Source organism: Herbidospora cretacea (assembly GCF_001570605.1).
In the GTDB taxonomy this organism is placed as follows: domain Bacteria; phylum Actinomycetota; class Actinomycetes; order Streptosporangiales; family Streptosporangiaceae; genus Herbidospora; species Herbidospora cretacea.
Map to the genome: position 1 here is coordinate 230686 of NZ_BBXG01000001.1, position 115343 is coordinate 346028.

At 74.5% G+C, this 115343-nt stretch carries 30 protein-coding genes (2 of these 30 only partly in view); 21 read left to right on the plus strand and 9 right to left on the minus strand.

Going from position 1 to position 115343, the window contains the following annotated elements:
• The 9 genes in view from AW270_RS40910 to AW270_RS00725 are tightly spaced (at most 42 nt apart) and all read left to right on the plus strand, a layout consistent with a single transcriptional unit that may run on beyond the window.
• Positions 1-11765 carry the 3' portion of a type I polyketide synthase gene (locus tag AW270_RS40910; RefSeq protein ID WP_082801198.1) on the plus strand. 2647 nt of this gene lie to the left of the window's left edge, so only the last 11765 of its 14412 coding nucleotides appear in the window; the start codon falls outside the window, past its left edge; it ends in the stop codon at positions 11763-11765.
• A 13-nt stretch (positions 11766-11778) separates the two neighbouring features.
• Positions 11779-29331 carry a type I polyketide synthase gene (locus AW270_RS41685; protein WP_061289088.1) on the plus strand — a complete coding sequence of 5851 codons (17553 nt, stop codon included), beginning with the start codon at positions 11779-11781 and terminating at the stop codon, positions 29329-29331.
• 20 nt (positions 29332-29351) lie between these two features.
• Complete coding sequence (locus AW270_RS40930) at positions 29352-44345, plus strand: type I polyketide synthase (protein ID WP_157521595.1); 14994 nt, start codon at positions 29352-29354, stop codon at positions 44343-44345.
• Positions 44346-44373: 28 nt separating this feature from the next.
• A complete protein-coding gene (locus tag AW270_RS40935; RefSeq protein WP_061289095.1) occupies positions 44374-60387 on the plus strand; it encodes a type I polyketide synthase in 16014 nt (5337 codons plus the stop codon).
• Positions 60388-60429: 42 nt separating this feature from the next.
• Entirely contained in the window at positions 60430-70812 is a 10383-nt protein-coding gene (locus AW270_RS00705) for a type I polyketide synthase (protein ID WP_061289100.1), read from the plus strand.
• Positions 70813-70842: 30 nt separating this feature from the next.
• Positions 70843-83994: a type I polyketide synthase gene (locus AW270_RS40405; protein ID WP_061289103.1), complete on the plus strand. Its 13152-nt coding sequence runs from the start codon at positions 70843-70845 to the stop codon at positions 83992-83994.
• A complete protein-coding gene (locus AW270_RS41690) occupies positions 83991-87734 on the plus strand; it encodes a type I polyketide synthase (protein ID WP_061289106.1) in 3744 nt (1247 codons plus the stop codon). The genes AW270_RS40405 and AW270_RS41690 overlap by 4 nt, the downstream gene beginning before the upstream one ends.
• Entirely contained in the window at positions 87731-88501 is a 771-nt protein-coding gene (locus AW270_RS00720) for a thioesterase II family protein (protein ID WP_061289108.1), read from the plus strand. The genes AW270_RS41690 and AW270_RS00720 overlap by 4 nt, the downstream gene beginning before the upstream one ends.
• Entirely contained in the window at positions 88479-89720 is a 1242-nt protein-coding gene (locus AW270_RS00725; RefSeq protein WP_063819044.1) for a cytochrome P450, read from the plus strand. The genes AW270_RS00720 and AW270_RS00725 overlap by 23 nt, the downstream gene beginning before the upstream one ends.
• A 103-nt stretch (positions 89721-89823) precedes the next feature.
• Here AW270_RS00725 and AW270_RS00730 read toward each other — a convergent pair whose 3' ends face one another.
• Together AW270_RS00730 and AW270_RS00735 are read right to left on the minus strand one after the other, a co-directional pair.
• Complete coding sequence (locus AW270_RS00730; protein WP_157521596.1) at positions 89824-91755, minus strand: hypothetical protein; 1932 nt, start codon at positions 91753-91755, stop codon at positions 89824-89826.
• Complete coding sequence (locus AW270_RS00735; protein ID WP_061289117.1) at positions 91740-92543, minus strand: ABC transporter ATP-binding protein; 804 nt, start codon at positions 92541-92543, stop codon at positions 91740-91742. Before AW270_RS00735 ends, AW270_RS00730 begins: the two co-directional genes overlap by 16 nt.
• Before the next feature lie 309 nt (positions 92544-92852).
• On the opposite strand from AW270_RS00735, the gene AW270_RS00740 reads away from it, so the two are divergent.
• The 4 genes from AW270_RS00740 (at position 92853) to AW270_RS00750 (ending at position 99273) form a co-directional block, all read left to right on the plus strand.
• Positions 92853-95696 (plus strand): helix-turn-helix transcriptional regulator, encoded by a 2844-nt coding sequence (locus tag AW270_RS00740; protein ID WP_061289120.1) that lies wholly within the window; start codon positions 92853-92855, stop codon positions 95694-95696.
• A gap of 74 nt (positions 95697-95770) precedes the next feature.
• Entirely contained in the window at positions 95771-97315 is a 1545-nt protein-coding gene (locus tag AW270_RS00745) for an acyl-CoA carboxylase subunit beta (protein ID WP_061290103.1), read from the plus strand.
• Positions 97316-97336: 21 nt separating this feature from the next.
• On the plus strand, positions 97337-97531 hold the full coding sequence (locus AW270_RS42025) for an acyl-CoA carboxylase epsilon subunit (RefSeq protein ID WP_369408970.1): 195 nt from the start codon (positions 97337-97339) through the stop codon (positions 97529-97531).
• Positions 97528-99273: an acetyl/propionyl/methylcrotonyl-CoA carboxylase subunit alpha gene (locus AW270_RS00750; protein WP_061289123.1), complete on the plus strand. Its 1746-nt coding sequence runs from the start codon at positions 97528-97530 to the stop codon at positions 99271-99273. Before AW270_RS42025 ends, AW270_RS00750 begins: the two co-directional genes overlap by 4 nt.
• On the opposite strand, the gene AW270_RS00755 is transcribed toward AW270_RS00750, so the two are convergent.
• From AW270_RS00755 to AW270_RS00770, 4 genes are all read right to left on the minus strand, one after another.
• A complete protein-coding gene (locus AW270_RS00755; protein WP_061289126.1) occupies positions 99274-99957 on the minus strand; it encodes a 4'-phosphopantetheinyl transferase family protein in 684 nt (227 codons plus the stop codon). It lies immediately after the preceding gene.
• Positions 99958-100069: 112 nt separating this feature from the next.
• Positions 100070-100288, minus strand: coding sequence for a DUF5988 family protein (locus AW270_RS00760; RefSeq protein WP_061289128.1), 219 nt, complete (start codon positions 100286-100288; stop codon positions 100070-100072).
• 92 nt (positions 100289-100380) lie between these two features.
• The gene (locus tag AW270_RS00765) at positions 100381-103455 is read right to left on the minus strand and encodes an AfsR/SARP family transcriptional regulator (protein ID WP_245674513.1); all 3075 of its coding nucleotides are present in this window, start codon (positions 103453-103455) and stop codon (positions 100381-100383) included.
• A gap of 417 nt (positions 103456-103872) precedes the next feature.
• A complete protein-coding gene (locus AW270_RS00770) occupies positions 103873-104082 on the minus strand; it encodes a hypothetical protein (protein ID WP_061289134.1) in 210 nt (69 codons plus the stop codon).
• A 292-nt stretch (positions 104083-104374) separates the two neighbouring features.
• Between AW270_RS00770 and AW270_RS00775 the strand changes: the two genes are divergently transcribed.
• From AW270_RS00775 to AW270_RS00790, 4 genes are read left to right on the plus strand one after another with little or no spacing between them, the layout of a single operon-like run.
• On the plus strand, positions 104375-104713 hold the full coding sequence (locus AW270_RS00775; protein WP_061289137.1) for a hydroxyisourate hydrolase: 339 nt from the start codon (positions 104375-104377) through the stop codon (positions 104711-104713).
• A gap of 9 nt (positions 104714-104722) precedes the next feature.
• Entirely contained in the window at positions 104723-106438 is a 1716-nt protein-coding gene (locus AW270_RS00780) for a 2-isopropylmalate synthase (RefSeq protein WP_061289140.1), read from the plus strand.
• 11 nt (positions 106439-106449) lie between these two features.
• Positions 106450-107472, plus strand: coding sequence for a tetratricopeptide repeat protein (locus tag AW270_RS00785; RefSeq protein ID WP_061289143.1), 1023 nt, complete (start codon positions 106450-106452; stop codon positions 107470-107472).
• Between the two features lie 15 nt (positions 107473-107487).
• Positions 107488-108216 carry a GNAT family N-acetyltransferase gene (locus tag AW270_RS00790; protein ID WP_061289146.1) on the plus strand — a complete coding sequence of 243 codons (729 nt, stop codon included), beginning with the start codon at positions 107488-107490 and terminating at the stop codon, positions 108214-108216.
• Here AW270_RS00790 and AW270_RS00795 read toward each other — a convergent pair.
• Both AW270_RS00795 and AW270_RS00800 read right to left on the minus strand, forming a co-directional pair.
• Complete coding sequence (locus AW270_RS00795; RefSeq protein ID WP_245674514.1) at positions 108204-108998, minus strand: DUF1295 domain-containing protein; 795 nt, start codon at positions 108996-108998, stop codon at positions 108204-108206. The genes AW270_RS00790 and AW270_RS00795 overlap by 13 nt on opposite strands.
• Positions 108995-110155, minus strand: coding sequence for an acetyl-CoA C-acyltransferase (locus AW270_RS00800; protein ID WP_061289149.1), 1161 nt, complete (start codon positions 110153-110155; stop codon positions 108995-108997). The genes AW270_RS00795 and AW270_RS00800 overlap by 4 nt, the downstream gene beginning before the upstream one ends.
• 37 nt (positions 110156-110192) lie before the next feature.
• Between AW270_RS00800 and AW270_RS00805 the strand changes: the two genes are divergently transcribed.
• Genes AW270_RS00805 through AW270_RS00820 form a run of 4 tightly spaced genes read left to right on the plus strand, consistent with a single transcriptional unit; the run spans position 110193 to position 115269 of the window.
• Positions 110193-111398: an acetyl-CoA acetyltransferase gene (locus AW270_RS00805; protein ID WP_061289152.1), complete on the plus strand. Its 1206-nt coding sequence runs from the start codon at positions 110193-110195 to the stop codon at positions 111396-111398.
• Between the two features lie 2 nt (positions 111399-111400).
• Positions 111401-112909, plus strand: a complete 1509-nt coding sequence (locus tag AW270_RS00810; RefSeq protein ID WP_061289155.1) for a carotenoid oxygenase family protein — start codon at positions 111401-111403, stop codon at positions 112907-112909.
• Entirely contained in the window at positions 112902-113819 is a 918-nt protein-coding gene (locus AW270_RS00815) for a winged helix-turn-helix transcriptional regulator (RefSeq protein WP_061289158.1), read from the plus strand. Before AW270_RS00810 ends, AW270_RS00815 begins: the two co-directional genes overlap by 8 nt.
• Before the next feature lie 55 nt (positions 113820-113874).
• Positions 113875-115269: an ATP-binding protein gene (locus AW270_RS00820; protein ID WP_061289161.1), complete on the plus strand. Its 1395-nt coding sequence runs from the start codon at positions 113875-113877 to the stop codon at positions 115267-115269.
• Here the strand turns inward: AW270_RS00820 and AW270_RS00825 are convergent.
• Positions 115166-115343: the end of a DMT family transporter gene (locus AW270_RS00825; protein WP_061289166.1), read on the minus strand. It continues 764 nt past the right edge of the window; 178 of the gene's 942 nt are visible here — the last part of the coding sequence; its start codon lies off the right edge, out of view — the gene reads right to left on this strand; it ends in the stop codon at positions 115166-115168. The genes AW270_RS00820 and AW270_RS00825 overlap by 104 nt on opposite strands.

A 115343-nucleotide genomic window follows, 5' to 3' on the forward strand; every position in this document is an offset into this window, starting at 1 on the left:
CGGCCACCGGCTCCGGCGACGTCACCGCCGCCGGGCTCACCGCCCCCGGGCATCCGCTGCTGGGGGCCGCCGCGCCGCTGGCCGACGCGGGCGGGTTCCTGTTCACCGGGCGGATCGGCCTGCGCACCCACCCCTGGCTCGGCGACCACGTGGTCGACGGCACGGTCCTGCTGCCCGGCACCGCCTTCGTCGAGATGGCGCTGCGCGCGGGCGACGAGACGGGCTGCGCGCTCGTCGAGGACCTCACCCTGGAGGCCCCGCTGACCCTGACCGGCCAGGAGCCGGTCACCGTGCAGGTCGCCGTGACCGCCGGGCGGTCGATCACCATCCACTCCCGGCGCGGCGACGACGACCCGTGGACGCGCCACGCCACCGGCACCCTGGCACCCGCCGCCCCGGCGGGGGAGGGGCTCGTGACGTGGCCGGTGGGCGAGGCCGTACCGCTCGACGGCTTCTACGACTCGCTCGCCGAGGCCGGGTTCGCCTACGGTCCCGCCTTCCAGGGCCTCCGGCGCGCCTGGCGCGACGGCGACGACCTCTACGCGGAGATCTCCCTGCCGCCCGCGCCGGGGTTCGGCATCCACCCGGCCCTGCTCGACGCGGCCCTGCACACCGGCTTCCTGCGCGCCGACGGCACGCCCGGCCTCCCGTTCGCCTGGTCCGACGTCGCCCTGCACGCCACCGGCGCGACCGAACTCCGGGTCCGCCTCACCCCGACCGGCCCCGGCACGGTCACGATCACCGTGGCCGACCCGACCGGCGCTCCCGTCGCCACCATCGGCGCGCTGACCTCCCGCGCCCCCGAGAAGGCCACCACCCACCACGACGCCTTCTACACGCTCGACTGGCGGCCGGTGACCCCGGCGGGCGACGCGCCCGGCCACACGGTGGTCCGGTTCGCCCCCGAGTCCGCCGACGACATCCCGCTCGCGGCCCGCCGCGCCACCGCCCAGGCCCTCGCGCACCTCCAGGCCGACACAGACGGGATCGTCGTCTTCGCCACCTCCGGCGCGGTCGGCGTCGGCGACGAGGACGTCACCGACCTGGTGAACGCGCCCGTCTGGGGCCTGGTCCGGTCGGCCCAGTCCGAGACCCCGGGCCGGTTCGTCCTGGTCGACACCGACGACGACGCCATGATCGCCGAGGCCGTCGCGACCGGCGAACCGCAGGTCGTGGTCCGGCACGGGGAGTTCCTCGCGCCCCGCCTGGTCAGGGCCCCGCTCCCCGGGCCGGGACCCGCTTTCGACGGGACCGTCCTGGTCACCGGCGGCACCGGCACGCTCGGCGGCCTGGTCGCCCGCCACCTCGTCACCGCCCACGGCGTCACCAGCCTGGTCCTGGTCAGCCGCACCGGGCGCGCCCCCGAGCTGGTCGCCGAGCTGACCGCGCTGGGCGCGGACGTCGTGGCCGAACCGTGCGACGTCACCGACCGGGCCCAGCTCGCCGCCCTCTTCGACCGGCACGCCGTCGCGGCCGTCGTCCACACGGCGGGCGCGCTCGACGACGGCGTGATCGCCTCGCTCACCCCCGACCGGCTCGACGCCGTGTTCGCGCCCAAGGTCGACGCCGTGCTGCACCTGCACGAGCTGACCGAGGGCCCGCTGATCCTCTTCTCGGCCGCCGCCGGCATCCTCGGCGGGCCCGGCCAGGGCAACTACGCCGCCGCGAACGCCTTCACCGACGCGCTGGCCCGGCACCGCCGTCACCACGGTCGCCCGGCGACCGCGCTGGCCTGGGGGTTCTGGGCCGAGCGCAGCGGCCTGACCGGTCACCTCGACGAGACCCAGGTCGGCCGGATGGGCCGTTCGGGCGTCGCCCCGCTCGCCTCCGCCGAGGGCCTGGCGCTGTTCGACGCGGGCGTGGCCTCCGGCGCGCCGCTGGTCGTGCCGGTCCGGCTCGACCTGGCGGCCGTGCGGCGGTCGGGACAGGTCCCGCCGCTGCTGCGCGCGCTCGTCCGGGCGCCGTCGCGGCGGGTGGCCGAGACCGCCGGGGCCGACTCGTTCGCCGACCGGCTGGCCGCCGCCCCCGCCCGGGAGCGGTTCCTGCTCGACCTCGTCGCGTCGCAGGTCGCGACCGTCCTCGGCTACGCCACCCCCGAGGCGCTCGACACCACCCGCGCCTTCAAGGAGCTCGGTTTCGACTCCCTCACGGCGGTCGACCTGCGCAACCGGCTGAGCTCAGCCACCGGGCTGAAGCTGCCCGCCACGCTGGTCTTCGACTATCCGAACCCCGAGGCGCTGGCGGCGTACCTGCTGGGCCGCTTCGCCGGGGCGGCCGCGACCGCGCCGAAGCGGGCGAGGGCCGCCGCCGACGAGCCGGTCGCGATCGTCGGCGTCGGCTGCCGCTACCCCGGCGGGGTCCGCTCGCCCGAGGACCTCTGGCGGCTGGTCTCCGAGGGCGTCGACGCCGTCTCGGCCTTCCCCGCCGACCGGGGCTGGGACCTCGACGCCCTGTACGACCCCGACCCCGACCACCCCGGCACCAGCTACGCCCGCGAGGGCGGCTTCCTCGACGGGGTGGCCGACTTCGACGCCGCCTTCTTCGGCATCTCCCCGCGCGAGGCCCTCGCGATGGACCCGCAGCAGCGCCTGCTGCTGGAGACCTCGTGGGAGGCGTTCGAGCGTGCGGGCATCCGCCCCGAGTCGGTCCGGGGCAGCCTGACCGGCGTGTTCGCCGGGGTCATGTACCACGACTACGCCGGGCACCTCATCGCCGGCGGCGACGACCTGACCGAGCTGGAGGGATACCTCGGCAACGGCAGCGCGGGCAGCGTCGCCTCGGGGCGGGTCGCCTACTCGTTCGGGCTGGAGGGCCCGGCCGTCACCGTCGACACGGCGTGTTCGTCGTCGCTGGTCGCGCTGCACCTGGCCGCCCAGGCGCTGCGCAACGGCGAGTGTGATCTGGCGCTGGCGGGCGGCGTGACCGTGCTGGCCACCCCCGGCCTGTTCACCGAGTTCAGCAAGCAGCGCGGCCTGGCCGCCGACGGCCGGTCGAAGGCGTTCGCCGCCCAGGCCGACGGCGCCGGGTTCGCCGAGGGCGTCGGCATGCTGCTGCTGGAGCGCGTCTCCGACGCCCGGCGCAACGGCCACCCGATCATGGCCGTGATCAAGGGCTCGGCCGTCAACCAGGACGGCGCGTCCAACGGCCTGACCGCCCCCAACGGCCCCTCCCAGCAGCGCGTCATCCGCCAGGCCCTTGCCTCCGCCGGGCTGACCCCCGCCGAGGTCGACGCCGTCGAGGCCCACGGCACCGGCACCACCCTGGGCGACCCCATCGAGGCGCAGGCCCTCCTCGCCACCTACGGCCAGGACCGCGACGAACCCGCCTGGCTGGGCTCGATCAAGTCGAACATCGGGCACACCCAGGCCGCGGCGGGCGTCGCCGGCGTCATCAAGATGGCGATGGCCCTCCAGCACGAGACGCTGCCGAAGACCCTGCACGTCGACGCCCCCTCGCCCCACGTCGACTGGACCGAGGGCGCGGTGGAGCTCCTCACCGGCAACCGCCCCTGGCCGCGCACCGGCCGCCCCCGCCGCGCCGCCGTCTCCTCGTTCGGCGTCAGCGGCACCAACGCCCACACGATCATCGAAGAGGCCCCCGAGCCGAAGCCCCGCCCGGCCGTGCCGCACGAGGGCCCGGTCGCCTGGCCCGTCTCCGCCAAGACGGCCCAGGCGCTCCAGTCGCAGCTCGACCGCCTCCGCGAGGCCGTCGACCTCACGACCCCCGCCCACGACGTGGCCGCGTCCCTGATCGGCGGCCGGTCGGCCTTCGACCACCGCGCGGTCGTCGTGGGCACGACCACCGGGGAACTGCTCGCGGCCACCCCGGTCACCGGCTCCGTGGTCCCCGGCGGCGACCGGGTCGTCATGGTCTTCCCCGGCCAGGGCTCCCAGTGGGTCGGCATGGCCGCAGAGCTCATGGACACCGCACCCGTGTTCGCGGCGCGGATGGCCGAGTGCGCGGAGGCTCTCGCGCCCCACGTCGACTGGTCGCTCCTGGACGTGGTCCGGGGCGGCTCGCTCGACCGCGTGGACGTGGTCCAGCCCGTGCTGTTCTCGGTGATGGTCTCCCTCGCGGAACTCTGGCGCTCCCACGGCGTCGAACCGGCCGCCGTCGTCGGCCACTCGCAGGGCGAGATCGCCGCCGCCTGCGTCGCGGGCGCGCTCAGCCTGGCCGACGCCGCAGCGGTCGTGGCGCTGCGCAGCAAGGCCATCCTGGCCCTCGCGGGTCGCGGCGGCATGATGTCGGTCGCGCTGCCCGCCGCCGAGCTCGACCTCGGCGACCGCCTGTCGATCGCGGCGATCAACGGCCCGTCGTCGGTCGTGGTCTCCGGCGACGTGGACGCCATCGAGGAACTCCGCGCCGGCCTCCAGGCCCGCACCCGGGTCATCCCGGTCGACTACGCCAGCCACTCCCACCACGTGGAGGAGATCCACGACGAACTGCGGGCGTTATTGGCGGAAATTTCGCCACGTGTCAGCGAGGTCCCGTTCTTCTCCACGGTGACCGCCTCCTGGCTCGACACGACCACGATGGACGGCGAGTACTGGTACCGGAACCTGCGCAACACCGTCCGCCTGGAGGAGGCGACCCGGGCTCTCGTCGAGCAGGGTTACGGTTCGTTCGTCGAGGTCAGCCCGCATCCCGGTCTCCTGGTCGGCATCCAGGAGACGCTCGACGCGATGGAGTCGGGCGCGGCCGTCGTCGGCACCCTCCGGCGTGGCGAGGGCGGCCTGACGCGCTTCCTCACCTCGGTCGCCGAGGCCCACGTCCGGGGCGTCCGGGTCGACTGGAAGGTCACCGGCAACGCCGTCGACCTGCCCACCTACGCCTTCCAGGGGCGGCGCTTCTGGCCCGCCCCCGCCGAACCCGCCGCCGCGACCGCCGAGGACGCCGCGTTCTGGCGGGCCGTCGACTCCGGCGACCTCGACCTCGACGTCTCCCGCGAGGCCCTCGACGAGGTCCTCCCGGCCCTGGCCGCCTGGCGGCGCACCCGCGACGAGCTGGCCGTCCTCGACGGCTGGCGCTACACCATCACCTGGAAGCCCGTGCAGATCGGCGGCGCTCCCACCGGCCGCTGGCAGGTCCCCGCGACGCTGGAGCTGCCGCTGGACACCACCTCCGAGGGCGAACTCCAGGGCGTGATCCTGCACAACCCATCGCTGGAGGAGCTGCTCGCGGCCGTCCAGGACCCGCCGGCGAAGATCTGGGTCGTCACCTCGGGGGCCGTCGCCACCGGGAAGGCCGACAGGGTCGACCGTCCCGAGCGCGCCCAGCTCTGGGGCCTGGGCCGGGTCGCCGGGCTGGAGATCCCGGGCAGCTGGGGCGGCCTGATCGACGTGCCGGAGGAGCTGGACGAGAGAGCGGCGGCCCGCCTGGTCGCCGTGCTCGCCGGGGACGAGGACCAGGTCGCGATCCGCGCGGGCGGCGTCTTCGCCCGCAGGCTCGTCCACGCGCCCAAGCCCGCCGCCACCACCCCGTGGACGCCGCGCGGCACCGTCCTGGTCACCGGAGGCACCGGCGCGCTCGGCGGGCACGCCGCCCGCTGGCTGGCCCGCAACGGCGCCGAGCGCCTGATCCTCGTCTCGCGGCGGGGGCCCGACGCGCCCGGCGCGGCCCAGCTCGTGGAAGAACTTCCGGCGACCGTGGTCGCGTGTGACATCGCCGACCGGCAGGCGGTCGAGGAGCTCGTCGCGGCCCACCGCATCGACGCCGTCGTGCACACGGCCGGCGTCGGGCAGCAGACCCCGCTCGCCGACATCACCCCCGCCGAACTGCGCGAGGTCGTCGCGGCCAAGGTCGCGGGCGCGCTCCACCTGCACGAACTCCTCCCTGACCTGGACGCGTTCATCCTCTACTCGTCCAACTCGGGCGTCTGGGGCGGCGGCGGCCAGGCCGCCTATGCCGCCGCGAACGCCTACCTCGACGCGCTGGCCCAGCACCGCCGCGCGGGCGGCGGCAAGGCGACCTCGGTCGCCTGGGGCGCGTGGGCCGACGGCGGCATGGCCGCCGGGGACGCGGGCGACCACCTGCGCCGGCGCGGCCTGCGCCCGATGGACCCGGCGCTCGCCATCGCCGCGCTCCAGCAGGTCATGGACGCCGACGACACCTTCATGGCGGTCGCCGACGTCGACTGGGACCGGTTCGTCCCCGGCTACGTCGCCGAACGCGCCCGGCCCCTCATCGCCGACCTGCCCGAGGCGCGGCGCGTCCTCGACGAGGAGAGCGGCCCGGCCCAGGAGACCTCAGGCCTGGCCCGCCGCCTGGCCGCCCTCACCGGCACCGAACGCCGCCGCGAGCTGCTCACCCTCGTCCGGGAGCAGGCCGCAGGAGTGCTCGGCCACGCCGACGCGACGGCCGTCGACGCCCGGCGGGCCTTCCGCGAGATCGGCTTCGACTCGCTGACCGCCGTCGAACTGCGCGACCGGCTCAGGGCCGCGACCGGGCTGCGCCTCCCGGCCAGCCTCGTGTTCGACCACCCGAACCCCGCCGCCCTGGCCGACCACCTGGAACGCGAACTGGTCGGCACGCCCGCCGGCGCCGTCACCGCCCAGGCCGCCTCCGCCGCCGACGACCCGATCGCGATCGTCGCGATGGCTTGCCGCTACCCCGGCGGCGTCCGCACCCCCGAGGACCTCTGGCGGCTGCTGGCCGACGGGACGGACGCCGTCGGCGGCTTCCCCGACGGCCGGGGCTGGAACGTGGACGCGCTCTACGACCCCGACCCCGGCAGCAGCGGGACGACGTACACGCGGAAGGGCGGTTTCCTGCACGACGCGGGCGACTTCGACCCTGCCTTCTTCGGCATCTCGCCGCGTGAGGCGCTGGCCATGGACCCGCAGCAGCGCATCCTGCTGGAGGCGTCGTGGGAGGTGGTCGAGCGGGCCGGGATCGACCCGGCGTCGCTCCGGGGCACCCCCGCCGGGGTGTTCGTGGGCGCGTCGTCCCAGGGCTACGGCACCAGCCTCGACAGCGCGCCCGAGGGCGCGGAGGGGTACTTCCTCACGGGCAGCGCGACGGCGGTGGTGTCGGGACGGGTGGCGTACACGCTCGGACTGGAAGGCCCCGCCATCACGGTCGACACGGCCTGCTCCTCCTCCCTGGTCGCCCTCCACCTGGCGGTGCAGTCGCTGCGCAACGGCGAGTGCACCCTGGCGCTCGCGGGCGGCGTGACCGTCATGGCGACGCCGGGCGCGTTCATCGAGTTCTCCCGCCAGCGCGGCCTGGCCGCCGACGGGCGGTGCAAGCCGTTCTCGGCCGACGCCGACGGCACCGGCTGGGGCGAGGGCGTCGGCCTGCTCCTGCTGGAGCGCCTGTCCGACGCGCGGGCCAACGGCCACCGGGTGCTCGCCGTCGTGACGGGCTCGGCGGTCAACCAGGACGGCGCGTCCAACGGCCTGTCCGCCCCCAACGGCCCGTCGCAGCAGCGGGTCATCCGGCAGGCGCTCGCCAACGCGGGCCTGTCCACCCGCGACGTCGACGTGGTCGAGGCCCACGGCACCGGCACCCGGCTCGGCGACCCGATCGAGGCCCAAGCGCTGCTCGCCACCTACGGCCAGGACCGGGAGACCCCGCTCTACCTGGGGTCGGTGAAGTCGAACATCGGGCACACCCAGTCGGCCTCCGGCGTCGCCGGGGTGATCAAGATGGTGCTGGCCCTCGAACACGACGTCATCCCGCGCACCCTGCACGCCGAGGAGCCCACCCCCCACGTCGACTGGACCGCCGGAGCCGTCGAGCTGCTCACCGAGCCCACGCCGTGGCCGTCGCACGACCGGCCGAGGCGCGCCGCCGTCTCGTCGTTCGGGGTCAGCGGCACCAACGCCCACGTCGTGATCGAGCAGGCCGCCGCCGTCCGCGAGGACCGCGAGGACACCGCCGCGTTCGTGCCCTGGCTGCTGTCCGCCCGCTCCGCCGAGGCGCTCAAGGACCAGGCAGCGCGCCTCCGCGACCACCTCGACGCCGCGACCCCGCTGACCGGCCTGGCCCGCGCCCTCGCCACCACCCGCACCACCTTCGAGCACCGCGCGGCGATCACCGGCTCCACCCGCGACGACCTGCTCGCCGGGCTCGACGCGATCGCCGACGGCGGCGCCGCGCTCCGGGGCGTCGTGCACAGCGACCCCGCGACCGTCTTCCTGTTCACCGGCCAGGGCTCCCAGCGCGCCGGGATGGGCGCCGGGCTCTACGCGCGGCATCCCGTCTTCGCCGACGCCTTCGACGCGGTCTGCGCCCGGTTCGACCTCGACCGGCCGCTGCACGACGTCATCGCCACGGGGGAGGGCCTCGACGACACCGGCTACGCCCAGCCCGCGATCTTCGCGGTCGAGGTGGCGCTGTTCCGGCTGCTGGAGTCGTGGGGCGTGACCCCGGACGCCGTGGCCGGCCACTCAATCGGCGAGATCGCCGCCGCCCACTGCGCCGGGATCCTGTCGCTCGACGACGCCTGCACGTTGGTCGCCGCCCGCGCGTCGCTGATGGCGGCGCTTCCGGTCGGTGGGGCGATGGTCGCCATACAGGCCACGCCAGGCGAAATTTCGGGAAATGTCGACATCGCGGCGGTCAACGGACCGGCCTCGGTCGTCATCTCCGGCCCCGAGGACCCCGTGCTGGCCGAGGCGGCGCGCTTCCCCACGAGCAAGCGCCTGAAGGTGTCGCACGCCTTCCACTCCCGCCTGATGGACCCCATGCTCGACGACTTCCGCCGGGCCATCGCGAGTCTCACCTACAACGAGCCGGTCATCCCGTTCGAGGGCGGCCGGGACGCCGGTTACTGGGTCGACCACGTCAGGGACACCGTCCGGTTCCACGACACGCTCACCCGGCACGCCGGAGCGGTCTTCCTGGAGGTCGGGCCCGACGCGGCGCTCACCGCGATGGCCGACGCGCCGGTCGTGCCGGCCCTGAAGCGCGGCGCCCCCGAGGACGAGACGCTCGTCACCGCCGTCGCCGCGCTGCACGTGCGGGGCGTCGCCGTCGACTGGGCGCGGATCATCCCCGAAGGAGCACCCGTCGACCTGCCGACCTACGCGTTCCGGCGGGAGACGTACTGGATCAAGGCGCTGCCCGGGACCGCCGCCGGGGCGGCCGGGCTGGGGGTCGGCGCGGCCGGGCACCCGCTGCTCGGCGCAGCCGTGCCGCTGGCCGCCGGGGACGGGTTCGTCTACACCGGCCGCCTGGCCCTGGCCACCCACCCGTGGCTGGCCGACCACGCCGTCATGGGCGTCGTGCTGCTGCCCGGCACGGCGTTCGTCGAACTCGCCCTCAAGGCGGGCGAACCGGCCGGCTGCGACCGGCTGGAGGAGCTGACCCTGGAAGCGCCGCTGATCCTGCCCGAGCGGGGCGGCGTGCAGCTCCAGGTCGTGGTCGGCGAGCCCGACGCCGCCGGCCACCGGCCGGTGACGATCCACTCGCGCCCCGAGGGCGACGAACCGTGGGTCCGGCACGCGAGCGGGCGGCTGTCCGTCGCGACCGGCACCCCGGTGGAGCTCTCCGTCTGGCCGCCCGACGGCGCGGTCCCCGCCCCCGTCGAGGACCTCTACGACCGGCTCGCCGACGCGGGCTTCCCCTACGGCCCCGCCTTCCAGGGCGTCGTGGCCGCCTGGACCCGGGGCGACGAGGTGTTCGCCGAGGTCGCGCCCCCGTCGGCGGAGCCCGGCTTCGGTCTTCACCCGGCCGTCCTGGACGCCGCGCTGCACACCGGGCGGCTCGTCCCCGGCGCGGAGGGCGACGAGCCCGGCCTGCCGTTCTCGTGGACCGGCGTCGAACTGCACGCCTCCGGGGCGACCGAGGTCCGGGTCAGGCTGACCGGCTCGGGCGCCACGCGTCCCGGCCCGGCCGACGCGTCGGGCCGACCGGTCGCGACCGGCTCCGGCACCATGCGCCTCGACCTGGCCGACGCGTCGGGCCGTCCCGTCGCGACCGTGGAGGGCATCGCGACCCGCCCGGTCAGCGGCGAGCGGCTGCGCGCGGCCGGGGCCCGGCACGAGTCGCTGTTCCAGGTCGAGTGGACGCGCCTGCCCGTCGGCACCGCCGCCGTGGGCGACTGGGCCGCGCTCGGCGACGTCGGGCTCGACCTGCCCGCCTGGGACCCGGCGGGCGACGTGCCCGAGGTGGTGTTCGCGCCGATCACGCCTGTGGGCGGGGCCGTCGCCGGGGCGCACGCCGCGGTGGCCGAGGCGCTGGCTTTGGCTCAGACGTGGGTGGCCCGGCCCGGGTCGTCCCGCCTCGTGGTGGTGACACGGGGCGCCGTGCACGCCGAGGACCCCGACCCCGCCGGTGCGGCGGTGTGGGGGCTCCTCTGCTCGGCCCAGACGGAGCATCCGGGACGGTTCGTCCTGGTGGACCTCGACGCGACCCCGACGGCCGACGTCCTGGCCGCCGTGCTCGCCTCCGGTGAGCCGCAGGCGGCGATCCGCGACGGCGCGGTGTTCGTGCCGCGCCTGGCGCGGGTGGCCGTCGAGGACCCCCAGCCGGTCGACCTGTCCGGTCCCGTCCTGGTCACCGGCGCGACCGGGACCCTGGGCGGCCACGTCGCGCGCCACCTGGTGACCGCCCACGGCACGTCCGACCTGGTGCTGCTGTCCCGCCGGGGCCTGGCCGCGCCCGGCGCGGCCGACCTGGTGGCCGAGCTCGAAGGGCTCGGCGCGCGGGTGACCGTGAAGGCCGCCGACGCCGCCGACCGGGCGTCGCTGGAGGCCGCGCTCGACGGGGTCGCGATCGGCGCGGTCGTGCACGTCGCGGGTGTCGTGGACGACGGGATCGTCGAGTCGCTCACCCCCGAGCGGCTGGCCGCCGTCCTGCGGCCCAAGGCCGACGCCGCCTGGAACCTCCACGAGCTCGCCGGGGACGGCGCGTTCGTCCTGTTCTCCTCCGCCTCGGGCGTCTTCGGCGCCCCCGGCCAGGGCAACTACGCCGCCGCGAACGCCTTCCTCGACGCGCTCGCCCAGCACCGCCGCGCGACCGGCCGCCACGCCGCCTCGCTCGCCTGGGGCATGTGGGCCGACCGCAGCACGATGACCGGCGACCTGCTCCAGGCCGACCTGATCCGCATCACCCGCTCGGGCGTCGGCGCGCTCTCCACGGAGGAGGGCCTGGCCCTGTTCGACGTCGCCGTCGCCTCCGGGCACGCCGCGACCGCGCCGATGCGGCTCGACGTCACCTCGCTCCACGCGCAGGCCCGCGCCGGCGCGCTGCCGCCGCTGCTGCGCGGACTGGTCCGGGTCGCCGCCCGGCCCGCCGCCGCCGCAGCCGCCCCCGAACTCCCGGCGAAGCTGGCGGGGCTCGACCCCGCCGGACGCGCCCGGGTCCTGCTCGACCTGGTCTGCGACCACGTCGCCGGCGTCCTCGGACACTCCTCCGGCGCGGCGATCGAACCCGAGCGCGGCTTCACCGAGCTGGGCTTCGACTCGCTGACGGCGGTCGAGCTCCGCAACCGCATCAACGCGGTCACCGGGCTGACCCTGCCCGCGACGACCGTTTTCGATTATCCGACCCCGGACGCCCTCGCCCGCCACCTGGACGCCGGGCTGCCCCGGGACGGTGAGACCGCCCCGCCCGCCCACGCCGAGATCGACCGGCTGGACACCCTGCTCGACGGCCTGCGGCCGGACGACCGGGAGCGGGCCTACCTCACCGGCCGCCTGCGCGGCCTGCTGGCCAAGCTGAGCGACCCGCGCAGTGCCGCCGAAGGGGCCGTCGAACTCGAGACGGCCACGGCGGACGAACTCTTCGACCTGCTCGACAACGAGCTCGGAGTCTCCTGAATGGTGACGTCAGATGGTGAATGAGGAAAAGTATCTCGACTACCTCAAGCGTGCGACCGCTGACCTGCGCGAGACCCGACAGAGGCTGCGCGAGGCCGAGGAGCGGGACCACGAGCCGATCGCGATCGTCGGGATGAGCTGCCGCTATCCCGGGGGCGTCCGGTCGCCGGAGGACCTGTGGTCGCTGGTGGCGTCGGGGGGCGACGGGATCTCCGTCTTCCCGACCGACCGGGGCTGGGACATGGACTTCCTCTCCCGGGGCTCGTACGTCTCCGAGGGCGGTTTCCTGCACGAGGCCGCGGACTTCGACGCGGGGTTCTTCGGCATCTCGCCCCGCGAGGCCGTCGCGATGGACCCGCAGCAGCGGCTGCTGCTGGAGGTGTCGTGGGAGGCGATCGAGCGGGCCGGCCTCGACCCGGCCGCGCTGAAGGGCTCGAGGACGGGCGTCTTCGCCGGGGTGATGTACCACGACTACGCCTCCCGCCTGCGCTCCCTCCCCGAGGACGTCGAGGGCTTCCTCGGCACCGGCAACTCCGGTTCGGTCGTCTCCGGCCGGGTCGCCTACACCTTCGGGCTCGAAGGCCCGGCCGTGACGGTGGACACCGCGTGCTCCTCCTCGCTGGTCGCCCTGCACATGGCCGTCACGTCGCTGCGCGGCGGCGAGTGCACGATGGCCCTGGCGGGCGGGGTCACCGTGATGGCCACCCCGTCGTCGTTCCTCGACTTCAGCCGCCAGCGCGGCCTGGCCCCCGACGGACGCTGCAAGTCCTTCGCCGCCGGCGCCGACGGCACGGGCTGGTCGGAGGGCGTCGGCGTCCTGCTGGTCGAGAAGCTCTCGGACGCCCTGGCCCATGGCCACCCGGTCCTCGCGGTCATCCGCGGCACGGCCGTCAACCAGGACGGCGCGTCCTCCGGCCTGACCGCCCCCAACGGCCCGTCGCAGCAGCGCGTCATCCGGGCCGCCCTGGAGAACGCCCGCCTCAGCCCCTCCGACGTGGACGCGGTCGAGGCGCACGGCACCGGCACGACCCTCGGCGACCCCATCGAGGCCCAGGCGGTCATCGCCACCTACGGCCAGGACCGCGACGAGCCGCTGTGGCTCGGCTCCCTCAAGTCGAACCTGGGCCACACCCAGGCGGCGGCGGGCGTCGGCGGGATCATCAAGATGGTCATGGCCATCCGCGCGGGCGTGCTGCCCCGGACCCTGCACGTCGACGAGCCCACCCCGATGGTCGACTGGACCACGGGCCGGGTCGCCCTCCTCACCGAGGAGCGGGCGTGGCCGGAGACCGGCAACCCCCGCCGCGCGGCCGTCTCGTCGTTCGGCATCAGCGGCACCAACGCCCACACCGTCATCGAGCAGGCCCCGGAAGCGGCGGCCGTCGACAGCCCGGACACCCCCGACCGGGTGGTGCCGTGGATCCTGTCGGCCCGCTCCGAGGGCGGCGTCCAGGAGCAGGCCGACCGGCTGAGGCGGTTCGTCACCGGCGAGTCCGCCGCCGACGTCGCCCTCTCGCTCACCCGGCGCTCGTCGATGGAGTGGCGCGGCGTCGTCGTCGGCACCCGCGAGCAGCTCCTGAACGGTCTGCGCTCGGTCGAGGCGGGGCAGCCCCGGCGGGGGAGGACCGCCTTCCTGTTCACCGGCCAGGGGTCGCAGCGCGAGAACATGGGCGCGCGGCTCCACCGCGAGTTCCCCGTCTTCGCCGCCGCCTTCGACGAGGTCCGCTCCCACTTCCCGGAGACGTCCACGCAGGCCGAGATCTTCGCCGTGGAGGTCGCCCTCCACCGGCTCGTCGAGTCGTTCGGGATCACCCCCGACGTCGTGGCCGGGCACTCCATCGGCGAGATCGCCGCCGCGCACGTCGCCGGGGTCCTCTCGCTGGAGGACGCCTGCGCGCTGCTCCGCGCCCGCGGCGCGCTCATGCGGGCGCTCCCGGCCGGAGGCGCGATGGTCGCCGTCGAGGCTGCCCCGCACGAGATCTCGCCCGGCGTGGACATCGCCGCGATCAACGGCCCCCGCTCCGTGGTCATCTCGGGGCCCGAGGACGTCGTGCTCGCCGAGGCCGCCCGGTTCGAGCGGACCAAACGGCTGTCCGTCACCCACGCGTTCCACTCGGCCCTCATGGAGCCGATGCTCGACGACTTCCGCCGGGCCCTCGCCGGGATCTCCTTCCACCCGCCGGCCGTCGAGTTCGTGTCGTCGGTCGAGGTCGGGGCCGACGTGACCGACCCCGAATACTGGGTCAGGCACGTGCGCGCCACCGTCCGGTTCACCGACGCCGTCGACGCGCTCGACGCCGTCCGGGTGCTGGAGATCGGGCCCGACGCCGTGCTCTCCGCCATGGTCGACGACGCCGTCCCCACGATGCGCAAGGACCGGGACGAGGTCACCGCCCTCTACGGGGCGCTCGCCGGGATGTGGCGGCGCGGCGCGGCCGTCAAATGGGACTTCCCCGGCGCGAAGCGCGTCGACCTGCCCACCTACGCCTTCGACCACCGGCGCTACTGGCTCGACGCCGGGGAGCCCGAGGCCACGCCCGTCGACGGCGCGTTCTGGGACGCCGTCGAGAACGAGGACCTCGACGCCCTCGCCGGCACACTCGCCGTCGAGCGGGAGTCGCTGGAGGTCGTCCTGCCCGCCCTCGCCGGCTGGCGGCGGCAGCACCGGGAGCACTCGCGCGCCGAGCGGTGGCGCTACCGGGTCGAGTGGACCTCGGCCCCGCCCGCCGGCTCCGTCGACGGCCGCTGGCTGATCGTCGCCGCCGAGGGCGTCGAGCCGCCCGTGCTGGACACCGAGACGGTCGTCGTCGAGGCCTGCGCCGACCGCGCGGTCATGGCCGAGCGGCTGGCCGCGCACGACGACGTCCGGGGCGTGCTCGCCGTCCGGCCGACGATCGGCCAGGCGCTCGCGCTCACCCAGGCGATCGGCGAGACCACCGGTGACGCCCGGCTCTGGATCCTCACCGAAGGCGCCGTCGGCATCGGCGGCGCCGACGCCGTCACCGACCCCGACCAGGCCATGCTCTGGGGCTTCGGCCGGTCGGCCGCCATGGAGCTGCCCGACCGGTGGGGCGGGCTGGTCGACGCCGTGCTCGACGAACGGACCACGCCCCTGCTGAGCCAGGTGCTCGCGGGCGGCGAGGACCAGGTCGCGATCAGGACCTCCGGGGTCTTCGCCCGCCGCCTCGGCCGCGCGCCGCTCACCGGACCGGCCTGGACGCCGTCGGGGACTGTGCTGGTCACCGGCGGCACCGGCGCGATCGGCCGCCGCGTCGTCGGCTGGCTGGCCGAGAGCGGCGCCCAAGTCGTCGTCGCGAGCCGCCGCGGCCCCGGCGCGCCGGGCGCGGACGACCTCCCGGCCACCGTCGTGGCCTGCGACGTCTCCGACCGCGAGGCCCTCAGGGCGCTGCTGGAGCGCATACCGGTCACCGCCGTCGTCCACGCCGCGGGCGTGCTCGACGACGGCGTCATCGACGGTCTCACCCCCGAGCGCCTGGACGCCGTCATCGCCGCCAAGGCCGACGCCGCCCGCAACCTCGACGAACTGACCGGCGACCTCGACGCGTTCATCACCTTCTCCTCGCTGGCGGGCGTCGTCGGCTCCGCCGGGCAGGCCAACTACGCCGCCGCCAACGCCTACCTCGACGCGCTCGTCGAGAGGCGGCGCGCGGAGGGCAAGCCCGGCTCGTCCATCGCCTGGGGCCCGTGGGCCGACGGCGGCATGGCCGACGACGCCGCGGTCGCCGACCGGGTCCGCCGGGGCGGCCTCACCGTCCTGCCGCCCGACCTGGCCCTCGACGCGCTGCGGCAGGCCGGCCAGGGCGTCGTCGCGATCGCCGACGTCGACTGGGACCGGTTCGCCCAGGGATATCCCGGCGCGCTGCTGAGCAACCTGACCGAGAGCCGTCCGGCCCGGACCGAGGCTCCCACCGGCCTGGCCGGGCGGCTCGCCGGGCTCACCGGCGCGGCCCGCGACCGCGTCCTGCTGGAAGTGGTCAGGGACGTCGTCGCCGTCGTGCTCGGCCACCCCTCGCCCGAGTCGGTCGACCCGGCCCGCGCCTTCAAGGACCTCGGCTTCACCTCGCTGACCGCCGTCGACCTGCGCAACCGCCTCAGCGCCGCGACCGGCCTCAAACTGCCCCCCACGCTCGTGTACGACTACCCGACCCCCCTGGCCCTGGCGGCCTTCCTCGGCGCGGAGCACGCCCCGGCCGAGGTCGCGCCCCTGGTCGTCGCCGCCGACGACGAGCCGATCGCGATCGTCGGCATGGGCCTGCGCTTCCCCGGCGGCGTCGACACCCCCGAGGACCTGTGGAGACTGCTCGTCGACGGCGGCGACGCCGTCTCCGGGCTGCCGATGGACCGGGGCTGGGACCTCGACGCCCTCTACCACCCCGACCCGGAGAACCCGGGCACCTCCTACACCCGCGAAGGCGCGTTCCTGCGCGGCGCGGCCGAGTTCGACGCCGAGTTCTTCGGCATCTCACCGCGCGAGGCGCTCGCCATGGACCCGCAGCAGCGGCTGCTGCTGGAGACCGCGTGGGAGGCGTTCGAGCGGGCCGGGATCGACCCGCTCTCGCTGCGCGGCGGCCGGGCCGGCGTGTTCGTCGGCACCAACGGCCAGGACTACGCGCAGCTCGCCCAGCGCGCCCCCGAGGGGTCGGAGGGTTATCTCGGCACTGGGAACGCGGCCTCCGTGGTGTCGGGGCGGCTGGCGTACACCTTCGGGACGGAGGGCCCGGCCGTCACGGTCGACACCGCCTGCTCGGCGTCGCTGGTCGCGCTGCACCTGGCCGTGCAGGCGCTGCGGCAGGGGGAGTGCACCCTCGCGCTCGCGGGCGGTGTGACGGTCATGTCCACGCCCGGCGCGTTCGTCGAGTTCTCCCGCCAGCGCGGCCTGGCCCCCGACGGGCGCTGCAAGGCGTTCGCCGCCGGGGCCGACGGCACCGGCTGGGGCGAGGGCGCGGGCATGCTCGTCGTCGAGCGCCTGTCCGACGCCCAGGCCAACGGGCATCCCGTCCTGGCGATCGTCCGGGGTTCGGCCATCAACCAGGACGGCGCGTCAAACGGGCTCACCGCCCCCAACGGCCCCTCCCAGCAGCGCGTCATCCGCCAGGCGCTCGCCAACGCCCGCCTCACCACCGCCGACGTCGACGCGGTCGAGGCCCACGGCACCGGCACCACGCTGGGCGACCCGATCGAGGCACAGGCCCTGCTCGCCACGTATGGGCAGAACCGCGCCGAACCCCTGCGGCTCGGCTCGGTGAAGTCGAACATCGGCCACACCCAGGCCGCCGCCGGCGTCGCCGGGGTGATCAAGATGGTGCTGGCCCTCCAGCACGGCGTGCTGCCCAAGACCCTGCACGCCGACGAGCCCAGCCCGCACGTCGACTGGGCCTCCGGCGCGGTCGGCCTGCTCACCGAGACGATCCCGTGGCCCGAGACCGGCCGCCCGCGCCGCGCGGCGGTGTCGTCGTTCGGCTTCAGCGGCACCAACGCCCACACCATCCTGGAGCAGGCCCCCGAGACCGCCCCCGCCGAGGCGGCCACCCCGCTGGAGACCACCCCGTGGGTGCTGTCGGCCCGGTCGCCCGAGGCGCTGCGCGCCCAGGCCGCCCGGCTCCGCGACCACGCCCCGGCCGATATCCCGGCAGACGTCGTGAACGTCGGCTACTCGCTCGTCACCACCCGCGCCTCGCTCGACCACCGCGCGGTCGTCTTCGACCCGGCGGGCCTCGACGCGCTCGCCGCCGGGCGCACCCGCCCCGGCCTGGTCACCGGCGTCGCCGCCCGGGACGCCGAGCGGGTCGTCATGGTCTTCCCCGGCCAGGGGTCCCAGTGGGCGGGCATGGCCGCCGAGCTGATGGAGACCTCAGCGGTCTTCCTCGACCGGATGGGCGAGTGCGCCGACGCCCTGGCCCCCCACGTCGACTGGTCGCTGCTCGACGTCGTCCGCGACGGCGAACTCGACCGCGTCGACGTCGTGCAGCCCGCGCTCTGGGCCGTCATGGTCTCGCTGGCCGCCCTCTGGCGGTCGTACGGCGTCGAGCCCGCCGCCGTGGTCGGCCACTCGCAGGGCGAGATCGCCGCCGCCTGCGTCGCGGGCGCCCTCAGCATCGAGGACGCCGCCGCCGTCGTGGCGCTGCGCAGCAAGGCGCTGGGCGCGATCGCGGGCCGGGGCGGCATGATGTCGGTCGCGCTGCCCGCCGCCGAGCTCGACCTCGACGACCGCCTCTCGATCGCCGCGATCAACGGCCCGTCGTCCGTCGTCGTCTCCGGCGACGTCGACGCCCTGACCGAGCTGCGCGAACGCCTCGACGGCGTGCGCACCCGGGTCATCCCGGTCGACTACGCCTCCCACTCCCACCACGTCGAGGTCATCCACGACGAGCTGCTGACGCTGCTGGCCGGGGTCACGCCCCGCGTGAGCGAGGTCCCGTTCTTCTCCACCGTCACCGGCGACTGGCTCGACACCACCACGATGGACGCCGGGTACTGGTACCGGAACCTGCGCGGCACCGTCCTGCTGGAGGACGCAGTCAAGGGCCTCGTCCGCCAGGGATACGGCGCGTTCGTCGAGGTCAGCCCGCATCCCGGTCTGACCGCCGGGATCCAGGAGACGGCCGGGAACGCCGCCGTCGTGGGCACGCTGCGCCGGGGCGAGGGCGGCCTGGGCCGCTTTCTGCTGTCGGTGGCCGAGGCCCACGTCCAGGGCGTCCCGGTCGACTGGCCGGCCGTCTTCTCCGGCACGGGCGCGGTCCGCGTCCCCCTGCCGACCTACGCGTTCCAGCGCAGCCGGTTCTGGCCGTCGATCCCGAAGGCGGCCCCCGCGCAGGGCCCGGCCGACGCGGCCTTCTGGGAGGTCGTCGCCCGCGCCGACCTCGACGAGCTGGCCACCACTCTGGGGGTCGAGAACGGCCCGGCGCTGGCCGAGGTGCTGCCCGCCCTGTCGGCCTGGCACCGCTCCCGTCGGGAGTCGGGCGAGCTCGACGGCTGGCGCTACACGATCGACTGGAAGCCCGTCACGCTGCCCGCCGCCCCGGCCACCGGCACCTGGCTGGTCGTCGTCCCCGAGGGCGGCGACGACCGGGGGATCGCCGCGGCGATCGGCGGCACGGTCGTCGAGGTCGGCGACCCCGACCGCGCGGCCTGGGCCTCCCTCCTCACCCCGGCCGACGGCGTGGTCTCGCTGCTCGGCACGCTGACCGGCACGCTCACCCTGGTCCAGGCGCTCGGCGACGCCGGAGTCGGCGCGCCGCTGTGGTGCGTCACCGACGGCGCGGTCTCGCTCGACGGCCTGACCAGCCCCGACCAGGCGCTCCTGTGGGGCTTCGGCCGGGTCGCCGCCGCCGAGCACCCCGACCGCTGGGGCGGCATCATCGACCTCGCCGACGGCTACCGCCGCGACGACCTGATCGCCGCCCTGCACGGCCCCGAGGACGAACTCGCCATCCGCCCGTCCGGAGTGTTCGCCCGCCGCCTCGCCCACGGCGTCCGCCCGGCCCGCGCGCCCCGCGACTGGATGCCCGAGGGCACGATCCTGGTCACCGGCGGCACCGGCGCGCTCGGCGCGCAGGTCGCCCGCTGGCTCCACGAGAACGGCGCCCGCGACCTGCTCCTGGTCAGCCGCTCGGGCCCCAACGCCCCCGGCGCGACGGAGCTGGCGGCCGAACTGGACGCCACGATCGTGGCCTGCGACGTCTCCGACCGCGAGCAGCTCGCGATCCTGCTGGAGACCCACCCGGTGCGGGGCGTGGTGCACACCGCCGCCATCCTCGACGACGCCGTCATCGACGCCCTCACCCCGGGCCAGCTCGACCGGGTCCTGCGGGTGAAGGTCGACGCGGCCCGCAACCTGCACGAACTCACCGGTGACCTGGCCTTCTTCGTGCTGTTCTCCTCCTTCGCCGGCTCCTACGGCGTGGCCGGACAGGGGAACTACGCCCCCGGCAACGCCTACCTCGACGCCCTCGCGCACCACCGCCGCTCGCTCGGGCTGCCCGCCCTGTCGATGGGCTGGGGCCACTGGGCCGGTGACGGCATGGCCGGGGCCGACGTCGTCGAGGAGCAGATGAAGCGGCGCGGCGGCCGGTCGCTCGACCCGGCCAAGGCGCTCACCCTGCTCGGCCAGGCGCTCGCGCTCGACGAGACGTTCGTCGCCGTCGCCGACGTCGACTGGGCCGCCTCGACCGACTCGCGTACCGGGGCCTCGATCCCGCCCGCGCTGGCCGACCTGCCCGAACTGCGCGACCGGGTGAGGGCCGGGGCCGCGCCGGAGACCGTCTCCGACCGGCTGGCCGGGCTCTCGCCCGCCGACCGCGACGCCCTGGTGCTCGATCTCGTCCGGGGCCAGGTCGCCGAGGTGCTCGGCCACGCCACGCCCGAGGCGATCGACGCGGGCCGGGCCTTCAAGGAGCTCGGCTTCGACTCGCTCACCGCCGTCGACCTGCGCAACCGCCTCACCGCCGCGACCGGGCTGCGGCTGCCCGCCACGCTGGTGTTCGACTACCCGAACCCGGGCGTGCTGGCCGCGTACATCAGGGACGAACTGCTCGGCACCCAGGGCGAGGTGACCGCCGCGACCGCCACGGTGACCTCCGACGAGCCGATCGCCATCGTCGGGCTCGGGCTGCGCCTCCCCGGCGGGGTCGGCACCCCCGCCGACCTGTGGGAGATGCTCTCCACCGGCGCCGACGGGGTCGGCCCGTTCCCCACTGATCGGGGGTGGGACCTCGACGGGCTGGCCAGCGACGCCGCCGAGGGCGGTTTCCTCGACAACGCGGCCGACTTCGACCCCGCCTTCTTCGGCATCTCGCCCCGCGAGGCGCTGGCGATGGACCCGCAGCAGCGCGTCCTGCTGGAGATCGCGTGGGAGGCGCTGGAGCGGGCCGGGATCGACCCGCTCTCGCTCAAGGGCAGCGCGACCGGCGTCTTCGCCGGGACCAACGGCCAGGACTACATGCCGCTGCTGATGACCACGGGCGACGACGTCGGCGGTTACATCGCCACCGGCACCACCGCGAGCGTGCTGTCCGGCCGGATCGCCTACACACTCGGGATCGAGGGCCCGGCCGTCACCGTCGACACGGCCTGCTCGTCGTCGCTGGTGGCGCTGCACATGGCCGTCCAGGCGCTGCGGAGCGGCGAGTGCACGCTCGCCCTGGCGGGCGGCGCGACGATCATGTCCACCCCGGGCCTGTTCGTCGAGTTCACCCGGCAGAAGGGCGTGGCCGCCAACGGCCGCTGCAAGGCCTTCGCCGACGCCGCCGACGGCGCCGGGTTCTCCGAGGGCGCGGGCATGATCGTGGTCGAGCGCCTGGCCGACGCCCAGGCCAACGGCCACCCGATCCTCGCCGTCATCCGGGGCTCGGCGGTCAACCAGGACGGCGCGTCCAACGGACTGACCGCGCCCAACGGCCCGTCGCAGCAGCGGGTGATCCGTCAGGCGCTCGCCAACGCCCGCCTGACCACCCGCGACGTCGACGCCGTCGAGGCCCACGGCACCGGCACCACCCTGGGCGACCCGATCGAGGCCCAGGCCCTGCTCGCCACGTACGGGCAGGACCGCGACGAACCCCTGTGGCTCGGCTCGGTGAAGTCGAACATCGGCCACACCCAGGCCGCCGCCGGCGTCGCCGGGGTCATCAAGATGGTGCTCGCCCTCCAGCGGGCCGCCCTCCCGCGGACCATCCACGTGGACGCGCCGTCGTCGCACGTCGACTGGTCGGCGGGCGCGGTCGAGCTGGTCCGCGAGACCATGCCGTGGCCCGAGACCGGCCGCCCCCGCCGGGCCGGCGTGTCGTCTTTCGGCCTCAGCGGCACCAACGCCCACGTCATCCTGGAGCAGGCCCCCGAGCCGGAGCCGGTCGCCGCAACCGCGCAGCCGGAGATCGTCCCGTGGGTGCTGTCGGCCAAGAGCGGGGAGGCGCTGCGCGAGCAGGCCGCCCGGCTCCGCGACTGGCCGGTCTCCGACCCCGCCCGGGTGGCCGCCTCGCTGCTCACCACCCGCACGCTGCACGACCACCGCGCCGTCGTCCTCGACCGCCCCGCCCTCGACGCGCTGGCCTCCGGCCGGTCGGCGGCCGGGCTGGTGCGCGGCACCGCGACCCCGGCGGCCGGCAAGGTCGTGATGGTCTTCCCCGGCCAGGGGTCGCAGTGGATCGGCATGGCCGCCGAGCTGCTCGACACCTCCCCGGTGTTCGCGGCCCGGATGGCCGAGTGCGCCGAGGCGCTCGCGCCCCACGTCGACTGGCCGCTGATCGAGACCGTGCGCGGCGGCTCGCTGGAGCGGACCGACGTCGTCCAGCCCGCGCTCTGGGCCGTGATGGTCTCGCTGGCGGCGCTCTGGCGCTCCCACGGCGTCGAGCCTTCGGCCGTCGTCGGCCACTCGCAGGGTGAGATCGCCGCCGCCTGCGTCGCGGGCGCTCTCAGCATCGAGGACGCCGCCGCCGTCGTGGCGCTGCGCAGCAGGGCCCTGTCCACGCTCTCGGGACGCGGCGGCATGATGTCGGTCTTCCGGGCCGCCGGCGAGCTCGACCTGGACGACCGCCTGGCGGTCGCCGCGGCCAACGGGCCGACCTCGACGACCGTCTCCGGCGACGTCGAGGCCCTCGCCGAGCTGAAGGCCCGCTGCGACGCCGACGGCGTCCGCGCCCGGATGGTGCCGGTCGACTACGCCTCCCACTCCCACCACATGGAGGAGATGCGCGAGACGCTGCTCGACCTCACGGCCGGGGTGCGGCCGCGCGCCGCCGAGATCCCGCTCTTCTCGACCGTCACCGCCGACTGGCTCGACACCACGACCATGGACGCCGAGTACTGGTACACCAACCTGCGGCGGACCGTGCGCTTCGACGAGGCCGTCCGCGCCCTCGCCGAGCAGGGCTTCGGCACGTTCATCGAGGTCAGCCCGCATCCGGTGCTCACCGTGCCGACGCAGGAGACGCTCGACGCGCAGAACTCCGCCGCGTCGGTCCTCGGGTCGCTGCGCCGCGACGAGGGCGGCCTCGGGCGCTTCCTCACCTCGCTCGGCCAGGCGTTCGCGAACGGCGTGCCGGTCGACTGGAAGCTCGGCGGCCCGCCGGTCGAGCTGCCCACCTACGCCTTCCAGCGGCAGCGCTACTGGCCGGCCCCGGCCGCCCCGGCCGTCGCGGCGGCCGACCCGCTCGACGCCGCCTTCTGGGAGGCCGTCGAACGCGAGGACCTCGACGGCCTGGCCGCGCTCGACCTCGGCTCGCTCGGCGACTCGCTGCCCGCGCTGGCGTCGTGGCGGCGGCGGCGCAGGGAGACCTCGGCGGTCGACGCGCTGCGCTACGTCACCACCTGGAAGCCGCTCACCCCGCCCGCCCGCACGCTCCACGGCACCTGGCTCGTCGTCACCGACGACCCCGGCCACCCCGTCGCGGCGGCGCTGGCCGGCCACGGGGCCGACGTCGTGGTCGCCGCCCCCGGCGACGACCTGACCGCCCTCCCAGAACCGGCCGGCGTGCTGTCGCTGATCGGCGACGACGCCCTGGCCCGGACCGCCGACCTGGTCCGCGCGCTGAACGGCGTGACCGCGCCGCTGTGGCTGGTCACCCAGGGCGCGGTGAGCGTCGGCCGCTCCGACGCCCTGACCGACCCCGGCCAGGCGCCGCTCTGGGGCCTCGGCCGGGTGATCGGCCTGGAACACCCCGACCGCTGGGGCGGCCTGATCGACCTGCCCGCCGACCTCGACGCGCGCGCCGCCGCCCGGCTCGCCACCGTCCTGGCCGGGATCGGCGCGGAGGACCAGCTCGCCATCCGGTCCTCCGGCGTCTTCGCCGCCCGGCTCACCCGGGCGACCGGCGAGGCCGGGACCCCGTGGCGGCCCGAGGGCGCCGTCCTGATCACCGGCGGCACCGGCGGCCTCGGCCGCCTCGTCGCCCGCTGGCTGCACGACCTGGGCGCCCGCGACCTGCTCCTGGTCAGCCGTTCGGGGCCCGCCGCCCCGGGCGCGGCCGAGCTCGCGGCGGAACTGGGCGCGACGGTCGTGGCCTGCGACGTCGCCGACCGCGACGCCCTGGCCGCCCTCCTGGCCGAGCACCCCGTGAGGTCGGTCTTCCACGCCGCCGCCGTGCTCGACGACGGCCTGGTCGAGACCATGACCGGTGAGCGCTTCGACCGGGTGATGGCCGTCAAGGCCGACGCCGCCCGGAACCTCCACGAGCTGACCGGGGACCTCGACGCGTTCGTGCTGTTCTCCTCGATCGCGGGCACGCTCGGCGCGGCCGGGCAGGGCAACTACGCCGCCGCCAACGCCTACCTCGACGCCCTCGCCCGGCACCGGCGCGACGCGGGCCTGGCCGCCACCTCGGTGGCGTGGGGCCCCTGGGCCGAGGCGGGCCTCGCGACCGAGGAGCGGATCGAGGCGCGGATGCGCCGCAGCGGCCTCGCGCCGATGCGGCCCGCCCTGGCGCTGGCCGCCCTCCAGCGCGCGCTCGACTGCGGCGACACCGCGGTCAGCGTCGCCGACGTCGACTGGGAGCGGTTCGCCCCGGCCTTCACCGCCGCCCGCCCCCGGCCGATCCTCGACGGGGTGCCGGAGTCGCGCCGCGCCGAGACGCCCGCCCCCGCCGCCACGCCCGCCGCCACGGCCGGGATCTCCGAGCGGGAACTGCTCGACCTGGTCCGCACCCAGGTCGCCGCCGTCCTCGGGCACGCCACACCCGCGACGATCGAGCCCGGCAAGCCCTTCAAGGAGCTCGGCTTCGACTCGCTGACCAGCGTCGAGCTGCGCAACCTCGTCGCCACGGCGACCGGCCTGCGGCTCCCGGCCACGATGGTGTTCGACCACCCGACCCCCGCCGCCCTGGCCGCGTTCCTGCGCGGCGAGCTGACCGGCGTACAGGAGGAGGAGACCGCGCCCCTCACGGCCGCCGCCTCCGACGAGCCGATCGCCATCGTCTCGATGGGCTGCCGCTTCCCCGGCGGGGTCACCACCCCCGAGGAGTTCTGGGACCTGCTCGCCGGGGGAGTCGACGCCGTCGGCCCGTTCCCCGCCGACCGGGGCTGGGACGTCGAGGCCCTGTACGACCCCGACCCCGACAGCCCCGGCACCAGCTACGCCCGCGAAGGCGCGTTCCTGTACGACGCCGCCGGCTTCGACCCCGGCTTCTTCGGCATCGCCCCGCGTGAGGCCGTCGCGATGGACCCGCAGCAGCGGCTCCTCCTCGAGGTCGCGTGGGAGGCCGTCGAGCGCGCCGGGATCGACCCGTCGTCGCTCAAGGGCAGCCCCACGGGCGTCTTCGCCGGCACCAACGGCCAGGACTACGCGGCCCTGCTCATCGCCGGGCAGGTCGACACCGACGGCTACCTGACCACCGGCAACGCCGCCAGCGTGGTGTCCGGCCGCCTCTCCTACGCCCTCGGGCTGGAGGGCCCGGCGGTCACCGTCGACACGGCCTGCTCCGCGTCGCTGGTCGCCCTGCACCTCGCGGTCCAGGCGCTCCGCCAGGGCGAGTGCACGCTCGCCCTGACCGGCGGCGTCACCGTCATGGCGACGCCGGGCGCGTTCATCGGCTTCAGCAAGCAGCGCGGCCTCGCCGAGGACGGCCGCTGCAAGCCCTTCTCCGACGACGCCGACGGCACCGGCTGGGGCGAGGGCGCGGGCGTCCTCCTCCTGGAGCGGCTGTCGGACGCCGAGCGCAACGGCCACCCGGTCCTCGCGGTGGTCCGGGGCTCGGCCGTCAACCAGGACGGCGCGTCGAACGGCCTGACCGCGCCGAACGGACCCTCGCAGCAGCGGGTCATCCGCCAGGCGCTCGCCAACGCGCGGCTGACCGCCCCGGAGGTCGACGCCGTGGAGGCGCACGGCACCGGCACCCGGCTCGGCGACCCGATCGAGGCTCAGGCGCTGCTGGCCACCTACGGCCAGGACCGCGCCGAGCCGCTCAAGCTGGGCTCGTCGAAGTCGAACATCGGCCACACCCAGGCGGCGGCCGGCGTCGCCGGGGTCATCAAGATGGTGCTCGCCCTCCAGCACGACCTGCTGCCTCAGACCCTGCACGCCGAGCGGCCCTCCGCCGAGATCGACTGGACGGCCGGCCGCGTCGAACTCCTCCAGCAGGCCCAGGCCTGGCCGGCCGGTGACCGGCCGCGCCGCGCGGGCGTCTCCTCCTTCGGCGTGAGCGGCACCAACGCCCACGTGATCATCGAAGAGGCGCCCCCGGCCGTCCCGGCCCCGCCCGCGCCGGACTCGGGCCTGTCGACCGTGCCGTGGCTGGTCTCCGGCCGCAGCGAGGAGGCGCTCCGCGCGCAGGCCGCCCGCCTGCGTGACCACCTCTCCGGACGCGCCGACGCCGATCCGGCCGCCGTGGGCCACACCCTGGCCACCGCCCGCGCCTCCTTCGAGCACCGGGCCGTCGTCGTCGGCCAGGAGACCGACGGACTGCTCCACGGCCTCGACGCCCTCGCCACCGGCGGGGCCGCCGCCGGGCTGGTCCAGGGCGTCACCTCCGACGGGCTGCTGGCGGTGCTGTTCACCGGCCAGGGCGCCCAGCGGGCCGGGATGGGCCGCGAGCTCTACGAGAGCTTCCCCGTCTTCGCCGAGGCGTTCGACCAGGCCTGCGCCCACCTCGACGCCGCCCTCGACCGGCCGCTGCGCGAGGTCATCTTCGCCGCCGACGGCATGAACGACGCCCTGCACCAGACGAAGTACACGCAGGCCAGCCTGTTCGCCATCGAGGTCGCGCTGTTCCGGCTGGCCGAGTCGTGGGGCCTGCGGCCCGACTTCGTGGCCGGCCACTCGATCGGCGAGCTGACCGCCGCCCACGTCGCCGGGGTGCTGTCCCTGGAGGACGCGTGCACCCTGGTCGCCGCGCGCGGCACGCTGATGCAGGAGCTCCCGCCCGGCGGCGCGATGATCTCCATCCAGGCGTCCGAGGACGAGGTCCGCGCCACCCTCACCGGAAACGTCGACATCGCCGCGATCAACGGGCCCAGGGCCGTCGTGGTCTCCGGCGACGACGCCGACGCCCGCGCCGTCGCCGGCCTCTGGGCGGCCCGGGGCCGCAAGACCAAGCGGCTCAACGTCTCGCACGCCTTCCACTCGGCCCACATGGACCCGATGCTGGCGGAGTTCCGCCGGATCGCCTCGGGGCTGACCTTCCACCCGCCGCTGATCCCGGTCGTCTCCAACGTCACCGGCGCGGTCGCGACCGAGCTGACCGACCCTGACTACTGGGTCAGGCACGTGCGCCAGGCCGTCAGGTTCCGCGACGGGATCGCCGCGCTGGCCGCCGAGGGGGTCACCCGGTTCGTCGAGATCGGCCCCGACGGCGTGCTGACCGCGCTCGCGCAGGGCTGCCTCGACGGCGGCGACCTGCTGCTCGTCCCGGCGCTGCGCGGAGACCGGCCCGAGGGCCACGCGCTGATGACCGCCGTCGCCCAGCTCCACGTCCACGGCGTCAGGCTCGACTGGGACGCCGTCTTCGGCGGCCCCAGGGGCCGGGTCGCCCTGCCGACCTACCCGTTCCAGCGCGGCCGGTTCTGGCCCGAGATCGAGGCCCGCTTCCCGGAGGCCGAGGACAGCGGCTTCTGGGACGCGGCCGAGCGCGGCGAGCTGGCCGAGCTCCTCGGCGTCGACGCCACCCGGCCGCTCTCGGAGGTGCTCCCGGCCATCACCGCCTGGCGGCGGGCCCGCCACGACGACACCGCGAGCTGGCGCTACACGACGACCTGGGTGCCGGTCGAGGGCGGCTCCGCCGTCGTCCCGGGCACCTGGGTGCTCGTCGGCGAGGACCCGGCGATGGCCGAGACCCTCGCCGTGGGCGGGGCCGACGTGATCTCCGTCCCGGCCGACACCCCCGGCGAGCGCGTCGCCGAGATCCTCCGCGAGGCCGACGGCCTGGCCGGGGTGGTCTCCCTGCTCGCCCTGGACGTCAACCCGCGCCCCGGCCACCCCGCGCTCACCCTGGGCCTCGACCGGACCGTCACGCTGGTGCGGGCCGTCGTCGAGGCCGGGGTCGAGGTGCCCCTGTGGTGCGTCACCCGGGGGGCGGCCGGACCGGACGTCCGCAGCGCCGAGCAGGCCCAGATCTGGGGCATCGGCCGGGTGGCCGCCCTGGAGCACCCCGCCCAGTGGGGCGGCCTCATCGACCTGCCGCCCGTCTTCGACGACCTGGCCCGCATCGGCCTGCTGACCGTCCTGTCCGGCTCGACCGGCGAGGACGAGGTGGCCGTGCGCGAGGGCCGGGTGCTGGCCCGCCGGCTCGTCCGGGCCCCGCTGACCGGCACGGGAGGCGAGTGGACCCCGCGCGGCAGCGTGCTCGTCACCGGCGGCACCGGCGCCCTGGGCGCCCACGTCGCCCGCCTGCTCGCCGCCGAAGGGGCCGGGCACCTGGTGCTCACCAGCCGGAGAGGGCCGGACGCCGAGGGCGCGCCGGAACTCCAGGCGGAACTGGAGGCGCTGGGCGCGCGGGTCACCGTCGCGGCCTGCGACGCCGCCGACCGCGCCGCCCTGGAGGCCCTGCTCGCGACGCTGCCCGACCTGACGGCGGTCGTGCACGCCGCCGGCGTCCTGGACGACGGCATCGTCGTCTCGATGACGCCCGACCGGATCGAGTACGTGCTCAAGCCCAAGACCGAGGCCGCCCGGCACCTGCACGAACTGACCCTCGACCGCGACCTCGACGCGTTCGTGCTCTTCTCCTCCGCCGCCGGCACCCTCGGCGGGGCGGGGCAGGGCAGCTACGCCGCCGCCAACGCCCACCTCGACGCGCTCGCCGAGATGCGCCGCGCCCAGGGCCTGCCCGCCACCTCGATCGGCTGGGGACCCTGGGCCGACGGCGGCATGGCGGCCGACGGCGGCCTGGTGGAGACGCGGCTGCGCCGCAGCGGCATGCCGCCGATGCGCGCCGACCGGGCCCTGGCCGCGATGCGCAAGGCGGTCGAGCACGGCGACACCGTGCTGATGGTCGGCGACATCGACTGGGAGCGGTTCTACCCGGCCTACACCTCCACCCGGCCCAGCCGCCTGGTGCGGGACCTGCCCGAGGTGCGGCGCGTGCTGGCCGCGGCCGAGGCCAGGACCGACAGCGGCTCCGAGGCGAACGAACTGGCCGGGAAGCTGGCCGCCGCGACCGACACCGAGCGCGACCGCCTCGTCATGGAGCTGGTCCGCACCCACGTCGCGATCGTCCTCGGCTACGAGCGCACCGACGCGGTCGCGCCCACCCGGGGCTTCCTCGACATGGGCTTCGACTCGCTCACCGCCGTCGAACTGCGCAACCGCCTGGCGTCCGTGACCGGCCTGCGGCTGCCCTCGACGCTGGTGTTCGACTACCCGACCCCGGTCGCCATGGCCCGGTTCCTGCGCGGCGAGCTCGCCCCCGGCGGCGCGCCCGCCGACGCGGCCGCCGGCGAGCTGGACAAGATCGAGGCCCTCCTGGCCACGCTCGGCGCCGAGGACGGCGCGCCGATCCTGGCCCGCCTGGAGAACCTCGTGGCCCGGTTCCGGCCGGGCGCCGACGCCGAGGACGAGGCGCTCGACCTCGCCTCGGACGACGAGATCTTCGACCTGATCAACAAAGAGTTCGGCAAGTCCTGAACCTCGCCCCTCCAGGAGTGATGACTGTGGCAAACGAGGACAAGCTCCGGGAATACCTCAAGTGGGTGACCGCGGACCTGCGGAAGGCCCACCGGCGCCTGCGCGAACTGGAGTCGGGCGAGCAGGAGCCGATCGCGATCGTCGGGATGGCCTGCCGGTTCGCCGGGGGAGTGCGCTCCCCCGAGGACCTGTGGCGGCTGCTGGCGGCCGGCGGCGACGCGGTCGGCGAGTTCCCGCTCGACCGGGGGTGGGACGTCGAGGCGCTCTACGACCCCGACCCCGACAACCCCGGCACCTCCTACGCCAAGGAGGGCGGTTTCCTCGACGCGGCCGGCGAGTTCGACGCCGACTTCTTCGGCATCTCGCCCCGCGAGGCGCTGGCGATGGACCCGCAGCAGCGGCTGCTGCTGGAGACCTCGTGGGAGGCGTTCGAGCGGGCCATGATCGACCCCGCCTCGGCGCGCGGCACCTCGGTCGGCGTGTTCGTCGGCAGCAACGGCCAGGACTACGCCTCCCTGCTGATGAGCGGCACCGAGGGCGTCGAGGGGTATCTCGGCACCGGCAACGCGGCGAGCGTCGTGTCCGGCCGCATCTCCTACGCGCTCGGCCTCGAAGGACCCGCCGTCACCGTCGACACCGCCTGCTCGGCGTCGCTGGTGGCGCTGCACATGGCGGTCCAGTCGCTGCGCCAGGGCGAGTGCACGCTGGCCCTCGCGGGCGGCGTCACCATCATGTCCACGCCCGTCGCCTTCATCGACTTCTCCCGCCAGCGCGGCCTCGCGCCCGACGGCCGCTGCAAGGCGTTCGCGGGCGGCGCCGACGGCACCGGCTGGGGCGAGGGCGTCGGCATGCTGCTCGTCGAGCGGCTGTCGGACGCCCGCAGGAACGGCCACCCCGTTCTCGCCGTCATCCGCGGCACGGCCGTCAACCAGGACGGCGCGTCCTCCGGCCTGACCGCGCCCAACGGCCCCGCGCAGCAGCGCGTCATCAGGGCCGCCCTGGAGAACGCCTCGCTCACCACCCGGGACGTCGACGCCGTCGAGGCGCACGGCACCGGCACCACCCTGGGCGACCCGATCGAGGCGCAGGCGCTCATCTCGACCTACGGCCAGGACCGCGACCGCCCGCTGTGGCTCGGCTCGATCAAGTCGAACATCGGCCACACCCAGGCCGCCGCCGGCGTCGCCGGGGTGATCAAGATGGTGCTGGCGCTGCGCAACGGCGTCCTGCCCAAGACCCTGCACGTCGACGAGCCGTCCCCGCACGTCGAGTGGGACGCCGGAGCGGTGTCGCTGCTCACCGAGGCGGTGCCGTGGCCCGAGGGCGACCGGCCGCGCCGGGCCGGGGTGTCGTCGTTCGGCGTGAGCGGCACCAACGCCCACGCCATCCTCGAAGAGGCCCCCGCCGACGAGGACGCCGAGGAGATCGTGCCCGGCCCGCCGCCGCGGGCGGTCCCGTGGCTGCTGTCGGCCAAGACCGCCCAGGGCCTCGGCGATCAGCTCGTCCGGCTCCGCTCCCACGCCGTCAGGACCGGCGCGCCCGCCGCCGACGTGGGCCTGTCCCTCGCCACCACCCGCGCGGCGCTCGACCACCGGGCCGTCGTGGTGGCCTCCGACGGCGACGGCCTGCTCACCGGGCTGGAGGCGCCCGCCGTCAGGGGCGTCGTCCAGGGCGGTGACGGCCGGGTCGTGATGGTCTTCCCCGGCCAGGGCTCCCAGTGGGTCGGCATGGCGGCCGAACTGCTGGACACCTCACCGGTGTTCGCGGTCCGGATGGCCGAGTGCGCCGAGGCGCTCGCGCCCCACGTCGACTGGTCGCTCCTGGACGTGGTGCGCGACGGGGCGCTGGATCACGACGAGGTCGTGCAGCCCGCGCTGTGGGCCGTCATGGTGTCGCTGGCCGAACTCTGGAAGTCCTACGGCGTGACGCCCGCCGCCGTCATCGGCCACTCGCAGGGCGAGATCGCCGCCGCCTGCGTCGCCGGAGCCCTGTCGCTGGAGGACGCCGCCACCGTCGTCGCGCTGCGGGTCCGGGCGCTCCAGCCGATCAGGGGGCGCGGCGCGATGATGACCGTCGCGCTGCCCGCCGCCGAGCTGGACCTGGACGAGCGGCTCTGCGTCGCCGTCGTCAACGGCCCGTCGTCGGTCGTCGTCGCCGGTGACACCGACGCGATCGAGGAGCTGCGCGACCGGCTGGACGTGCGGACCAAGGTCCTTCCGGTGCAGTACGCCTCCCACTCCCACCATGTCGAGGAGATCCGCGAGGACGTGCTGGCCCGGCTGGCCGGGATCGCGCCGCGCGCCTCCGAGGTGCCGTTCTTCTCCACCGTCACCGCCGAATGGCTCGACACCTCCTCCATGGACGGCGAGTACTGGTACCGGAACCTGCGGCGGACCGTCCGGCTGGACGAGTCGATCCGGGCGCTGGCCGACCAGGGCTACTCCACGTTCGTCGAGGTCAGCCCGCATCCGGGGCTGGTCGCCGGCATCCAGGACACACTGGAGGACGCGACCGTCGTCGGCACGCTCCGCCGCGACGAGGGCGGGCTCGCCCGCTTCCACACCTCGCTCGGCGAGGCGTGGGTGAAGGGCGTCGAGGTCGACTGGACGCCCGCCTTCGGCGCTGCCCAGAAGACCGACCTGCCCACGTACGCCTTCCAGCGGCGGAAGTTCTGGCCCACCTACGTCCCGCCCGTGCTCGTCTCGCCCGAGGAGCAGACCTTCTGGTCGGCCGTCGAGTCGGGCGACCCGGCCGCCGTCGCCGCCGCCCTCGACCTGCCCGACGGCGTCGACGGGCTGGACGGCACGCTGCCGGCCCTGTCGGCCTGGCGTAGGCGGCAGCGGCACGCCGACCCGATCGACGACCTGCGCTACCGGGTGACGTGGAAGCCGCTGTCTTCGGTCCGCGAGGGGTTCCTCACGGGAACCTGGCTCGTGGTGGTCGCCGGGGACGGCGCGCCCGAGGTCGTGTCCGGTCTCGCCTACCGGGCCACCCGGATCGTCACCGTCCCGATCGACGGGCTCACTCGGGACGAGCTGGCGGGCCGCCTGCCCGGAGACGTCGCCGGGGTGATCTCCCTGGTCGCCCTCGACGGGTCGCGCGAGGGCATGGCGCGGACCGTGCTGCTCGTGCAGGCGCTCGGCGACGCCGGGATCGGCGCGCCGCTCTGGTGCCTCACCCGGGGCGCGGTCGCCACCGGCCGGGGCGACGCCGTCACCTCACCCCTCCAGGCCCTCGTCTGGGGGCTCGGGCGCGTGGTCGCCCAGGAGCACCTCCAGCGCTGGGGCGGCGTCGCCGACCTGCCCGCCGACCTCGGCGAGCGGGACCTCGACCGGGTCGTCTCGGTGCTCTCGGGCATCGGCGAGGAGGAGGTCGCCGTCCGCGAGGGCGCCGTCTTCGGCCGCCGCCTGGTCCGGGCGCCGTTCCACGGGGGGGAGGTCGCGGAAACCGTACCGGCCGGGACGATCCTCATCACCGGCGGGACCGGCGCGCTCGGCGCGCAGGTGGCCCGCTGGTACGCCGCGCGCGGCGCGGACCACCTCCTGCTCGTCAGCCGTTCGGGGCCCGCCGCGCCGGGGGCCGCCGAACTGGCCGACGAGCTCGGCGCGACCGTCGTGGCCTGCGACGTCTCCGACCGCGACCAGCTCGCCGCGCTGCTCGCCGAACACCCCGTCAACGGCGTCGTGCACACCGCCGCCGTCCTCGACGACGCCGTGGTCGAGGAGCTGACCCCCGAGCAGATCGAGCGGGTCCTGCGGGTCAAGGTCGACGCGGCCGTCAACCTGCACGAACTGGCCGGCGACGTGGAGAGCTTCATCCTGTTCTCCTCCTTCGCCGGGTCGTTCGGCGTCGCCGGGCAGGGCAACTACGCCCCCGGCAACGCCTTCCTCGACGCCCTCGCGCACCACCGCCGGGGCCTCGGGCTGCCCGCCCTGTCCGTCGGCTGGGGCCACTGGTCCGGCGGCGGCATGGCCGAGGGCGGCCTCGTCGAGGAGCAGATGAAGCGGCGCGGCGGCAGGTCGCTCGACCCCGGGACGGCGCTGACCGTGCTGGGCCAGGCCCTCGCCGCCGACGAGACCTTCCTGGCCGTCGTCGAGATCGACTGGGACGGCCTCGCGCACATCTTCACCTCCGCCCGCCCGCTGCCCGCCCTGTCGGACCTGCCGGAGATGCGGCGCATCCTGTCGCGCGCGGCCCCCGAGTCGGCGGCCCCGGCGGCGGGCGACCTGGCGGAGCTGGCGCACCTGCCGGGGGCCGAGAGGCTCCGGCGGCTGCTCACCGTCGTCCGCACCCACGTCGCCGGCGTCCTCGGGCACGCCTCCCCGGACGCCGTCGAGGCCGACCGGGCGTTCAAGCTGCTCGGCTTCGACTCGCTCACCGCCGTCGAGCTGCGCAACCGGCTCGGCGCGGTCACCGGGCTCCGGCTGTCGACCACGCTCGTCTTCGACTACCCGACCCCCGCCGCGCTGGCCCGCCATCTGAAGGACGAACTGTTCGGCGCCGACGACGACCCGGCGGCCCCCGCCTCCGTCGTCGCCGTCGACACCGCCGACCCGATCGTCATCGTCGGCATGGCCTGCCGCTTCCCCGGCGGCGTCGCCACCCCCGAGGACCTGTGGGCGCTGCTCGCCGAGGGCCGCGACGGCATCGGCGGCTTCCCCGCCGACCGGGGCTGGGACCTCGACCGGTACGCCGACCCCGACGGCTTCAGCTTCCAGGGCGGATTCGTGGACGGGGCGGCCGACTTCGACGCGGCGTTCTTCGGGATCTCGCCGCGTGAGGCGCTGGCGATGGACCCGCAGCAGCGTCTCCTGCTGGAGACCTCCTGGGAGGCGCTGGAGCGGGCCGGGATCGACCCGCTGTCGCTGAAGGGGTCGGCCACCGGCGTCTTCGCCGGCACCAACGGCCAGGACTACGCGACCATGCTCGTCGCCTCCGGCGAGGACGTCGGCGGGTACCTCGGCACCGGCAACACCGCGTCGGTGCTGTCGGGACGGGTGTCGTACACGCTCGGACTCGAAGGACCGGCCGTCACGGTCGACACCGCCTGCTCGTCGTCGCTGGTGGCGCTGCACATGGCCGCCCAGGCGCTGCGGCAGGGCGAGTGCTCGCTGGCGCTGGCGGGCGGCATCACCGTCATGGCCACGCCGACGCTGTTCGCCGAGTTCGGCGTCCAGGGCGGCTTGGCCGCCGACGGCCGCTGCAAGGCGTTCGCCGAGCAGGCCGACGGCGCCGGGTTCTCCGACGGCGTGGGCATGCTCGTCGTCGAACGGCTCTCCGACGCCCGCAGGAACGGCCACCCCGTGCTCGCCGTGGTCAAGGGCTCGGCCATCAACCAGGACGGCGCGTCCAACGGCCTCACCGCCCCCAACGGCCCGTCGCAGCAGCGCGTCATCCGCCAGGCCCTCGCCTCGGCCGGGCTCACCCCCGCCCAGGTGGACGCCGTCGAGGCGCACGGCACCGGCACCAAGCTCGGCGACCCCATCGAGGCCCAGGCTTTGCTGTCGGCCTACGGCAGGGACCGGTCGCAGCCGCTCTGGCTCGGCTCGGTCAAGTCGAACATCGGCCACACCCAGGCCGCCGCCGGCGTCGCCGGGGTGATCAAGATGGTGCTGGCGATCCGGCACGGCCTCATCCCGCCGACCCTCCACGTCGACGCGCCCAGCTCCCACGTCGACTGGACCGGCGGAGCCGTCACCCTGGCGACCGAGCCGACGCCCTGGCCCGCGACCGGCGAGCCCCGCCGGGCCGGGATCTCCTCCTTCGGCATCTCCGGCACCAACGCCCACACCATCATCGAGCAGGCCCCCGAGGAGCCCGCCGACCCCAGACCGACCCTTAACCGGGCCGCTCCCACGGCATGGCTGGTCTCCGGCGCGACCGAGCCCGCGCTGCGCGCCCAGGCGGCCCTTCTGAGCCGTCATCTGGCAGGTCAGCAGGGGTACGACCCCCGTGATGTGGGGTTGTCTCTGGCCACCACGCGATCAAGTCTTGAGCATCGTGCAGTTGTCGTAGCCGGTGACCGGGATGGGTTGATGGCGGGTCTAGACGCGCTGGCCGGGGGACGTTCGGCCCCCGGCGTGGCCGAGGGTGTCGTACGGCCGGGAGGCCGGACGGCGTTCCTGTTCACGGGACAGGGCGCCCAGCGGGCGGGGATGGGCCGCGAGCTCTACGCGGCGTTCCCGGCGTTCGCCGAGGCCTTCGACACGGTCTGCGCCCAGCTCGACGCCGGTGATCCGGAGGCGAAGGCTCCAGGGGCCGAGGTCGCCGCGGGCAGCTCGGCGGAAGACCCGGGCATGGCCGGTTCGGGTCGCGACCGGCTCGGCCTGGCCGCGGCGATCGCGTCCGGTGAGCGGCTGGACGAGACCGAGATCACCCAGCCCGCGCTGTTCGCCTTCGAGGTCGCCCTCTACCGGCTGGCGGAGTCGTGGGGTGTACGCGCCGATTTCCTGGCCGGGCACTCCATCGGTGAGATCGCCGCCGCTCACGTGGCCGGGGTGCTGTCGCTGGAGGACGCGTGCACTCTGGTCAAGGCGCGGGGTGCTCTGATGCAGGCGCTTCCGGCCGGTGGGGCGATGGTCGCCGTTCAAGCCGCGCCGGGCGAAATTTCGGGAAATGTCGACATCGCTGCCGTCAACGGGCCGCAGGCGGTCGTCATCTCCGGGCCCGAAGCCGATGTCGAGGCCGAGGCCGCCCTGTTCACCTCGATGGGCCGCAAGACCAAGCGCCTCGCGGTCTCGCACGCCTTCCACTCCTCGCTGATGGAGCCGATGCTGGCGGACTTCCAGCGGGTCGCCGAAGGGCTCACGTACCACCAGCCCCGGATCCCGATCGTCTCGGGTGAGCTCGCCGAGGTGGATTCGCCGGATTACTGGGTGCGGCACGTCCGTGACGCGGTCCGGTTCGCCGAAGGCATCGCCTGGCTGGAGGCCGAGGGCGTCACCCGGTTCGTCGAGATCGGTCCCGAGGCGGTGCTGACCGCGATGGGGCAGGAGTGCGTCGAGGGCGTCCACGACTGGATCCCGCTGGCGCGGGCCGCCGACGAGGTGCGGGCGTTCGTCGAGGGCGCCGGTCGCGTGCACGTCTCCGGCGGGACCGTCGCCTGGGCCGAGGTGTTCACCGGGGCCCGCACGGTCGAGCTGCCCACCTACGCCTTCCAGCGGCGGCGCTACTGGCCCAAGCCGGCCGCCCTGCTGCTCTCCGAGGGCGGTCACCCGCTGATGGGACCGGCGGTGCCGATGGCCGGCGGCGGGCTGCTGTTCAGCTCGCGCCTGTCGCCCGCGCTCCACCCGTGGCTGGCCGGTCACGTCGTCGGCGGCACGCCCATCGTGCCCGGCGCGGCGTTCGTCGAGATGGCCGTGCACGCCGCCGACCAGGTCGGATGCGGCCACGTCGAGGAACTGCTCATCGAGACCCCGCTGGCGCTGACCTCGGCCGTGCGGATCCAGGTCGTGGTGGGCGAGCCCGACGGCTCCGGCCGCCGGACCCTGACCGTGCACTCCCGGCCCGACGACGCGCCCGCCGACCTGCCGTGGACCCGGCACATCAGCGCCACCCTCACCGAGACCGGCGCACCCGGCGCCGAACTGACGGCCTGGCCGCCGGACGCCGAGCCGGTCGACGTCGACGACTTCTACGACAACCTCACGGGCTTCGACTACGGGCCCGCCTTCCAGGGGCTGCGCCGCGCCTGGCGGCGGGGCGACGACGTCTACACCGAGGTCGTCCTGCCCGACGACGCCGACCCGGCCGGGTTCGGCATCCACCCGGCCCTGCTCGACGCCGCGGTGCAGGGCACCTTCCTCAGCTCGATCGCCGGGGCGGGCGGCCTGCCCTTCTCGTGGACGGGCGTCACCCTGCACGCCACCTCCGCCACCTCGCTCCGCGTCAAGGTGACCTCCACCGGCGCCGACTCGGTCACCCTCACGGTGGCCGACGCCGCCGGCCGGCCGGTCATGACCGTGGACGGGGTGCTCTCCCGCCCGATCCCCGCCGCGACCGCGCCCACGCGGGGCGAGTCGCTGTTCCGGGTCGACTGGACCCCCGTCGCCCTCCCCGCCGCCGACAGCCTGCCCGACGACGTGGTCGTGGCCCGCGTCGAGCCCGGCACCGTCGACGAGGTCGCCGGGCGCACGCTGGCCCTGCTGCGCGGCTGGCTGGCCGAGGACCGTCCCGGCCGCCTGGCCGTGGTCACCGAGAACGCCCTCCCGGGCGACGTCGCCATGGGGGCGGCCTGGGGCCTGGTCAGGTCGGCGGAGTCGGAGAACCCGGGCAGGTTCGTCCTGGTCGACACCGACGGCACCCCCTTCGACGGCGTCTTCGCCACCGACGAGTCCCAGGTCATGCTCCGCGACGGGCAGGCGTACGCGCCCCGGCTGGTGCGCTCCGTGGCCGGGCTGGTCCCGCCGGGCGACGTCTGGCGGCTGGACATCCCCGTCAAGGGGACCATCGACGGGCTGGCGCTCGTTCCCTGCGAGGCTCCCGCCCTGGCGGCCGGTGAGGTCAGAGTCGGCGTCCGGGCGGCGGGCCTGAACTTCCGCGACGTGCTCAACGCGCTCGGCATGTACCCCGGCAAGGCCGGGCTGCTCGGCGGCGAGGTCGCCGGTGTGGTGCTGGAGACGGGCCCCGGCGCCCCGTTCGCCGTCGGCGACCGCGTGTTCGGCATGGCGCAGGGCGGCTTCGGGCCGCAGGTCGTCACCGACGCGCGGCTGCTGGCCCCGGTTCCGGACGGCTGGTCGTTCGAGGTCGCGGCCTCGGTCCCGGTCGTCTTCCTCACCGCCCTGTACGCCCTCTCCGACCTCGGCTCCCTCAAGCGCGGCGAGAAGGTGCTGATCCACGCCGCCGCCGGCGGGGTCGGCATGGCCGCCGTGCAGATCGCCCGCCACCTCGGCGCGGAGGTCTACGGCACCGCGTCGGAGTCCAAGCAGCACGTGCTGGAGGGGCTGGCCGGGGTCGCCAGCTCCCGCACGCTCGACTTCGCCGACGAGTTCCCGAAGGTGGACGTGGTCCTCAACGCGCTCGCGGGCGAGTTCGTGGACGCCTCCCTCGGCCTGCTGAACGAGGGCGGCCGGTTCCTGGAGATGGGCAAGACCGACATCCGCTCAGGCGACGGCTACCGCGCCTTCGACCTGTCGGAGGCCGGTCCCGACCGCATCGGCGAACTGTTCGCCGACCTGCTCGCCCTGTTCGAGGCGGGCGCGCTGACCCCGCTGCCCGTCAAGGCCTGGGACGTGCGGCGCGCCCCCGACGCGTTCCGGTTCGTGTCGCAGGCCAGGCACATCGGCAAGGTCGTCCTGACGGTCCCCGCGCCGGTCGACAAGGACGCCACCGTCCTGATCACCGGTGGCTCCGGGGCGCTGGCGACCGTGCTGGCCGGGCACCTGCTCGCGCAGGGCTTCACCGACCTGCTGCTGGTCAGCCGGTCGGGCCGGGCCGGGCTCGACGGCGTCCGCACCGCCGCCTGCGACGTCTCCGACCGGGACGCCCTGGCGGGTCTGCTCGCCGGGGAACGGCTCGGCGGGGTGATCCACACCGCCGGGGTCGTCGACGACGGCGTCATCGACTCGCTCACCCCCGGGAAGCTGGCCGCCGTCCTGGGGCCGAAGGCGGTCGCGGCGGTCAACCTGCACGAACTCGCCGGGGACGTGCCGCTGTTCGTCCTGTTCTCCTCCTCGGCCGCCACCTTCGGCTCCGCCGGGCAGGGCAACTACGCCGCCGCCAACGCCGCGCTCGACGCCCTGGCCGCGCACCGCCGCTCGCTCGGACTCCAGGCCCACTCGCTGGCCTGGGGCCTGTGGGCCGGGGGCGGCATGGGCGGCGAACTCGACGCCGCCGACCGCGAGCGCATCTCCCGGGGCGGCATGGCCCCCCTCACCCACGCCGAGGGCCTGGCCCTGTTCGACCTGGCCACCTCGCTCGACGAGGCGCTCCAGCTCCCGATGCACCTCGCCGTCGCGGCGGGCGCCGGGCCGGTGCCGCCGATCCTGCGGGCCCTGGTCAGGCAGCCGGTCCGCCGGGGCGTGGCCGCCGCGGCGGGAACCTCGTCGCTGGCCGGGCAGCTCGCCGCCCTCACCGGGGCCGAGCGGGAACGGGCTCTGGTCGATCTGGTACGCGGTCAGGCCGCGGTCGTGCTGGGGCACGCGTCGGCGGAGGCCGTACCGGCGCAGAAGGCTTTCAAGGAGCTCGGCTTCGACTCGCTGACCAGCGTGGAACTGCGCAACCGCCTGAACGTCGCCACAGGGGAGCGGCTGCCCGCGACCCTGGTCTTCGACTACCCGACCCCGGCCGCGCTGGCCGGGCACCTCGCCGAACGGCTCCTCGGCGGCGAGGTCGCGGTCGCGGCCCCCGTCGCCGCCACCATCGACGACGAGCCGATCGCCATCGTGGGCATGAGCTGCCGCTACCCCGGCGGGGTGCGGAGCCCCGAGGACCTGTGGGACCTCGTCGCCGCCGGCGTCGACGGCATGACGGTCTTCCCCGGCGACCGGGGCTGGGACGTCGCCGCGCTGAACGCGATGGTCGGCGAGGGCACCCGGTTCCGCGAGGGCGGCTTCGTCCACGACGCGACCGAGTTCGACGCCGACTTCTTCGGCATCTCGCCGCGCGAGGCGCTGGCCATGGACCCGCAGCAGCGGCTCCTGCTGGAGACCTCCTGGGAGGTCTTCGAACGCGCCGGGATCGACCCGTCGTCGGTGCGCGGCGCGCAGATCGGCGTCTTCGCCGGCGCCGCCTCCTCCGCCTACGGCACCGGCCTGTACGACGCGGCCGGCGCCGACGGCTACCTGCTCACCGGCACCGCGACCAGCGTCGTGTCCGGCCGGGTCGCCTACGCGTTCGGGCTGGAGGGCCCGGCGGTCACCGTCGACACGGCCTGCTCCTCCTCGCTGGTGGCGCTTCACCTGGCCGTCCAGGCGCTGCGGCAGGGCGAGTGCACAATGGCGCTGGCGGGCGGCGTGACCGTGATGGCCACGCCCGGCATGTTCATCGAGTTCTCCCGGCAGCAGGGCCTCGCGGGCGACGGCCGCTGCAAGTCCTTCGCGGCGGCGGCCGACGGCACCGGCTGGGCCGAGGGCGCCGGAATGCTCCTGGTCGAACGCCTCTCCGACGCCCGCCGCAACGGCCACGAGGTCCTGGCCATCGTCCGGGGCTCCGCCGTCAACCAGGACGGCGCGTCCAACGGCCTCACCGCCCCCAACGGACCGTCGCAGCAGCGGGTCATCCGCCAGGCCCTCGCCAACGCCCGCCTGACCACGGCCGACGTCGACGTGGTCGAGGCCCACGGCACCGGCACCAAGCTCGGCGACCCGATCGAGGCCCAAGCCCTGCTCGCCACCTACGGCCAGGACCGCGAGCGCCCCCTGCTGCTCGGCTCGATCAAGTCCAACATCGGCCACACCCAGGCCGCCGCGGGCGTCGCCGGGGTCATCAAGATGGTGATGGCGATGCGGCACGGCGTCGTCCCGCAGAGCCTCCACATCGACGAGCCCTCGCCCCACGTCGACTGGACCGAGGGCGCGGTCGACCTCCTCACCGAACCGGTCTCCTGGCCGGAGACGGGCCGCCCCCGCCGCTCGGCGGTGTCGTCGTTCGGCATCAGCGGCACCAACGTCCACACGGTCCTGGAACAGTCCCCGAAGGCGGCACCGGTCCGGCCGCTCGGAACCGACCCCGCGATGCCGGGCTCGGAGCGGGTGCTGCTGTGGCCCGTGTCGGGGAAGAACGCCGCCGCCCTCGAAGCGCAGACCGCCGCTCTGCGGGACCACCTGGCCCGCCATCCTGAGCTCCCGGCCGACGGGGTGGCGGTCACGCTGACCCGCTCCCGCGCCGATCTCGAACACCGCACCGTGGTCATCGGCCACGACCGCGACGAACTGGTCGCGGGCCTGGCGGACAGCCCGATCAGCGGCGTCGCCCGGCCCGACGGCAAGGTGGCCTTCCTGTTCACCGGCCAGGGCTCCCAGCGCGCCGGGATGGGCCGAGAGCTCTACGACACCTTCCCCGCCTTCGCCGAAGCCTTCGACCAGGTCCGCGACCACCTCGCAGCGGCCACAGCGGGTGCGGCGGGATCAGTGGTGGCCGGGTCCCCGGCTGCCGATGGGGCGTCTGGTGTGGGTGGCGAATCCTCCGGGGTGGTTTCCGGTTCCGTCGATGTGGCGGAGGCCGTTCTGAGCGGGGCGCGGCTCGGCGAGACGGGGGTCGCGCAGCCGGCGATCTTCGCGTTCGAGGTGGCGCTGTTCCGTCTTCTGGAGTCGTTCGGGATCCGGCCCGATGCGGTGGCGGGTCACTCCATTGGGGAGATCGCCGCTGCTCACTGCGCGGGCATTCTGTCGCTCGACGACGCCTGTGCGCTCATCTCCGCTCGTGCCTCGCTGATGCAGGCGCTTCCGGGCGGTGGGGCGATGGTCGCCATACAGGCCACGCCGGGCGAGATTTCCGGCGATGTCGACATCGCGGCCGTCAACGGGCCGCAGTCCGTCGTCATCTCCGGGGCCGAGGACGACGTCCTGGCCGAGGCCGCGCGGTTCAGGCGCAAGCGCCGCAGGACCAAGCGCCTGGAGGTCAGCCACGCCTTCCACTCCCGCCTGATGGAGCCCATGCTGGCGGAGTTCCGGCGGGTCGCCGAAGGGGTGACGTACCGCGAACCGGTCATCGCCTTCGACGGCGGGAGAGACGCGGACTACTGGACCGCCCACGTGCGGGACACGGTCAGGTTCCACGACACCGTCACGCGGCTGGAGTCGCAGGGCGTGACGGCGTTCGTGGAGATCGGGCCCGACGCGGTGCTGACCGCGATGGCCGCCGACTGCCTGACCGCGACCGAGGACCGGGCGCTGCTGATCCCGGCGGTGCGGGCCGACCGGAGCGAGCCGCTCGGCGTGCTGACCGCCGCCGCGTGGCTGCACGTCCACGGCACCCCGGTCTCCTGGCCGGTGCCCGAGACCGCCGGCGTCGCCCTGCCGACCTACGCCTTCCAGCGCCGCCACTACTGGCCCGAGGCCCCCGCGCTGCCCGCCGCCGACCCGGTCGACGCGGCGTTCTGGGAGGCCGTCGAGCGGGAGGACCTGGAGAGCCTGGCCGCCACGCTCGACGTCGAGGGCGACGCCCTCGCCGGTCTGGTGCCGGTGCTGTCGTCGTGGCGGCGTCGCCGCTCCGAGAAGACGGCCGCCGACGGCTGGCGCTACCGGATCGACTGGAAGCCGGTCGCCGACCGGCGGGCCGAGCTGAGCGGCACCTGGCTGGTGGTCGTCCCGGAGACGGGGCACGACCTGGCCGCCGAGGCCGCCGAGGCGCTCGCCGCCCACGGCGCGCAGGTGCTCACCATCCCGGTCGACACCCTGACCGCCACCCGCGAGCACCTCGCCGCGCTGGTCGCGGACGTCCCCGGCCCGTCGGGCGTGCTCTCGCTGCTCGCCCTGGACACTCGGATCCTGCCCGGTCACGAGGCCACCCCGGCCGGGCTCGCCGCCACCTCGGCGCTGCTCCAGGCCCTCGGTGACGCCGGGGTCGGCGCGCCGTTGTGGGCGGCGACGTCGGGGGCGTACACCGGCAGCCCTGAGCAGGCGATGGTCTGGGGCCTCGGCCGCGTCGCCGCGCTGGAGCACCCGGACCGCTGGGGCGGCCTGGTCGACCTGCCCGGCACGCTCGACGACACCGCCAGGGCCCGCCTGGCCGCCGCCCTCACGGGCGAGGAGGACCAGCTCACCCTGACCGCGAACGGCCTGCGCGCCGCCCGCCTGGCGCACACCGCGCCGGGCGCGCCCTGGACGCCGTCGGGCACGGTGCTCGTCACCGGCGGCACCGGCGCGCTGGGCGGCCACGTCGCCCGCTGGCTCGCCGCCAACGGGGCCGGCCACCTGGTGCTCGTCGGACGCCGGGGCGCGGACGCCCCCGGCGCGGCCGAGCTCAAGGCCGAACTCGCCGGCGTCGAGGTCACCCTCGCCGCCTGCGACGTCGCCGACCGGGCCCAGCTCGCCGCGCTCCTCGAAACGGTCCGGGTGGACGCGGTGGTGCACGCGGCCGGCGTGCTCGACGACGGCGTGCTCGACGCGATGACCCCGGCCCGCTACGAGACGGTCCTGCGGGCCAAGGCGCTGGCCGCGCGGAACCTGCGCGACCTGCTGCCCGACCTGAGGGCGTTCGTCATGTTCTCCTCGATCGCCGGCACCCTGGGCGCCGCCGGTCAGGGCAACTACGCCGCCGCCAACGCCTACCTCGACGCGCTCGCCCAGAGCGAGGGGCTGACGTCCATCGCCTGGGGCCCGTGGGCCGAGGGCGGCATGGCCGCCGCCGACGGGACCGAGAACCGGGCGCGGCGGGGCGGCCTGCCGCCGATGGCGCCCGGGTCGGCCGTCGCCGCCCTGGCCGCCGGCGGCGCGTCGATGGTCGCCGATGTCGTCTGGGACCGGTTCGCACCCGGGTACGCCGCGATCCGCCCCGGCCACCTGATCGCCGACCTGCCCGAGGTCAGGCCGGTCCTGGAGGCCCTCGCGGGGCAGACGACCGGGGCGAACTCCCCGGCCGCCGCGCTGGCCGCCCGCCTGGCGGGGACGACCCCGGAGGAGCGCGACAAGATCCTCGTGGAGACCGTCCGGGCCCACGTCGCGGCCGTGCTCGGCCACGACGGGCACGAGAGCGTCGAGCCCGGCCGTCCGTTCAAGGACCTCGGGTTCACCTCGCTGACCGCCGTCGAGTTCCGCAACGTCCTCGGCGCGGCGACCGGCCTGCGGCTGCCCGCGACGCTCATCTACGACTACCCGACCCCCCGGGCGCTGGCCCGCTACCTGGGCATGGAACTGCCCCGGGAACGCGACCCGCTGCTCACCGAGATCGACCGGCTGGAGCGGGCGCTGGGCGACGCGGAGGCCGACGCCGGCACCCGCGACGAGGTCACCGCCCGCCTCCAGGCCCTGCTGGTCCGCTGGTCGGGCCCGCAGGACACCGGGGACGACGTCGCCGAGCGCCTCAGGGACGCCTCGCGGGACGAGCTCTTCGACTTCATCGACAACGAGCTGTAAATCTCCTAGAGGCCAGGTGAACCGCGAAATGAAGGACGAAGAGAAGCTCCTCGACTACCTCAAGCGGGTGACAGCCGATCTTCACCAGACGCGTCGCCGGTTGAAGGAGGCCGAGGCCGCGGGGCACGAGCCCATCGCGATCGTCGGCATGGGCTGCCGGTTCCCGGGCGGGGCCGACTCGCCCGAGGGCCTGTGGGAGTTGCTGGCCGCCGGGGGTGACGCCGTCGGCGGGTTCCCGCTCGACCGGGGCTGGGACGTGGACGGCCTCTACCACCCCGACCCCGGCCACCCGGGCACCTGCTACGCCCGCGAGGGCGGGTTCCTGCGGGACGCGGCGGCGTTCGACGCGGCGTTCTTCGGGATCTCGCCGCGTGAGGCGGTCGCCATGGACCCGCAGCAGCGGCTGCTGCTGGAGACGTCGTGGGAGGCGCTGGAGCGGGCCGGGATCGACCCTCATGACCTGCGCGAGTCGCGGACCGGCGTCTTCGTCGGCACCAACGGCCAGGACTACGCGGCGCTCGCGGTCGCCGCCGAGGGCGTCGAGGGTTTCCTCGGCACGGGGAACGCGGCCTCCGTCGTCTCCGGCCGCCTGGCCTACACGTTCGGGCTGGAGGGCCCGGCCGTGACCGTCGACACGGCGTGCTCCGCGTCGCTGGTGGCGCTGCACCTGGCCGTCCAGTCGCTGCGCCTGGGCGAGTGCTCGCTGGCGCTCGCGGGCGGCGTGACGGTCATGTCGACGCCGGGCGCGTTCATCGAGTTCTCCCGGCAGCGGGGCCTGTCGCCCGACGGCCGGTGCAAGGCCTTCGCGGCCGGGGCCGACGGCACCGGCTGGGGCGAGGGCGCCGGCATGCTGGTCGTCGAGCGCCTCTCCGACGCCCTGCGCAACGGCCACCCGGTGCTGGCGGTCGTGCGCGGTTCCGCGGTCAACCAGGACGGCGCGTCCAACGGCCTGACCGCCCCCAACGGGCCCGCCCAGCAGCGGGTGATCCGCCAGGCGCTCGACAACGCCCGGCTCACGCCCGCCGACGTCGACGCCGTCGAGGCCCACGGCACCGGCACCTCCCTCGGCGACCCCATCGAGGCCCAGGCCCTGCTCGCCACCTACGGCCAGGACCGCGAGGAGCCGCTCTGGCTCGGCTCGGTCAAGTCGAACCTCGGCCACACCCAGGCCGCCGCCGGCGTCGCCGGAGTCATCAAGATGGTCATGGCGCTGCGCCACGGCCTGCTCCCGAAGACCCTGCACGTCGACGAGCCCTCCCCGCACGTCGACTGGTCGGCCGGCGCGGTCGAGCTCCTCACCGAAGCCGTCCCGTGGCCCGCCGGGGAGCGCCCCCGCCGGGCCGGGGTGTCGTCGTTCGGCTTCAGCGGCACCAACGCCCACGCCGTCATCGAGGAGCCTCCGGCCCAGGAACCGGCCGCGCCGGCCGAGGGCCGCGCCTGGGTCCTCACCGCCGCCACCCCCGAGGCCCTCCAGCATTCGGCGGTACGCCTCCGCGCCGCCCTCCCCGCCACCGACCCGTCGTTCGCCCTGTCCCGCAAGGCCCAGCTCCCCGTCAGGGCGGCCGTGGTCGCGGGCGACGAGGCGGCCCTGACCGCCCTCGCCGAGGGCCGCCCCCACCCCGGTCTCGTCTCGGGCGTCGCCCGTGGCGACGGCAGACTGGCCTTCCTGTTCACCGGCCAGGGTTCCCAGCGACCGGGCATGGGCCGCGAACTGTACGACACCTTCCCGGCCTTCGCCGAGGCTTTCGACCAGGTCCGCGACCGCCTGATGACGACCGCGTCGGGCCCGACGAAGGCCGAGTCCTCCAGCGCTGGCCGGTCCGAAGACACAGAAGCTTCTGGCGCCGGTGCGGCTGGAAAGGTGAGATTCCCCGACCCGGTCCACGACCCCATTGACCTGGCAGAGGCCGTTCGGACGGGGGTGGGGCTCGATGAGACGGGGGTCGCGCAGCCGGCGATCTTCGCGTTCGAGGTGGCGCTGTTCCGTCTTCTGGAGTCGTTCGGGGTGCGGCCCGATGTGGTGGCGGGTCACTCCATCGGGGAGATCGCCGCCGCGCACTGCGCGGGCATTCTGTCCCTGGACGACGCCTGCACCTTGGTGAAGGCGCGGGCTTCCTTGATGCAGGCGCTTCCGGCCGGTGGGGCGATGGTCGCCATACAGGCCGCGCCGGGCGAAATTTCGGGGAATGTCGACATCGCGGCCGTCAACGGGCCGCGATCCGTGGTCATCTCCGGTGCCGAGGACGCCGTGCTCGCCGAGGCCGCCCGGTTCGAGAAGACCAAGCGGCTGAACGTCTCCCATGCCTTCCACTCCCGCCTGATGGACCCCATGCTCGACGCGTTCCGCCAGGTCTGCGCGGCGCTCACGTACAACGAACCGGCCATCCCGTTCGACGGCGGCCGGGACGCCGGTTACTGGGTGAAGCACGTCAGGGACACCGTGCGGTTCGCCGACACGCTGGCCGGGCTCGGCGACGTCACGACGTTCCTGGAGGTCGGACCCGACGCGGTGCTCACCGCCATGGCCGCCGACCAGACCGAGGCCGTGGTCCTCCCCGCCCAGCGCGCCGACCGGGGGGAGCGGGCCTCCTTCGTCCAGGCCCTCGCCGGGCTCCACGTCAACGGCGTCGAGTTCGACTGGCGGACCGCACTGGCCGGGGACCCGGGACCGCACGTCGACCTTCCGACCTACGCCTTCCAGCGCCGCCGCTTCTGGGCCGACCCGCCGGTCCGCCCCACGAGCGCGGGCGAGTGGCGCTACCGCGTCCACTGGTCGCCGCTCACCCTGAACGCCCAGGTCACCGGCCGCTGGCTCCTCGTCGGCGACGACCTCGAAGGCGAGCGGATCGGCGAGGTCTTCACCGACGCCGTCCACCTGACCGACGTGCCCGCCGCCGGCGAGCTGGCCGCGCTCGGCCCCTTCGACGGCGTCTTCTCCACGCTGGCCCTCGACACCACGATCGCCGACGGACACACCGCCGTCACCCGGGGCCTGGCCCGCACGCTGGCGCTCGTCCAGGCCGGTGTCTCCGCGCCGCTGTGGGTGGCGACCCGTGGTGCGGTCTCCACCGGCGACGGCGACCCGCTGACCGACCCGGCCCAGGCCGAGGTCTGGGGCCTCGGCCGGGCCGCCGCCCGCGAGCACCCCGACCGCTGGGGCGGCCTAGTGGACCTGCCGCCGCTTCTGGACGACGCCGCGATCGACCACCTGCGCCGGGTGCTGGCCGGCACGACCACCGACGACGAACTGGCCATCCGGGAGGGCGGCGTCCTCACCCGCCGCCTCGCGCGGGCGGGAGTCGAGGCCACCGGTCCCGGCTGGCGGCCGGGCGGCACCGTGCTCGTCACCGGCGGCACCGGCGCGCTCGGCGGGCACATCGCCCGCTGGCTGGCCGCCGAGGGCGCGGCCCACATCGTCCTCGCCGGGCGGCGCGGGCTCGACGCCCCCGGCGCGGCCGAGCTGAAGGCCTCGCTGACCGGCGCCCGCGTGGACGTCGTCGCCTGCGACGTCGCCGACCGGGACGCGCTCGCCGCGCTGCTGGCCGAGACGCCGGTGACCGCCGTCGTCCACGCGGCCGGAGTGCTCGACGACGGCGTGCTCGACGGGCTCACCCCCGAGCGGCTCGACACCGTGCTGACCGCCAAGGTCACCGCCGCCCGCAACCTGCACGACCTCGCCGGCGACCTCGACGCCTTCGTGCTCTTCTCCTCCCTGGCGGGCACGCTGGGCGGTTCGGGCCAGGCCTCCTACGCCGCCGCCAACGCCCACCTCGACGCGCTGGCGCAGTACCGCCGCGACCGGGGGCTGCCCGCCACGTCGATCGCGTGGGGGCCGTGGGCCGACAAAGGCATGGCCGCCGACCCGTCGATCGGCGAGCGGCTGCGCCGGGGCGGCGTCTCCGCGCTCAACCCGGCCAAGGCGGTCAGGGCGCTGGCCCAGGCGCTGGAGGCGGGGGACACCCACGTTGCCGTCGCCGACATCGACTGGCCCGTCTTCGGGCGGGCGTTCGCCTCGGTCCGGCCCGCGCCCGTCATCGCCGACCTCGCCGAGCTCCCCGCCGGGACCGGCGCCCAGGCCGAGGCGGAGAAGCCGGGCCTGCGGGACGCCCTCCGGGCCATGCCCGAGCACCGCCACGCGGGCTTCCTGCTGGACCTGGTCGCGGGGCACGCCGCGGCCGTGCTGGGACACGAGACCGCCGCCGACGTCGCGGGGGAGCGGGCCTTCAAGGAGCTCGGCTTCACCTCGCTGTCGGCCGTCGAGCTGCGCAACCTGCTGGGCGCGGCCACCGGGCTCCGGCTCCCGGCCACGATGATCTACGACCACCCGACCCCGGCCGCGCTCGCCGAGTTCCTCCGCCGCGAGCTGCTCGGCGACGACGGCGAGACCGAGGACGTCGTGGTCGCGGCCGACGACGAGCCGATCGCCATCGTCGGCATGGGCTGCCGGTTCCCCGGCGGCGTCGCCTCACCCGAGGACCTGTGGCGGCTGCTGGCCGCCGGGGGCGACGCGGTCACCGAGATCCCCGCCGACCGGGGCTGGCAGCTCGACCACGACGCCGGCTCCGACCGCGCGGGCACCTCCCACTCCCGCGAGGGCGCGTTCATCGACGCCGCCGGTGACTTCGACGCCGAGTTCTTCGGCATCTCCCCGCGCGAGGCCCTGGCGATGGACCCGCAGCAGCGCCTGCTGCTGGAGACCTCCTGGGAGGCGCTGGAGCGGGCCGGCATCGACCCCTCGTCGCTGAAGGGATCGCGTACCGGCGTCTTCACCGGCACCAACGGCCAGGACTACGCGACGCTGCTGATGGGCGGCGGCGCCGACGGCGCGGAGGGCTACGTCGCGACCGGCACCACCGCCTCGGTGCTGTCGGGCCGGGTCTCCTACACCCTCGGGCTGGAGGGCCCGGCCGTCACCGTCGACACCGCCTGCTCCTCCTCGCTGGTGGCGCTGCACATGGCCGCCCAGGCGCTGCGCCAGGGCGAGTGCGCGCTGGCCCTGGCGGGCGGCGTCACGATCATGTCGACGCCGGGGCTGTTCATCGAGTTCTCCCGCCAGCGCGGGCTCGCCCCCGACGGCCGCTGCAAGGCGTTCGCCGCCGCCGCCGACGGCACCGGCTGGGGCGAGGGCGTCGGCGTCCTGGTCGTCGAGCGGCTGTCGGACGCCCTGGCCAACGGCCACGAGGTCCTCGCCGTGGTCCGGGGCTCGGCCGTCAACCAGGACGGCGCGTCCAACGGCCTCACCGCGCCCAACGGGCCGTCGCAGCAGCGGGTCATCCGGCAGGCCCTCGCCTCGGCCGGGCTCACCCCCGCCCAGGTCGACGCCGTCGAGGCGCACGGCACCGGCACCAAGCTCGGCGACCCCATCGAGGCCCAGGCGCTGCTGGCCACCTACGGCCGGGACCGCGAACGGCCCCTCCTGCTGGGGTCGGTCAAGTCGAACATCGGCCACACCCAGGCCGCCGCCGGCGTGGCCGGGGTGATCAAGATGGTCCAGGCCATCCGGTACGGCGTCCTGCCGCCCACCCTCCACGTCGACGCCCCCTCGCCCCACGTCGACTGGACCGCCGGCTCGGTCGACCTGCTCACCGAGGCCACCCCGTGGCCGGAGACCGGCGCGCCCCGCCGGGCGGGCATCTCGTCGTTCGGGATCTCCGGCACCAACGTCCACACGATCATCGAGCAGGCCCCCGCCGCCGAGCCCGCCGCGGACCGCGACCCGGTCCCGGTCGTCGCCTGGCCGCTCTCGGCCCGCACCGAGGAGGCCCTGCGCGAGCAGGCCCGCCGCCTGCGCAACCGGCTGGAGGTCTCCACCCTCGACCCGGCCGACGTGGCGCTCTCCCTCGTACGGTCCCGCGCCGCCCTCCAGCACCGCGCGGTCGCCTTGGGCCCTGACCTGACCGGCGCGCTCGACCTCATCGCCGAGGGCCGGGGCGGCGTGACCGGCGTGGTCGTCCCGGGCCGGACCGCCTTCCTGTTCACCGGCCAGGGCTCGCAGCACGCCGAGATGGGGCGCGGCCTCTACGCCGCCTACCCGGCGTTCGCCGAGGCCTACGACGACGTGGCCGACCGGCTCGTCATCGGCGACGACCTCGACGAGACCGGCAACACCCAGCCCGCGCTCTTCGCCTTCCAGGTCGCGCTGTTCCGCCTGCTGGAGTCGTGGGGCGTCACCCCCGACCAGGTCGCCGGGCACTCGGTCGGCGAACTGGCCGCCGCCCACGTCACGGGCGTCCTGTCGCTCGACGACGCCTGCGCGCTCGTCGGCGCGCGGGCCACCCTCATGCGCGAGCTGCCGCCGGGCGGCGCGATGATCGCCGTCGAGGCGGCCGAGGAGGAGATCTCGGCGGGCGTCGACGTCGCCGCCGTCAACGGCCCCCGTTCCGTCGTCGTCTCCGGCGACGAGGACGCCGTGCTGGCCGAGGCGGCCCGCTTCGCCGCGATGGGCCGCCGCACCCGGCGTCTCACCGTCTCCCACGCCTTCCACTCGGCCCGCATGGACGCCATGCTGGCCGACTTCCACCGCGTCGCTGTGACGCTGACCTACCACGAGCCGGTCATCCCCTTCGTGGCGCACGGCGACGTCACCACGCCCGCCTACTGGGTCGGCCACGTCCGCAACGCGGTCCGGTTCGCCGACGGCATCCGCCGCCTGGAGGCCGAGGGCGTCACCCGGTTCGTCGAGATCGGGCCGGACGCCGTGCTGACCGCGATGGGCCAGGAGACCTACGAGGGCGACGCCGTCTGGATCCCCGTCTGCCGCCGGGGCCGCCCCGAGCCGGAGACGGCCGTCGAGGCGCTCGCCCGCCTGCACGTCGCGGGCGGCCCGGTCGACTGGACCACCCTGTTCACCGGCGCGACCCCCGTCGACCTGCCCACCTACGCCTTCCAGCGCAAGCGCTACTGGCCCAAGCCCGCCGTCTGGGCCGGGGACGCCGCCGGGCTCGGCCAGACCCCCGCCGGGCACCCGCTGCTCGGCGCCGCCGTCACCCTCGCCGAGGGCGGCGTGGTGCTGACCGGCCGCCTGTCGGCGCAGACCCAGCCATGGCTGGCCGACCACCGCGTCATGGGCCGGGTCATCCTGCCCGGCACCGCGTTCGCCGAGATGGCGATCAGAGCCGGCGACCAGGTCGGCTGCGGCGCGATCGAGGACCTCACGCTGGCCGCCCCGCTGCCGCTGCCCGACCAGGGCGGCGTCCGGGTGCAGGTCACCGTGGGCACCGCCGACGACACGGGCCGCCGCCGGGTGGGCGTCCACTCCCGCGACGAGAACGCCCCCGACGACGCCCCCTGGACCCGGCACGCCGCCGGCACCCTGGCCCCGGGCGTGCCCGGCCTGCCCGACGAGGACCTGACCGCGTGGCCGCCCGCCGGCGCGGAACCGGTCGACGTGACCGGCCTCTACCCGGGCCTGGTCGCCCTCGGCTTCGACTACGGCCCCGCCTTCCGGGGGATCACCGCCGCCTGGCGGCTCGACGAGGCCGTCTACCTGGAGGTGGCGCTCCCGGAGGACGACCACGCCGACGCCGCCCGCTTCGGCCTCCACCCGGCGCTGCTCGACGGGGCGCTGCACGGCGCGTTCCTCCAGTCGCTCGGCGACGGCGAGGGCCGGGTGCCGTTCTCGTGGAGCGACGTCGTGCTGCACGCCTCCGGCGCGACCCGGCTGCGCGCCAGGCTCACCCGGACCGGCCCCGAGTCCGTCTCCCTGCTGGTCACCGACCCCGCGGGAGCCCCGGTCGCGTCGGTCGGCGCGCTGGTCGTCCGGCCCGCCGAGCGCGCCGCGACCGTCCCGGCGGTCGCCGAGTCGCTGTTCCGGGTCGAGTGGACGCCGGTCGCCCTGCCCGACACCCACGCCGACGACGTCACCATCGCCGACCTCGCCCCCGGCACGGTGGCCGAGGTCACCGAGGTCACCCTGGGGCTCATCCAGGACTGGCTCGTCAACGACGAACCCGGCCGCCTGGCCTTCGTCACCCGCGAGGCGCTGCCCGGCGACGTGGCGCTGAACGCCGCGTGGGGCCTGGTGAAGTCGGCCCAGTCGGAGAACCCGGGCCGGTTCGTGCTCATCGACACCGACGGCACCCCGCTCGACCGCGCCCTCACGCTCGACGAGCCGCAGCTCATGCTCCGCGACGGCAGGGCGTTCGCGCCCCGCCTGGTCCGCGCCCCCGCGGGGTTCGTCCCGCCGGACGCCACTTGGCGGCTGCACGTCGAGACCAAGGGCACCCTCGACGCCCTCACCCTGGCCCCCGTCGCGATCGAGCCCCTTCGCCCCCACGAGGTGCGGGTCGGCGTCCGGGCGGCGGGCCTCAACTTCCGCGACGTGCTCAACGCGCTCGGCATGTACCCCGAACCCGCCGGGCTCCTGGGCGGCGAGGTCGCCGGGGTCGTCCTGGAGGCGGGCGCGGACGCGCCGTTCGCGCCGGGCGACCGGGTGTTCGGCATGGCGGCGGGCGGCTTCGGCCCCCAGGTCGTCACCGACCACCACTTCCTGGCGAGGATGCCCGACGGCTGGTCATTCGAGGTCGCGGCCTCGGTCCCGATCGTCTTCCTCACCGCCCTGTACGCCTTCACCGACCTCGGCCACCTCAAGCGCGGCGAGAAGGTGCTGATCCACGCCGCCGCCGGCGGGGTCGGCATGGCGGCGGTGCAGGTCGCCCGCCACCTGGGCGCGGAGATCTACGGCACCGCCTCGGAGTCCAAGCAGCACGTCCTGGAGGGCCTGGCCGGGATCGCCAGCTCCCGCACGCTCGACTTCGCCGACGAGTTCCCGAAGGTCGACGTGGTCCTCAACGCCCTCGCGGGCGAGTTCGTGGACGCCTCGATGGGCCTGCTGAACGAGGGCGGCCGGTTCCTGGAGATGGGCAAGACCGACATCCGCTCCGGCGACGGCTACCAGGCCTTCGACCTGTCCGAAGCAGGTCCCGACCGCATCCGCGAACTGCTCGCCGAGCTCCTCGGCCTCTTCGAGGCGGGCGTGCTGGCCCCGCTGCCCGTCAGGGCGTGGGACGTCCGCCAGGCGCGGGACGCCTTCCGGTTCGTCTCCCAGGCCAGGCACATCGGCAAGGTCGTGCTCACCGTCCCCGCGCCGGTCGCCAAGGACGCCACCGTCCTCATCACCGGCGGTTCCGGCGCGCTGGCGACCGTGCTGGCCGGGCACCTGCTCGCCCAGGGCTTCACCGACCTGCTGCTGGTCAGCCGCTCGGGCCGGGCCGACTGGGACGGCATCCGCGCCGCCGGGGGAGAGGCCGGCATCGGGTCGGTCCGGGCCGCCGTCTGCGACGTCTCCGACCGGACCGCGCTGGCGAACCTGCTGGTGAACGAGGACGTCGCCGGGGTCGTCCACACCGCGGGCGTGCTCGACGACGGCGTGATCGAGTCGCTGACCCCCGAACGGCTCGCCAAGGTGCTGGAGCCGAAGGTCCAGGCCGCGCTCAACCTGCACGAACTCGTCGGCGACGTCGGCATGTTCGTGCTGTTCTCCTCGGCCGCCGCCACGTTCGGCGCGGCCGGGCAGGGCAGCTACTCCGCCGCCAACACCGCCCTCGACGCGCTGGCCGTCCACCGCCGCTCGCTCGGGCTCCCGGCCCACTCCCTGGCCTGGGGCCTGTGGTCCGGCGGCGGCATGGGCGGCCTGCTCGACGACTCGGAGAAGGGCCGCATCTCCCGGGGCGGCATGTCGGCCCTGCCGGTCGCCGACGGCCTCGCGCTCTTCGACCTAGCCCTGCGCCGCGACGAGGCGCTGCAACTGCCGATGCACCTCGACCTGCGGAGCATGCGCGGCGGCCCGGTCCACCCGCTGCTGCGCTCGCTCGTGCAGGGCCCCGCGCGGGGGGTCGCCTCGGCCGCCGGCGCCACCTCCTCCCTGGCGGCGCGGCTCGCCGGGCTCGCCCCCGCCGACCGCGACAAGGCCCTGGTCGAGCTGGTACGCGGCCAGGCGGCGATCGTGCTGGGACACGCGTCGGCGGAGGCCGTGCCGGGCGGGAAGGCGTTCAAGGAGCTCGGGTTCGACTCCCTCACCAGCGTCGAGCTGCGCAACCGGCTCAACGTGGCGGTCGGGGAGCGGCTGCCCGCGACGCTCGTCTTCGACTACCCGACCCCCGTCGCCCTCGCCGCCCACCTGGGCGACCGCCTGCTGGGCGCGGAGGAGAAGGCCGCCGGTCCCCTCGCGGTGGCCGCGGCCGACGAGCCGATCGCCATCGTCGCGATGAGCTGCCGGTTCCCCGGCGACGTCAGGTCGCCCGAGGACCTGTGGGACCTGGTCGCGGGCGAACGCGACGGCATCACCGGCTTCCCGGTCAACCGGGGCTGGGACCTGACCACCGAGGGCGCCTACGTCCGGCTCGGCGGGTTCGTGCACGACGCGGACGCCTTCGACGCGCCCTTCTTCGGCATCTCGCCCCGCGAGGCCCTGGCGATGGACCCGCAGCAGCGGCTCCTGCTGGAGACCTCGTGGGAGGCGTTCGAACGCGCCGGGATCGAGCCCGGCACCCTGAAGGGCAGCCGGACGGGCGTGTTCGTCGGCGCGGCCTCCGCCGGGTACGGGACCGGCGCCGACCCCTCCGAAGGGCTCGACGGCCACCTGCTGACCGGCGGCGCGACCAGCGTCGTCTCCGGCCGGGTCGCCTACACCTTCGGACTGGAGGGCCCCGCCGTCACCGTCGACACAGCGTGCTCGTCGTCGCTGGTCGCGCTGCACATGGCGGTGCGGTCGCTGCGGTCGGGCGAGTGCACGATGGCGCTGGCCGGCGGCATCACCGTCATGGCCACCGCGAGCATGTTCGCCGAGTTCTCCAAGCAGCAGGGCCTGGCCGCCGACGGCCGCTGCAAGCCCTTCGCCGCCTCCGCCGACGGCACCGGCTGGGCCGAGGGCGTCGGCATGGTGCTCGTCGAGCGCCTCTCCGACGCGCGCCGCCACGGCCACCGGGTGCTCGCGCTCGTCCGCGGCTCGGCCGTCAACCAGGACGGCGCGTCCAACGGCCTCACCGCCCCGAACGGGCCGTCGCAGCAGCGGGTCATCCGGCAGGCGCTCGCCGACGCCGGGCTGACCGTCCGCGACGTCGACGCCGTCGAGGCCCACGGCACCGGCACCAGACTGGGCGACCCGATCGAGGCGCAGGCGCTCATCGCCACCTACGGGCAGGACCGCGACGAGCCGGTCAGGATCGGCTCGATCAAGTCGAACATCGGCCACACTCAGGCCGCCGCAGGCGTCGCCGGGCTGATCAAGATGGTCATGGCGATGCGCCACGGCGTGCTGCCCCGCAGCCTCGGCATCGACGCCCCCTCGCCGCACGTCGAGTGGGACCGGGGCGCGGTCGAACTGCTCACCGCGTCCGCGCCGTGGCCGGAGACGGGGCGTCCGCGCCGGTCGGCGGTGTCGTCGTTCGGCATCAGCGGCACCAACGTCCACACGGTCATCGAGGCCGCCCCCGCCGACGAGCCGGGCCAGGGCGTCGGCCTGCCGGTCGTGCCGTGGGTGCTGTCGGCCCACGACGATGCCGCGCTCGCCGAGCAGGCCCGGCGGCTGCGCCAGGCCGCCGAGGACCAGGACCCCGCCGACGTGGGCCGCACGCTCGCGGTCGGCCGGGCCGCGCTGGAGCACCGCGCCGCCGTCTCGGGCGCGACCCGCGAGGCCCTGCTCGCCGGGCTCGACGCCCTGATCGAGGGCCTGGACGAGGGCCGCGAGGCCCCCGGCGTCGCCCGCCCCGACGGGCGAACCGCGTTCCTGTTCACCGGCCAGGGCGCGCAGCGCGCCGGGATGGGCCGCGATCTCCACGACGCCTACCCCGTGTTCGCCGAGGCGTTCGACGCGGTCTGCGCGCACCTCGACGGGGTGGCCCACGCCGTCCTGACGGGGGAGGGCCTCGACGAGACGGTCTTCACCCAGCCCGCCCTGTTCGCCGTCGAGGTCGCCCTCTACCGGCTCGTCGAGTCGTGGGGGGTGCGGCCCGACTTCGTCGCCGGGCACTCCATCGGCGAGCTCGCCGCCGCCCACGTCGCCGGGGTCCTCTCGCTGGAGGACGCCTGCACGCTGGTCAAGGCCAGGGGCGCGCTGATGCAGGCGCTTCCGGCCGGTGGCGCGATGGTCGCCGTCCAGGCGACGCCGGGCGAGATCTCGGAGAGCGTCGACGTCGCCGCCGTCAACGGGCCCCGGTCCGTGGTGATCTCCGGGCCCGAGGACGCCGTGCTCGCCGAGGCCGCCCGGTTCGAGAAGACCAAGCGGCTCACCGTCTCCCACGCCTTCCACTCGCGCCTGATGGACCCGATGCTGACGGACTTCCGCCGGGTCGCCGCCGGGCTGACGTACAGCACCCCCAGGATCCCGGTCGTGTCGGGCGGCCTCGCCGACGTGACCGATCCGGAGTACTGGGTGCGGCACGTCCGTGACGCGGTCCGGTTCGCCGACGGGATCGCCTGGCTGGAGGCCGAGGGCGTCACCCGGTTCGTCGAGATCGGGCCTGAGGCGGTGCTGACCGCGATGGGCCAGGAGTGCGTGCGGGGCGACCACACGTGGGTGCCGCTGATGCGGAGCGGGCAGGAGGCCCGGACCCTCGTCGACGGCCTCGCCCGGCTGCACGTCTCGGGCGCGACGGTCGACTGGGCCGCCTTCTTCGCCGGGGCCGGCCACGCCGACCTGCCGACCTACGCCTTCCAGCGCCGGTCGTACTGGCCGAAGCAGGCCGTCTGGATCGGCGACCCCTCCGGCTTCGGGCAGACCCCGGCCGGGCACCCGCTGCTCCAGGCCGCCATGCCGCTGGCCGGGGGCGATCAGATCGTGCTGACCGGCCGCCTGTCCCTCCAGACCCAGCCGTGGCTGGCCGACCACGTGGTCGGCGGCCAGGTGCTGCTGCCCGGCACGGCCTTCGCCGAACTCGCCGTCAGAGCCGGTGACCAGGCCGGCTGCGGCACGGTCGAGGAGCTGACCATCGAGGCCCCGCTGGTGCTCGACGGGGCGGCCCACCTCCAGGTCGTCGTGGGCGAACCCGATGACGAGGGACGCCGGACGATCACCGTCCACTCCCGCGCCGAGGACGCCCCCGCCGACCGCCCGTGGACCCGCCACGCGACCGGCACGCTCATCCCCGCCGCCCCCGAAGGCGAGCGCCTCGACGTCTGGCCCCCGGCCGGCGCCGAGCCCGTCGACGTCACCGGCCTCTACGACGACCTGCCCGGCTTCGCCTACGGCCCCGCCTTCCAGGGCGTCCGGGCGGCCTGGCGCAAGGACGCCGACGTCTACCTGGAGATCGCCACCCCGGCCGCCGACACCGGCTCCTACGGCCTGCACCCGGCGCTGCTCGACGCGGCGCTCCACGGCTGCTTCCTCGCCGACGACCTGACCGGCGGCCTCCCGTTCACCTGGAGCGACGTCACCCTGCACGCCTCCGGCGCGGCCTCCCTGCGGGTCCGGCTGACCCCGCGCGGCGCGGACGCGGTCACGCTGGCCGTCGCCGACCCGGCCGGCGAGCCGGTCGCCACGGTCGGCTCGCTGCTGCTGCGCCCGATGGCCGCGCCCCGGGCGGCGACCTCCTCGGACGCGCTGTTCCAGGTCGACTGGACCCCCATCGAGGTCCCCGAGGCCGAGCCCGGCGACGTGACCATCGCCGAGGTCGAGCCCGGCACCCCCGGTGAGGTCGCCCGGCGCACGCTGGAGACCCTCCAGACCTGGCTGGCCGAGGACCGCCCCGGCCGCCTGGCCTTCGTCACCCGCGACGCGCTGCCCGGCGACGTCGCGCTGAACGCCGCGTGGGGCCTGGTGCGGTCGGCCCAGTCGGAGAACCCCGGCCGGTTCGTCCTGGTCGACACCGACGGAAGCCCTTACGGCAACGCCCTCGCCACCGACGAGCCCCAGCTCATGATCAGGGACGGCGCGGTGTCCGCGCCCCGCCTGGCCCGCGCCGACCTTGGCCTGCCGGTCCCGGGAGAGGTGTGGCGGCTCGACACCCCGGCCAAGGGCACGCTCGACGCGCTCACCCTCACGCCCTACGAGGCCCCGGCGCTCGGCCCGAACGAGGTGCGGGTCGGCGTCCGGGCGGCGGGCCTGAACTTCCGCGACGTCCTCAACGCGCTCGGCATGTATCCCGGCGAGGCCGGGCTGCTGGGCGGCGAGGTCGCCGGGGTGGTCCTGGAAGCCGGCGCGGACGCGCCGTTCACCCCGGGCGACCGGGTGTTCGGCATGGCCGAGGGCGGCTTCGGCCCCCAGGTCGTCACCGACGGCCGCCTGCTGGCCAGGATGCCCGCCGGCTGGTCGTTCGAGGTCGCGGCCTCGGTCCCGATCGTCTTCCTCACCGCCCTGTACGCCTTCACCGACCTCGGCGACCTCAAGCGCGGCGAGAAGGTGCTGATCCACGCGGCGGCGGGCGGCGTCGGCATGGCGGCCACCCAGATCGCCAGGCACCTGGGCGCGGAGATCTACGGCACCGCCTCGGAGTCCAAGCAGCACGTGCTGGAGGGCCTGGCCGGGGTCGCCAGCTCCCGCACGCTCGACTTCGCCGACCAGTTCCCCCAGGTCGACGTCGTTCTGAACGCCCTCGCGGGCGAGTTCGTGGACGCCTCGATGGGTCTTCTCAACGAGGGCGGCCGGTTCCTGGAGATGGGCAAGACCGACATCCGCTCAGGCGACGGCTACCGGGCCTTCGACCTGTCGGAGGCCGGGCCCGACCGCATCCGCGAACTGCTCGCCGAGCTTCTCAGCCTGTTCGAGGCGGGCGTGCTGACCCCGCTGCCCGTCAGGGCGTGGGACGTCCGCCAGGCGCGGGACGCCTTCCGGTTCGTCTCCCAGGCCAGGCACATCGGCAAGGTCGTGCTCACCGTCCCCGCGCCGGTCGACAAGGACGCCACCGTCCTGATCACCGGCGGTTCCGGCGCACTGGCGACCGTGCTGGCCGGGCACCTGCTCGCGCAGGGCCACACCGACCTGCTGCTGGTCAGCCGGTCGGGCCGGGCCCACGTCGAGGGCGTCCGCACCGCCGCCTGCGACGTCGCCGACCGGGACGCCCTGGCCGCCCTGCTCGCGGGCGAGAGGCTCGCCGGGGTCGTCCACGCCGCCGGAGTGCTCGACGACGCGACGATCGGCTCGCTCACCCCCGAGCGGCTCGCCGCCGTCATGGAGCCCAAGGTCACGGCCGCGCTCAACCTCCACGAGCTGGCCGGGGACGTCGGGATGTTCGTGCTGTTCTCCTCGGCCGCCGCGACGTTCGGCGCGGCCGGGCAGGGCAACTACGCCGCCGCCAACACCGCCCTCGACGCGCTGGCCGCCCACCGGCACGCGCTCGGCCTCCCGGCCACCTCGCTCGCCTGGGGCCTGTGGGCCGGCGGCGGCATGGGCGGCACCCTCGACGACGCCGAGAAGGGCCGCCTGAACCGGGGCGGCATGGACGCCCTCTCCCACTCCGAGGGCATGGCCCTGTTCGACCTCGCCGTGAACGCCCCCCGGCCGCTGCTGGTCCCGATGCGCCTCGACGTCGGCGGCGCGGAGCACGTGCCGCACCTGCTCCGGTCGCTGGTCCGGACCCGCAGGTCGGCCGCGCAGACCGCCGCCGCCCAGGGGCCGTCGCTGGCCCAGCGGCTCGCCGGGCTCTCGGCCGCCGAACGGGAACAGGCGCTCGTCGACCTGGTCTGCGGGCAGGCGGCGGCCGTCCTCGGCTACGACGAGGTGCCCCCGCACCGGGCGTTCAAGGAGCTCGGGTTCGACTCGCTGACCAGCGTCGAGCTGCGCAACCGGCTCAACGTCGCCACCGGGCTGCGGCTCCCGGCCTCGATGGTGTTCGACCACCCGACGCCCGAGGTGCTGGCCGCCCACCTGCTCACCGAGGTCGCTCCCGCCGAAGAGGCCACCGCGGAACCGGTGCTCCGCGAGCTCGACCGGCTCGACACCCTCGTCTCCGCCCTCGGCGGCGACGACCAGGCGGCCGTGCTGGCCCGCCTCCAGACGCTCCTGTCCCGGTACGGCGCCACGGCCCCCCCGGCCGCTTTGACCGACCTGGAATCTGCCACCGACGACGAGGTCTTCGACCTCCTCGGCAAAGAGTTCGGAATCTCCTGATGTTGATCACGCGCATGCCCGGCTGCCCAAGAGGTGAGACCCGTGACTGACGACAAGCTGCGATATTTCCTGAAGCGCGTGACCGCGGAGCTGCACGAGACCCGCGAGCGCCTGCGCAAGTTCGAGGCCGGTGAGCACGAGCCCATCGCGCTGGTCGGCATGGGCTGCCGGTTCCCGGGGGGCGTCCGCTCGCCCGAGGACCTGTGGGAGCTGGTGCGCGACGGCCGGGACGCCGTCGGCCCCGTGCCGCGTGACCGCCACTGGGACGGCCCCGCCGAGGGCGGCTTCCTCGGCGACGCCGCCGCCTTCGACGCGGGCTTCTTCGGCATCGCCCCCCGTGAGGCGCTGGCGATGGACCCGCAGCAGCGGCTGCTCCTGGAGACCTCCTGGGAGACCTTCGAGCGCGCGGGCATCGACCCCGGCACCCTCAAGGGCAGCCGGACCGGGGTCTTCGTCGGCGCCTCCTCGTCGGGCTACACCTCGGTGCTGCAGTTCGTGGAGGGCGTCGACGGGCACGTCCTCACCGGCACCACCACCAGCGTGGCGTCGGGGCGGATCGCGTACACGCTCGGATTCGAGGGCCCGGCCGTCACGGTCGACACGGCCTGCTCCTCCTCGCTGGTGGCGCTGCACCTGGCCTGCCAGGCGATCCGCAACGACGAGTGCTCGATGGCGCTGGCCGGCGGCGTCGCGGTGATGGCGACGCCGGGCATGTTCAGCGAGTTCGGCCGCCAGCAGGGCCTCGCCGGGAACGGGCGGTGCAAGTCGTTCGCCGCCGCCGCCGACGGCACCGGCTGGGCCGAGGGCGTCGGCATGCTGCTCGTCGAGCGGCTCTCGGACGCCGTCGCCAACGGACACCGGGTGCTCGCCGTCATCCGCGGCTCCGCCGTGAACCAGGACGGCGCGTCCAACGGCCTGACCGCCCCCAACGGGCCCTCCCAGCAGCGCGTCATCCGCCAGGCCCTCGCCTCCGCCGGGCTGACCCCCGCCGAGGTCGACGCCGTGGAGGCCCACGGCACCGGCACCGTCATCGGCGACCCGATCGAGGCCCAGGCCCTCATCGCGACCTACGGCCAGGACCGGCCCGAGCCGCTGTGGCTCGGCTCGATCAAGTCGAACATCGGCCACGCCCAGGCGGCGGCGGGTGTCGGCGGCGTCATCAAGATGGTCATGGCGATGCGCCACGGCCAGTTGCCGAAGACGCTCCACCTCGACGAGCCCACCCCCCACGTCGACTGGGCCGCCGGGAACGTGGCGCTCATCGCCGAGACCCGCCCCTGGCCCGAGACCGGCCACCCGAAGCGCGCCGCCGTGTCGTCGTTCGGCATCAGTGGCACCAACGTCCACACGATCATCGAAGAGGCTCCGGAGACCGTCGAGGACGCGTCCGGAGCCAGGCCGGCCTTCCTGCCGTGGCTCATCTCCGGCCGGAGCGCCCCGGCCGTCCGGGCGCAGGCCGCGCGGTTGCGCGACCACCTCGGGCGGCATCCCGAGCTGGACCCGCTCGACGTCGCCTTCTCACTAGCCACCACCCGCGCCGCCCTCGACCACCGCGCCGTGTTCGCCGCGCCCGGTGACGAGAGCCCGCGGCGGATGCTGGACGCGCTGGCCGGAGGGCAGGACGAGCGGGGGCTCGTCCACGACACGATGAAGGTCCGGGCCAAGGCCGCGTTCCTGTTCACCGGGCAGGGCGCCCAGCGGCCGGGCATGGGCCGGGAACTGCACGCCGGGTTCCCGGCCTTCGCCCACGCCTTCGACGAGGTCTGCGCCGCCCTGGAGCCGAAACTTGGGCTGCCGCTGCGCTCGCTCGTGCTCGACGGGGCCGAGCTGGACCGCACGGTGCTGGCCCAGAGCGCGCTGTTCGCGTTCGAGGTCGCGCTGTTCCGGCTGGTCGGCTCCTGGGGGGTCACCCCGTCGTACCTGATCGGGCACTCCGTCGGCGAGCTCGCCGCCGCCCACTGCGCGGGCGTGCTCTCCCTCGACGACGCCTGTACGCTCCTCGCCGCCCGCGCCACCCTCATGCAGGCCCTGCCGGAGGGCGGCGCGATGGTCGCCGTCCAGGCCGCGCCGGGCGACATCTCCGGGAACGTCGACATCGCCGCCGTCAACGGGCCCGCCTCCGTCGTCATCTCCGGCGACGAGGCGGCCGTCCTGGCCGAGGCCGCCCGCTTCGAGAAGACCAAGCGGCTGACCGTCTCCCACGCCTTCCACTCGGCCCTGATGGAGCCGATGCTGGCGGAGTTCCGCGCGGTCGCCGCCGGGCTCACCTACCACGCGCCGACGATCCCGATCGTCTCCACCGTGACCGGCGGGGCCGACCTCGCCTCGCCGGGCTACTGGGTCCGCCAGGTGCGCGAGGCGGTCCGCTTCGCCGACGCGGTCGACGTCGCCGACCGGGCCGGCGTCACCGCCTACCTGGAGCTCGGCCCCGACGGCGTGCTGTCGGCGATGGCGCAGGAGTGCGCCGGTGACGACCCTCTCTACGCCCCCGCGACCCGCAGGGGCCGCGGCGAGCCCGAGGCGCTGACGGAGGCGCTGGCCCGGCTGCACGCGCGCGGCGTCGCCGTCGACTGGGCCGCCTTCTTCGCCGCGACCGGGGCCCGCCGCGTCGACCTGCCGACCTACGCCTTCCAGACCGACGACTACTGGCCCGCCCCCGCGACCTGGGCGGGCGACCCGGCAGGCCTCGGGCTCGCCCCGGCCGCCCACCCGCTGCTCGGCGCGGCCGTCTCCGCCGCCGGGGCCGACGGCCTGCTGCTCACCGGCCGCCTGTCGCTGGCCACCCACCCGTGGCTGGCCGACCACGCCGTCATGGACACCGTGCTGCTGCCCGGGACCGCCTTCGTCGAGCTCGCCCTGAAGGCCGCCGAGCAGGCCGGCTGCGACCGCGTCGAGGACCTCACGCTGGAGGCCCCGCTGGTGCTGCCCGAGGAGGGCGGCGTCCAGATCCAGGTCTGGGTCGGCCCGGCGGGCGAGACCGGACGGCCGTTCGCGGTGCACTCGCGCACCGGCGACGACGACTGGACCCGGCACGCCGAAGGGGTGCTGACCAGCGCCCCGGTGGCGGTCGAGCCGCTGGGCGCGTGGCCCCCCGCGAACGCGACCCCGATCCCGGTCGAGGACTTCTACCCCGCCCTGGCCGCCGCCGGGTTCGGCTACGGCCCGGCCTTCCAGGGCCTGCGCGCCGCCTGGCGGGTCGGCCCCGAGGTCTGCGCCGAGGTCGCGCTGGAGGAGGCCGACCCGGCGTTCGCGATCCACCCGGCGCTGCTCGACGCCGCCCTGCACGGCCTGTCGCTGCGCGACGGCGCGGACGAGCCGCTGGTCCCGTTCGCCTGGCGCGGGGTGAGCCTGCTCGCCCCCGGCGCCTCCGCGCTGCGGGTGCGGCTGACGCCCTCGGGCGAGACCGCCGCGACCGTCCGGGCCTGGGACGAGTCGGGCGCGCCGGTCCTCAGCGTCGAGTCGCTGGCCATGCGGCCCCACGTCGCCGCGCCGGTCACCCGGGAGTCGCTGTTCAAGATCGACTGGGCCGCCGTGCCCGCCCGCGAGACCCTCGCCGGGACGACCGTCGTCGTCGGCGAGACCGACTTCGGCCTCGCCGGGCCGTCCCTGACCTGGTACGCCGACCCGGTCGCCCTCGACGACGCCGTCGCCGCCGGGGCCGAGGTGCCGCGGACCGTGCTCTACGCCTGCCACGTCGACCCCGAGCTCGCGGAGGACGACGTCGCGTTCGCCGTCCGCCTCGCCGTGCAGAGCGCGCTGGCGATGGTCCGCTCGTGGCTCGGCGACCCCCGGTTCGCCGACTCGCGGCTGGTCTTCGTCACCCGCCGCGCCGTGGCCGTCGGAGAGGAGGACGTCGAGGACCTCGTCCAGGCGCCCGTCTGGGGCCTGGTGCGGTCGGCGCAGTCGGAGCACCCGGGCGTCTTCACGCTGCTCGACCTCGACGGGCCCGGCCCCCTCCTGGAGGCGGTCGCCACCGGCGAGCCGCAGGTCGCCGTCCGCGACGGCCGGGTGCTCGCCCCGAGGCTGGCCCGCGCCGCAGTCGGTGGGCCCGTCCCGGCGCTCGACCCCGACGGGCTCGTCGTGGTCACCGGCGCGACCGGCTCGCTCGGCCGCCTGATCACCCGCCATCTCGTCACCGAGCACGGCGTGCGCAATCTGCTGCTGCTCAGCCGGAGCGGCGGGTCCGTCGACGCCGGCGGGGTCACCCACGAGGCCGTGGCCTGCGACGCCGCCGACCGCGACGCCCTCGAAGAGGCGGTCGCCGGACGCCGGATCGCCGGAGTGGTGCACGCCGCCGGCGTGCTCGACGACGGCGTGGTCGAGGGGCTCACCCCCGACCAGATCGACGCCGTGCTCCGGCCCAAGGCCGACGCCGCGCTGAACCTGCACGAACTGGCCCCCGACGCCGACCTGTTCGTCCTGTTCTCCTCGGCCTCCTCGATCTTCGGCGGCCCCGGCCAGGCCAACTACGCCGCCGCCAACGCCTTCCTCGACGCGCTCGCCGCCCGCCGCCGCGCGGCCGGGCGCCAGGCCCAGTCGCTCGCGTTCGGCCTGTGGGCCGAGAGCGGCATGTCCGGCCGGATGGACGAGGCCGACCTGCGCCGCCTGTCCGCCGCCGGGCTCGCCCCGCTCACCCACGACGACGGCCTGCGCCTGTTCGACCAGGCCCGCGCCGCCGGGGACGCGCTGCTCGTCCCGGTCCACCTGGACACCGCGCTGATCCGGTCGCGCGCCGCCGAGCACGGCGTCGCGCCGATCTTCCAGGGTCTGGTACGGGTCCCGGCCCGCCGCGCCCAGATCTCCGCCGCCGGGGCCTCGCTCGCCCGGAGGCTGTCGGGCCTGCCGGAGGCCGAGCAGGACCGCGAACTGCTGACCCTGGTGCGTACCCAGGCGGCCCTGGTCCTCGGGCACGGCGGGGCCGACGCGATCGACGGCGCGAAGCAGTTCACCGAGCTGGGCTTCGACTCCCTGATGGCGGTCGAGTTCCGCAACCGGCTCGGCGCGGCCGTCGGCACCCGGCTGCCCGCCACTCTCATCTTCGACTTCCCGAACCCGGTCGCGCTGGCCGGGCACCTGCGCGGCCTGCTGCTGGCCCTCCCGGAGGAGGCCGCCCCGGCCGAGACCGTCGTCGCGGCCGCGACCGACGAGCCGATCGCGATCGTCGGCATGGGCTGCCGCTACCCGGGCGGGGTGCGCTCACCCGAGGACCTGTGGCGGCTCGTCTCGACCGGCGGCGACGGCGTCTCCGGCTTCCCCGGCGACCGGGGCTGGGACCTCGCGGGCATGTTCAGCGACGACCCGGAACGCCCCGGCGCGACCTACGTCCGCGAGGGCGGCTTCCTGCACGACGCCGCCGACTTCGACGCGGCCTTCTTCGGCATCTCGCCCCGCGAGGCCCTGGCGATGGACCCCCAGCAGCGGATCCTCCTGGAGACCGCCTGGGAGGCGTTCGAGAACGCCGGCATCGACCCGGCGACGCTGAAGGGCTCACGGACCGGCGTCTTCGCCGGCGTCATGTACTACGACTACGCCTCCCGGCTGCCCGCCATCCCCAGCGGCGTCGAGGGCTACCTGGGCACCGGCAACTCCGGCAGCGTCATCTCCGGCCGCCTGTCCTACGTGTTCGGGCTGGAGGGCCCGGCCGTCACCGTCGACACGGCCTGCTCGTCGTCGCTGGTGGCGCTGCACTGGGCGATCCAGTCGCTGCGGCGCGGCGAGTGCACGATGGCCCTGGCGGGCGGAGTGACCGTCATGTCCACGCCCGGGACGTTCGTCGACTTCGGCCGCCAGCGCGGCCTGGCCGCCGACGGGCGGTGCAAGGCGTTCGCCGCCGCCGCCGACGGCACCGGCTGGGCCGAGGGCGCGGGCGTCCTCGTCGTCGAGCGGCTCTCCGACGCGGTCAGGAACGGCCACCGCGTCCTGGCCGTCGTCCGCGGCTCGGCGGTCAACCAGGACGGCGCCTCCAACGGCCTGACCGCCCCCAACGGCCCGTCCCAGCAGCGCGTCATCCGGCAGGCCCTCGCCTCGGCCGGGCTCGTCGCCGCCGACGTCGACGTGGTCGAGGGCCACGGCACCGGCACCCCGCTGGGCGACCCCATCGAGGCCCAGGCGCTGCTGGCCACCTACGGCCAGGAGCGCGAGACGCCCCTGCTGCTCGGCTCGATCAAGTCGAACATCGGCCACACCCAGGCGGCGGCCGGCGTCGCGGGCATCATCAAGATGATCATGTCCATGCGCCACGAGACGGTCCCGCGCACCCTGCACGTCGACGAGCCCTCGCCCCACGTCGACTGGTCGTCCGGCGAGGTCGAGCTCCTCACCGAGCAGGCCCCCTGGCCGTCGGCCGACCGGCCGAAGCGCGCGGGTGTCTCGTCGTTCGGCATCAGCGGCACCAACGCCCACGTGATCCTGGAGGAACCCCCGGTGGTCCCGGCGGTCCCGGACAGGGCGGCCGGATCCGGCGCGGCGCTGCCGTGGCTGCTGTCGGCCCGCTCCCCGGAGGCGCTCCGGGCGCAGGCGGCCCGGCTGGCCGAATTCCTGCTGACCCATCCCGTCCCGGCGGAGGACGTCGCCTACTCTCTCGTCGCCACTCGCGCCGCGCTGGAGCACCGCGCCGCCGTGACCGGCCCGGAGGGGCTCGCGGCGCTCGCCGCCGGCGATCCCGGCGCGGTCACGGGTGTGGCCAAGCCGGGGGGTGTCGCCTTCCTGTTCTCCGGTCAGGGTTCCCAGCGCGCCGGCATGGGCCGTGAACTGGCCGCCGCGTTCCCGCTGTTCGGCGAGGTCTACGACGGCATCGTGGCCCGGTTCGACGGCCTCGCCGAGGCGGTCGCGACCGGCGACGGGCTCGACCGGACCCGGCACACCCAGGCCGCGATCTTCGCCTACGAGGTCGCCCTGTTCCGGCTGGTGGAGTCGCTGGGCGTCCGGCCCGGCCACCTCGCCGGGCACTCCATCGGCGAGATCGCCGCCGCCCACGTCGCCGGGGTGTTCTCGCTCGACGACGCCTGCGCCCTGGTCAGGGCGCGCGGCACGCTCATGCAGGCCCTCCCCGCCGGGGGCGCGATGATCGCCGTCCAGGCCACCGAGGACGAGGTGCTCGCCGCCCTCACCGGTGAGGCCCGGGTCGCGGTCGCCGCCGTCAACAGCCCCGACTCCCTGGTGGTCTCCGGCCCCGACGACGAGGTCACCGCCCTGGCCGCCTGGTTCGCCGACCAGGGCCGCCGCACCCACCGCCTCGCCGTCAGCCACGCCTTCCACTCGCCGCTGATGGCCCCGATGCTCGACGAGTTCCGCGCGGTCGCCGCCGGGCTCACGTACCGCGACCCGGAAATTCCGGTCGTCTCCAACGTGACCGGCGCGATCGCGGCCGACCTCACGTCCCCGGACTACTGGGTCCGGCACGTGCGGCAGGCGGTCAGGTTCGCCGACGGCGTGCGGACCCTGCTCGACGAGGGCGTGACCACCTTCGTCGAGATCGGGCCCGACTCGACGCTGACCGCGATGGCCGCGCAGTGCGCCGACCGGCCCGCCGGTTTCGTCGCGCTCAGCCGGGCCGGCCGCGACGAGCCCGAGACCCTCCTGGCCGGACTCGCCGAACTGCACGTCAACGGCGTCGACGTCGACTGGACCGGCCTCGTGGACGGTCACCGCGCCGACCTGCCGACCTACGCCTTCCAGCGGGAGCGCTACTGGATGGAGGCGCCCCCGGCCCCGCCGGGCGACGTCACCTCCGCCGGGCTCGGCAGCGCCGGGCACCCGCTCCTCGGCGCGGCCGTGCCGCTGGCCGACAGCGAGGGCCTGCTGTTCACCGGCCGCCTGTCGGCCGCCACCCACCCGTGGCTGGCCGACCACGCCGTCATGGACACCGTGCTGCTTCCCGGCTCGGCCTTCGTCGAGCTGGCCCTGCACGCCGGCGAGCAGACCGGCTGCCCCGTCGTCGACGAGCTGACCCTCGAAGCGCCGCTCGTGCTGCCCGAGGACGTGGCGGTGCAGCTCCAGCTCGTGGTCGGCGCGCCCGACGGAAGCGGGCGGCGCGCCGTCACCCTGCACTCGCGGCTCGACGCCGACGACCAGCCCTGGACCCGCCACGCCGACGGCCTGCTCAGCCCGCTGACCGTGCCGGGGGAGAGCCTGACGGCGTGGCCGCCGCCGGGCGCGGCCGAGGCCGACATGGAGGACCTCTACGACCGGCTCGCCGAGGCGGGCTTCTCCTACGGCCCGCTCTTCCAGGGGCTCCAGGCGGCCTGGCGGGACGGCGAGGTGCTCTACGCCGAGGTCGCCCTGCCCGACCCGGCCCAGGCCGCCGGGTTCGCCCTGCACCCGGCCCTGCTGGACGCCGCCCTGCACACCACCTTCCTCGGCTCCGGCGAGAACGAGCACGGCCTGCCGTTCGCCTGGACCGGCGTCGCCGTCCACTCCGCGGGCGCCACCCGGCTCCGGGTCCGGCTCACCCCCGGCGACAGCGGCACCACCGTCGACCTCGCGTCGGCGGAGGGCACACCGGTCGCCACCGTCACCTCGCTGGTCACGCGGGGCGTCTCCCGCGAGCAGCTCGCCGTCGCCGGGACCGCCCGGCACGAGTCGCTGTTCCAGGTCGACTGGGTCCCGGTGCCCGCCCCCGGCATCCAGGGACCGGTGCGCTGGGCCGTTTTGGGCGAGGCCGACCTCGACCTCGGCCCGGACGTCCTCGTCGACCGCTACGCCGACCTGCTCGCCCTCGACGAGGCGACCACTCCGGTGCCGCCCGTCGTGGTGGCGCACTGCAGCCTCGACAACGGCGACCTCGCCGAGATCGTCGAGGACGACGTGGCCCTCGGCGCGCGGGTCGCCACCCAGGGCACCCTGACCCTGCTCCAGTCGTGGCTGTCCGACGCCCGGTACGCCGACTCGACCCTGGTCCTGATGACCACCGGCGCGGTGGCCCCGGTCCCCGACGAGGCCGTCACCGACCTGGCCTTCGCTGCCGTGTGGGGCCTGGTCCGCTCGACCCAGTCGGAGCACCCGGGCCGGATCGTGCTGGCCGACGCCTTCGACGCGACGGCGCTGCCCGCCGCGGTGTCGTCGGGCGAACCCCAGGTGGCCCTGCGGGACGGCAGGGTGCTCGCGCCGAGGCTGTCCCGGGTCGCCACCGGCGGCGAACGGCCGGTCGAGATCCGCGGCCCGGTGCTGGTCACCGGCGCGACCGGGGCGCTGGGCGGCGAGATCGCCCGCCACCTGGTCGTCCGCCACGGCGTCACCGACCTGGTGCTCACCAGCCGCAGAGGCCCCGGCGCCGACCTGGTCGAGTCGCTGACCGCGCTGGGCGCCAACGTGGTCGGCGCGGCCTGCGACGCCGCCGACCGGGACGCGGTCGAGGCGCTGCTGGCCACCACCGAGATCGGCACGGTCGTGCACGCGGCCGGGGTCGTCGACGACGGCGTCCTGTTCTCGCTCACCCCCGAACGGCTGGAGAACGTGCTGCGGCCCAAGATCGACGCCGCCTGGAACCTGCACGAGCTGCTGCCCGAGACGCCCCTCATCCTGTTCTCCTCGGTCGCCGGCGTCTTCGGCGCACCCGGCCAGGGCAACTACGCCGCCGCCAACGCCTTCCTCGACGCCCTCGCCGGTCACCGCCGCGCCCACGGCACCCCCGCGCTCTCACTCGCGTGGGGCCTGTGGGAGGAGCACGGCGCGGACGCCGACGTGCGGCGGATGGGCCGGGGCGGGGTGCTGCCGCTGCCCATGGACGAGGGCCTGGCGCTGCTCGACGCCGCGCTGGCCGCCGACGCGGGCCCGGTGATCTCCCCGATGCGGCTGGACACGGCCGCGTTCCGGGCCGCCCCGACGGTGCCGCCGCTGCTGCGCGGGCTGGTCAAGCCGCGGGTCCGGCGCGACGCCGAGGCCGTGGTCGACCTGGCCCGCCGCCTGGCCGGGCTGCCCGCCACCGAGCGCGACGCCGCGATCCTGGAGACGCTGCGCCAGCAGGTCGCCGGGGTGCTCGGCCACGCCACCGCCGGCGCGGTCGACGAGGACCGCTCGTTCCGCGAGCTCGGCTTCGACTCGCTGATGGCCGTCGAGCTGCGCAACCGGCTCGGCGCGGTCACCGGCTCCCACCTGCCGGCCACGCTCGTCTTCGACTATCCGACGCCCGGCGCGCTCGCGGCCCACCTGCGCGAGCTGCTGGTGCCGGAGGCCGGACCCGCGCCGACGCCCCTCCTGGAGGAGCTCGACCGGCTGGAGTCCGTGCTGTCCACGCTGTCGGCCGGGGCCCTCACCGAGATCGCCCCCGACGAGGACGACCGCAAACGCATCACCCAGCGCCTCAAGGCCGTCCTGTCCCGCTGGGACGACGTCCAGGGCTCCCTCGTCGGCGTCGCGGCCTCCCTGGAGTCCGCCAGCGACGACGAGATCTTCGACTTCATCGACCGACGGTTCGGCAAGGCCTGATCGCGGGACCCACGAATAAGTAGGTGACTGGTGGCGAACGAACAGAAGCTGCGGGAGTACCTGCGGTGGGTGACCGCCGACCTCGAAGAGGCGCATCAGCGGCTCCGCGAGGTGGAGGAGCGCGACCGCGAACCCATCGCGATCGTCGGCATGGGCTGCCGCTACCCGGGCGGCGTGCGCTCGCCCGAGGACCTGTGGGAGCTGGTGGCCGCCGGCCGTGACGGCGTCTCGGCGTTCCCGTCCGACCGGGGCTGGGACCTCGGCGGCCTGTACGACGCCGACCCCGACGCCGAGGGAGCCTCCTACGTGAAGGAGGGCGGCTTCCTGCACGACGCCGCCCGCTTCGACGCCGGTTTCTTCGGCATCTCCCCGCGCGAGGCGCTCGCGATGGACCCGCAGCAGCGGCTGCTGCTGGAGGTGTCGTGGGAGGCCCTGGAGCGGGCGGGCGTCGACCCGTCGTCCCTGAAGGGCTCCAAGACCGGCGTCTTCGCCGGCGTCATGTACCACGACTACGCCTCCCGCCTGCGCGCCCTCCCCGAGGGCGTCGAGGGTTTCCTCGGCACGGGCAACTCCGGCTCCGTCGTGTCGGGCCGGGTGGCCTACACGTTCGGGCTCGAGGGCCCGGCCGTGACGGTCGACACCGCGTGCTCGTCGTCCCTGGTCGCGCTGCACATGGCGGTCCAGGCGCTGCGCCAGGGCGACTGCACGATGGCCCTGGCGGGCGGCGTGACGGTGATGTCGACCCCGGCGGCGTTCCTCGACTTCAGCCGCCAGCGCGGCCTGGCGGCCGACGGCCGCTGCAAGTCCTTCGCCGCCTCCGCCGACGGCACCGGCTGGTCGGAGGGCGTCGGCGTCCTGGTCGTCGAGCGCCTCTCCGACGCCAGGAAGAACGGCCATCCCGTGTACGCGGTGGTCGCCGGATCGGCCGTGAACCAGGACGGCGCCTCCAGCGGCCTGACCGCCCCCAACGGCCCCGCCCAGCAGCGGGTCATCCGCGCCGCCCTGGCCAACGCCCGCCTGACCCCGCAGGACGTCGACGTCGTCGAGGCCCACGGCACCGGCACCGTCCTCGGCGACCCGATCGAGGCCCAGGCGGTCATCGCCACCTACGGCCGCGACCGCGAGGAGCCGCTGCGCCTGGGCTCCCTGAAGTCCAACATCGGCCACTCGCAGGCGGCGGCCGGCGTCGGCGGCGTGATCAAAATGATCATGGCCATGCGCCACGGCCTCATGCCCGGCACCCTCCACGTCGACGAGCCCACCCCCCAGGTCGACTGGTCGGCGGGCGCCGTCGAACTCCTCACCGAACCCCGCCCCTGGCCCTCGAACGGCCGCCCCCGGCGAGCGGGCGTGTCATCGTTCGGCTTCAGCGGCACCAACGCCCACGCCGTCATCGAAGAACCCCCTGCGGCCGACGGCGGACAGGGTGTCATCAACGGCCTCCCTGCCGTGGACGGTGCACCGAAGGATGCCGGTGTGGTTTCCGGCCAGGCTGTCACAAAGGGACTTCCTGCGGCGGCGGGTGGTGTGGCGGGGACTTCCGGCAATGCCGTCACCAAGGGACTTCCTGAGGCCGACGGCGCGCCGGGGGTTCCCGGCGCGGTTCCTGGCCAGGCCGTCATCGAGGGACTTGCTGCGGCGGAGGGCGGGGTCGCTGATGGCGCCGGGGGCGTTCCCGGTTCCGGGGAGGTCGTGCCCTGGGTGGTGTCGAGCCGGACCTCGTCCGGGCTTCTCTCGCAGGCGGCCCGGCTGCGGGCCGCATCCTTCGACTCCGTGCACGACGCCGGGTGGTCGCTCGCCGGGCGGACCGCCTTCGAATGGCGTGGTGTCGTCGTCGCCGATCGGGCGGGCCTGCCCGCCGGGCTGGCCGCGATCGAGGGCGTCAAGGCGCGGCGGGGCAGGACGGCGTTCCTGTTCACCGGGCAGGGGTCGCAGCGGGCCGGGATGGGCGCGGCGCTGGCCGCCCGGTTCCCCGGGTTCGGGGCGGCCTTCGCCGACGTGTGCGCCCGCTTCCCCGGTCTGGACGAGGTGATCGCCTCAGGGGAGGGGCTCGACGAGACCCGGCACACCCAGGCCGCCCTGTTCGCCTTCGAGGTCGCCCTGTTCCGGCTGGTCGAGTCGTTCGGGGTGCGCCCCGATGTCGTGGGCGGCCACTCGATCGGCGAGATCGCCGCCGCCCACGTGGCCGGGGTCCTGTCGCTCGACGACGCGTGCGCGCTGGTCACCGCCCGGGGTGCGCTGATGTCGGCGCTCCCGAGGGGCGGCGCGATGGTCGCCGTCCAGGCCGCATCAGGCGACATTTCCGCAAATGTCGACATAGCCGCCATCAACGGCCCGACCTCCGTCGTCATCTCCGGCGACGAGGAGGCGGTGCTGGCCGAGGCCGCCCGCTTCGAGAAGACCAAGCGCCTGACCGTCTCGCACGCCTTCCACTCGCGCCTCATGGACCCGATGCTCGACCAGTTCCGCGACGTGGTCCGCCGTCTCAGCTTCGAACCCCCGAAGATCCCCTTCGTCTCCGCGGTCGAACTCGGCGCCGACGTCACCGACCCCGAATACTGGGTCCGGCACGTCCGCGCCACCGTCCGGTTCGCCGACGCGGCCGGCTCGCTCGACGCGGCCAGGGTCCTGGAGATCGGCCCCGACGCGGTCCTGTCGGCCATGCTCCCGGAGACCTTGGACGGCTTCGCCACCCAGCGCCGCGACCAGCCCGAGGTCACCGCCTTCTTCCGGGGCCTCGGCGCGCTCTGGTCCCACGGCGCGACGGTCGACTGGAAGACCGCCTTCCCCGGCGGCGGCCACACGACCCTCCCGACCTACGCCTTCGAGCACGAGCACTACTGGCTGGAGGAGCCCGAGGGCACCGGCCGGCCCGACACGACCGACTCGGCCTTCTGGGCCGCCGTCGAGCGCGGCGAACTCCCCGGCCTCCTGAACGTCTCGGCCGACGACCCCCTGAGCGCCGTCCTCCCGGCCCTGGCCGCCTGGCGCCGCGACAGCGCCGACCGCACCCTCCTCGACGGCTGGCGCCACCGCATCCAGTGGGTCGCCGTTCCCCCCGCACCCCCGATCCTCACCGGCGACTGGCTGATGGTCGTCCCCGAGAGCCACACTTCGGCGATCGGCGACTCTGAGGGTCACACCCTGCTGGCGGCTGCCCTCACCCGTGCGGGCGCGCGGGTCGTCACGATCGAGGCGACGGCCGATCGCGCCGAGATGGCCTCCCGTATCAGCGGGATCGGCGACGTCTCGGGAGTCATTTCCCTTACCGCCCTGCCCGGGGGCGGATACACCGAAATTTCGGGCGCGGAGCGCCCGAGCACCGGTGAGACCTCCGACGTCCCCGCCGGCCTCGTGCTCACCCTCACTCTCGTCCAGGCTCTCGGTGACGCCGGGGTGGCCGCTCCGCTCTGGTGTCTCACCTCCGGGGAGTCCGATCCCGAGCAGGCCATGGTCTGGGGGTTCGGCCGGTCCGTCGCGCTGGAGCACCCCGACCGCTGGGGCGGGCTGATCGACGTCCCGGACCTGGAGGACTCCCGGATCGCCGCCGTCCTCGCGTCCGGCGCCGAGGACCAGGTCGTCATCCGCGACTCCGGCGTCTTCGCGCGGCGGCTGTCCCGCGCCGAGCCCGCCACCGGCTCCGGGGGCTGGACGCCTCAGGGCACCGTCCTGGTGACCGGCGGGACGGGCGCGGTGGGGGCCCATGTGGTCCGGTGGCTGGCGCGCAACGGGGCCGCGCAGGTCGTCGTGGTCTCCCGGCGGGGGGCCGACGCCCCCGGCGCCGAGGAGCTGACGCAGGAGCCCAACGTCCGCGTTGTGGCCTGTGACGTGACCGACCGCGACCAGCTTCGCGCGCTGCTCGACGAGACGCCCGTGGACGCGGTCTTCCACGCCGCCGGGATCCTCGACGACGGCGTGGTCGACGCGCTCACCCCAGAGCGGCTCGCCGCCGTCGCCGGGGCCAAGTGCGTCGCCGCGCGGAATCTCCACGAGCTCAGCGGCGACGTCGGGGCCTTCGTCGTCTTCTCGTCGCTGGCGGGCTCCGTGGGCTCGGCGGGTCAGGCGAACTACGCCGCCGCCAACGCCTACCTCGACGCGCTCGTCCAGGCCAGGCGCGAGAACGGGCGGCCCGGCACCGCCATCGCCTGGGGCCCCTGGGCGGGTGGCGGCATGGCCGCCGACGAGGTGGGGGAGCGGCTCGGCCGGGTGGGGCTGACCCCCATGCCGCCGGACCTCGCCGTCGGCGTGCTCGCCCGCGCGCTGGCCAACGGCGACGCGCTGCTCACCGTCGCCGACGTCGACTGGGACGTCTTCGCCCGGGGCTTCACCGCCGTCCGGCCCAGCCCGCTGCTGTCCGGGCTGGCCGAGGTCGTGCCGGAGGAGAGCGCGCCCGAGGTGCGCGACGTGCTCGCGCTGGTCCGGCAGACCGTCGGCCTGGTCGCGGGGCACGCCCCCGGCGCGGTCGACCCCGGCCGCGCGTTCACCGAGCTCGGGTTCACCTCGCTGATGGCCGTCGAGCTGCGCAACCGGCTCACGGTGGCGACGGGGCTGAAGCTCCCGCCGACGCTCGTGTACGACTACCCCACCCCCGCCGCCCTCGCCGAGCACCTCGAAGGACGTCTCACCGGAGCCGGGGACCGGGCGGTCGAGGCCGTCGTCATCGCCGCCGACGACGAGCCGATCGCGATCGTCGGGATGGGCTGCCGGTTCCCCGGCGGCGTCGACAGCCCCGACGACCTGTGGCGACTGCTGGTCGAGGGCCGTGACGCGATCACCGGCCTCCCCGCCGACCGGGGCTGGGACGTGGACGCCCTCTACGACCCCGACCCCGACAACCCGGGCACCTCCTACACCCGCGAAGGCGGCTTCCTGCACGGCGTGGGCGACTTCGACGCCGACTTCTTCGGCATCTCGCCCCGTGAGGCCCTGGCGATGGACCCGCAGCAGCGGCTCCTGCTGGAGACCTCGTGGGAGGCGTTCGAACGGGCCGGCATCGACCCGCTCTCGCTCAAGGGCGGGCGTACCGGCGTCTTCGTCGGCACCAACGGCCAGGACTACGCGAACCTGCTGCTCGCCACCCGCCAGCTCGTCGAGGGGCACGTCGGCACGGGCAACGCGGCGAGCGTGGTGTCGGGACGGCTGTCGTACACCTTCGGCCTGGAAGGGCCCGCCGTCACGGTCGACACGGCCTGTTCGGCGTCGCTGGTCGCCCTGCACCTGGCCGTGCAGGCCCTCCGGCAGGGGGAGTGCACGCTGGCCCTCGCGGGCGGCGTGACCGTCATGTCGACCCCGGGGACCTTCGTCGAGTTCTCCCGCCAGCGCGGGCTGGCCGCCGACGGCAGGGTCAAGGCGTTCGCCGCCGCCGCCGACGGCACCTCGTGGGGCGAGGGCGCGGGCATGATCGTCGTCGAGCGCCTGTCGGACGCCCAGGCCAACGGCCACCCGGTCCTCGCCGTCATTCGCGGCTCGGCCGTCAACCAGGACGGCGCGTCCAACGGCCTGACCGCCCCCAACGGGCCGTCCCAGCAGCGGGTCATCCGCCAGGCCCTCGCCAACGCGCGCCTGACCACGGCCGACGTCGACGCCGTCGAGGCCCACGGCACCGGGACCACGCTCGGCGACCCGATCGAGGCCCAGGCCCTCCTCGCCACCTACGGCCAGGACCGCGAGGAACCGCTCCGCCTCGGCTCGGTGAAGTCGAACATCGGCCACACCCAGGCCGCCGCCGGCGTCGCCGGCGTCATCAAGATGGTGCTGTCGCTCCGGCACGGCGTGCTGCCCAAGACCCTGCACGTCGACGAGCCCACACCGCACGTCGACTGGAGCCTCGGCGACGTCGAGCTGGTCCGCGAGACGACGCCGTGGCCCGAGACCGGCCGTCCCCGCCGGGGGGCGATCTCCTCGTTCGGGTTCAGCGGCACCAACGTCCACACGATCCTGGAGCAGGCCCCCGAACCGGCCGCACCGCCCGCCGCGCCGGTCGCCGAGGAGGGCCCGGTCGCCTGGGTCCTCTCCGGCAAGTCGCCGGACGCCGTCGCGGGCCAGGCGCTCCGGCTGCTCGACGCCGATGCGCCGATCGGCGACGTCGCCCACGCGCTGGTCACCACCCGCGCGCTGCTCGACCACCGCGCCGTCGTGGTCGGCGACCGCGCCGCGCTCCGCTCGGGCCTGGAGGCGCTGGCCGCCGGGCGCGCCGCGGCCAATCTCGTGCGCGGTACGTCGCTGGGCGACCGCCCCGTCATGGTCTTCCCCGGCCAGGGCTCCCAGTGGGCCGGCATGGCCGCCGAACTGATGGACACCGCCCCGGTCTTCGCGGCGCGGATGGCCGAGTGCGCCGCAGCCCTGGAACCCCACATCGACTGGGACCTCCTCGACGTCGCCCGGCGCGGCGAGCTGGAGCGGGTCGACGTGGTGCAGCCGGTGCTGTGGGCCGTCATGGTCTCGCTCGCGGAACTGTGGCGCTCCTACGGCGTCGAACCGGCCGCCGTCGTCGGCCACTCGCAGGGCGAGATCGCCGCCGCGTGCGTCGCGGGCGCGCTCAGCCTTGAGGACGCCGCCGCCGTCGTGGCCCTGCGCAGCAAGGCGATCCTGGCGCTGGCCGGACGCGGCGGCATGATGTCGGTCGCACTCCCCGCCGCCGAACTCGACCTCGGCGACCGCCTGTCGATCGCGGCGATCAACGGCCCGTCGTCGGTCGTGGTCTCGGGTGACGTGGACGCCATTGAGGAGCTGCGAGCGGGGATCCAAGCCCGCACTCGAGTCATCCCGGTCGACTACGCCAGCCACTCCCACCACGTGGAAGAAATCCGCGAGGAACTCCATACGTTATTGGCCGAAATTTCGCCACGTGTCAGCGATGTCCCGTTCTTCTCCACGGTGACCGCCTCCTGGCTCGACACCACCACGATGGACGGCGACTACTGGTACGAGAACCTGCGCCGCACCGTCCGCCTCGAAGAGGTCGTGACCGCGCTGTCCGGCCAGGGCTTCGGCGCGTTCATCGAGGTCAGCCCGCACCCCGGCCTGCTGGTCGGGATGGAGGACACGATCAGGGCGGCCGGCGGCGAGGCCGCCGTGCTCGGCACGCTGCGCCGCCAGGAGGGCGGCCTCGACCGCTTCCTGCTGTCGCTCGGCCAGGCGCACGTCACCGGCGTCGGCGTCGACTGGCGGACCACCGGCACGGCGGTCGCCCTGCCCACGTACGCCTTCCAGCACCGCCGCTTCTGGCCCGCCGCCGAACCGGTGACCGGCCCCGCCGAGGAGCCCGCCGACGCGGCGTTCTGGCAGGCCGTCGACGCCGGCGACCTCGACCTCGACGTCTCCCCGGAGGCCCTCGCCGAGGTGCTGCCCGCCCTGTCGGCGTGGCGGCGCGCCCAGTCGGAGAGCACCGAGACCGACGCGTGGCGGCACACCGTCGTCTGGAAGCCGCTCACCCTCCCGGCCCGCCCGGTCACGGGCGACTGGCTGGTCGTGATCCCGGAGGGCGGCACGGACCGGGGCATCCCCGCCGCCCTGCGCGGCGCGCGGGTCCTCGAACTCGGCGACCCCGACCGCGCGGCGTACGCCGGGCTCCTCACCCCGGCCGACGGCGTCGTCTCCCTGCTCGACGGCCTCGCCGCGACGCTCACCCTGGTCCAGGCGCTCGGCGACGCCGGCGTCGGGGGCCCGCTGTGGTGCGTCACCGACGGCGCGGTCTCCGCCGGAACCCTGGACGACCCCGACGGCGCGCTGCTCTGGGGCCTCGGCCGGGTCGTCGCGGCGGAGCACCCCGACCGCTGGGGCGGGATGATCGACCTCGCCGACGGCTACGACCCCGCCCACCTGACCGCCGCCCTCGCCTCCGACGAGGACGAACTCGCCATCCGCCCGTCCGGCGTGTTCGCCCGCCGGCTGGTCCACGGCGTCCGTCCGGCCCGCGTGCCCCGCGACTGGATGCCGGAGGGCACGATCCTGGTCACCGGCGGCACCGGCGCGCTCGGCGCGCAGGTCGCCCGCTGGCTCCACGGCAAGGGCGCCCGCCACCTGCTCCTGGTCAGCCGCTCGGGCCTGGCCGCGCCCGGCGCCCCGGAACTCGCCGAAGAACTGAACGCCACCGTCGTGGCCTGCGACGTCTCCGACCGCGACCAGCTCGCCGCCCTTCTGGCCGGGCATCCGGTGGCGGGCGTCGTCCACACCGCCGCGATCCTCGACGACGCGGTGATCGACGCGCTCACCCCCGGACAGCTCGACCGGGTCCTGCGGGTGAAGGTCGACGCGGCCCGCAACCTGCACGAACTCACCGGTGACCTGGCCTTCTTCGTGCTGTTCTCCTCCTTCGCCGGCTCCTACGGCGTGGCCGGTCAGGGGAACTACGCTCCCGGCAACGCCTACCTCGACGCGCTGGCCCACCACCGCCGGTCGCGAGGCCTGCCCGCCCTGTCGATGGGCTGGGGCCACTGGGCCGGAGACGGCATGGCCGGGGCCGACGTCGTCGAGGAGCAGATGAGGCGGCGCGGCCTGACCCCCCTCGACCCGGCCAAGGCGCTGCGCCTGCTCGACCAGGCGCTCGCCCTCGACGAGACCTTCGTCGCGGTCGCCGACATCGACTGGAGCGGCGCGCCGCCGCGACCCCTCCTCTCCGACCTCCCCGAACTCAAGGACCGGCAGCGGCCCGAGACCGTGACCCTCGCCGACCGGCTCGCCGGGATGTCCGGGGCCGACCGCGACAGGGCGCTGCTCGACGTCGTGCGCGGCCAGGTCGCCGAGGTCCTCGGGCACGCCTCCGCCGACGCGATCGACGCGGGCCGGGCCTTCAAGGAGCTCGGCTTCGAGTCGCTCACGGCCGTCGAACTGCGCAACCGGCTGGCCCTGGTCACCGGGCTCCGGCTGCCCGCCACGCTGGTGTTCGACCACCCGACGCCGAAGGCGCTGGCCGCGTACGTCAGGGACGAACTGCTCGGCACCGAGGCCGAGACGAAGACGGTCGCCGTCGCGGCCTCCGACGAGCCGATCGCGATCATCGGGATGGGCTGCCGCTTCCCCGGCGGCGTGACCTCCCCCGACGACCTCTGGCGGCTGCTCGCCGACGGACGCGACGGCATCGCCCCCTTCCCGGACGACCGGGGCTGGGAGCTGGAGAGCATCGCCAGCGAGTCGCTCGAAGGCGGCTTCCTCGACGACGCCTCCGGGTTCGACCCGGCGTTCTTCGGCATCTCCCCGCGCGAGGCCCTGGCGATGGACCCGCAGCAGCGGGTCCTGCTGGAGGTCGCCTGGGAGGCGGTCGAACGGGCGGGCATCGACCCGGCCTCGCTCAAGGGCGCGCCGGTCGGCGTCTTCGCGGGCACCAACGGGCAGGACTACCTGCCGCTGCTGCTGAACGCCACCGAGGACCTCGGCGGCTACCTCGGCACCGGCACCACCGCGAGCGTCCTGTCCGGGCGCATCGCCTACACGCTGGGGCTGGAGGGCCCGGCGGTGACGATCGACACGGCCTGCTCGTCGTCGCTGGTGGCCCTGCACATGGCCGTCCAGGCGCTGCGGAGCGGCGAGTGCACGCTGGCGCTCGCGGGCGGCGCGACGATCATGTCGACGCCGAACCTGTTCGTCGAGTTCACCCGCCAGCGCGGGGTCGCCGCAGACGGGCGCTGCAAGGCGTTCGCCGCCGCCGCCGACGGCGCCGGGTTCGCCGAGGGCGCCGGGATGATCGTGGTCGAGCGCCTCTCCGACGCGCTGGCCGCCGGGCACCCGGTCCTCGCGGTGGTCCGCGGCTCGGCCGTCAACCAGGACGGCGCGTCCAACGGCCTCACCGCGCCCAACGGCCCCGCCCAGCAGCGGGTCATCCGGCAGGCGCTCGCCAACGCCGGGCTGACCGTCCGCGACGTCGACGTCGTGGAGGCCCACGGCACCGGCACCTCGCTGGGCGACCCGATCGAGGCCCAGGCGCTCATCGCCACCTACGGCCAGGACCGGGAGGAGCCCGTCCGGCTCGGCTCGGTGAAGTCGAACATCGGCCACACCCAGGCCGCCGCCGGCGTCGCCGGACTCATCAAGATGGTGCTCGCCCTGCGGAACGGCGAGATGCCCAAGACCCTGCACGTCGACGAGCCCTCACCTCACGTCGACTGGACGGCCGGGGCCGTCGAACTCCTCACCGAGCCCCGCGCGTGGCCGTCGACGGGCCGCCCGCGCCGGGCCGCCGTGTCGTCGTTCGGCCTCAGCGGCACCAACGCCCACACCATCCTGGAGCAGGCCCCGCCCGTCACCACCGAAACGCCCGGCGAGCCTCCCGCGACGGTCTGGCCGCTGTCCGCCCGCACCCCCGAAGCCCTGAAGGCGCTGGCCGCCGGGCTGCGCGGGCGCGCCGACCGGGCGGAGGTGGCATCCGCGCTCACCGCCCGCACCGTGTTCGAGCACCGCGCCGTCGTGCTCGCCGACGAGCACGTGGACGCCCGCCTGTCCCTCGGCGACCAGGCCGGGGTCGTCACCGGCGAGGCCGCCCCCACCGGCCCGCTGGTGTTCCTCTTCACCGGCCAGGGCTCGCAGCGTCCCGGCATGGGCGACGAGCTGCGCGCGGCCTATCCCGTCTTCGCCGCCGCGTACGACGAGATCTGGTCGCGCTTCGACCTCACCACGGACGACCCCGACGACACCGGCTGGGCCCAGCCCGCCATCTTCGCCTTCGAGGTGGCCCTCCACCGGCTCGTGGAGTCGTGGGGCCTCACCCCGGACGCGGTCGCCGGCCACTCGATCGGCGAGATCGCCGCCGCCCACGTCGCCGGGGTCCTCTCCCTCGACGACGCCTGCACGCTGGTCGCCGCCCGCGCGTCCCTGATGTCGGCCCTGCCGAGGGGCGGCGCGATGGTCGCCGTCCAGGCGACGCCCGGCGAGATCTCGGGGAACGTCGACATCGCCGCGATCAACGGCCCCGCCTCGGTCGTCATCTCCGGGGAGGAGGAGGCCGTCCTGGCCGAGGCCGCCCGGTTCGGGAAGACCAGGCGCCTGGCCGTCTCCCACGCCTTCCACTCCCGCCTGATGGACCCGATGCTCGACGACTTCCGCCAGGCGATCGAGGGCCTCACCTTCCACGAACCCGCGATCCCCTTCGAGGGAGGCCGGGACTGGGTCGCCCACGTGCGCGACACGGTCCGCTTCCACGACACCGTCCAGCGGTTCCCGGGGGCGACCTTCGTCGAGATCGGCCCGGACGCCGTGCTGGCCGCCATGGCCGAAGGGACGGTCGCCACCCAGCGGCGGAACCGCCCCGAGGCCGCGACCCTGCTGATGGCCCTCGGGCAGCTGTTCGCCCGGGGCGTCGAGGTCGACTGGTCCCGCGTGTTCACCGGCCCCAAGGCGGTCCTGCCGACCTACCCGTTCCAGCGGCAGCCCTACTGGCCGGTCCCGCTGCGCGCCGCCGAGTCGCCCCTGCACTACGACGTCACCTGGCAGGACCTCGCCCCGGCCCGCCCCGGCCCGGCGACCTGGCTGCTCATCACCCCCGGCACGGCCGACGCCGGCCTCGCCGAGGCGCTGCGCGACCAGGGCGACGAGGTCATCCCGTTCGCGGTCGACGCCCTGGACCCCGACTGGACCGGGCTGCCCGACCACGCCCACGCCACCGGCGTGCTCTCGCTGCTGGCCCTGGACACCCGGCCGGTCGCGCCGGGCGTCCCGGCCGGTCTGACCGCCACCGCGACCCTGGCGACGGCCGGGCTGGCCGCGCCGCTCTGGTCGCTCACCCGCCAGGGCGACCCCGACCAGGCGATGGTGCGCGGGCTCGGCCGGGTCGCCGCGCTGGAGCAGCCCCACCGCTGGGGCGGCCTGGTCGAGATCCCGGACACGCCCGACGCGGCGCTGCTGCGCGCCGCGCTGGCCTCCGGCGAGGACGACCTCGCGATCGACGGAGGCGTGCGGGCCCGCCGCCTAACCCGGAGCGGAGCGCTGCCCGCCGCCGAGTGGACCACCTCGGGCACCGCCCTGGTCACGGGCGGCACCGGCTCGGTCGGCGCCCACGTCGCCCGCTGGCTCGTCGGGCGGGGCGCCGATCACCTCCTCCTGACCAGCCGCCGAGGCCCGGACGCCCCCGGCGCCGCCGACCTGAAGGCCGAACTGGAGGCGGCCGGGGTCACCGTCACGATCGCCGCCTGCGACGCGGCCGACCGCGCCCAGCTGGCCGCACTGCTCGACGCGCACGAGATCAGGTCGGTCTTCCACGCCGCCGGGACCCTCGACGACGGGGTGATCGAGTCGCTCACCCCCGAGCGGTTCGCCCGGGTCGCCAGCGCCAAGGCCGTCGCCGCCTGGAACCTGCACGAGCTCACCTCCGGCCTGGACGCGTTCGTGCTGTTCTCCAGCGTCGCCGGAGTGCTGGGCGCGGCGGGCCAGGGCAACTACGCCGCCGCCAACGCCTACCTCGACGCCCTGGCCGAGCTCCGCCACGCGCGGGGCCTCCCGGCGACCTCGGTCGCCTGGGGCGCCTGGGCCGAGGGCGGCATGGCCGGGGCGGAGATCGCCGACCGGCTCAAGGCCCGCGGCCTGCCCGCCATGCGGCCCGACCGGGCCGTCGCCGCGCTCGGCCGCCTGCTGGCGTCCGGCAAGGCCACCGGCGTGGTGGCCGACGTCGACTGGCCGCGCTTCGCCCCCGCGTACGCCGCCGCGCGGCCCCGGCCGATGATCGCCGCGTTCGCCGGGCCGGTCGCCGCCGGACCGGGCGCGGAACCGCCGCTGGCCGATCGGCTCGCGGCCCTGCCGGAGGCCGACCGCCCGGCGCTGGTGCTGTCCCTGGTCCGCTCGCGCGCCGCCGCCGTGCTGGGCATGGAGTCGGGCGACCAGGTCAGGCCCGGCCAGGCGTTCAAGGAACTCGGCTTTGACTCGCTGACGGCCGTCGAGCTGCGCAACCTGCTCGGCACCGCCACCGGACTGACCCTCCCGGCGACGCTGGTCTTCGACTACCCGACCAGCGCCGACCTGGCCGCCCACCTGCTGGCCGAGGTGCTGCCGAGCGCCGAGGAGAGCAGGCGGGCGGAACTCGACGGCATGGAGCACCGGCTGGCCGCCCTCGCCGAGGACGACCGCGCCGGGATCACCGCCCGCCTGGAGGCGCTGCTGGCCAGGCTGCGCGACCCCGGCCCGGCCGACCTGTCGGAGCGCCTCGACACCGCCACCGACGACGAGCTCTTCGAGCTGTTCGACAAGGAGCTCCGATGACGAACGAAGAGAAACTCCGCGACTACCTGAAGCGGGCCATGAGCGACCTGCACGCCGCCAAGCGGCGCATCACCGACCTGGAGGCCGCCGACCGGGAGCCCGTCGCGATCGTCGGCATGGCCTGCCGCTTCCCCGGCGGCGTCACGACGCCGGAGGAGTTCTGGCGGCTGCTGGCCAACGGCGGCGACGCCCTCACCCCGCTCCCGGACGACCGGGGCTGGGACCTGGAGTCCCTCTACGACCCCGACCCGGACAACCCCGGCACCTCCTACGTCCGCGACGGCGGCTTCCTGGACGGCGTGGCCGACTTCGACGCCGCGTTCTTCGGCGTCTCCCCGCGCGAGGCCCTCGCGATGGACCCCCAGCAGCGGCTCCTCCTGGAGACGTCGTGGGAGGCCGTCGAACGCGCCGGCATCGACCCCCGGTCGCTCAAGGGCTCGGCCACCGGGGTCTTCGCCGGCACCAACGGCCAGGATTACACTGGGCTGGTGCTCAGCGCCCCGCCCGAGGGCGTGGAGGGCTACCTCGGCACCGGCAACGCGGCGAGCGTGCTGTCGGGACGGGTGTCGTACACGCTCGGACTGGAAGGGCCCGCAGTCACGATCGACACGGCCTGCTCCTCGTCGCTGGTGGCGCTCCACCTGGCCGCCCAGTCGCTGCGGCGCGGCGACTGCACCCTCGCCCTGGCGGGCGGGGTGACCGTGATGGGCACCCCGTCGGCGTTCGTCGAGTTCAGCCGCCAGCGCGGGCTCGCCTCCGACGGCCGGTGCAAGGCCTTCGCGGCCGGGGCCGACGGCACCGGCTGGTCCGAGGGCGCCGGCGTGCTGCTCCTCGAACGCCTCTCCGACGCCGTGGCGAACGGCCACCGCGTGCTGGCGGTGGTGAAGGGCTCGGCCATCAACCAGGACGGCGCCTCCAACGGCATCACCGCGCCCAACGGCCCCTCGCAGCGCCGGGTGATCCGCCGGGCCCTCGCCGACGCCGGGCTCGGCCCCGCCGACGTGTCGGCCGTCGAGGCCCACGGCACCGGGACCTCCCTCGGCGACCCCATCGAGGCCCACGCGCTGGTCGCCGCCTACGGCCGCGACCGCGACGAGCCGCTCCTGCTCGGCTCGGTGAAGTCGAACATCGGCCACACCCAGGCCGCCGCCGGCGTCGCCGGGGTGATCAAGATGGTGCTGGCCCTGGCCCACGAGGAACTGCCCCGCACCCTGCACGTCGACGAGCCCTCCCCGCACGTCGACTGGTCGGGCGTCGAGCTGCTGACCCGTCCCGCCGCCTGGCCGCGCGGCGACCGGCCGCGCCGCGCCGGGGTGTCGTCGTTCGGCTTCAGCGGCACCAACGCCCACGTCATCCTGGAGGAGCCGCCGCCGGTCGAGGCGGTCGCCCACGAGGACGTCCCGTGGGTGATCTCCGGCCGGACCCATCAGGCGCTGCGCGCCCAGGCCCTCCGGCTCAAGCCCCACGTCGGCCGTCCCGGCGTCGGGCACGCCCTCGCCACCGCCAGGACCGCGTTCGAGCACCGCGCCGTGCTGCTCGGCGACGACCGCGCGGCCCTGCTCGACGCGCTCGCCCGGGGCGACAGCCCGAGCGGCGCCGTCCAGGGCGTCGCGGCCGAGGAGCCGAAGGTCGCGTTCCTGTTCACCGGCCAGGGGTCGCAGCGGCCCGGGATGGGCCGGGAGCTCTACGACGCCTACCCCGTCTACCGGGAGGCGTTCGACGAGGTCTGCGCCCGCTTCCCCGGCCTCGCCGACGCCGTCTGGTCGGGCGGCGGGCTCGACGAGACCGCCTTCACCCAGGCCGCGATCTTCGCCGTCGAGGTCGCCCTGTTCCGGCTGGCCGCCTCGTTCGGCGTCACCCCCGACGTGGTCGCCGGCCACTCGATCGGCGAGTTCGCCGCCGCCCACGCGGCGGGCGTGCTCACCCTCGACGACGCCTGCACGCTCGTCGGCGCGCGGGGCGCGCTCATGCAGGCGCTCCCGAAGGCCGGCGCGATGGCCGCCGTCGAGGCCTCGGAGGAGGAGGCGCGCGGCACCCTCACCGGCCGCACCGCCATCGCCGCCGTCAACGGCCCGACCTCCGTGGTCGTGTCGGGGGAGGAGACCTCGGTCCTGTCGATCGCCGGGTTCTGGGCGGAGGCGGGCCGCAAGACCAAGATCCTCAAGGTCTCGCACGCCTTCCACTCGCCCCTGATGGAGCCGATGCTGGCCGACTTCGGGCGGGTCGCCCGGAGCGTGACCTTCCACCCGCCGCGCATCCCGTTCGTCGCCCACGGCGACGTGACCTCGCCCGGCTTCTGGACCGCGCACATCGTCGAACCGGTGCGTTTCCTGGCCACCCTGCGGGAGCTGGCCGCCCGGGAGGTGACGGCGTACCTGGAGATCGGCCCCGACGCGGTGCTGACCGCGATGGCCGCCGACGCGGGCGCGACCACCCACGTCCCCGCCATCCGCCGGGGACGGCCCGAACGGCGCACCTTCCTGACCGCGCTGGCCGAACTCCACGTCCACGGCGTGCCCGTGCGCTGGGCCGACCCGGGCCACCCCGTCGACCTGCCCACCTACGCCTTCCAGCGCCGCCGCTTCTGGCCCGGCGTGCGGCTCCCGGCCGCGCCGCCCGTGCCGGCGGCGGAGCGGACCCCGATCCTCGCCGACCGGCCGGAGGGCGACATCCTCCAAGCGGTGGTGACGCTGTCGGCGGCGGTGCTCGGCCACGACGACCCGGCCGAGATCGAGCCCGGCCGCCGGTTCCTGGAGCTCGGCTTCGACTCGCTGGCCTCCCTCGAACTGCGCCGGCGTCTCGCCGTCGCCACCGGCCTGGACCTGCCGGCCAGCCTCACGTTCGACCACCCGACGCCCGCGCTGCTGGCCAGGCACCTCGGCGCGCAGCTCACCGCGCCCGCGCCGCGGAGCGACGGCGGCATCCTCGGCCAGCTCTACCGGCGCGCCGCCGAGACCGACCGCCTCGACGACTTCATGACGCTGGTCTCCGACGCCGCGGAGTTCCGTCCCGTCTTCACCGACCCGGCGGAGGTCAGCCCCGATCTCGTACGGCTCTCCTCCGGCCCGGACACCCCGGTGATCATCGGCTGCAGCGGCATGACCGCCGCGGGCGGCCCCCACGAGTTCGCCCGCTTCGCGGCGGGCCTGCGGGGGATCCGGCAGGTCGACGCCGTCGCCCTGCCCGGCTTCGCGGCCGGGGAGGACCTCCCGGCCACCGGCGAGGTCGCGCTGCGCGCCCAGGCCAGAACCATCCTGGACGCGGTCGGCGCGACCCCCTTCGTGCTCGTCGGCCACTCGGCCGGCGCGATCATGGCGCACGCGCTGGCCCGGCACATGGAGGAGGCGGGGGTCGGCCCGGCCGGGCTCGTCCTGGTCGACGTCTACCCGCCGTTCAGCGAGGTGCTGACCGGCTGGCAGGCCGAACTCGCCGGGGGAGTGCTGGCCGAGACGACCGTCCCCCTCGACGACCACCGGCTGACCGCCAGCACCGCCTACGCCCGCCTGTTCATGGAGTGGCGGCCCGAACCGCTCGCCGCCCCGGTGCTGCTGGTCCGCGCGTCGGAACCGCTCGGCACCCCCGTGGACGGCTGGCAGGCGACCTGGCCCCACGACCACACGGCCGTCGACGCCCCCGGCGACCACTTCACCATGATGGGCGCCCACGCGGGCGCCGTCGCCGCGGCCGTGCAGAACTGGCTGGCCGCTGCCATCCCTACCGCGAAGGAGCAGTCCCGATGAACGACGACCTGTGGATCCGGCGGTTCCATCCCGCGCCCCAGGCCCCGGCCCGGCTCGTCTGCCTCCCGCACGCGGGCGGCTCGGCGAGCTTCTACATGCCCGTCTCCTCGATCATGTCGCCCAAGGTCGACGTGCTGGCCGTGCAGTACCCGGGCCGCCAGGACCGCCGCCACGAGCCCCTCATCCCCGACCTGATGACCCTCGCCGACCAGGTCGCCGAGGTGCTGTCGCGGTGGATGGACCGTCCGACGGCCCTGTTCGGCCACTCCATGGGCGCCGCCCTGGCCTACGAGGTGGCGCTGCGCCTGGAGGCCGCCGGCACCGCCCCCGCAGGTGTGTTCGTCTCCGGCCGGCGCGCGCCCTCGACGAAGCGGACCGAGAACGTCCACAAGCGCAGCGACGACGGCCTGGTCGCGGAGCTGAAGCGGCTCGCCGGCACCAACGCCGCCCTCCTCGGCGACGAGGAGGTGCTGCGCATGGTCCTGCCGGCCACCCGCAACGACTACCGCGCCATCGAGACCTACGAGTACGACCCCGGCCGCCGCCTGACCGTCCCGCTCGTCGCGCTGACCGGCGACAACGACCCCAAGACGACCGTCGACGAGGCCCGCGCCTGGCGCGGCCACACCGACGGCCCCTTCGACCTGCGCGTCTACCCCGGTGGCCATTTCTTCCTGACGCCACACGCGGCCGACGTGATCGACGTGATCAACCGGTTCCTGACCTCGCAGAGGAAGGTGCGCGATGACAGTCTTGTCGGACAGTGAGCTCAGCTCCCACCTGAAGAAGAGCAAGGCCGCCCTGTGGTCCGTCGGCGCCCTCGGCGACCCGTACGCCCTGGTCCTGCGCGGCCTCGACGACCCCTACCCCGTCTACGAGAAGATCCGGGCCTACGGCCCGATGTCCAGGAGCCGTCTGGGCACCTGGGTGACCGCCGACCACGGCCTGGCCCACGAGCTGTCCCGCGACCGCCGCTTCGGCGTCCGCTTCAAGGACGGCCGCCGGGTGGCCCCGTCGGTGCCGCAGTTCGACAACTCCTTCGTCGGCATGGACGCCCCCGACCACAACCGCCTGCGCCGCATCGCCGCCCCGGCGTTCCTGCCGCGCGTGGTCGAGCAGTACCGCGCCGAGGTCGAGAAGCTCTGCCACGACCTGATCGACCAGATCGACACCAGCGGCGAGTTCGACCTCATGGAGACCTTCGCCCGCCAGGTCCCCGTCAACGTGATCGCGAGCCTGTTCGGCATCACCGACGAGAACCGCGCCCAGTTCCAGCGCTTCTGCAAGGGCCTCACCCACACCCTCGACGGCAACCTCACCCTGGCCGCCGCCCGCGACCTGTCCGAGTCGATCGAGGGCATGAACGAGCTGGTCGGCGAACTCATCGAGGAGCGCTCCGCCCGCCCGGCGGGCGACGTCATCAGCCGCATCCAGAAGGCCCTCGACGGCGACAAGCTCACCACCGCCGAGGCCGTGACGATCTGCACGATGCTCTCCCTGGGCGGCAGCGAGACGACCGTGAACATGATCGGCAGCGGCATCCTGGCCCTCCTCGACACCCCCGGCCAGTGGGACCTCCTCAAGAACGACCCCGGGCTGTCGGCCGCGACCGTGGAGGAGTCCCTGCGCTTCGACACCCCCGTGCAGATCCAGGTCCGGGTGGCCCATGAGGAGGTGGAGGTCGCCGGAGTCCCGCTGGCCGTCGACGACGTGGTCGCCATCATCAACGCCGCCGCCAACCGCGACCCGGCCGTCTACACCGACCCGAACACCTTCGACATCACCCGCGTGAACCCCGCCGACCACCTGGCCTTCTCGGGCGGCGCCCACTACTGCGCGGGCGCGCCCCTGGCCCGGCTGGAGGGCGACGTGGCGTTCCGGGCCCTGGCGGAACGACTGCCGGGCCTGCGGCGGGCCGGCGAGGTGAAACGCCGCAAGTCAGGCGTGATCCGCGGCCTGCTGGAGTTCCCCGTCAAAGTCGGCTGATTCAGGCGAACGGCGGGTCCGGAGAGACCGGACCCGCCGTTCGGCATGCGGAGAACACGTACAAAAAAGAGAGGGCGGCCCTTTCGGGTCGCCCTCACCAGGATCAGTGCACGCTCTCCAGGTCCCGGTCGTGGCCGTTGTCCTCCGGCGCGTTCTGCTTCTCGCGTTCCGCCTTGTCGTGGCGGTTCTGGATGGCGGTTCCCCACCACATCATCGCGATTCCCAGCACGGTGAACGCGACCGCCACCGGAATCCGCCAAGGGTCCTGCAGATGCAGGGCCAGGAACCACAGCTTCGTCTCGCTGTCGTTGAAGATGAGCCACAGAGGCACCAGGCCCTGCGGGAACAGCGGGATCCAGCAGAACACCCACAGGAACACCACGAGGGCCTGCTTCCCCGGAGGGAGCTTGGCCTTCGGGCGGCCCACCGACAGGGTCGCGTCGTCGGACGAGCCCGGTGTCACGGTCCCGCCGGAGCGCATGAGGCTCAGCAGCTCGGGGCCCTTCGCCGCGAGGCGGTGGTGGGCCAGGCGGCCGAACCAGACGGCCAGCCAGACGCCGGTGCCGACGCCGACGGCGACCGCCAGCCACGACACGACCGGCAGGTCGAACCGGTCGCCCAGGTAGGCCACGCCGGCCGCCGGGATCGCGGTCAGGACGACCAGGAGCAGCATCATGATGACCTGGCCGAAGATGTTGCCGGCCTCCAGCGGGTTGCCGCTGCGCTTGTTCGGCTCGGTCACCGGGACCAGCATGTAGACCGACACCAGGGCGATCAGGCCGGCGCCGCCGCCCAGGACCGCCGCCAGGATCGACAGGGCCCACGGCCACGTCCAGCCCTCGCCGCCGACGACGGTGCCGGCGACGGTGAAGACGATGGCGATCGGGGCGACCCGCAGCAGCCAGGCGGCCTGGCGGCCGCGCACCTCGGCCCTCTCGGTGCCGGGGGTGACCAGGTTCAGCCACAGCGAGGTGCCGTCGAGGCCGAACAGGTTCGCCGACGTCGCGGCGGCCATCACGACCACCAGGACACCGGCCCACGGCAGCATGCCGTACCAGTCGATGAGCAGCGGGACGAGCGTGTAGAGCAGGCCGAAGAAGATGGCGAACCACAGCAGGTGGGTGCGCATCAGGTCACGCGACCAGGTGCGCAGTTCCTTGGCCGCCACCGCGCCGGTCGCGCCCCGGGAGCCCACCCGGTCGAGCAGGCCGCCCTCGGCGCCGCTGCCCTGGGGCACCCAGTGGAGGGGCTTGGTCGTGGTGCGCCGGACCAGCAGGACCGACCAGACCAGCAGGGCCGCGCCGATGACGGCGCAGATGCCGAGCAGGGCGGCGGCGACCACGAGCCAGTCGCCCCGCCCGGCCGCCTCGACGGCGGCCATGCCCCAGCCCGACGGCAGCCAGTGGACGGCGGTGGAGAAGGCCGGGGGGAAGCCGTAGTTCAGCAGGTCGAGCTGGACGGCCGCCCAGACGAGCACCCACGACTGGTTGAGGATGACGTTCATCGAGGCGTTGACCAGCGCGGCCAGGATCGCGCCGACGCGCGAGCGCACCGCCACGCCGAGCACGCCGATCATCAGCCGCGACAGCGCCACGACCAAGACGAGCTGGAGCGGGATCGCCACCAGGGCGACCGTGAAGCCCGCCACGCCGTGACCGGTCGCGTAGACGGCCAGGGCGCAGAAGGCGATCAGGCTGATGATGGGGGCGACGCCGACGAACGCCGTGCCGAGCAGGCCGAAGGCCAGCTTGCGCGGGTTGATCGGCAGCAGCGAGAAGTGTTCGGGCCGGACGCTCTCGTCGCCGCCGCCGGTGTAGACGGGGCCGAGCATCCACCCGAACAGCCAGACCGCGAAGAGCGCCGCCAGCAGGTCGGCGCTGATCTGGGGGGAGGCGATCTCGGTCCCGGCCACGACGATCGTGCCGACGGCCAGGACGAGACCGGCCAGACCGCCCATCACCATGCCCGCTGCGCGGGAACCACCTATCGAGTGCCGGAGCACCCGTAATTTCATGCCGATCAGGACGCCAACCATGACGGGCCCTTCATAGCGTCGACGTGTGCGCCGACGAGTTCGACGAAACGGTCTTCGAGGGTGCCGCCCGCCCGGACCTCGTCAATGGATCCGGCGGCGGCGACCCGGCCCTTGTCGATGACCGCCACGTGGTCGCACAGCTGCTCCACCAGGGCCATGACGTGGCTCGAGAGCACCACGGAGCCGCCGCCGGCGACGAAGCTCTTGAGCATGGCCCGGATCGTCAGGGCGGACACGGGGTCGACGGCCTCGAAAGGCTCGTCGAGCACGAGCAGGCGCGGGCCGTGCAGCATGGCCGTGGCCAGGCCGATCTTCTTGCGCATACCGGTCGAATAGTCGATCACCAGAGTGCGCTCGGCCTGGTCGAGTTCGAGGATCTCCAGCAGTTCTGCGGCCCGCTCGCTCGCGGTGCCCTTGTCCAGGCCGCGCAGGCGGCCCAGGTAGGTGAGCAGCTCACGTCCGGTGAGCCGCTCGGGTAATGCCAGCCCGTCGGGCAGCACGCCCACGCGGGCGCGTGCGTCGATGGGGTCGGCCCAGACGTCCACCCCGAAGATACGGGCGTGGCCGGCGTCGGGCCGCAGCAGGCCCACCGCCATGGACAGTGACGTGGTCTTGCCGGCGCCGTTGGGACCCACCAGGCCGTAGAACGACCCGGGGGGGACGGAAAGGGTCACATGGTCGACCGCGACTTTCGGGCCGAACCTCTTGCTGAGTCCCTCCAATTCCAGCGCGGGAGCAGAACCTGCCTCGGGGACCGATTCCGTACCTGGTAGCGGAGACGCGTGCACGATAGCTCCCTCGTGTCGAGACTTCTCGTGCACACGCTATCGAAACAATGGCGTGTCCAATTACTCCAGACCGTCTGTCAAGACGCCCGCAATGCCGACCCTGTCAGGGGAAACGCCCGCGACCAGCGATAACGGACGGCCTCCCCGATCACCCCTGAACGACCCCAGAGGAGTTTCCGCACTTAGCCCGTCTCGCGACGATAGGGGTGGCTCGGCCGCTCCGGATAGCCGAATGATAATCCCAGAAAACCGGCGGCCCATAGCCTCCATATCGCCAGAGTAATGGGAATCCCTGACAGAGGGGGGGCCATGGGCCTTGTGGAGAGAGCGGAGGCGTTCGCCGCCCTCGAAGGACTGATAGCGGACGCGCGGTCGGGCAAGGGGCGGGTAGCGCTCCTGACCGGCACCGTCGCGACCGGCAAGAGCGAACTCCTGTACGCCTTCGCCGAGAAGGCGACCGAACTCGGCGCCTTGGCGGTGATGGCCTCGGCGTCCCGGGCGGAGCAGAACCTGCCCCTAGGGGTGCTGGGCCAGCTGATCCAGGACGCCCCGCTGATGGCCGAGGACCGTGAGCGCGCGATGGGCCTGATGGCCGAGAGCGCGGCCCTCGCGGCCGGCCAGGACGAGCACGACGACCCGGCCGGCGCCCTCATGGAGCCGGTCGACGTCCAGGTCGTGCACGCGCTGTGCACGATCCTCCTGGAACTGTCCGAACGCCATCCGCTGCTGATCGTGGTCGACGACGTCCACCACGCCGACCGGATGTCGCTGCTCTGCCTGGCCTACCTGGCCCGGCGGGTGCGCTTCGCCCGGATCGCCGCCGTGTTCGGGCACCCCGACCACGGCCGCTACACCGAGACCTTCTTCCAGACCGAGCTGATGCGCCAGCCGCACGCCCGGCGCGTCCACTTGGCGCCGCTGTCGGCCCGGGGCGTCACGGCGCTGGTCGCCGACCGGCTCGGCCGCACAGTGGCCGAGCGCTTCGCGGCCGACTGGTTCGCGATGTCCGGCGGCAACCCGCTGCTGGCCGCCGCGCTGATGGACGACTACGAGACCGGCGCCCGGACCGCGCCGGACCAGACCCCGTCGGAGCTGGTGGTGGGCGACCGCTACGGGCAGGCCGTGCTGTCGTGCCTGCACCGGGGCGAGCCGATGACCCTCCAGGTCGCGCGCGGCCTGGCGGTGCTCGGCGGGTCCGACTCGCTGGCCCCGCTGCTCGGGCTGACCCAGACCGGCGTCACCCAGTCGTTGCAGGCCCTGACCGCCTGCGGCGTCGTGGCCGGGGGCGCGTTCCGCCACGAGGTGGGACGGGCCGCCGTGCTGGCCGACATCGAGACCCCCGAGCGGGCCGACCTGCACCGTGCCGCCGCGCGCCTCGCGCACGAGGGCGGCGCGGCGGCGGCGACCGTCGCCGACCACCTGCTGCAGGCCGGTCGCGTCGGCGCCGTGTGGGTGGCGCCGGTGCTGGAGGACGCCGCCAGGGCCGCCCTGCGCGAAGGGCGCGTCAAGACCGGCGTCGCCTATCTCCAGCTCGCCGCCCGCGAGTGCACCGACGAGCAGCACCGGATGCGCATCCTGACGATGCTGGTCCGGGCCGAGTGGCGGATCAACCCGGGAGCCCCGGCCGCCCACCTGGCCGAGCTGGCCGGCGCCCTCCAGCGCGGGCAGCTGCGGGGCGGCGACGCGGCCGTCCTGGCCCGCGCGCTGCTGTGGCACGGCCGCACCGCCGACGCCCGGGAGGTCCTGGAGCACCTCGCCCTGGACGCCGACCCGGCCGACGCGGAGGCGGCGGGCGAGCTCGCCGTGGCCCATCCGTGGCTGCGGGTCACCCATCCGGCGTTCCTGGCGGAGCTGCGGGCCGGCCGCGCCGGGACGTCCAGGGAGACCGAGGAGGGAGAGCGCAGGCACGGCCTGTTCGGCGAGCCGGTCCGGCGCGCCGCGATGTCGGTGGCCGCCAGCCGCCGGCTGGAGGCGACCTCGGCCCTGGCCGAGGTGCTGACCCGGGGCCCGCGCGAGGGCCTCGCCGACGGCATCGAACGCCTCCTGCGCGGCTCGCGCCTGGAGGAGATGTCCCTCGACACCGTCGAGAGCGCCCTGCTCGCGCTGACCTACGCGGGCGCCCACGACCGGGCCGCGCCCTGGTGCGACCTGTTCAGCGTCGAGGCCGCCTCCCGGCACGCGCCGAGCCGGCAGGCCCGGCTCGACGCCATCAAGGCCGAGATCGCGGTACGCCAGGGCGACCTGCCCGCGGCCGAGCAGAGCGCCCGCCAGGCGCTGGCCACCATCCCCCCGACCAGCTGGGGCGTCGCCGTCGGCGGCCCGATCGCCGGACTCGTCCTGGCGGCCACCGCCATGGGCCGCTACGACACCGTCGGCGAGTTCCTCGACCGGCCCGTCCCCGACGCCATGTTCGAGACCCGTTACGGCCTGCTCTACCTGTACGCCCGGGGCCGCTACAGCCTGGCCACCGGTCACCCGGCCGCCGCGCTGCGCGACTTCCAGGCGTGCGGCGAGCTGGTCCGCAAGTGGGAGCTCGACGTGCCCGGCTTCATCCCGTGGCGGATCGACGCCGCGGAGGCGTGCCTGCGCGTCGGGCGGCAGGACCAGGCCCGTCAGCTCGTCGAGTCGCAGCTGCGCCGCTGCGGCCCGGCCGCCAAGCGGGTGCAGGGCATGGCCATGCGCGTCCTCGCCGCCACCGGCGAGGTCCGCCACCGGCCGATGCTGCTGCGCCAGTCGGCGGAGCTGCTCCAGGTGGGCGGCGACCGCTACGAACTCGCCCGGGCCCTGCTGGACCTGGTCGAGGCCTACCAGTCGCTCGGGGAGTACCGCCGCGCCGGGATGATCACCGGCCGGGCCCTGAGCGTCGCCAGGGAATGTCAGGCCGAACCGCTCAGCCGCACGCTCTTCCGTGACGGCGACGACAAGAAGACCGCCGAGGCGGCCCCGGCCCCGGCCACGGGCCTGTCCGACGCCGAGCGCCGGGTGGCCGTGCTGGCTGCGGCCGGATACACCAACCGTGAGATCGCCGGGAAGCTCTACATCACGGTGAGCACGGTCGAACAGCACCTGACCCAGACCTACAAGAAGCTGAACATCACCCGCCGTGCGGATCTCCCGCCCAGCTTGGAGTTCGGCAGCCCCTTAACCACCTGACCCGGAGGTATCGCGTGCACATTCAGGAGGAGATCGGAAAGGTCGCCGCATCGGCCCGGCTGCCGGTCGAGACGATGCGGGACCGGATCGCCGAGCTCGCGCTCATCAGGGAGAGCGTGCTGCAGGGCCCGGACGACGACGCGACGCTGCGCCAGCACGCCAAGGGCAAGCTCACCGTCCGCGAACGCCTGGACGTGCTTCTCGACCACGGATCGTTCGTGGAGATCGAGGTGTTCAGAAGGCACCGCGCCACCGGCTTCGGCCTGGAGCGCAAACGACCCCACACCGACGGCGTGGTGGCCGGCTGGGGCAAGATCTACGGCCGCGACGTCATGGTCTACGCCCATGACTTCCGCATCTTCGGCGGCGCGCTCGGCGAGGCCCACGCCAGCAAGATCCACAAGGCGATGGACCTGGCCGAGGCCGCCGGGGTGCCGCTGATCAGCCTCAACGACGGCGCCGGCGCCCGCATCCAGGAGGGTGTCACCGCCCTCGCGGGCTACGGCGGCATCTTCACCCGCAACGTCCGGATGTCGGGCGTGATCCCGCAGATCAGCGTCATGCTCGGCCCGTGCGCGGGCGGCGCCGCCTACTCGCCCGCGCTGACCGACTTCGTCTTCATGGTCGAGGGCACCGCCCAGATGTTCATCACCGGCCCGGACGTCGTCAAGGCCGTCACCGGTGAGGAGATCAGCCAGAACGACCTGGGCGGCGCGGGCGTGCACGGGAGCCGGTCCGGCGTCGCCGGGTTCGTCCACCCCGACGAGGTCACCTGCCTGGAGGACGTGCGTTACCTGCTGTCCCTGCTCCCGGCCAACAACCGCGAACTGCCCCCGTCGGTGGTCCCGGCCGACCCGCCGGACCGCCCCACCGACGCCCTGATCGACATGGTCCCGGCCGACCCCGCGCAGTCGTACGACATGGCCTCGGTCATCGAGGAGATCGTCGACGACGGCGAGTTCTTCGAGTTCCACGCCGACTGGGCCCCCAACCTCATCACCGGCCTGTGCCGCCTGGACGGCCACGTCGTCGGCATCGTCGCCAACCAGCCCAAGCACCTGGCGGGCGTGCTGGACATCGGCGCCTCGGAGAAGGGCGCGCGCTTCATCCAGATGTGCGACGCCTTCAACATCCCGCTGGTGTCGCTGGTCGACGTGCCCGGCTTCCTGCCGGGCGCCGACCAGGAGCACAACGGCATCATCCGGCACGGCGCCAAGCTCCTGTACGCCTACTGCGCCGCCACCGTGCCGCGCGTCCAGCTCGTCGTCCGCAAGGCGTACGGCGGCGCGTACATCGTGATGGACTCGCGGTCGATCGGGGCCGACCTGTCCTTCGCGTGGCCGACCAACGAGATCGCGGTGATGGGCGCGGAGGGCGCCGCCAACGTGATCTTCCGGCGGGAGATCGCCGCCGCCGACGACCCGGCCGCGCAGCGCGCCAAGCGGGTCGACGAGTACAAGACCACCCTCATGCACCCCTACTACGCGGCCGAGCGCGGCCTCGTCGACGACGTCATCGACCCGCGCGAGACCCGGTCGGTGCTGACCCGCTCGCTCGGCCTCCTGCGCGCCAAACACGCCGAGCAGCCGCAGCGCAAGCACGGCAACCCGCCCATGTGAGGCCTGATGTCACCCGAAACGATGTCACCCGAGATCGAAGTCGTGCGCGGCGAACCCACGGAAGAGGAACTGGCCGCCCTGGTCTGCGCCCTCCTCCTGGTCGCCGAGCCTGCCCCGACCGCCACCGGAGGACGCCCGGAGCCGCGATGGTTGCCGCAGGGCCACCGTTCCGCGCGCTCCTGGGCCACCCCGGCCGTCCCGCGAAGGCCGCGATGAAGCTCAGCAGAATCCTGATCGCCAACCGCGGCGAGATCGCGGTGCGGATCGTCCGCGCGTGCGCCGACGAGGGGCTGACCAGCGTCGCCGTCTACGCCGAGCAGGACACCGACGCCCTGCACGTGCGCCTGGCCGACCACGCCTACGCCCTCGGCGGCCAGACGCCCGCCGAGACCTACCTCGCCATCGACAAGATCATCGAAGTCGCGATCCGGTCCGGCGCCGACGCCGTCCACCCCGGTTACGGCTTCCTCGCCGAGAACGCCGCGTTCGCCGAGGCGGTCCTGCACGCCGGCCTGACCTGGATCGGGCCGCCCCCGCACGCCATCCGCTCGCTGGGCGACAAGGTCGCCGCCCGGCACATCGCCCTCCGCGTCGGCGCGCCGCTGGTGCCCGGCACCGAGAACCCGGTCGAGGGCGCGGCGGAGGTGCGGGAGTTCGCCGCCGCCCACGGCCTGCCCATCGCCATCAAGGCCGCCTACGGAGGCGGCGGGCGCGGCCTCAAGGTCGCCCGCACCATGGAGGAGATCCCCGACCTCTACGACTCGGCGGTCCGGGAGGCGGTGACCGCGTTCGGCCGGGGCGAGTGCTTCGTCGAGCGCTACCTCGACCGCCCGCGCCACGTCGAGACGCAGTGCCTGGCCGACCGGCACGGCAACGTCGTCGTGGTCTCCACCCGCGACTGCTCGCTCCAGCGCCGCCACCAGAAACTCGTCGAGGAGGCCCCCGCGCCGTTCCTCACCGACGCCCAGAACAGGCTCCTGTACGACAGCTCCAAGGCCATCCTGCGGGAGGCCGGCTACGTGGGCGCCGGGACCTGCGAGTTCCTCGTGGGGGCCGACGGCACCATCTCGTTCCTGGAGGTCAACACCCGGCTCCAGGTGGAACACCCGGTCACCGAGGAGGTCACCGGCATCGACCTGGTCCGCGAGATGTTCCGCGTCGCGGCCGGAGAGGAGATCGGCTACGACGACCCGCCCGCCCGGGGTCACTCGATCGAATTCCGGATCAACGCCGAGAACCCGGCGGCGAACTTCCTGCCCACGCCCGGCCACATCACGGCGCTGCGCGCGCCCGGGGGACCCGGGGTGCGGCTCGACTCCGGCTACCTGGAGAACCAGACCGTGCCGGAGACGTTCGACTCGCTGGTGGCCAAGCTCGTCGTGACCGGCGCGACCCGGGCGCAGGCGCTGCGGCGGGCCCGGCGGGCGCTCGCCGAGACGGTCGTCGACGGCCTGCCGACCGTGCTGCCGTTCCACCGGGCCGTGGTGACCGACCCCGACTTCGCCGACGAGCCGTTCGCGGTGCACACCCGGTGGATCGAGACGGAGTTCGCGGCCCGGATGCCCGCGGCGGGCGACCCCGCCGAGGTGCCGCCGCGCGGCCCGCGTGAGCGGATCGTCGTCGAGGTCGCCGGGCGTCGTCTCGACGTCGTCCTGCCGCTGTCCGCCAAGGGACTGGGCGGGCCGCAGCAGCAGGCCGTGCGCCGGCCGAACCGGCGCGCGGGCGGGGCGAAGGCGGCGGCCGGGGGAGACGCCCTGGTCAGCCCGATGCAGGGCACGATCGTCAAGGTCGTGGCCGCCGACGGCGCCGAGGTCTCGCAGGGCGACACCATCGTCGTCCTGGAGGCCATGAAGATGGAGCAGCCCCTGACCGCCCACAAGCCGGGCGTGATCAGGGGCCTCGCTTCCTCGGTCGGGCAGAGCGTCTCGGCCGGTTCGGTGATCTGCGAGATCGGTTAGTCAGTTCGCGCCAGACTCGGCGGGTGCGGCGAGCGGGACCACGATGGCCGTCAGGAGGAGGCCCTCGCCCGCGAGCCAGCGCCCGCCGAAGGCGTTGATGCGGCGGCCGTTGACCCGGGGGCCGGTGACCAGCAGGCGGGCGCCGAACGTGCCGCGCGCCGGGTCGAAGTGGATGACCGCGTCCTCGAAGTTCAGCCAGCAGTTGGCCAGCGGGTACCAGGCCTTGTAGACCGACTCCTTGGCGCAGAACAGCAGCCGGTCCCACGGGATCGAGGGGTGGGCGCGGCGCAGCGCGCGGATCGCCTGCCGCTCCTCGGGCAGCGCCACGGCCTCCAGCACGCCCGGCGGCAGCGCCTCGGCAGGCTCGGCGTCGATGCCGATGGAGGCCACGGTCGTGTTGAGCCCGACCACCGCGCCCCGGTAACCCGTGCAGTGGGTGATGCTGCCCACCAGGTCGCCCGGCCATAAGGGCTCGCCGCGCACACCGGGGAGGATGGGCGCCGGCGGGCGGTCGAGCTTGCGCATGGCGAGGCGGGCGCAGGCGCGCGCGGTGGTGAACTCGCGGCGGCGCTTGTCGACCGCGGCCGCGATGACGGCCTCCTCCTCGGGGAAGAGCGGACCGCCGAGCCGGTCGTCGACGGTGTCGGCCGCCGTCACGAACGGCGGCAGGATCTGCTCGATCATGATTTTCCCCTGGTACTCGTCACAATGACCACGCTAAACAGGCGTGGCCGGTGGGAGAACTCCCACCGGCCGCGTCTCGGGTCGCCTGCCCGGCGTTAAGGGCACTAGGGGCTCACTCGGCGACCGAGGTGCGCATGACCCACCGGAACACCCAGTCGGGCCCGGCGCCGGGGACGTACGCGAAGTGCTCCCAGCCGGCGCCGTTGGGCACCTTGACCTTGCCGGACATGGCCGTCTTGCGGGGCACCTCGACGCGGCGGGGCAGATGGCGGGGACCGCCCTCCAGCAGCACGGTGAAGGCGGGGCGACGGGTCAGCGTGGCGGTCGGCACGATGCACGCTCCTTCATGGAGGTTGTCTGGTCCTCTCATGCTGACTTTCACGGACGGCCCCTCACATCCCCCTAGAACCCCTACGACCACCGTTACGTGTGCCGGGCCGACTTGAGCCGCTCGGTGATCCTCTCGCACAGTTGGCGGCCCGCCGGGGAGTCCATCCGGTCGCAGAGCGCCAGCGCCTCGGTGAGCGCCTCGCGCGCGGCCTCCGGATCGCCGGACGCCTGGTAGGCGTCGGCCACCAGCGACAGCGCCTCGGCCTCCAGCATCGAGGCGTTCATCCGGTTGAACAGCATCAGCGCCTCCCGCAGGTGGGGCAGCCCCTCCTCGGGGTGGCGGCGGGCCAGCGCGAGCTCGCCGAGGCCGACCTTGATGCGGGCCTCGGCCAGGCGGTGGTTGGTGGTGGCGGCCAGCACGAGGGCCTGCCGCAGCGCCGCGTCGGCGGCCTCGTGCGCGCCGGTCCGCAGCCGGGCCAGGCCGAGCCCCTGGAGGGCGTACGCCTCGCCGGTCCGGTCGCCCATCTCGCGGACGACCGTGAGCGCCTGCTCGAAGATCTCCTGCGCCTGCCCGGCGTCGCCGGCCCGCAGGAGGGTGCTGCCCGTGCGGTGCAGCACCTGGGCTTCCACCCGGCGGCTGCCGCCCTCCCTGGCCAGCCGCAGGGCGTCGGCGAGCAGGGCGCGCGCGCCTTCCAGGTCGTCGTGCTCCAGCCGGAGCTGCGCCAGGCTGTTCATCACGTACGCCGCCGCGATGCGGTCGCCGGTGCGCTGGAAGATCTCCAGGGCGCGCTCGTAGTAGTCGCGGGCCTCGTCGAACCGGCCGACCATGCGGTCGAGCAGGGCGAGGTTCCTGATCACCAGGGCGACGCCCAGGTCGTCCGGGAGGTCCTCGAACAGCGTCAGCGCCGCGTCGAGGTTGGCCCGCGCCTCGGAGTAGCGCTGCTCGGTGATGTGCAGCGAGCTCAGCGAGTAGAGCATCGCGGCCTGCCCGCGCACGTCGTCGGCGGTCCGGGAGGCCGCGAGGGCGATCTCGTGGGTGTCGCGCCAGTCGTCGAAGTAGGCGCGCGACTCGAACAGGGTGACCGCGCTGATGGCCAGGTCCCACGACAGCTCGGCGAACCCGGCCTGGGCGGCCTGGCGGATGCCCGCGACCAGGGTGAGGCGTTCGCGTTCGTACCAGTTCAGGGGGGCGCTGACGAGCTGGGAGACGAGCTTGTCCGGCAGCGGCCAGCGGGTCGCGCCGCTGTGGATCTGGGAGTGGTCGTCGCCGTACTCGTTGCGGTGGGCGGCCTCGGCGAGGAACAGCAAACCGCCCAGGACCCGGCCGAGCGCGGCCCGCCGCTCGGCCGCCGTCTCCTCCGCGGCCAGCCGCTCCCGGGCGAACACCCTTATGAGGTCGTGGAAGCGGTACTGGCTGTGCACGCCGTGGCCGATGCCGGTCGTCTCGATGAGCTGCGCGTCGGCGAGGTCGTCGAGCAGGTCCTGCGTCTCGTAGAGGGGGCGGTCGAGCAACGCGGCGCTGACCCAGGCGGAGAACACCGAGAAGTCCAGGATGGCCAGGCGGCGGAACAGTCTCCTGGCGTCGTCGGGGGTGCTCTCGTAGGTCAGCGAGATGCTGGCCCGGATGCCCATCTCGCCGTGCTTGAGCTCGTCGAGGCGGCGGGTCTCGTCCTCCAGCCGCCCGGCCAGCTGCTCGATGCTCCAGTGGGGCCGGGCCGACAGCCGCGCGCCAGCGATGCGCAGCGCCAGCGGGAGCTTGCCGCACAGCTCGGCGAGCTGGGCGGCCGACTCCATCTCGGCCTGCACCCGGTCGGCGCCGGCGATCCGCGACAGCAGCTCGATCGACTGCTGGAGGTCGAACACGTCGACCTCGACGTGGACGGTGCCGGGCAGGCCCGCGAGCCGCCCGCGGCTGGTGACGACGACCGCGCAGCGGGACTCGCCGGGCAGCAGCGGCGTCACCTGTCCCTCGCTGTAGGCGTCGTCGAGCACGACCAGCATGCGGCGGTCGGCCAGCAGGCCGCGGTACATCTCGGCGCGTTCGTCGAGGCTCTCGGGGATCGCGTTGCCGGCCACGCCGAGGGCGCGCAGGAAGCGTTCGAGGACGTGCATGGGGCTGATCGGCCGGGACGCGCCGCCGTGCAGGTCGGCGTAGAGCTGGCCGTCGGCGTAGAGGTCGGCGATGCCGTGGGCGGAGTGCACCGCGATGGTCGACTTGCCGGTCCCGGCCTTGCCGATGATGCCGATGATGGGGACCGCGTACCGGGTCCGGTCCTCGGCGGCGAGCAGGAGGTGCTGGCGGATCTCCTCGACCTGTTTGGAGCGGCCGGTGAAGTCGGCGATGTCGGTCGGCAGCAGCCGGGGCACGCTGACCGCGGGGGCCTGCGGGGGAGCGGGCGGCGGGTTCGGCTGCGGGACGGCGGCCGGCGGCGGGTCCACGACCAGCGCGGGGCGCGTCGCGGCCGGCGGGGCGGCGAGGCGGTCGTCGGAGGTGAGGATGGCGTACTCGAGCTGCTGCAACTGCTCGTTCGGCTCGATCCCGAGCTCTTCGATCATCGTGCGGCGGGCCGTGCGGTAGACCTGGAGGGCCTCGACCTGCCGGCCGGAGCGGTAGAGGGCGACCATGAGCTGGCCGCGTAACCGCTCGCGCAGCGGATATTCGTCGACGAGCGTGGTCAGTTCGCTGACCAGTTCATGGTGGTTGCCCAGGTCGAGTTCGAGCTGGAGGCAGTCCTCGTTGGCGGTGATGCGGTTCTCCGCCAGGCGTCCGGCCGACGACTGCACGAACCGGCTCTCGATGCCCTCCAGCGCGGGCCCGCGCCACAGCGCCAGGGCCTCGCGGTAGACGCGGACGGCGTCCTCGAACTCGCCGCTCTCCCGGGCCCGGCGGGCCTCGGCGGTCAGCCGTTGGAAACGGTGCGAGTCGATGGACTCCAGGTCGGCCTTGAGCGCGTAGGCGGTCGACTGGGTGGTGATGATGCCCGGCTCGCCGTGCTTGGCGAACAGGCGGCGCATCGCCGAGATGCAGATCTGCACCTGTGACCTGCTGGTGTTCGGCGGGTTGTCGCCGTAGACCGCCTCGACCAGCCGGCCGATGGTCACTCCTCGGTTGGGTTCGAGCAGCAATACGGCAAGGACGGTCTGCTGCCGGTTGCTTCCCAGGTCCAAGCGGTCGTCTCCGTCGACCACCTCGAGCGGTCCGAGAACGCGGAACTCCACCTCGCAGCCCCCTGCAGAGATCCAGCAGTCTCTCGCCCGCGGGCGCGGCGTCCCGCATGACGGAGTTACCCGTCAGTTGAAAATTGAATGGGAGTGAGCTGCTGTGACGCTTTGTGTCATTCTGGACCCAGATCATACATCTTGTGCAGATTGTGATCCAGCGCAACTTGGCCTATTTAGGCCGGTTTTGTCGAGTTATTGTAACGGTAACATAGTTGTCATGCGACATTGGTCGCGTATATGCAGACATTGGTTACCGCCCGGTATCTCGCAATGCGGAACGGCCGGAGACCCCCGTCTCCGGCCGCTCGTTTCCGGTGGCCTCGGCGGCCACCCGGGCCGCGCAGCAGGAAGTACGTGCCGAGATTAGTCCCAGGGGGTGTCCTCCGTCGCGCCGCCCGTGGGCTTGGGCGCCGGCGGGGTGAGTGTGGGCAGCGGGCTCGGCGAGGCGGCTGGGACGTCGTCGGCGAAGACCGGCTGCGCGGAGAGCACGGCGGTCCCGGCGGTCAGCCCGCCGAGGGCGATGAGCGTGGAGGCGATGAGGCGGACGGTGGCTCCGGGGCGGAGGATCTGCATGGGATTTTCCTTCGGGGTCGTATTCCTGGGGCGCTTTCCCTCACCCGAGAATTGCTGACCGGTTTTGTTTTCCCGTCGCTCTCTCGGTGTGTCCTCAACCTAGGAAAGGCCGCCATCCGCTCGTTATCGGTTCGCTCTCGGGCCTCCATCCACCACCTTTATCGGTGGCCGGCGCCGTCGAATAGCGGATGGAAAGGGGATCGATAGCGGCCGTTGTCACCCTCGGTCTGCAACCGAAATCAGCACAGCGGCCCGCGCGGGCTCGCGGGCCTGGAGAGTGGGCGTTCCGGACATGAGCATCACGTCGCAAGCGCTGGACAGCGTTTACGGCCGGTCGGCCGCCGGCGTGCGCGCCCGGCTGGAGCAGGCCGTCGACCTCGGCTGGCGCCGTCTGGGGACGGCGGAGACCGACGCGGACGGCTGCATCGCCGAATGGGCGGCCGATCATTTCGAACGCGGGCTCTACCGAATCGTGTTCGACAGTGACCACTATTTCGTCGGCCTCGGGCTGAGCGCGGCCTATCCGGAGATCACCGTGATGTTCCGGATTGCCGACGAGTCCGACTCCTATCGGATCCAGGTCACCCTTTCGCCCCACTCGTATTCCATCTACTTCGGGACCGACAACTAGGGATCCGCCGTGAGCCACAACAGCAGAGGGGTGCGGCGCTACGAACCACCCGCATCCGTTTCACTCCCGGGCCGCACCTGGCCCGACAACCGCATCACCCACGCGCCGCGCTGGTTGTCGACCGACCTCCGCGACGGCAACCAGTCCCTGGCGACGCCGATGGACCCGGTCCGCAAACGGGCCATGTTCGACCTCCTCGTCGGCATGGGCTACAAGGAGATCGAGGTCGGCTTCCCGGTCGCCTCGCAGGACGACCACGACTTCCTGCGCCATCTCATCGAGCACGAGCGGATCCCCGGCGACGTCCGGATCTCGGTGCTCACCCAGGCCCGCGACGAGCTGATCCGGCGGACCGTCGAGGCGCTCCAGGGCGCGCCGCGCGCCACCGTGCACATCTACAACGCGACCTCCCCGCAGTTCCGCGACCTGGTGTTCGGGCTGACGCGCGACGAGTGCAAGGAGATGGCGGTCCGGGCCGCCCGCCTGATGATGAAGTACGCCGACGAGATGCTGACCGGCACCGACCTCGGCTTCCAGTACTCCCCGGAGCTGTTCAACGACACCGAGCTCGACTTCTCCCTGGAGGTCTGCGAGGCCGTCATGGACGTCTGGGAGCCCGGCCCCGGCCGGGAGATCATCCTCAACTTCCCGACCACGGTTGAGCGCGACACCCCCAACGCGTTCGCCGACCAGATCGAGTACCTGCACCGCAACCTGTCGCGCCGCGAGCACGTCTGCCTGTCCGTCCACCCCCACAACGACCGGGGGACGGGGGTCGCCTCGGCCGAGCTGGCGCTGATGGCGGGCGCGCAGCGGGTGGAGGGCTGCCTGTTCGGCAACGGCGAGCGGGCCGGCAACGTCGACCTGGTCACCCTCGGCATGAACATGTACAGCCACGGCGTCGACCCCGGCGTCGACTTCTCCGACCTGGGCCGGGTCCGGCGCACGGTCGAGCAGTGCAACGGCATCCCCGTGCACCCGCGCCACCCCTACGGCGGGGACCTCGTCTTCACCGCCTTCTCCGGGTCCCACCAGGACGCCATCAAGAAAGGCTTCGACGCCCTCGCCCGGCAGGCCCACGAGGCCGGCGCCGACCCCGAGGAGCTGCCCTGGCGGGTGCCCTACCTGCCGGTCGACCCGGCCGACGTGGGCCGCACCTACGAGGCGGTGGTGCGCATCAACAGCCAGTCGGGCAAGAACGGGGTCGCCTACGTCCTGGGCGCGTGGCACCACCTGAACATCCCGCGCGGCCTGCGGATCGACTTCGCCCGCGCGGTGCAGCGCTACACCGACGCCGAGGGCGGCGAGATCTCCCCGCAGCGGGTCGGCGACCTGTTCTACCGCATCTACACCTCCTCGCTGCCCGTCCCGCTGGCGTTCGCGCCGGGCCTGGTCTCGGCGGAGCTGCACCTGGACGCGGGCGAGTTCGACATGAGCGGCGGCCGGTCCGACCAGGTCGCGGCGCTGCGCGCGGAGCTGTCCGCACGGGGCGTGGAGGTGCGGGCGGTCGAGTGGACCGCCGCCGAGGCCGCCGCCACGGGCCGGGTCGCCGTCTACGCGCACTGCCAGGTGGGCGAGCACGAGGTCTGGGGCGCCGGGGTGGAGCTCGACGCGACCACGGCCGCGCTCCGCGCGGTCAGCGCGGCGGTGGGCCGGTCGGCGTGGAGCGTGCTCAGTAGCGCCACTCCGCGTCCACGCCAGGCCAATCTGGTCGAACACCGGTAATTTAGGGCGGTATGACTGAGCCGGGCGAGGACGTCGTCAGTGCCCTCCGGGGCGCCGCATCCATCGAGGAACGGCTGCGGGCGGCGGGGACCGCACCTCCCGCCCACCTCGTCCGGGCCGCCGCGACGGCCCGCTCCCGCGCCGGGGAGCTGCTGCTCGACCGGGCGATCCCGGGCCTGGGCATCTCGTTCGTCGACGCGGCCCTGCTGTCCCGGCGCAGCTCACCGGACCTGGCCGCGGCCCGCGAGCACCTGCTGGCCGCGGCCCGCCACGACCCCGACGACGCCCACACCCTGCTCCTGCTGGGGTCGGTCGCCCTGGCCACCGGTGACGTGCGGGGAGCGGTGGAGGCGGTGGGCGCGGCCCGCCCGGCGGACCGCGAGCACGCCGAGATGCTCGCCACCCTGTACGCCTGCCTCACCGCCCACGACCCGGGAACCCCCGAGGGCCGCCGATTATCGATCCTGCGCGCGGCCGTCGCGGCCCCGCCGAGCCTCATGCGGGGCCCCGTCCTGCTGGCCCTGGGGAACCTGCTGACCACCCTCTCCGACGACGCCGGCGACCTCGCCGAAGGCGTCGATCTGCTGGTCGAGCTGATGGAGCGGAGCAAGCCGGGCGACCCCGAGCACGTCCACGCGATGATCCTGGTGACGTCGGCGATGTGCCGCCACCTGACGATCGACTTCCCCGCCGACCTGAGCCGCCTGGCGGTCGTCCTGCCCTGGGGCAGCCGCGACGACCTGACCGTGGCGTGCGCCGCCCTCTGCCGGGCCAGGGTCGAGCGGGAGCCGGAACACCTGACCGAGGCCGCCCGCCACCTGCGCGGGGCCGTCGAGGAGCCCCGGCCGGACGACCGGGAGAAGTTCCTGCTCGCCGGTGCCGGGCTGGCGCTGTTCTACGAGCGGTTCGTGGCCGAGTTCGCGCTCGAATGGCTGAACGCGGCCGACCGGTGCTGCGACATCCTGGAGGCGCTGCCGTACCACACGGACGTGTCCGCCATCCGTCAGCGGATCGCCGAGCAACGGTCCGCCTGAGGCAAGATGTCCCATATGACCGACATGCTCACCCGGTACGCCCGCCTCCTCGCCGCCTCCGCCGACGCCCACGTCGCCCTCCAGGGCGGCAAGGTGTCGCGGACCGACGACATGTGGCTGGCCGACTTCGGGGGAGCGGCCGGGTTCGCCAACGGGGCGACGCTGCTGCGGGAGCCGCAGGACGTGGGTCGCCTCGCGGCCGAGGCGCTGGACTTCGCCGACCTCCACGAGGGCCCCGGCCTGTTCTACTTCTGGGGCGGCTGGCCGCTGCCCGAGCCGGTCGGGCCCTGGCGATCGGACGGGCGACCGCCGCTGATGATCCGCGAGCCGGCCGACCCGCCGAGGCTGCCGCACCACGTCGAGGAGGTCACCGGAGACCCGGCCGAGTTCGAGGCGACCCTGGCCCGGTCTTACCCGCTCGACCGGGCGGGCTGGCAGCCCGGCCGCCTGTTCGGCGGGGACATCCACGCCACCGGCTGGCGGCTGTTCCTCGGCCGGCTCGACGGGCTGCCGGTGGCGACCTCGGCGGCGTACACCCACGACGGCCTGACCGAGGTCAACTACGTCTCGGTGGCCCCGGAGGCGCGGGGCCGGGGGTTCGCCGCCGCCGTCACGTTCGCCGCCTCCTGCGCCGACCCCGCCGCCTCGGCCATGCTGCTGGCCAGCGACCTCGGCCTGCCCGTCTACGAGAAGATGGGATTCCGGGCGCTGACCCACTTCCACATGTGGGCCTACGACCGCTGACGCGGCGGCATCGGGAAGAACCCGCTGGTCCGCGACACGTAGTCGACGAACTCCTGGCCCTTGCTCTTCGCCATGCGCTTCTCCGTCAGCGCCTTCCCGCTCTTGGAGATCAGCAGGTACGTCATCAGCACCGGGCAGACGACAGTGAGCAGCGCCCACGGGTTGCCGACGGAGATGAAGAAGAGCCCCCACCACACGGCCGCGTCACCGAAGTAGTTGGGATGCCGGGTCCACGCCCACAGCCCCCGGTCCATGACGCGGCCCTTGTTGGCCGGGTCGGCCTTGAACGCGGCGAGCTGGGCGTCCCCGATCGCCTCAAAGGCGAACCCGACGATCCAGAACGCCACCCCGATCCAGGTGAGGGCGTTCAGCGGCTCGGCCTGGTACATCGCGATCTGCACCGGCAGGGACACGAACCACATCACCGCGCCCTGCGGAAGATAGATCTTCCTCAGCACGAACGGGGCGACCGGCCCCTGGTTCTGGCGCAGCATGGCGGCGTACCGGGGGTCCTCGCCCTTGCCGCGGTTGCGGTTGTGGATGTACGCGCCGAGCCGCACCCCCCAGATGGCGGTGAGCAGCAGCGCGAGCGTCGCCCGCACGAGGTTGCCGTCGGCGATGACGAGGGAGAGCACGAAGGAGACGACGGCGATGACGACGAACCCGATGCCCCACACCGAGTCGACGATCGACTGGTTGTCCGTGCGCAGTGCGTAGGCCATGGTGGCCGCCATGGTCAGCGCGACGGCTATGAGGGTCGCGGCCAGATTGATCCAGATCACAATGACCCGTCTACCCTTTCGATGAGGACTGCCACCCCGAGCCCGGCGGCTCCGCTGACCGCCGCGACGCCGTAGCGCCCGCCGAGGCGCTCCAGATCGTCGACGCACTGCCCGACCATGATCGCCCCGGTCGCGCCGAAGGCGTGGCCCATCGCGATCGTGCCGCCGCCGGGGTTGAGCCGGTCGGGGCCCGGCCCGAGGTCGCGCCGCAGCCGCAGGCACAGGGCGGAGAAGGCCTCGGCGAACTCGTACACGTCGACGTCGTCAGGCGAGAGCCCGGCCCTGGCCAGCACCTTCTCGATGGCGGCCTGCCCGGCGGTCAGCATGATCACCGGGTCGACGGCGGCGGTGGCGGACGCGACGATCCTGGCCCTGCCGGGGCGGGTGCCGAGCACGAGCAGCGCCGCCCCGTCGGCCAGCGCGGGGGAGGAGCCGACCGTGTGGTGGTGGTCGATCGCGCCGACCTCTGGGTGGGCCTTGAGCGCGACGGCGTCCTGCGCCGGGTCGGCGAAGGCGGGCGGGAGCGCGGCGAGCGACTCCATCGAGGTGCCGGGCCTGATCAGCTCGTCGCGGTCGAAGACCGACCCGTCGGCGCGGGTCGCCGGGATCACCGAGGCGGCGTAGTCGCCCCGGTCCCAGGCCCGCGCCGCCTTCGCGTGGGTCTCGACGGCGTAGGCGTCGAGCTGCTCGCGGGTGAACCCGTCGATGCTCGCGTTCAGATCGGCGGCGACGCCCATGTGGATCGAACCCGGGTCGGTCCAGAGGGGCGCGCGGTCGCTGAACATGGGCACCCGGGACACGCTCTCGACGCCCCCCGCCACCGCGAGGTCCAACTCCCCGGTGCGGACGCGCGCCGCCACCTGCGCCACCGCGTCGATCCCGCTGGCGCAGAAGCGGTTGACCGTGCCCCCGGGGACCCCATCGCCCCATCCGGCGGCCAGGGTCGCGACCCTGGCCAGGTTGCCGCCCTGCTCGTCGACCTGCGAGGCCGACCCGACGATCACGTCGCCGACGGCGGCGGGGTCGAGCCCCCTGGCGACGAGGGCCCTCTGGAGATCGGCGACCAGGTCGACCGGGCTCCGGTGGTGGAGGGAGCCCTTGGGCGACCCCTTGGCGCGCGGGGTGCGGACATAGTCGAGGACGTAGACGTCGGACACGTTTGCACTCTAACTCTGTCTGTTGTAGTACGAAAGTATGCCGGAAGCCGTATGGGTCCTGGGTGGCCACCAGACCGACTTCGCCCGCAACTGGTCCCGCGAGGGCCTCGACTTCGCCGATCTCACCGAGGAGGTCGTGCGGGGCACCCTGGACGACGCCGGGATCGCCCCCGCCGACGTCGGGGTGATCCACGTCGGCAACGCCTTCGGCCAGCTGTTCACCGGCCAGGGCCAGCTCGGCGGCATGCCCGCCACGGTCGTGCCCGAGCTCTGGGACGTCCCCGCCACCCGCCACGAGGCCGCCTGCGCCTCCGGCGGCGTGGCCCTCCTCGCGGCGATGGCCGACATCGAGTCGGGCCGGTACGACTGCGCCCTGGTCCTCGGCCTGGAGCTCGAACGCACCGTCCCCGGCGACGACGCCGCCGGCCACCTGGGCGCCGCCGCCTGGGTCGGCCACGAGGGCCGGGACGCCAAGTTCATGTGGCCGCACATGTTCAGCGCCCTCACCGACGAGTACGACCGCCGCTACGGCCTCGACGAGGCCCACCTGCGCGAGATCGCCCGGCTGAACTTCGCCAACGCCAAGGCCAACCCCCTCGCCCAGACCCGGAAGTGGACCTTCACCCCGGAGAGCTTCGAGGCCGACGACGCCGCCAACCCGGTCGTCGAGGGCCGGGTCCGCCGGACCGACTGCTCCCAGATCACCGACGGCGGCGCGGGCGTGGTCCTGGCCGGCAGACGGTTCATGAGACGGCGGGCGATGGCCCGGATCCTCGGCTGGGGCCACCGCACGGTCGGCCTGCCGCTGGACCGGAAGCTGGCCCGCAGCGCCGGCGACCGCTACGTCCTGCCGCACGTCCGCCGCGCGATCACCGACGCCTTCACCCGCGCCGGGGTCTCTCTGGAGGGGATCGACGGCATCGAGACCCACGACTGCTTCACCATGTCGGAGTACGCCGCGATCGACCACTTCGGCATCACCGAGCCGGGCGAGAGCTGGAAGGCCGTCGAGAACGGCGATCTGGCGATCGGGGGGCGTATCCCGGTCAATCCGAGCGGCGGCCTGATCGGCGGCGGCCACCCGGTCGGCGCAACCGGCGTACGGATGGTGCTCGATGCGTGTAAGCAGGTGTCGGGACGCGCGGGGGCGGGTCAGGTCGAGGGGGCCCGCCGCTTCGGCACGCTCAACATCGGCGGCAGCACCACCACGACCGTCAGCTTCGTGATCGGAACAGGGGAGTAGCCATGGACGTCGACGTCGTCGCACGGGTCCTGTCGACCCTTCCGGAGGATGACGACCACCCCTACCGGACCGGACCGTGGCGTCCCCAGACGACCGAGTGGCGGGCCGACGACCTCGACGTGACCGGCGAGATCCCGGCCGACCTCGACGGGGTCTACCTGCGCAACACCGAGAACCCCGTCCATCCGGCCATCGAGCGCTACCACCCGTTCGACGGCGACGGCATGATCCACGTGATCGGCTTCCGCGACGGCAAGGCGTTCTACCGCAACCGCTTCGTCCGGACCGACGGCTTCCTGGCCGAGGCCGAGGCGGGAAAACCCTTGTGGGCGGGCCTGGCCGAGCGCCCCTCGCTGTCGCTCCGCGACGGCTGGGGCGCGCGCGGCGGTCTCAAGGACGCGTCGTCGACCGACGTCGTCGTGCACGCCGGGGTGGCGCTGACCAGCTTCTACCAGTGCGGCGACCTCTACCGGCTCGACCCGCTCACCCTGGAGACGCTGGGCAAGACCACCTGGAACGGCGACTTCCCCTATGCCTGCGGGGTGTCGGCCCACACGAAGGTCGACCCGCGCACCGGGGAGCTGCTGTTCTTCAACTACGGCACCGACGAGCCCTACATGCACTACGGCGTGGTCTCCGCCGACAACCGCCTGACCCACTACGTCGACGTCCCGCTGCCCGGCCCGCGGCTGCCCCACGACATGGCGTTCACCGAGAACTACGCCATCCTCAACGACTGCCCCATGTTCTGGGACCCGGCGCTGCTGGCCCGGGGCAAGTACGCCGCCCGCTTCCACCCCGAGATCCCGCTCCGCATCGGCGTCATCCCGAGGAACGGTTCGGCGGTCCGGTGGTTCGAGGCCGCCTCCACCTACGTCCTGCACTGGGTCAACGCCTACGAGGAGGGCGACGAGATCGTGCTCGACGGCTTCTTCCAGGAGGACCCCGAGCCGAAGGACATCGGCGACGGCAGCTACTACCAGCGCATTTTCCGCTTCCTCGCCCTCGACCGCATGAAGACGAAGCTGCACCGCTGGCGGCTCGACCTGAAGACCGGCGCCTGCCGCGAGGAACGGCTGACCGACTCCATCACCGAGTTCGGCGTGCTCAACTCCGGGTTCGGCGGCGTCGGCTACCGCTACGCCTACGCGGCGACCGGCGTCGAGGGCTGGTTCCTGTTCGACGGCCTGACCAGACACGACCTGCTGACGGGCAAGGAGGAGACGTACAAACTGCCGGAGAACGTCTACGGCAGCGAGCCCGCCATGGCCCCCCGCACCGGCTCCGCCGCCGAGGACGACGGCTACCTCATCACCCTGACGACGGACATGAACCACGACCGGTCCGAATGCCTGATCTTCGACGCCGCCCGGGTGTCCGACGGCCCGCTGGCCCGGATCCGCCTCCCCGAGCGGATCTCCAGCGGCACCCACGCCACCTGGGCCGCCGGCGACTCCATCCCCGGCTGGCGCACCGCCGACGCGCCCGAACAGGCCATCGGGCTTGGCTGACTCGCCGACCCTCCTCGAACCGGGGGGCACGAACGCGGTGGGGGTGACCCTCGGCCTGGTCGGCGACGAGTGGAACCTCCTCATCCTCCGGCACGCCGTGATGGGGGTCCGGCGCTACGCCGAGTGGCGCGCGGCGCTGCCGATCTCCCACGCGGTCCTGACCGCCCGGCTGGCCCACCTCACCGCGATGGGCGTCTTCGACCGGGTCCGCTACGCCGGGGACCGGTGTGAATACGTGCTGACCAAGCGGGGCCGCGACCTGTGGCCGGTCCTGCTCACGGTCTGGGCGTGGGAGTCGGCGTGGGTGCCCGAACACGCCGAGTCGCTGCCCGTGATGACCCACCGCGCCTGCGGCTCGGAGTTCCGCCCCGTCCTGGCCTGCCAGGCCTGCTCGGAGGCGGTCCTACCCCGCGACGTCTCCGGGGTCTTCGGCCCCTCCGGCTCGTGGGAGCGCTCGGTGCCCGCCGGCGCGACCCGGCGGCGCGGCACCTCCGCCGAGGCGGGGCTGTTCCCCCAGACGATGAGCCTCATCGGGAACCGCTGGTCGTCGGCGATCCTCGGCGGGGCGTTCCAGGGCCTGCACCGTTTCCGCGACTTCGAACAGCGCCTGGGCGCGCCACCGGCGATCGTCGCCGACCGGCTGCGGGTCTTCTGTGAGCTGGGCATCTTCGAGCAGGTCCCCTCACGCGACCGGGCCGACTGGACGACCTACCACCTGACCGACAAGGGGCGGGGCTTCTTCCCCGTCGTGGTGACCGCGATCGCCTGGGGCCAGCGCTGGTTCCGCGCCCCCGAGGGTCCCGCGCTGGTCTATCGGCACCGGTCGTGCGAGCGCTGGTTCCTGCCCCGGCTGCTCTGCGGCACGTGCGGTGCGGCCCTGAGCGGCCAGGACGTCGCCGTGGGGCGTTAGTTCCGCTGGCGATAGTATCGGCGGCGATACTATCAGGCACGATACTCTTGTCGGCATGACCGGTTTCGTCGGGCGGGCTCATGAGCTCGCCGCCCTCACCAGGCAGCTCGGCCGCGTCCAGGGCGACCGGCCGGGACAGTGCGTGCTGATCCGGGGCCGGCGGCGGCTCGGCAAGTCGGCGCTGGCCGAGGAGTTCATCCACCGTGCCGGGGCGCCGTCGCTCTACTTCACGGCCCGGGGGGAGAGGGCCGACGTCGAGCTGGCGCAACTGGGCGAGGACGTCGCGGCGTCGGACCTGCCCGGCCGGGCCGAATACGCCGAAGCGGACCCCCGGTCGTGGGCCGCCGCGCTCCAGACGCTCGCGGACGCGCTTCCGGCCGACCGGCCCTCGGTCGTGGTGATCGACGAGGTCCCCTATCTCATGGAGACCGTGCACGCCTTCGAGGGGATCCTCCAGCGGGCGTGGGACCGGTTCCTGTCGCGCAAGCCGGTGCTGCTGCTGCTCATCGGGTCGGATCTGTCGATGATGAAGGCGCTGAACAGCTACGAGCGGCCCTTCCACCAGCGGGGGACCGAGATGGTCGTCGGGCCCCTGACCCCCGCCGAGATCCAGGCCATGCTCGGGCTCGACGCCGCGACCGCGTTCGACGCCACCCTGGTCACCGGCGGGCTGCCGCTGATCTGCGCGCAGTGGCGGCGGGGAGCGACCCTGCGGGAGTTCCTGGACGACTCCCTGACCGACCCGCTCTCCGCGCTCCTCGTGTCGGCCGAACGGTCGCTCGCGGCGGAGTTCCCGGCCGACTCCATGGCGGCCGAGGTGCTGCGCGCGATAGGCAGCGGGGAGCGCACCTTCACCAACATCGCCCGCGCGGCCGGGGGGATCTCGCACACCACGCTGAGCCGGGCGAGCGCAGTGCTGGAGGCCAAGGGCATCGTCGCCGGGGAACTGCCGCTGTCGCTGCGGCCGTCGAAGGAGCGGCGCTACCGCATCACCGATCCCTACCTCCGGTTCTGGCTGACCTTCGTGCGTCCCCACATGCCGGAGATCGAGCGGCGGCGCGGTGATCTCACCCTGCGCCGGGTCACGGCGTCGTGGAGCTCGTGGCGAGGGAGGGCGGTGGAGCCGCTGGTCCGCGACGCGCTGGCCCGGCTCCTCCCGGACGACCGGCTGCCCGCCGCCGAGATCGGCGCCTACTGGACCCGGGGGAACACCGTCGAGATCGACATCGTGGGGGCCGACCGCACGCCCAGCGCCCGGGAACTGCGGTTCGCCGGGTCGATCAAATGGCTGGAGAGCCCGTTCGACGACCACGATCTGCAGAGGCTCATCCAGCAGCGGGCGGCGCTCACCGACGGGCCGATCCCGCTGGTCGCCGTGTCCCGGGCGGGGGTGACCCCTCCGGGTGTCGCGGCCTACGGCCCGGAGGACCTGCTCCGCGCCTGGAGCTGACCGGGCGGCCCAGCAGGATGCCCGCGAACGTCAGCGCCAGGCCGCCCAGCTGGACCGGGGTGAGGGTCTCGGCC

What these genes read in the sequence shown, in the direction of transcription:
- AW270_RS41685 (WP_061289088.1), top strand. Translation starts at nt 11,779, where the DNA reads ATGGTGAATGAGGAAAAGTATCTCGACTACCTCAAGCGTGCGACCGCT.
- AW270_RS40930 (WP_157521595.1), top strand. Translation starts at nt 29,352, where the DNA reads ATGACTGTGGCAAACGAGGACAAGCTCCGGGAATACCTCAAGTGGGTG.
- AW270_RS40935 (WP_061289095.1), top strand. Translation starts at nt 44,374, where the DNA reads ATGAAGGACGAAGAGAAGCTCCTCGACTACCTCAAGCGGGTGACAGCC.
- AW270_RS41690 (WP_061289106.1), top strand. Translation starts at nt 83,991, where the DNA reads ATGACGAACGAAGAGAAACTCCGCGACTACCTGAAGCGGGCCATGAGC.
- AW270_RS00720 (WP_061289108.1), top strand. Translation starts at nt 87,731, where the DNA reads ATGAACGACGACCTGTGGATCCGGCGGTTCCATCCCGCGCCCCAGGCC.
- AW270_RS00725 (WP_063819044.1), top strand. Translation starts at nt 88,479, where the DNA reads ATGACAGTCTTGTCGGACAGTGAGCTCAGCTCCCACCTGAAGAAGAGC.
- AW270_RS00730 (WP_157521596.1), bottom strand. Translation starts at nt 91,755, where the DNA reads ATGGTTGGCGTCCTGATCGGCATGAAATTACGGGTGCTCCGGCACTCG.
- AW270_RS00740 (WP_061289120.1), top strand. Translation starts at nt 92,853, where the DNA reads ATGGGCCTTGTGGAGAGAGCGGAGGCGTTCGCCGCCCTCGAAGGACTG.
- AW270_RS00745 (WP_061290103.1), top strand. Translation starts at nt 95,771, where the DNA reads ATGCGGGACCGGATCGCCGAGCTCGCGCTCATCAGGGAGAGCGTGCTG.
- AW270_RS42025 (WP_369408970.1), top strand. Translation starts at nt 97,337, where the DNA reads ATGTCACCCGAGATCGAAGTCGTGCGCGGCGAACCCACGGAAGAGGAA.
- AW270_RS00750 (WP_061289123.1), top strand. Translation starts at nt 97,528, where the DNA reads ATGAAGCTCAGCAGAATCCTGATCGCCAACCGCGGCGAGATCGCGGTG.
- AW270_RS00755 (WP_061289126.1), bottom strand. Translation starts at nt 99,957, where the DNA reads ATGATCGAGCAGATCCTGCCGCCGTTCGTGACGGCGGCCGACACCGTC.
- AW270_RS00770 (WP_061289134.1), bottom strand. Translation starts at nt 104,082, where the DNA reads ATGCAGATCCTCCGCCCCGGAGCCACCGTCCGCCTCATCGCCTCCACG.
- AW270_RS00775 (WP_061289137.1), top strand. Translation starts at nt 104,375, where the DNA reads ATGAGCATCACGTCGCAAGCGCTGGACAGCGTTTACGGCCGGTCGGCC.
- AW270_RS00785 (WP_061289143.1), top strand. Translation starts at nt 106,450, where the DNA reads ATGACTGAGCCGGGCGAGGACGTCGTCAGTGCCCTCCGGGGCGCCGCA.
- AW270_RS00790 (WP_061289146.1), top strand. Translation starts at nt 107,488, where the DNA reads ATGACCGACATGCTCACCCGGTACGCCCGCCTCCTCGCCGCCTCCGCC.
- AW270_RS00805 (WP_061289152.1), top strand. Translation starts at nt 110,193, where the DNA reads ATGCCGGAAGCCGTATGGGTCCTGGGTGGCCACCAGACCGACTTCGCC.
- AW270_RS00810 (WP_061289155.1), top strand. Translation starts at nt 111,401, where the DNA reads ATGGACGTCGACGTCGTCGCACGGGTCCTGTCGACCCTTCCGGAGGAT.
- AW270_RS00820 (WP_061289161.1), top strand. Translation starts at nt 113,875, where the DNA reads ATGACCGGTTTCGTCGGGCGGGCTCATGAGCTCGCCGCCCTCACCAGG.